Below are 115343 nucleotides of genomic sequence, written 5' to 3' on the forward strand. Positions count from 1 at the left end.
CGGGGTTGTGGTAGATAGCAATACGGTAACAGGCTTTCGTCACTTGAATTCATCAGAAAGTAAGGGCTACGGTATAGTGGTTGAGGGAACCAACCATACAGTAAAGAGAAACACCGTTGGTAACAACGATTTCGGTATTCAGGAGCAGGGAGGTTTGCACCCGAATGCAGGATATGTGGCAGATAATGCAGGAGATGCAGACCAGTCTGATACCAAGTCATTGAATTATTTCGGTCGTGGTAACTCTCCGGTGGCTTGTGGTAATACTTTCACTAATAATACCTTTAATGCCAATCTTGTTACCAATATGAACACCGTAGTAGGTAGCAATTCGTTTGCTTTGGTAGTAAATAAACGTAACCGTGAAACTTTCTGTTCGATCCAGGCGGCTGTTGATGATTCTAATACCATGGACGGCGATACAATTGTAGTAAGTGCCGGAACCTATATAGAAAATATCACAGTATCTAAATCTTTAGCACTGAAAGGGCCAAATGCTGAGATTAACCCAAACACAGGCACGCGTGTCAGTGAGGCTATTATCAGACCAGCCACAAAGCAGACATCTTTGGAAGGTAGTACCTCTGGAACAATTATAAGAGTAGGCGGAATCGGGCATATAGACGTTTCAATCAAAGGGTTTAAATTAGATGGAAATAACCCTGTTTTATCAGGTGGGCGTATGTTGAATGGTGTTAATGTTCATACAGGTGCCGGTATTGTAAACAGTATTGGTTCTTTTGACACAAATCCAGGCGGTGCAAATGCAACTATGGTTATTCAGAATAACATCATTCAGAACGTTGAAAGGTATGGAGTATTGGCAGATGGTACTTCACCAGCCGTAGCTATTGCAGGTACAAATGTTAGTTATAATAAATTTGACAATATTCCTTCGGGCGATAATTTCGGAGGTGGGCGTGGCAGAGCTGCGGCTTTTGAGGAAAACCACTATGGAACTTTTGCTTATAATGTTGTAACCCGAGCAAACGTAGGCTGGCAGGATGATAATTACTATTTATCATCACCAGGAGCAGGGACAATAGTTGAGCATAATGATATCCGTACGTATCGCAGAGGTATTTTTCATAACCTTCAATATCAGAATGCCACAGCAGCAAGAATTGCTCATAATACCATTACCAAAGAAACATCAGGTGATTTTGCTGCGCATACTGACAATTTTGGGGTAGAATTGGCTTCTATTCAAAGTACAGTAAGTGTTGCCGCAGACAGCAACGATGTAAACGGTATGAAATATGGTATTCTACTATGGAACCTGCCGTCCACCGGAACAGTAAAGGTAACAGGCGGTACATTGACAGGTAACCAGTATGGTATTTTTGCCACAAGTAATGATCCGCAATTTGCGGCAGGAAGTGCAAGTAATAGTACAATCAGTAGAGTAAACGTAGTAAACTCAATAACAGCTGGTATAACGATTGATAATGCTTCAAATTTTGCAGCAACCTCTTTAGTTCTAACAGACAGTACTATCATCTCAGGAGGACCAAAGGGTTTGGTCTTAACCGGAGCAAACACAACAATTGCAGGAGGTACATTAAACAATACAACTTTTACTGGTCAAACCGGAAATTATGTTGAATTGATTAACAGTACAGGAGATATGGATGGAGGAAATGCTGTTTTCGGAACGAAAAAAGCCTTAGCCATGACTCAGGTTGAAAGAGTTGCTTTAGAGGCAAAACTCTTGCATAAACCTGATAACTCGTCTTTAGGTAAGATTTGTTTGCCAAGTATGGCAACTTTTGCAATCAAGTCGGGTTCTCCTTCTACGTATTGTAATGGTGGCAGTACTATTCTGGTTGCGACTATCATTAGTGCAACCGGGCCGTCTACTTTGATTTATACAGATGGAACAACCCAGACAACCGTTAATAATTATATAAGTGGTGCTGATATTACTGTAAGCCCGACTACCACTAAAAAATACTCGATTGTGTCAATCAGTGATGCTAATGGTTGTTCTACAACAACAGGATTTACGGATACCTTAACTGTAACTGTAAACCCGATACCGACGAAACCTACAATAACACCAATGGCAATTGCAATTTGTCAGGGAAGCTCGACCACCTTAACTGCCTCTGCATGCCCCGGAGGAACTTTGAGCTGGACTGGTGGATTGACAGGCACGAGTATTATTGTAAGTACTACTTCGAGTTATAAGGTAGCCTGTACTCAACTGGATTGCACAAGCGACTCAAGCGATGTAGCAACAGTTACAGTAAATCCTATTCCGGTAAAACCTACAATTACTCCGGCAAGTGTGTCCATATGTGTGGGTTCATCTACTACTCTGACAGCTTCGGCTTGTGGCGGCGGTACTCTGAATTGGACAGGTGGTTTAACAGGCACAAGCATTACTGTAAATCCTGCGGAAACCAAAGGCTATAAAGTAACCTGTACTCAACTGGACTGTACGAGCGATTCAAGTGATGTAGTAACTATTACAGTAAATCCTATTCCTGTTAAACCAGTTATTACGACAACATTTGCCAATATATGTGCAGGAGGAAGCGTAACTTTGACTGTTTTAAGTTGTGGCGGAGGAACAGTAAAATGGACAGGTGGTCTGTCAGGTACATCTATTACAGTTTCACCTGAAATCACGAAATCTTACAAAGCAGCATGTACGCAATTAAACTGTACAAGTGATTCCAGCGATGTTCAGGTTGTTACGGTAAAACCAACGCCAACGGCACCAGATATTACAGCTGATAATAGTACTATCTGTAACGGGCAGTCGGTAATCCTGACAGGAAGTTGTGCTACCGGTACTTTTGCATGGGTTGTGACAGGGACAGCAGGGGTAATTTCTGATGGGCCTGCCAATAACAGAATAATTACTGCTCCGGGTACTTACACGGCTACTTGTACAGAGAATGGTTGTGTGAGTACAACAGGAAGTATAACTATCACAAGCGGTAGTTGCAGATTCTTAACCATCAGCCCATCTAATCCGGGTGTTTGCCCTGGCAAAAGCATTACTTTAACAACATCGGGTTGTAATGGCGGCAATATTACCTGGGCAGGGGGTGCAACCGGAGCAGGTACAAGTATTACAGTTTCGCCAAATGTAACTACTACTTACCTGGCTATGTGTTCGTCAGGTGGCTCGGCAAATGTAACTGTCAATGTTGCTGAGAATAATGTGGCTGTAAGCAATAATGTATCTACCGGAGTAGCACTTGTAAAAGCTGCTCAGACGATAACCTCAAATAAAAAAGTGGGTAATCCGGCATTCACTCCTATGCCTAACGTAACTTATCAGGCAGGTAAGTCAATTGTTTTAGATCCGGGTTTTGTAGTAGAAACAGGAACAGTGTTTAAAGCAGAGATACAGGGGTGTAATTAATAAACAATGGGTTTTGTAAAAATAGCCGACTCGCAAGGTCGGCTATTTTTTGTATATATCTGAAGTTTTAATTTCTACGTGGTTATAGAATAAGTCAAGATAACATAATAAAGACTTTATCTACTATTTAGATTTCTTATGAAGCAGTTAGTTTATGAGTTTTTATCTAAAGCGATTCTAATAAGCTTGAAGAAATAGGTAAAAATCACAATTACAATTATTGACGATTTAAAAAATCAAGATATATAAAAAATACATTCAAACCATCAACAATCGCCAGATTCCTGAAATCAATAGAAGAATTAAACAGAAAGGCGTAAGAATTTTCCAGGATAGATGCATCAATTGGTCAACACGTAAACGTGGAAGTGTCCAGCGAAGCCACATCTGTATGAAGATAAGGATATAAGATTTTGACAATAACCAGAATGCTCCCCAAAGGTTACCCGACCATTCGCCAACGGATCCACTTGTCCAATCGGCTAATGCCACAGGCCCAATATTCGGGAAAGGAGTATTCCAACCTCCCAGAAATAAAATTACACCCAGGATTGATACCAGAAGCATCATGGCATATTCTGACAGCATCATTACTGCCCATCTAAAACCGGAATATTCGGTATGAAAACCCGCAATCAATTCAGATTCAGCTTCAGGCAAGTCAAAAGGTGCACGGTTACTCTCGGCAAGTGAAGCAATGAAATAAATGACAAAGACAATCAGTAAAAATGGATTTCTAAAAATATTCCATGTCAGAAAACCACCAACCTCACCTACTTCTACACCTAATGCTTTAATGCCAAACAGATAATTTTTATCATCCCAGAAAATGCCTTGCTGAAAACTGATTTCCTGTAAATCTAAGGTTTGGGTAATCAGAATCACACAAAGTACGGATAAGCCCAAAGGCACTTCATAAGAAATAATCTGCGCTACCGAACGCATAGCTCCCAATAAAGAGTATTTATTATTTGATGCCCATCCGGCCATCAGAATGGCTAAAATATCTAAAGAAACAATAGCTAATAAGAGGAAGACGCCCGTTTGCGTAGCCGAACCGGATAAACCTGACGAAAGTGGGAAAACTGCAAAGCCTGCAAAAATTACCATGAATAGCATGATGGGTGCAAACTTGAACAGGTTACGGTCGGCATTGGCAGGGGTGATGTCTTCTTTCTGAATCAGCTTCAACAAATCGGCAATTAACTGCAAAAGTCCCCAATGACCTACTTCCATTGGGCCGAGACGGTCTTGTATAAAAGCAGAAACCTTACGCTCGAGATAAACCCCGACCACCACATTGGCAAAAGCAATAGCAAGAAATATAGCGAGCGTAAGGATCATTTGTTTCGATTAATTAAAATTCAGCACTCTTAGGTGTTCTTGGGAAAGGAATTACATCACGGATGTTCGTCATACCTGTCACAAACAATACCAGACGCTCAAAACCTAAACCAAAACCTGCGTGTGGCGCAGAGCCAAATTTACGGGTTTCAAGATACCACCAGATGTTTTCAGGGTCAATGCCCACTTCTTTCACACGGGTCAATAATTTTTCGTAATCATCTTCACGTTGTGAACCACCGATGATTTCACCAATTCCCGGGAATAACACATCCATTGCTCTTACAGTCTTGCCATCGGCATCCTGTTTCATATAGAACGCCTTTATCTCACGCGGATAATTAGTCAGAATCACAGGTTTTTTGAAGTGTTTTTCTACTAAATAACGCTCATGTTCAGACTGCAAGTCGATACCCCATTCAACAGGATACTGGAATTTCTTTTCCTTATGCGGTTTTGATTTCAACAGAATCTCAATTGCCTCTGTATAAGTCAACCTTTCAAATTGGTTATCTACTACAAAGCGTAGTTTTTCCAGTAAAGCCATTTCACTGCGCTCATTCTGCGGTTTGTTTTTCTCTTCGTCTAACAAACGTTTTTCCAGGAATGCTAAATCATCCGCACAGTTTTCTAAAGCATATTTGATGACATATTGCACGAAATCCTCTGCCAGAGCCATATTATCTTCTAACTCGTAGAAAGCTACTTCCGGCTCTATCATCCAGAACTCAGCTAAGTGCCGGGTCGTATTTGAATTTTCAGCACGGAAAGTTGGGCCGAAAGTATAGATTTTCGATAAGGCTAATGCGCCTAACTCTCCTTCTAACTGTCCTGATACGGTCAAGCTTGTTTCACGGCCAAAGAAATCTTCTTTGTAATCAATATCTCCGGTTTCTGTCTTCGGTGGATTTTTGATGTCAAAAGTTGTCACATGAAACATCTCACCTGCGCCTTCAGCATCAGATGCCGTAATGATAGGTGTGTGCAGATAAAAGAAACCTTTATCGTTGAAATATTTATTAATCGCAAATGCTAAATTATGACGGATACGGAAAATAGCACCGAATGTATTTGTACGGAAACGCAAGTGTGCCTTTTCACGCAAAAACTCCATTGAGTGGCGTTTCGGTTGCATCGGGAAAGTCTCATCAGCTGTACCATAAACCTCAATTTTCTCAGCTTTCACCTCAACTGCTTGTCCCGACCCTTGCGAAGCAATCAATTTACCTGTTACAGCCACACATGCGCCAGTAGTAACCAGTTTTAAAGTCTCTTCATTAATATTATTATTACCTTCTACTACTGCCTGAATATTATGAATAGTTGAGCCGTCGTTAATTGCAATGAATGTTACGGCTGCCTGGCCTCGTTTGGTACGTACCCAGCCTTTTACTGTTACCTCCTGTTCTGCAGGTGTCTGTGTAAGAATTTCCTTGATTTGCATAAAAAATAAAAACTAATAATGAGCCGCAAAAATAGCTAATTTTCGCTATTGATTCGTGCCTTTATCAGAAAAATAGTCAATTTGATTATATCAATATTAATCAAATTGACTATTTTAGTTTTATTAATTGGAAAAAGAGAAGATGACTTATAAGATTTCTTAAAAGATGGTAAGAAATAAAATACCAGAATGTTTTGTTTATGAAATAATAGATGGAAAGCCTATTTATTATAGTGGCTATAAAGATGCTATCAAGTATAACTTGAATGTCGAAGCGATAAAGGGTAGTAGCACACTTCAATCGGGATTGGTTGTTTTTATCCTGGCTACTATTTATCCTTCCTATGACACTAAGAAGTATCGCATTCTTACTAACAAACTAAGTATGCAATTAGATAGTAAAAATATTTTGTCGGGAGATATTGTAATTTTTTATAAACAAGAATTGACGGCAGATAAAATTAATAATCAATATCCTGATGTACCACCTAAATATGTGATTGAAATAGACACCAATGCAGATTTAGGTGAAAGCAGTTTTATAGAGTATCTGACTCGCAAAACCTAAAAGCTTTTTGAATTTGGTGTAGAGAAAGTTTTCTGGGTAATTACCTCAACTCAACAGGTAATAGTCACTTCACCGAAAGAGGATTGGCTGATTAAAAATTGGAATAAGGATATAGAACTCTTCGATGGCATTACAATGAATATTGGCAAATATATAGACGAAGAAGGCATAAAAATATAATCACAGGAGGCGTTTTCCGCGCCTCCTGTTTTTTACTCTTCACTTTTCTTGCTCTTTTTTCTTTTTTTCAGAGCATCAGTTAATATAAACTCAATCTGCCCGTTCAGGCTTCGAAACTCTTCGGCTGACCACTTTTCAAGTTCTTTCAGCACTTCGGGGCTGATTCTTAATACGAATGGTTTTTTTTCACTTGCCATTAGTTATAGAGGGTTCCTGTATTTACCACAGGGCTTACAGATTTTTCACCACACAAAACTACCAATAAATTACTTACCATGGCAGCTTTGCGCTCTTCGTCCAGATCAACAATTTCTTTTTCTGATAAACGTGCTAACGCCATTTCAACCATACCTACCGCACCTTCAACAATCTGTTTACGTGCAGCCACTACTGCGGTAGCCTGTTGGCGTTGTAACATGGCTCCTGCAATTTCGGGTGCATAAGATAAGTGGCTGATACGCGCTTCTATTACTTCTACGCCTGCCTGAGCAATGCGTTCATTCAGTTCTTTTTCCAGCATTTCATTGATTTTACCTGAGCCATCTCTCAAGGTAATACTGGCATGTTCGTCTTCGATAGTATCATAGGCATAAGAGCTTGCTAAGTGACGCACAGCCGCTTCTGACTGAATATCCACAAATTTTTGATAGTCATCTACCTCAAAAATGGCTTTGGCAGTTTCGCTTACTTTCCAGACTACTACGGCCGCAATTTCAATAGGGTTACCTAATTTATCATTTACTTTTAGCTTTTGTCCGTTCAGGTTTCTGGCGCGAAGACTGATTTTTCTACGGCGGTACAGCGGGTTTACCCAACGCAAGCCATTTTGTTTCATAGTGCCTACATAATCACCAAAAAATGTGGTAACTCTCGCTTCATTCGGGTTAATGACTGTCAATCCGATAATGATGAAAAAGCCAGCTAAACTAATAATAACCGACAGTATAGGAATATAAGTGAGGATAGTAAAAAAAGGTACTATCAATAAAATTAACCCGGCTACAAGCATAATATAACCTGAGGGTGATTGTAATTCTTTTTCTTTCATCTGGTTTAGATATTTTGATATTAAAATGATATTACAAAGATATTAATATATATAAAATTGTCAATAGAGAAAATGATGGATGAAACTTTTTGCAGATGAGTGGTAATAATTAATAATCGACATTTTTTTCTACCTTTGCACTTCAGATTTATATTGTAAATTAAAAGATAAAACGATGGTTCTTAGCGAACAAGAAATTTTACGCCGTCAGAAAAGACAAGATTTAATGGCAATGGGAATCGACCCATATCCTGCCGAATTATTTGAGGTGAATGTAACATGCGCCGACATTGAGAAGAATTACGAGAACAATAAGTTAGATTATAAGAATGTATCCATTGCCGGACGCCTGATGAACTTCCGTATTATGGGAAGTGCGTCTTTTGCCGAGCTACAAGATTCAACAGGTAGAATCCAGCTTTATTTCCGTCGTGATGATTTATGTCCGGGCGAAGACAAGACCTTATATAATACGGTTTTCAAGAAACTATTAGATATTGGAGATATTATTGGTGTAAAAGGCTTTGTGTTCACTACCCAAACCAACGAAATATCAATACACGTAACAGAATTTAAAATTCTGAACAAATCTCTACGCCCCCTTCCGGTAGTAAAAGAAGTAGATGGTAAAGTATTTGACGCGTTTTCAGACCCTGAGCAACGTTATCGCCAACGCTATGTGGATTTAATTGTGAATCCGCATGTCAAAGAGATTTTCATTAAAAGGGCCAGAATTATCTCTACCATGCGTCAGATGTTCGACGAAAGAGGTTGGTTAGAGGTGGAGACGCCCATCTTACAGCCTATTCATGGCGGTGCAGCGGCTCGTCCGTTCAAAACACATCATAATACGTTGGATATGCCTTTGTATATGCGTATTGCCAATGAATTATATCTGAAAAGACTGATTGTAGGTGGATTTGATGGGGTATATGAATTTGGTAAAATGTTCCGCAACGAGGGTATGGACAGAACCCATAACCCGGAATTTACCTCTTTAGAATTCTACGTAGCCTACAAAGACTACGAGTGGATGATGAGCATTACCGAAGAGATATTTGAGAAAGTAGCTTTGGCTGTACACGGTACCACGAAATTCAAATCAGGAGAACACGAACTGGATTTTGCAGGGCCGTTTGCACGTTTAAGCATTCTGGAAGCAATCGAAAAATATACAGGCGTAAATGTAGGCGCATTGACTGAAGAAGAAACACGCCAGCATTGCCGCCAGTGGGGCATGGAGGTAGATGATACAATGGGCAAAGCTAAATTGATTGACGAGATTTTTGGTGAAAAAGTGGAGGATAATTTAATCCAACCGACTTTTATTATTGACTATCCGGTTGAGATGTCACCATTAACCAAAAAACACCGCAGCAAAGCAGATTTAGTTGAACGTTTTGAATTGTTTGTGAATGGTAAAGAGGTGGCTAATGCTTACTCAGAACTGAATGACCCAATCGACCAACGCGAGCGTTTTGAAGAACAATTGAAACTATCTGAACGTGGCGATGAAGAAGCAATGGCGATGGACGAAGACTTTATCCGTTCACTTGAATATGGTATGCCCCCAACCGCAGGTATAGGTATTGGTATTGACCGTTTGACGATGATGCTGACCGACAACGCCAGCATTCAGGAAGTATTATTCTTTCCGCAGATGCGCCCTGAGAAAAAACAGGAATTATCGACAGATGCTGATTACGAAGCGATTGGCGTACCAACGGTCTGGATTCCGGCACTGCAAAAAATGGGTTTTGTAATGGTTGAGCAGCTAAAAGGTGCAAACCCTAACAAAATTTTCAATGATTTGGGTGGTGTAAGAAAGAAACTGAAAATTGAAGAGAAGATGCCAACGCTTGATGAGGTGAAGGCATGGGTTGGGTAAATTCTAATATATTATACAATTCAACAGTCAAAAGCAGCATTCCAGCCGATAATGCTGCTTTTTTTATTGGGCGGTTGTAGGTCAAAGCGCCTATATTCTTAAATTTGCCTGAAAACAATATTTATTCCATGAAAAAATATATTATCTATTGTCTGGTCATACTGCCCATTCTCACACAAGCACAAGGTAACCTGAAAGCATCGCTTGATAAAGTAAAAAGCTATGTAAAAGAAATTAAATTAGAAAAGTCTACGGTTAATCAGCAATTCAGCTATGATAATGCCAATCCTTATGATGTAAAAATCGCCATTACTACCTCCGATTCCAAAGGTAAAAGCACAGAAGAAATCTATGAGTTTAATCTGGGATTGATGGGAGAGGTGAAAAGAAGTGCGTCGAGCAAAGAAATGAAGGTAGAATTGAGTTCTCAGAAAAACCTGAAAGTAATTCGCTACACCAAAGGCGGTGAGATGCAGAATTATGAAAATAAGGTAGAGATTTTAGCTGAAAATGTAGATGATGCCCGTGAGTTAGAGAAAAATCTGAAAGACGCCATTGCAGCCGCTAAAACAGCCTGGGAAGCCTCTGTTAAATTACCAAAAGATGATTTAGCACCCTTGCAAACCTGGCTTGAGCAACATATTAAGGAGGTATCATCAGATAAACAAACGGTTAAACAAAGCCTGAAAAAATCAGGTGCTTATAAGGACCGTGCGGTGCTGACAAGTGAAGAAAACGACGGTAAGAAAACTACAGAATTGCAATCTGATTTTAGCTGGGGAGATTTTAATGAAAATGGTGCTGAACTGAAAATCAGTGGTAAAGAAGTGACAGTCAGTGTTAAATCGAAGAATGATTATGTAAGAACACAACAAGGTAGCGTGATGAAAGGCTACGACGATGAGGTAAAATTTGCGGCAGCGAACCCAACCGAAGGAACTATCTTGCAAATGGCTATTCAGAAAATTATACCTTTAGCTAAGAAAGAATTACAGAATAGAGTACCTAAAGTAGCTACCAAAGAAGAGGGTTTTAAGATTCTGAAAGACCGATTGAAAGATGTGAAAGTGAATGAATCGGGCTATAGACAAAAAATTGAACTTGCGTGTATGACAACCTATAACCTGAAATCGGAAGTAAAAGGCAAGACAGTTGAAGAGACTTTTAAGTTTAACTTCGGCGATTTAACTGATTTCAAATTATCAGTTTCAAAAGAAGTAATCAGAATTGCCTCAAAAGTACAGGATAGCAAAAAGTTTATTCAGGTTACCAAAGATGGCGCTTTGCAGAATTATGATAACAGCGTAGAATTTATAGCAGGAGATATTGAAGACGCCCGCTACCAGATGGAGGCTCTACCTGCTATTGCCAAAGGTTGTAAAGGAAATGTTGCGGCAGGGGATTTCACTTGGTTAGCAGGCAAAGTGAAATCGATAGAAAATCCTAAGCAAGAGTTAGTTTTACAAGACGGTGATAAATGCAAATGGAAATTAACCTCTACAGCTTCAGACTCTAAAAAGACGGTTGAGACTGTTCTGGAATTTAATCTCTACGATATTGACCCTAATAAAATAGAAGTAGATGTATCAGGTAAAACAGTGGGTATTATGGGTAACACCATCAATAAAGAGAAGTTTATTAAACAAACTAAAGATGGAAAACCTACCTTTGCCAGCGAAGTCAATCTTGTCGTAAATACCATTGAAGATGCACAAAAAGGAGTAGCTACTTTCAAAGCTCTGGTGGGAGGTTGTAAGAAGTAATTTTGAAACTGGAATGGAAATAAACAAAAATGGTAGTGGTTTTGCCACTACCATTTTTGTTTATTTCATTCTCACAATCGTCACCCCCTGCCCACCTCGGTCGGCATGTTCGTCTGCCATGCCTGCTACCTGTTTGTAGGAGCGCAGATGTTGCCGAATCAGGGTTCTTAAAATGCCATCGCCTTTGCCATGAATGATTCTTAATTCTGGATAGCCTAACATAATGGCATCATTCATCAGGTTATCAACTGCTCCTAAGGCTTCTTCGCCGCGTTTGCCTCTCAAATCAAGATTGAAACTGAAATTCATCATCTTTTCATTGAGGTCAATACCTGTCATTTTAGGTTTGATACTTTCTTTGACAGCCTCTCTGAACTCCTTACGGCTCATCTTCTCCAGACGATTGAGTTTTACATTGGTTTTCAACTCGCCAATGGCAATTTCGGCATCTTTGCCTTTCATCGATAGTACTTCACCAATAGTCGCTTGCCCTTTTATTCTCACAAAACTACCTATAGTAATCACTCCATTTTCCAATTCCCATTCTTCCGACGCAGGCTTTTGCTCTTCTACTTTTTCAAGTTTCAGTTCTTTTGTTTCAAACTCCTGCAATTCCTGGCGAATCAATTTAGTAAGGTCTTTATCAGCTTTGCCCTCTTTTATGTCTTTAATGGTGGTTTCTATTTTACGATTGGTCTCTTTCAGCAATTCTTTTGCCTGCGCCTTGGCATCGTTCAGAATCTTCTTCTTTTCTGCTTCCAGAAAACTTTTTAAGCCAGTATATTGCTCTAAGGTGTTTTTCAGTTGTTGATTCTTCTGTATAAACTCTTTGTTTCTGTCGGCAAAGACTTTTCTTTCAATCTCTAATTCTTTAATCAGTTTCTCGAAATCAATCTGCTGCGTACCCAATTTGCGTTTGGCATTATCTACCACCTGCTTTGGCAAGCCAATTTTCTGGGCTACTTCTAAAGCAAAAGAACTACCCGGTTTGCCAATCTCCAACTCATACATTGGTTCTAAATGCTCGGCATCAAACTTCATAGCCCCATTGATAGTCCCGCTATTTTTATTGGCAAATACTTTCAGGTTGGTGTAGTGGGTATTAATAACACCATAAGCCTTGGCGCGCAATAATTGCTCTAAAATAGACTCGGCAATAGCACCACCTAAACTTGGCTCGGTACCTGTACCAAACTCATCAATCAGAAACAAAGTGAATTTATTAGAGAAATTGACAAAGTGCTTCATGTTCGTCAGGTGCGAACTATAGGTACTCAGGTCATTTTCGATACTCTGTTCATCACCAATATCAATGAAGATATTCTTGAATATACCTACCTTAGAATCAGGCGAGGCAGGGACTAATAGCCCACATTGTGCCATGTATTGGACTAAACCAATAGTTTTAAGCATCACTGATTTACCTCCGGCATTCGGCCCTGAAACCAGTACAATTCTATTTTCTTGGTCAAGCTTAACACTAAGCGGTATAATAGGCTTGTTTTGTTTCTGATGTGCCAGATACAACAAAGGGTGCGTAGCTCTATACCATTCCAGGGCCTGGTTCTCAACCAATAGGGGAGCAGTCGCATTGATAGATAAGGCAAATTTAGCTTTGGCTTTAATGAAATCAACCAAGCCTAAAAACAAATAAGCCTTGCGTAGTGCCGGAACGTGCGGACGTAGAAAGGCTGTCAGTTTCTCTAAAATCTTCACAATTTCCCGACGTTCACGGGCCTCCAGTTCTCTTATTTCGTTGTTGGCTTCCAATACTTCGGCAGGCTCAACAAAGGCCATCTGGCCTGTGGCTGACTCATCATGCACAAAGCCTTTCAGCTTGCGTTTATGTTCTGACAAAATCGGAATCACCATTCTTCCATCACGAATGGTTAATGACATATCGTCTCCAATCCAGCCGCTATTACGGGCAGTTCGGAGAATACGTTCAAGGGTTTTTCTTAAATCGCTCTGTTCGGCTATGAGTCTCCGACGAATGTCGGCTAATTCGGGCGATGCAGAATCTCTTACTTTGCCTCTTTCGTCTATGATTTTATCTATCTGTGAGATAACCCCACTCCAACCATCATTGGCTGAAACAGGCAACGAATTGGCGGTAAGTGTTTTTAACTCAGGGTATATCATTTCTTCTTTCGTTTTAAAGAAATGGATAATCTGCTGAATGGTGCGAAGCGAAAGCTTGATTTCGAAAAACTGTTCTTCGCCTATAAATGCGCCTTCAATTGAAGCACGTGCAAGTGACTCGCTTACATCTATATAATTTTGCTCCGGGAAACCCGACTCAGTTTGCAGAATCAATTTAAACTCCGCTACCTGACGGATTAACCGGTCAATTATTTTATAGTCATCAGAAAAACGTATTTTTTCAACAAAAGCTCTTCCAAGCGAACTCACACATTGCTCGGCAATGAGTTCACGAATTTTATCAAACCCTATTTTTTGTTCTATGTTTTGCGGGTAAAGCATGATTTTTATTTGAAAACGGGTGCAAATTTACTAAAATTTCCTGTCTTTTTCTAAATCAGATAATAGATAGACTGATGGTTTCTGGAATAACAAGTAGTATAAATCCTGAATTTTTTAAAACAATTCTATTAAACAAATTGTAGAGAATAAAAAACATAAAAAACTATGTTAAACATACCTGCTTTTGCTTATCAGGAAGAAAAAGAAAGACCTGTTACAGCTCCGCTACTATGTTGGGATATTGCCAATCCTTTATTAGAGAAACGTATCCATATACAGAATGACATTCAGCAAATAGATAGATTGGCTCATAGGTATGACTGGCAATCTGATATTGACTTTAAGTCATTGTTAATAGAAAGTTATTCTGTTGTTGTCACTAACCTTTCGCAGGAAATTGTATGGGTAAGCCAAAGTTTTCAGTCTATGACAGGTTATGATGCAACCGAAACTACAGGCAAAAGCCCTGCATTTTTACAAGGCGAAAAAACCAATCTTCAGACAAAACAATTTATCAGAGAAAAATTAGTTAAATTAGAGAATATTGAGGCCAGAATTTTAAACTATCGCAAGAACGGAGAATCATACTGGTGTAGTATCAGGATTTTTCCGATTCAGAACAGTCAAAGCAAAGTGACGCATTATATTGCAATAGAAAAAGAGGTAAATTAATATGTCGGAACAAAAATTTCCCTGTTCTTTACAGGCTTGCCCACGTTGCCATGAATTATTTAAATGCGGGGCAGCCAACATTGGTGTTTGCCAATGCAATACTATTTCTCTAAGTAAAGAGCAACTCACTTTTATCAATCAGCAATATGATACCTGCTTGTGTATCAATTGTTTACAGGTCTTGCAATATGACTATGAGCAACAAACTGCTCTTATTATCAAATAATTTATTGTTCTGATTTTCTACTTTTATTAAAAGCAAAACAGCGTTTTAATTTTTACTAAGTATATCTACTTATTTTTCTATTGAGAATTGCTCTTTTTTATAATTTCCCTTTCTTTTCTGCTACAATTTTATCAAATTTGGAAAGATTTCAATTCTTGAAAAGAATAAGTCTTTAAAAAATTAACCTTAACTAACCACGGACGATATTGGGGGATTCCTCTAATGAACCATCTCAATATTTGCTTACTTAATCATCTACCATGATAAAGATTGCCGTAATTATTTTACTGCTGATTATTGAATTAACTGTATTTTATAAAATAGATTCAGCGCTGGCTTACCCGCTAAGAGGTCTCATACATTTGTTTATGGCCTATTGGTATTATTCAGAAAGAAAAGAAGAGCTTAATCTGACAGACAAACTGTTTCTTATATCCTGTGTTATTCCTGCCATTACACCTATTCCTATTTATATTTTCGGCTTTACCTGGGGTACGGTTTTAGAAGCAGTATTGCTTTTGGTAAGCTATCAGTTGCTTATCAGAATTTATAGTTTAGAGGGTGCAAAAATTAATTTCAGAAGTAATCTGAATACTTCACTTAAAGTATTAATTGCATACGTTGTTTTTCCACTTACCTATTTTTTTCTGGTGGTTTCTCCAGTTGCAAAGCCAGATGTATTAGTAATCAGTTTTATTTATCTGGTTCAGATAATGTACATGGCGGTCTTATCAGCTTTTTTACCTTTTCCTGAAAAGAGTAAACTGTATATATCTTTAGGGATGTTTTTTATTCTGTTTGCCAGTGGCGCAAGTGTTCATCGTGTATATGTAGCCTCTTATGAATTCGATTACGGCATCGTAAGGATAGCTGCCAATCTTGGCCGCATTCTGATAATTATTGGCTTATTAAACCGTATAAAGAAAGAAGAATTCCTGCCTAAATTAGTATAACCGCTATTTTTCGTTATCTTTTTTACGATTACGAAGTTTTTTGTCATCCACAGTATTATTTAAAAAACTATTGATTTTATCGATTTCAAAACTCATCTGGATTTCACCGAAAGAGTTTATCTTAATATCAAAGCCATTCAAATCTTTATGAACACGAGGGTTTTCAGCGGAAGATTTATCATCTGATTTCTTTTTTGCCATAGTTTTAGAAATTTAAACAGACTTAAAACTGCTATTTTACTTCTTGTGTAATTAGTTATAAGTTACTACCTATTATGTTGAAAATTTTTATAATTCTGCTATTGAGTATAATTGAGTTAGTACTCTACTATAACTTTAACAAGTTTGTTTCTTACCCTGCCAGGGTATTAATCTATGCTTACCTTGCCAACTGGTATTATCAGGAAAGAAAACATGGCGCTATAATTAATAAGGCAGATAAACTTTTTATCTGGGCCTGTTTTATACTGATAATTTCTCCGCTTCCGGTCTATATCAATAATTCTATCACAGGCAAGGTAATAGAATTTGCATTATTAATGGTTAGTCAACAATTAATTATTACAATATTTTTACAAGAAGGAGCAAAATTTGACTTCTCTAATCAGAAAAAGACATTTCGTAAAATATTAGTTCCCTATATTATTATTCCGATTTTATTTTTCTTTTTTGTTGCACTTCCTACCAGACAATGGATTCCTGTTACTCTTTTTGCATTTTATCTGCTACAAATGATGTACGTAAGCACTTTATCTGCGTATGCGCCTTTTTCTGAAAAAAGCCAATTTTATATTTCGTTGTCTATGGGCTTATTGATACTTTCAAGCGGAGCTAATTTTTTAAGGCATTCGGTATCACCTTATGAATACGATTTTGCCGTTGTTCGTATTACTTCTGTAGCTTATCGTGTGTTTCTGCTTATAGCCCTTCTGCATAGAGAAACACACGAAGAGGAGTCTCCTTACTTAAGATAAAACAACTGTTGCATTTTCGATTCTTTTAATAACTTCTGTTTTGCCTAAAATTTCTAAAGTAAGCATCAGGTCCGGGCCTTTCCCTACTCCTGTAATAGATAAGCGGAATGCCTGCATCACTTTACCAGGTTTTAATCCTGCTGATTCAAGCGCAGGGAAGATAGTATCATGGATATTCTGTGCTACAAATTCCTCATCATTTATACCCTGAATGGCTTCTTTAATAGCACCCATGGCCTTGCGGGCATCGTCGTTCCATTTGCTTTTTACAATTTCTTCGTCATAAGAAGCAGGGGCTTCAAAGATGAACGGTACTTCGGTTACAATCTCTTGCGGGAAAGTAACACGGTCTTTCATCAGACGAACCAGTTTAGGAGCAAAATGAGCAGGTGTACCTGCCGGAAGCTCAATTATTGACGCTAATTCTTCTTCTGTTTTTGCTTTCAGATAGTGTTGGTTGAACCACTTGGCTTTATCAACCATAAAACGAGCACCAGCCTTGTGTATTTTATCTAAACTGAAAGACTCAACCAGTTCGCTCATAGAGAAAATTTCCTGCTCTGTACCGGGATTCCATCCTAAAAAAGCAAGAAAATTTACTAATGCTTCCGGGAAATACCCATCTTCGCGAAACCCTCTTGCTTGTTCACCCGTAAAAGGGTCAGTCCATTTCAGGGGAAACACAGGGAAATTGCCCAGTAAACCATCGCGTTTGCTTAATTTGCCATTACCTTCCGGTTTTAATAATAGGGGTAAATGTGCAAATTCCGGGGCTTTCCAGCCAAATGCTCTGTACAGCAAAATATGTAAAGGTGCTGATGGTAACCATTCTTCGCCACGAATCACGTGTGTAATGCCCATCAGGTGGTCGTCAACAATATTAGCCAGGTGATAGGTAGGCATACCGTCTGACTTCAATAATACTTTATCATCAATCGTTGATGAATGTACTACCACCCAGTCACGGATAATGTCTTTGAAACGGATTTCTTCTTTCAAGGGTACTTTCAGGCGTATTACGTGCGGGTCTCCGTTGGCAATTCTTGCTTCTACTTCTTCTTTTGATAGCGTAAGCGAGTTTTTCATCTGCATTCTCGTAACTGCATTATAAGACGGATTGTCAATTTTTGCATCTTCCAGACGTTTACGCATATCTTCCAGTTCTTCGGCAGTATCAAAAGCAAAATATGCTTTACCATCTTGTATGAGTTGGTCAGCATATCTGCGATAGATTTCTTTTCTTTCTGACTGACGGTAAGAAGATTCAGGGCCTCCTACGCCTTGTCCTTCATCTATTTTGATTCCAATCCAGTTTAAGGCTTCCAAAATATACTCTTCTGCTCCGGGTACAAAGCGATTCTGGTCAGTATCTTCAATGCGAAGTAACATCTTTCCGCCCATTTTCTGAGCAAACAAATAATTATATAAAGCCGTACGAACCCCACCTATATGAAGCGGGCCGGTTGGACTCGGAGCAAATCTTACACGAACAGACATAATTGTTAAGGACGATTTTCTAAATCGTCAAAATCTAAAATACAAGTCTTTAAGACCCTTGGTGAAAACGGGGCGCAATTTAAGAAAAAATAGAAGGTGAATTTGCTAATTTTAAAAGATTAGCAAATCCTTTATGTAATTTTATATCTTTGGCCTCTTATACAAAGGAACTGTACTACAAGGTTCGCCAAACATAATACTTTGGGCATAAGGTTTTAAGCGACGGGTGATTTCGACATAGGCAGAGGTTGGTACTGTTACTTTACTGCAACCCTTTACTACAACTTTCGCCCCTGTGTATTCTTTAAAATCAATCTGGTCAATAGCATCATCATAGAGTTTGGTTTCTAAGTCATCAAGAGTACCAAACACTACCATATTGGCATATGGCTCCAAATGTATGGCTAAAAGCATATAAGCCCATGTCGGAATAATTGTCTCTTCTGTGCAGGTAATGGCAACGTTTTTATCAGTATAATAAGTCCAGTCATTTGCTTTAAGAAACTCGCGAAAATCTTTTTCACGCAGAATCAAGCCCATATAAAGATTATCTTTTATGTCATATAGGAGTCGGTCACCTTTATGATAAAAATCTTCTAAGTCAAGCGTAACCAAGCCACTTTTGCTTACCCGGTTTATGATTAGTTCTTCTTCCATTTATTTTAAATAAAAAAGTACCATTATCAGCCAGATTGCTTCTAATGGCACAAGAGTTTGCTTGATAGCATAACACTTTCTTTACTCAGAAAGTTTGTTTTCTGTATCGCCTGTGGCCTCATTTGGTTCAGATACTGTAATAACAGGTGACTGAGCAATAGGAACGGGTTTTAAAGTAAGGTATTCAAATGTGCCGCTGAACATCCAGATTTTCATAAAGACCCTTCCGAAAACAAAAGCCTGCTGCACAATAAACATAATAAAAATCCTGAATGCTGTATTCATGCCGATTGCTGATTCGAGAAACAGATATACCAGAACTAATATTACAGCTACTACCAGAATAGCCCAATATATACGCATGGTTTTAAAATTATGAAAAATATAGTTGGTGGCTTTCCAGAATCCAAGCCAGACATTCAGAGAGAGGTTTTTAAACAAAATTACCTTGGCATAATTGCCGATATTGAGCACTACTGTGAATAAAAAGCCTGAAAGCAACAAAGATGGTGTAAGCCAGGCCATTTGAACCGGCTCGGTGCTGTTTTCGGAAGCTATCAGTGAAACACCTAAAAAGATAAAAGATACAATACAGACAGCTAAGAGTGCAATAAGTTCAATCAGAAAAACCAATAGGAATTTACCGAAATATCTTGTTGAATTTTTAAGAAACTCATTAATTCTGAATGTGCCTCTTGAAGCAAACTGGGAAAGAATACCACCGGCAAAAAAGATATTAAGCATTAAATAAATAAGAGATAAAACAAAACCTAAAAGCCAGAAACGGGGCAGGGTTTTTCCGTGTTTGCTTAAGAAATCTATGATAACGGTCAGGTCAAAGCCATTAACCAGTTTATTAAATTCTAAAGAACCTTCAGCTTCTGACTGTAATACATTGTAAAGAGGAGCAGCTAAAAGTAAACCAAGAGATATATTAACAATAAAAACTGTCAGAACCATTTTCCAGTTTCGGGCAGTTCGGTTAAAAGCTTGGGAGAGTATCGTAAACATATTACATATTGGTTAGTTTTTCGTTGTTTTGATGACGCAATTTATCTCTTTTAGTTTTCTTTTCAAGGTTTTTGCGAAGTGCCTCTGTCAAATCTATATTAGTCTGATTAGCCAGACATATCAGTACGAATAATACATCAGCCATTTCATCACCTAAATCCTTATCTTTATCTGATTCTTTTTCTGATTGTTCGCCGTATCTGCGAGCCATAATGCGAGCCACTTCACCTACCTCTTCCATCAGCATAGCCATATTGGTAAGTTCATTAAAGTATCTCACGCCAATGGTTTTAATCCAGTTATCTACTTCTGATTGTGCTTCTGCAATAGTCATCTCTGAAATAAATTTGAGGTGCAAAACTAAGCAAAAAAAAAACTTCCCGAAATACATTCTACGCCACAACGTTAATTTATAGGTAAATCAGGTAATAATACCTTGTGTGTAGTCATAAATAACTTATAGTCAGCGCCTTATAAAGGTATTTTTGAGGCCGGTATAAGACAAATTAATTTTCTTTTAATAGCTGAATTTAAATTGAATACATTTGTGGGTAATTGATGTTTGCATCTTTTTTCGATTCATACACAAGATTTTTATTTTAACATTTAATGAATACAATGAACGTGTTTAAAAAACAGACAATTCAAGATAGACAATTCTTTTATAAGAGTATAGTAATTTTATTATTATCGTTTATAACCGTTGTTTCTTGTAAACAGAAACCAAGCTCTACTGAAAACGAAACAGAGCAAATAAAATTAGCAAGTGCACCTGCTTTTAATGCTGATTCGGCTTATACTTTTATTGAGAAACAGGTGAAATTTGGCCCTCGTGTGCCTAATACTTCTGCCCATGTGAAAGGCGGTGACTGGATGGTGCAGAAACTAAAAGAATATGGTTTTGAAGTAACAGAACAGCATTTCAAGCCTACGACTTTTGACGGAAAAGTATTGAATGCGCGTAACATTATAGGAAGTTATAACCCAACAGCAAACAAACGCATTTTATTAGCAGCACATTGGGATTCACGCCCATTTGCTGATAAAGATTCGTTGAAAAAGGAACAGGCAATTGATGCTGCCAACGACGGTGCAAGTGGAGTAGGCATATTGTTAGAGGTAGCCCGTACGATTCGTATTAATCAGCAAAAACTAAATATTGGTGTAGATATTATCTTCTTCGATGCAGAAGACTGGGGAGAAAAAGACGATATGCAGCCATCGCAGGAAAAAGTTTACTGGTGTTTGGGTTCTCAATACTGGGCGAGCAATCTGCATAAACCTAATTATTCAGCCTATTTTGGTATTTTGTTAGATATGGTAGGAGCGCAAGGGGCTACTTTTCCGAAAGAGGCGCAGTCTGTTCAGTTTGCCGGAAATATTACTAATCAGATATGGGATATTGCCGAGCGTTTGGGCTACAGCCAGTATTTTATTAAGCAGGAAGGTGGGGGCATTACCGACGACCATGTATTCGTGAATACGGTAGCCAGAATTCCGATGGTAGATATTCTGCATCAGGAGGTAAATAGCAACCGTACTTTTGGCGCTTACCATCATACTCATGGCGATAATATGAGCATTATTGATAAGAATACTCTCAAAGCCGTTGGGCAGACTGTAGTTCAGGTATTGTATCAGGAAGATAGCGAAGCATTATAAAATAAAACAGGGAGTTTAATGGCTCCCTATTTTGAAAATATATTCTTACAATCTTTTATCTTTCTCCAATTTTTCTGCTTTTACAAAGCTCTTTAGTGCTGTTTCAATCATCGGGTCGTCCTGGTAAACAATCTGATAAAATTCGTTATTCAGACCATTTTTTACACTACGTTGCCAGATATGGCGGGCTATGGCCGCTTTCAGCTGAGATTTGATAAAATCTTTTGAGTCAGCAAATTCTTGTGGTGAATATTTTACACCTGTGTTTGTTAATACTCTGTTCATATCATTGAGCATCGCATCACTCACAGAAAAGCTTTTCAGATAACTATCAAACGATTGTTTCGATAAGGTTTTACGATTATCGTTGGCATAACTCATGGCATATTCACGAATGATGTTACGGCCATACAATTCCATCAGATATTTGGTAATATGGCTTGTATCACGCGGCACGAAAATATCAGGCGTAACACCACCACCACCATAAACCGTTCTGCCACCCACAGTTTTGAAGCGCATTTTAGGGTTATTTTTAATGCTATCAGCTATGAAATACTCACCTGATTTCCCTCTGTCTTCTAATTCATGCTCATAATTATCCAGATGCCCCTTTACATAGGGTTTCTGAATGCTTCTACCACTCGGGATATAATAACGTGAGATAGTCAGGCGTAATTCTGAACCATCAGAAAGCTGAATCGGTTGTTGCACTAAACCTTTGCCAAAAGTTCTGCGACCAACTATCAAGGCTCGGTCATAATCCTGTAATGACCCAGAAACAATCTCTGAGGCTGATGCACTGCCTTCGTCTACCAGAACTACAATAGCTCCTTTTTCAAACATCCCGTCAATATGTGCATTGGTTTTGCGGTTGTTACGAGTATCTTTTCCGTCGGTATATACAATTACACCTTTACCTGCTACCAGTTCGTCTACTATGTCAGTGGCTCTGTCCATATAGCCACCCGGATTACCCCTTAAATCTAATAGCAATTGTTTCATGCCTTGTTTCTGCAAGTCAACCATATGCTCTTTAAATTCATCGTAAGTAGTCTCGGTGAAGCGGTTTATTTTCAGATAGCCGGTCTTTTTATCTTCCATTAGATAAGCCGCATCAATAGAATATTGAGGTATTTTATCACGGGTAACCGAGAATTTCAATAAATCCTTAAAGCCTTTGCGTTTGATTTCCAGTTTTGCTACTGAGCCGCGTTTACCTCTCAGGTTGGCAAAAATATTTGTGCTGCTTGCTTCTTTCCCCGTCAGGCTATTGTCATTAGCTTTGATGATAGCATCACCGCTTTGGATACCTACGGCCTCTGATGGCCCTCCGGCCAATGGCGTTACTACATATACTGTATCGTTGAATACATTAAACTCAATACCAATGCCATCGAAACCACTTTCCAGTTGAGAGCGGGCCAGTTCGGCATCTTGTGGGGGGAAATAATAGGTATGCGGGTCTAATTTTTCAAGCATTTTGGTGATTGAATAATCGACCAGACTATCAGTATTCACGCTATCGACATAACTTCTGTTGATATAAGTCAGAATTTCCCGAAACTTACTTGAACTACGAGACACATCACCCGCCGGACGACGACCTCCAAAAAATGTTGCACCTATCAGAATACCCAGCGCGAGGGTCGTACCCACAATGATAGGTGTTCGTACAGTAGCTTTACTATTCTGTATTTTGTTTTCTTCCACTTTAAAACCCTTTATTTTATAATTAATGCCTGTTTGTAAGATAAATATACTTATTCTGGCAATAAATTGTTTTAAATCTTACATTAAAATGCGAATTTCCGGTTTAAACGGATTCACACTAATAACAGAAAATATGCTGAATAAATTTTATAGTACTGTTTTTTTAACAATTATTTAGATAATTCCTTGGCTCTTCTCTCGGCAGCCAGAATACCATTGATTAATCCCTCCGGCAATTGGCTTTCTTCAAAGGTGCGCAAAGCCGCTTCGGTTGTACCACCTTTCGATGCTACGGCTTTAATCAAATCATCCAGACTTTTTTCAGCATTATTAATCAGGTGATACGAGCCTAACATGGTTTGTTTTACCAACAGACTTGCCATGCCTTCATCAAAGCCCATCTGCTTACCTGCTTCTATCATATGCTTTACCAGATAGTAGAAATAGGCTGGGCCACTACCACTTAATGCCGTAACGGCATCAATCATGCTTTCGTCTTCTAAATATACCGAGCGTCCGGTGGCATTAATCAGGTTTTCTACTTTGCGTAGTTTATGCGCGTCTACTTCAGGGGAAGCCGTAAAACCGGTAATACCCATGCCCAACATAGCAGGTGTATTCGGCATAGCTCTCACGACTAATTTATGATTAAGCATATCCTGAATTTTGCTCATGGGAATACCCGCCATGATAGATAAAATCACCTGTTGCGGTTGGATAACTGCCGTCAGTTCATCTTTCAAAGAAGCAAAGTCCTGCGGTTTTACCGAGAGGATAATCAGTTCGTAGTCGGCTATCTGAGCGTTAATTGTGCTTACCACCACACCTTCTTTGGCACTTTTGAGTGTTTCGCTGCGCTCCTGGCTTTTTTCTATTAATAACAGGTCTTCTTTTCGTACTAAATCATACTGCAAAAATGAACGGGCAAAGGCCATTCCCATGTTTCCGCAGCCTATAATGGCAATTTTCATGAATCAACAATCTCCTTACCCTTTATCGGAGCATTTTTTGGTGAAAGATAGATTACCTCTATAGGGTAGAAAGGTAATTTTACAAAATTAGCGATGTTTATAAATAATCAACTCATCGCCCATTAAGTTTTGTTTTTCTATTATCTCAACATTTTTAGACATGGTTGGTGCTGCAATGCCTTTATAGAGTTGATTCGGACTACGAAAAATCCTGATTTCATCAAACAAATTGGCTTTGATGAAACTCTGTAAAAGTGTTGTACCGCCTTCTACATAGACAGATTGTATTTTTCGCTGGTGTAACTCCTGTAATACATTCTCAATAAATGATTCACCAAATACTGTTTTGATATAAGTGTTTTTCTCGTCTGTTTTATCAGCTAATTCGTTGAGTATCCAGGTATCCTGTGTATTGTCAAACAAATGCAAGGATTGTGAGAGTTGCATTTGTCTGTCAACTACTATGCGTATCGGGTTTTTAGCGCCCTGCCATTCTCTGGCATTCAGTTTAGGGTTATCGTATCTGGCTGTATTTGTGCCTACCATAATGGCATCTTCTTCACTGCGCCATTTGTGCGCCAGTTTATGAGAGAGGGCATTGCTGATTTTCACAGGCTCATAGTTTTCTCCGGCTATAAAGCCATCGGCTGTTTCTGCCCATTTCAGAATGATATAGGGGTGTTTCTTTTCTATATAGGTAAAGAAACGGGTGTTTAAGATTCTGCCTTTTTCTGCTAATAAGCCTTGTTCTACTTCAATGCCTGCCGCACGTAGTTTAGCAATACCCTTTCCAGCTACTAAGGGGTTTGGGTCATTATTACAAATGATTACTTTTTTTACCTCATGTCTCACCAACAGATCGGCACAGGGAGGGGTTTTACCAAAGTGCGAACAGGGCTCAAGAGTCACATAGACAGTTGATTCTGCTAATTTTGATTGATCTTGTACCGAATTTACGGCATTAACTTCCGCATGCCAACTGCCGTATTTCTGATGCCAACCTTCACCAATGATCTGGTCATTATGCACAATCACACAGCCTACCATTGGGTTAGGGCTTACTTGCCCTCTGCCAATTTCGGCTAATTGTAATGCCCTTAGCATATATTTTTCTTCCATTCTTGATTTCTTGCGTTAATTTTGCGACAAATCACAAAGTTTACATTTTGAAAGAGATACTTACCAGTAAACAACTCTTCGACGAATTGCTGCACCAAATTACGGTGTACGAAACACAGGAAGCAAAAGAAATTGTATTCTGGTTGTTAGAACATGAATTAGGTCTGAAAAAAATAGATATTCTAAGCAACCGACCCATCAATTTTTCAAAAAATATTGACTGGGATTTGATTGTGAAACGACTAAATAATCATGAACCCATTCAGTACATTTTAGGAGAAACAACTTTTTACGGCAGAAGATTTCTGGTTGATGATTCTGTACTGATTCCAAGGCCGGAAACCGAAGAACTGGTAGACTCTATTTGCCGATGGGAGAAAGAAACAGAGCGATTCGGATCTAAAAAAAACGTTTTAGATATTGGTACAGGTAGTGGCTGCATTGCTATTTCTTTAGCAAAAGAATTAAGTAACTCGCAGGTTTGGGCATATGATGTTTCTGAAAAGGCTTTAGCCATAGCTCAAAAAAATGCGGCGCTTAATCAGGCTTTTAATGTGGTTTTTGATAAGGTAGATATACTTCACTACTTATCAGGAGAGGCACAAACTGAGCTTCGTTTTGATATAATCGTGAGTAATCCACCCTACGTAACAAAGCAGGAGGCGGCACAAATGCGAAGCAATGTGTTAAATTTTGAGCCTCATTTAGCACTCTTTGTTGAAGATAATGACCCTTTGATTTTTTATCAGGCTATTGCCCGTTTTGCTTTTCAGAACCTAAAGGAAGATGGCCTGATAGTGGTAGAAATCAATGAAAGTTTAGGCAAAGAAACGGCAGAGGTATTCAAAGCATCAGGTTTTTCAGAAGTAGTTATCATAAAGGATATTCATCAGAAAAATAGATTTGTGAAAGCCGCGTTTAGTAAAAAGATGAAAAAGGAGTAAGGGTTTTTAAGGGATTTTCCTATCTTCACATTTTTTACGCCAGAGTGGAACAATTTACTTGGTTTTAGAAAGTAATATTTCTTTAAAATCAAGGTATCTTATTATTTATTAATCCAACGATTTTGCTATAATCTTACTAACAAATGGAAGGTTCGAGAATTTTACATAAAAAAATAAGAGAGGTTTTTTCAGAGACAAGCAAAGTAGTAATAGGGCAGGAACGATTGATTAATCGTTTATTGATAGGGCTTTTTACAGGTGGTCATATTTTGCTTGAAGGTGTTCCCGGTCTTGCTAAAACAAAAACAATCAATACCCTTGCCAAAGTATTGGATTTAGGGTTTAACCGCATACAATTTACACCCGACCTGCTGCCTTCTGATTTGGTCGGAACGATGATATATAACCAGAAATCCGGTGATTTTGAGGTAAAAAAAGGGCCAATTTTTTCTAATCTGATTCTGGCCGATGAGGTAAACCGTGCCCCGGCCAAAGTGCAATCGGCCCTTTTGGAAGCAATGGCAGAGAAACAGGTAACCATAGGAGATGAGACACATCAGCTTGATCGTCCGTTTCTGGTAATGGCTACGCAAAACCCGGTTGAGCAAGAAGGAACCTATCCACTACCGGAAGCACAGGTTGACCGTTTTATGATGAAAGTTTTTGTTGATTATCTCGATAAAAACTCGGAGCTGGAAATGGTTCGAAAGATGGCTAATCTGAATTTTAACTATGTACCCAAACCCATTTTAGATAGAGAAGAGATTTCGGCTGTTAAGCAGGAAATTAACCGGATTACGATTTCTGAAATGCTGGAAAGATATATTATTGAATTGGTGTTCTCTACCCGTCGCCCGGCTGAATATGGTCTGAAAGATGAGGCCAGATACATTCAGTTTGGCGTTTCTCCTCGTGCAGGGCTGTCTTTATACAACGCTGCTAAAGCCTTAGCCTATTTTGACGAAAGAGACTACGTATTACCGGAAGATATTAAGGCATTGGTACATGATGTATTTAACCATAGAATTATCTTAAACTACGAAGCAGAAGCGGATGGTATTACTACCCGACAGGTGATTGATACTTTGTTGAAGAGAGTGGCGATTGGGAGGTAATGTTTTCAGGTAGAGACGTATTGCAATACGTCTCTACCAAGTTCGATTGATTAATAAAATACAATTCCCCTTACTTTTACTCATAAATCACACTCAACAACTCTGCTACACAAGCAGGTTTCTCAGAGCCTTCTAATTCGAATATTGCATCAATAATCAGTTTTACTCCGCTTGGTTGCATATCTTCTACTTCTTTTAAAACGGCCTTCATACGTACCCGACTGCCCGATGGCACAGGAGAAATAAAACGAACTTTATTGGTACCATAGTTTAGTCCCATTTTAGCTGATTCTACCTTAAATATTTCATACATAAACTTGGGTGAGAGCGATAAAGATAAGAAACCATGCGCAATGGTTTTACCGAATGGTGAAAACTGTTTGGCCATTTCTTCATTCACATGAATCCACTGATCGTCGAAAGTGGCTTTAGCAAAATCGTTAATCATTTCTTGTGAAAGTGTCTGCCAGCTGGATATTCCTAACTCTTTGCCTTTGAACGCCTTTAGCTCGGCTATGTTTTTAAAGAGAATCGCATTCCCTTCTTTCCTGATTTCATCAGGTTTTTCTTCTTTGGCAATAATTTCTTCCTTAGGTGCTTCATAGGACGGCATCTTTACATCATCCGACATCACTACTACGGCTTTGCCTACCACTTTTCTATTCATCAAATCAGCAATAGCGTCAGCGGCATTGTCTAATGGGTATAATTTATGAATATGTGGACGGAGTTTTCCTTTCATAAAATAGCCTGCCAACTCCTGTATATTCTGGAAGTTCTTAGCTGATTCTTTCTCAGCAAATTGCCCCCAGAAAACCCCGACAATCGAACAGCCTTTTAATAAAGCCAGATTCAGTGGAATTTTAGGGATTTCTCCTGCGGCAAAACCTACTACCAGATAACGCCCCTTCCATGCGATAGAACGCAGAGTAGGTTCGGCATATTTATCTCCTACGGCATCATAAATCACATCTACTCCTTTGCCGTCTGTAAAGGTTTTGATTTGTTCCCTTAAATCTTCGGTTGTATAATTAATTGTAAAATCTGCTCCTTTTTCTTTGCAAATAGTTAATTTTTCATCGCTTGATGCTGCTGCTATTACTTTAGCCCCCATCATTTTACCTAATTCAACAGCCGCTAATCCAACTCCTCCGGCAGCCCCTAAAATCAGCAGTGTTTCGCCTGCTTTTAGTTCCGCACGGTCTTTTAGGGCATGATAAGATGTACCATAATTATACATCACTGAAGCAGCCGTAACAAAATCCATTGAGGGCAACATCGGGAATACCCTACGGGCATCTACCAATACCTCTTCTGCCATGCCTCCCCAACCTGTCATGGCAAAAACCTTATCACCCACTTTTACGTGTTTTACTCCTTCACCTACTTCTTTCACAATACCTGAAACCTCACCTCCCGGTGAAAAAGGCAAGGCAGGTTTAAACTGGTAGAGATTTTGGATTATCAATGTATCAGGGAAATTGGCACTACAGGCTTTGATGGTAATTACAACTTTGCCTGCCTCTGCTTTTAATGCCTCTAATTCTTCTAAAACTAAGGTATTAGGCTTGCCAAATTCTTTGCACAATAGAGCTTTCATAGATGGGTTTGTTAGGTTACAGATTAATTAGAATTGTTGAATATTTAGCATTATTAGCTTATTAATTAGACAATTGTGTAATAGGTGTAAAATCTACTTTACGAAACTCCACTTCTGAGCCTTCGGCTTGCAAAGCAATTTGTCCTTTACTGACGGTACAATTAAAGCCATGATTGACTAAATCACCATTGACCCATACTTTTATCTGGTCGCCCAGACATTCTACTCGCATTGTATTCCATTCCCCTACGGGTTTTTCAGAATTATCGGTCAGATTCACGATTCTGCGCTCTTTACCATCTACTGAGCCCCAGTTCTTTTTAGGACCTCTTCTTTTTTCCATATCCGGTACGCTGATGTCTTCGCCAATGCACCAGAAATCGCCGGCATTTTTGTGCATCAATTGCGCCTCAATAGACTTCGGAAACATGGCATACAAAACTCTTGGGGTTGAGGCGTGCAAAATTACGCCACAGTTGCCGGGCTTGGCAGCAAAACGATATTCTACCTCCAGACGATAGTTTTCATAAACTGAATCAGTAATAATATGCCCTTGCGGGTCTGCCAGACTTACTAATAGTCCATTACGTATAATAAACGGATTTTTACCATTAGGATTATTATCTAAGGCCGGAACATCTATATGCCAGCCATCAAAGTTTTTGAAGTTGAATAAGCTTCGGGTTTGGGCATTGATTGTAAGTGAGGAGACTATTAAGGCTGCAATAAAAAAGACTTTTTTCATAAATTGATAGGTTTCATATTGGATTGAATTTATTAAGACTTTAAACCACGGAGTGTCACTAAGTTTTGCACGGAGTTGCACAGAGTTTTATATAGTACTTATTGACACTCCGTGGTAAAAGTAAACTATGTTTAATAGCCTTAGGTACATAAAAATAGCCAATAGTGTTTTAAAAGTACTATTGGCCATTAAGATTTTTTATTTTGCCTTATTTTAAAAGACCTTCAGGAACTGGTTTTTCTAACAAATATTTGTAGATGAATTTGGTTTTCAGGTTATCAAAATGCTGTCCTTTATTACCTCCCCAGCCATGTCGTCCACCCGGATAGAGCATAAACTCAAAATCCTTTTTCTGATCTTCCAGTTTACTGATTAGTTGGATACTGTTCTGCATATGCACATTATCATCCATCGTGCCATGCACAATCTGTAACATACCTTTATATTTGTCAACATGGGTCATTACACTGCTGCTTTTATATCCATCCGGGTTTTCGGCAGGTGTATCCATAAAGCGTTCGGTATAGGCACTATCGTATAAGCTCCAGTCGGTTACGCTTCCGCCTGCCATACCATGTGTAAATACATCTGCCCCATAAGTAAGCGCATAACAACTCATATAGCCACCATAACTAAAGCCCGTAATGCAGATTTTAGCCGGGTCGGCAATGCCTTTGGCAATCAATGATTTCACTAAAGTAATATAGTCTTTCATTTCCCAGTAGCCCAGGTTGCGGTGCATATAAGCTACGCCCTCTTTCCCAAAGTGTCCACTGGCACGATGGTCAAGCGATACCTGAATCAATCCCTCTTCTGCATACCATTGGCTGCGGGGTGTCCACGACCATTGGTCATAAACTGTTCCGGCATCCGGGCCACCATAGATACTGATTAATACCGGATATTTTTTGCCTGGCACCATGTTCTGTGGGTAAGTGATGGTCATGGGCAAATCAAATAACCCATCATCGCTCTTTACTCTCAATAGCTCTGATTTGGCCACATTATAAGTATCCATTTCAGCACCTTTGATTGTGCCCAGGTCTTTAATGATTTTTCCGGTATTATCTACTACTGCCATTTGTGTAGGCGTAGTGATATTAGAATAAGTGGTAATGAAATACTTGAAATCTGGCGATAATTGAATCTGACGGTGGTTGAAATTACCAAAAGTCAGACGTTTCATATTTTTTCCATCAAAACCAACGCGATAGAAATCATAACGGGCAGAATTTTCAAGACCTCTGGCATGGAAATAAATTACTCTGTTCTTCTGATCGATACCTTCTACTGACTTAATCGTGAATTTACCATTGGTAATGTTATTGATTAGCTTACCATCTACGCCATATAAATACAATTGTTTCCAGCCACTTTTATCACTCAGAATAATCATTTCCTTATTTCCATCAAGCAAGGTCAACCGATTATCGGCATCATCAATATCAATCCAGGCTTTTTGTGTTTCAGCATATACTTCTTTTTTGCTACCGTTCGATGGCGATACATTATATAATTTCAGGTTATCGTTTCCGCGATTAATCCATTGTACCATCAATCCGCTACCATCTAACAACCACTCAGGCCAGCCAAAGTATTGTTCATCTTTCTCATTGAAATCAGCCCAGGTAACTTTTCCACCCTCTGGCAATACAAAACCTATCTTCGCTTCCGGATTCGGGTCTCCGCTTTTCGGGTAGCGGGTTTCTTCTATAAAACCATGTTGTCCTTCACTATTATAGAGTGGAAACATCTGGATTTTGCTTTCATCAAAACGCATAAAAGCTAATTTCTTACTATCAGGACTCCACCAGAAAGCTCTGAAACGTGTAGGCCGACCAAAGATTTCTTCCCAATATACCCAAGTTGCATAACCGTTGAGGGTAGTTTTAGTACCATCGGTTGTATGCTGTATTTCTTTATTGGTTTTTAGATTGAAAGTATAGAGGTTATTGTCTTTGGTATAGGCAATAAAGTTACTATCAGGCGAGAAAGTCGGATTTTTCTCTTCAGCTTTATCATTAGTCAATTGCTTTTCTCCGCTACTGTCTTTCAGAAAAATATCGCCGTTTCTTACCGAAACTGACATTTTAGGTTGAGGTATTTTTGAGGAAATTTTAGCTGTTCCCTCAGTCAGATTTCCGTTAGAGAGATCTAAAACGAAGTTTTTATTTCCACCATTTCTTTGTACCACCGATAATTTATCACCATCTGCCCACTGCACAAGGGGCAGGGTTTGCGTGAAATTTTGTGGAGGACGCCCTGCCTTTAAATCTTTTACATCAAAATCTTTTTTCTGGGCAAATACACAAGCATTACTGAGTAGTAAAAGTGCTACGACTTTTTTCATGTTTTATGAAGTGTTTAGTTTAGAATGATTACGGTCTAATCTATTATGCGTATAAAATTAACGCCTAAAAATAGAGAATTTTTATATTATCTGCATAAGAATAGGCCAGGAATCGGCTAATCATAGATAAGTAGCGCAAAAAAGTAGATGCTTCTGATTAGTATCAAGTAAATAAAATATCTTTATGCTTTATATCGGATTCGGGGTGTTGGCAGATATATCAATAAAAATCTCCTATATTTTCCTGATAAAATATAGGAGATTTTCAGACTTTATAATTTTAATTACATCTTCCACTTAATCCCACAACCAATGGCTTTTGCCGTAGTAATTTCTACAGGTTTATTGGCCAGAAGCGCATTAACCGCCTGACTTACATAATGTACACTGGCAGATGACGCATCGTTTGAATTATTATCAATAGCACCATGATAAGCCAGAATATAATCATTACCCTCACGTTTTACCACATAAGCCGTTGGGGTGCTTCTTGCGCCATAGGTTTTGGCTACTTCCTGCGTTTCGTCTAATAAATACGGAAACTGATATTTACTGCTTTTGGCTACTTCCTGCATTTCACTAAAGCTATCGCCAGGTGAGCGAGTGCCATCATTAGCATTGATAGCTATTACCGGATAGCCTTTTGGGGCATAAGTCTTGTTTAAATCAATAATACGTTGCTCATAAGCTTGCGCTACCGGACAGGTATTGCAGGTGATAACCACAATATATCCTTTAGCGGTGGCATCATGCCCCAAAGCCACCATTTTGTTGTCAACATTTTTCAGGTTGAAAATCATCACTTTGTCTCCTACCTTATAGCCGTCTACCGGTAAAAGGAAGCTGCTAAGCACAACGAAAAGTGTTGCTGCTAAGCCAAGAATGCTTGTTTTTTTCATAAAATTCAAAATTGTGTTAAACGATAAATAAAGGACGATATTAATTAATAAAAGGCTGTAATTCCTTTTCTAATTGACTTTCCGTCAAAGGTTCTTCAAATATTTTGCGTGCCTTTTTGTCTGAGGGAACGATGAGCGTAAAGGGCAAAGAACCCGACCAATCGGCCGATACCAGATCAATCCATGAATTATAATCAGGCTCATCCAGCAAATAAATCTTTGATGACCTGATATTATTTTTTGCTACAAAAGGTTTTACTTTGGCATTCAAATCCTTCACCACATCCAGATTAATCAGGACTACCTTTACATTTTTGCCCGAATATTTTTTGCTGATTTTCTCAAAATAAGGGAGTTCTTCTACACAGGGCTTACACCAGGTAGCCCAGAAATTGACAATTAATACAGTATCTTTCGACTGTCTGATCATCTTTTCCAGAGTAGGATACTTTATAGCCTGCACATTTTGTGCCATAGCCCCATAGCCTGAAAAAAGAAGGAGACTCAGAAGTAATATGAGTTTTTGCTTAGTCGTGTTCATCATAGAAAAGAATCTTTTCTGCTGAATGTATATAAAAAACGTCTGTAAAACTGAGATATTTTATAAGAGTAGCGCTTTGTCCGAAACACTTGTTATAAACAAATTTAACTCGTAAAAATCAGTTAATCAATCTTTTTTGTCAGAAAATTGGGAATATTTACCATGGAGTTATACAGAGTTTTGCACGGAGTTGCACAGAGTAATAATAGTAACTCCGGGTTCTCTGTGCAAAACTTAGTGAAACTCCGTGGTTAAAAATAAAAAAACTACTTCCCCTTCACCCCAAACAACAACCGAGCAAAGTTGAAAGGACGAATCAGAAAATGATAGATAAACAGACTAAATCCGAATGTACCCAATACCAGAATCAATAGTTTCAACCATAGGTTCAAATCCCAATCAGCAATATGGAAGCCAATGGCAACGGTAATAGTCTGGTGTAATATATAGAATGGATAAACTGCCTCGGTACTATAGGTTAGAAACCTGTTTTTGAAATTAAGGTAATGCTTGGCCAATCCGCAAATACCTAAAATAGTTGTCCAGAGGCTGACCATCGTCAGAACACCATTTACAAAGGGCATAAAAGGAATGTCATCAGGAATGCTTCCAAAAATAGCATCAAAAGAAATCCTGAATACAATGATGAATGTTCCGACACTAATAAATGCAATCCGATATTTCTCCATGATATCCCAGATTTTCTGATTGGTTCCTATCAGATAACCATAGATGAAAATGGTCAATGACAATGTAAAATTATACCAGTCAGCAATCAGATTATTGGTCACAGGCCATTTTTCTCTGAGTGTCCAGTAGAGAATCATAGGTATTACACTTAATAGCCACACACCCCAGATATTGCTGAATAGATTTCTTACAGTTTTTACTACTTTTTGAGCGTTCCCTGATTTTAGCCATACAAATAGAGGTGTGCTCAGCAAAGAGAAGACCCATAGATATGCCACAAACCATAAGTGATGCCACGAGAAATCACCTTTGGGATAGGGGATAAAATTAAAAACATTCGGATAAAAATCCAGATACGAGCCATTGAACTGCCCGCTTTGCAAACGCTCAAAATAAATCTGCGGAGGGACAATGATAAACATACCAAAAACCAGCGGCAAAAATAAACGCTTGGTACGTTCACTCACAAATTGCCACCCCGTGCGTGACTTCATGGCAAAACTCACGCCCACACCAGAAATAAAGAATAGCAAAGGTAAACGCCACAAGTGAAGCCATTCCATCGGGTATTCCATCGTGTGATTAATGACATTGTTTTTTACGTGCCAGCCCCAACTGACAAAGAACATACCGCTATGAAAAAAGATAAGAATACAGAAAGCCAACACCCGAATCCAGTCTATATAATACTGGCGTTTGGTTGTTTTGGTTTCGGGAGCTAATGTTGCAGTAACAGGTTTCATGATTTTGTGCATACTTGTTTAAATGATGACACAAAAGTAGATGGCTGGATAGTCTCAGGAAGCCTCTCCCGATAAGCGAGACGTTCGTGCCGATAAAAACGAACCTATTTCTGTACCCTGAATTGCGAAGGGGTTTGCCCCACAATCTTCTTAAATGAAGTATTAAAGGCTGATTTTGAATTATAACCGACCATTTCGGCTATTTCTTCAATTTTGATATGCGAATGCTCTGGTGATGCCAATAATTGTTGTGCTTCTTTGATGCGATAAGTAGCGGTATAGTCAAAAAAACTCTGCCCCAGTTTTTCGTTGAGAATCTGGGAGAGATGATGCGGCGAAACAGCCAGCATTTTTGCCAGCCCGGGCAATGAAAACGAATCATTCAGAAAAGGTTTTTCATTATTCATAACCTCCGTCAACTTATCTAATACATTATCTTGTATATCGATAGTAAGAGAAGATTTCTCGTATTTCTTTGCTGCCTTAGCCTGCTCATCATGAAAGAATTTTGAACGACTGATAACCGAGAAAGAAATGGCATAAATAATCAGGGTAATATGCCCCGCCAGAATATGATCGCCTAAATCATGAATGAAAGTGCTTTTAATAACCAGAAAAATGATTACAATAGAAGCCAAGGAGATAACCTGATTGCGCGCCCAACTTAATTTTGTACTCTGACTTGAGTTGAATGGTAGCCCCTCTTTTTTAAATGCCTTGATAACCACATAAAAACTCGCTATAGTATATATAACCATGTGTATAAACATCAGGTCATTTACATGATGTTTAAAAAAATAGTACCATTCTCTTTCGGCATAGTCACAAGGCACAGTAGCCATATCAGGGTGAAAAGCGTAGAGATAAGAATTATAATGATGTATGTCAGATAACGGATAAAACAAAACTGACATATAAATGAGATACGCTAAAAAAGGAATAAAGTGTAAGAGTTGTGCTTTGGTAAATCGCTCGGTGATATAGGTCTGTATATACAAAAAAGAGAGTGGTGCCAGCACAAAATTGGTGGGTTCGGCCATATCTACCAGATAAAGCGTCTGGAACGTATAATTGGTATAACCCATTAGTACTTCTGTAATAGCAAAAGCCATCGAAAACAAAAACAAGCCTAAATACAGATGCGCTACTTTATTGCCTTGTTTGGTAGTAAGAAAGAAAAACGCTAAAAAGAAGCCTTGTACTATGCCTAACAGGATAATAATCGCAAATAAATCAATTTTTAGAGGTAGTGAGGGCAGCATTCAGACTAATTTTCAGACCAAATTACGAATAAAAAAATACCTCGGCAAATCTTGTCGATTTCACCGAGGTATTGGTGTATGAAACGGTTTGTAGAGACAGGGCATTGCCCTGTCTCTACGCATGTATATCTTTAGGTTTTTAATGTATCAAATCCAATAATTGAAGGAATTATTGAATAATTAGAGCATTATTTTTCCAATGGATGCTCTGCCAATAGCTTCGAAGCATTATAAATATCCTTCTGATTCTTTACAGCTGCTCTTACTGCTTTCACCTTTTCAGGCTGAATAGCAGGGGCGTTATTACCGAAAGAGTTGCGCACATAGGTTAATACTGCGGCCACCTCTTTATCATTCAATAAACCTTCGAATGGTGTCATAGGTACCTGGCCCGGATATTTTTTGCCATTTACTTCTATCGGCCCTAATAGGCCTTTTAGTACAATCTTGATGGCTCGTTCCTCATTCCCATTTACCCAGGTAGTACCAGCCAAAGGCGGGAAGCCCGAAGCAGTTAAGCCTTTACCGTCTGCCTGATGGCATGTATTGCAATAACCCTCTTTGGCGTAAATCGTTTTACCTATATTAAATAACTCCAGTTCTGCTCCTTTTAAATTAGATTTTTCGGCAACCGCTTTTTCTTTCTTCACTGGCATATCGTTGATATGGGCTACTGCTGTTTCATAGGCATGTATCATCCAGTCATCTAAAGGTTTCTTTTTGGCTTCTGCTAAAATAGGATTGCCTTTTTCTTTACCTATCCATGAAGACGCCACTATCGCATCCAGACGAACCCGGCTGTTTTCATCCTTCACTGCCTGCATCAATAAAGCCGCTTGGTCTGGCACCTGATGGCCTGTAAAACGTAAAACTTCGACCGCCGCAGCTCTTGCATGGTAATCTTTGGCTTTCAGCATTTGTCTCAATAGCTTCTGGTCAACTTTATCTAATCCCCAGGTAACCCACAATGCTTCTAATACATGATGCTCGTAACGTGGGTCGTTTTTGTCTAATGACGCTACCCATTTAGTAACTTTTGGTAATACCTCTGCAGCACTTCTGCCTCTTAATTCGCTGCGCGTGCGGTAACGCGTGCGGTATTCAGGTAATTTCAGATTGTCTAATAGTGTTTCTACACTTGCTCCGGCAATGGTAGCAGGTTTTACTAATGGTCTTGACGGATACGTGATACGATAGATACGCCCATGAGAATGGTCGCGAAGCGGGTCACGGGCATTGTGTTGCATATGGCCTATCAGAATATTGTGCCAGTCAATCAGGTAAAGTGAACCGTCAGGTGCAAACTCCATATCTACCGGACGGAAATTACGGTCTTCACTCACCACTAAATCAGCTACGTGTTTGCTCTTATAACCCGTGCCATCATCTACCATGCTGTGCATTTTCATACCCAGGAAACCAATCGTATTATTGATTAATAAATCGCCTTGCACTTCATCCGGGAAATGACGACTTGAAACAAATTCCAATCCCGAAGTCGGACGAACCATATGGTCTTTTTCTATCAACTGGACCCCTTTATGAGTGGCTTCTCCATAGCGAGGCAATACTGTACCCGGCATCATCCAACGCACATCAGGGCTTGACGTTTCAGCAAAAAATGGTTGTCCCCAATCATCAAAGGCAATTCCCCAGGGGTTCGGTATTGATAATTGTGCCGTACGCTCCAATTTGCGCAATTGTGGGCTGAATCTATAAAACCCTCCATTGGTAGCGCGTACCGTTCCGTAAGAAGTTTCTATATTGGTATGTAAGAATACACCCTCACCCGAATAAATAGCACCAGAGGGGTCAACCGTGTAGGCATGGCTATTATGGTGCGTATCGTGGTCGTCGTACCCACTAAATATAATTTCTACTTTATCGGCTTTATCGTCGCCGTTGGTATCAGTAAATAATTTCAGATTTGTACCCTGAGAAACGAAAACGCCTTCATGCGTGATTTCGAAACCTAAAGGCAAGTGTAAACCATCTGCAAAAACGGTCTCTTTATCTGCTTTGCCATCGTTATTGGTATCTTCAAAGATTAGTATTTTGTCGTTTGGCTTTGTATCTCCAGGCTTATAATGCGGATAGCTTGGCATTGCCGCTACCCATAGCCGGCCTTTATTATCAAACGACATCTGCATCGGTTTTGCCAAATCAGGGAACTCCTGTTCTGAGGCAAAGAGTTCAATCTTATAGCCAGTGGGTACTTTCAATTTACTTAATGCCTCTTCTCCATACAGGTAAGTTAAACTACCATTCTTTTCAGGGTTAAAGTTGGTTTTCACTTCCGGGAGTGTCCTTGTGTTTTTATCTGCTATTGATACATCCATTTTTTCACCTTTAGCTGCTGCCAGCCAAACGGCCTTGTCACGAATATCAGTCATTTCACGGATTTTCTCAATTTCGGCAGGATAATTATCCGGCCCGAACGGATTATAACGACGACCATATACATGAACCCCATTCGGAATTTTATAGTCGTTATGCCACATCCAGTTTTTCTCTTTTACAGCCGCCAGAATCAAATCCTTGTTGGTTTCTGCTTTAGCAGGTGCTTTCCCGAATACTGCATCAGTTAATAAAGCTGAAAACCTTTTATATCCTTCTTCATTTAATTGAGAGCCATCAATGGTGAGAAATTCAGATGTAGTATCATACCATTTTTTAGAAGGAGTAAAAGCATCAACAAAAAGCACATTGTTCTGGTCGGCTACTTCTTTCATGGCCTTGGTATATAGCCAAAGATTTTCGTTTTCTTTTATACCATTCGGTAAATCGTATTTGCCAGACAGGTCTTCAAAAGCAATCGGCGAAACAATAACTAATTGAGGCGCGCTTTTGCCATTGTATTTCTGATTAAGCGTGTATTTGATAAAGGCATCTAACTCAGCTTTGTAGGTATCTAATTTTGCCTTGCCCTGAAATGATTCGCTATAACCAAACATACCAATGATAATATCCGTTTTTAAGCGGGTCAGCCATTGATCGGGTGAATCAAAATGACCTTCACTATGGGAGTTTTTTGCATATTCTGTCTGGAATTGTTCTGCCCCAGGAAATGCCCAAGGCAAATTACGGCTGGCATGAGGTCTGAAACCCGGGGTATCGCCGCCGTCGCACATATTACGGATATATAGGTTATAATCAGGATAACGAACGTACATTTCGGTTTCGAAAAGTCCGTAATTCATCATTCGTGAACCTAAGTTTCCGCCTATTAAGGAAATATGTGAATCTTTCTGAACGGTTAATGTTGGGGGAGGGGTAGCCTGAAATGAACTGATAACAAAGACTGTCAGCACAAATAGGATTATTAATAGTCTGATATTGAGTTTCATGAATAGAATAATTAGGATTGTGTTAAAAAACAACCCCATCCCCGACCCTTCCCCAACAGTGGGGAAGGGGGTTAAAAGTCTCTCTCCCCACTGTTGGGGAGAGAGATTTAGAGAGTGGGGTTTTAAAAATCACTTAGTCATACCTCTATAGGGTACATTAATATCTATTTTGCCTTTCCATTTTTTAGGAACAGGTTTGCCTAATTCCCAGTGAATAGCATTAATTACCAGACGTTGGAACGACTCTACCTGAAAATCTTCCGGATGACCTAAAGTTGTGGTAAACACCTTAGCTCCAAAAGAATTAGTACCCGTCCAGGCAACCGGATTTTCAATAGCGGCTTTATCTGGATGCACCGATTTACCCATTAATAACCACTCTGAACCTTTGGTCGGATAATCTGGTAAAACTCTGTACAACCACGAGCGAACATGGAAGCTCGGTGCCACGCCTGTCAGAATAGGGTGTTTGCCTGCTGCAGGAATAATGCTTACATCTGTACTACTTTCGTGACCATAATGCGTATGCGCCGCTTTGCCACCCCAGCCAGGAGGTGCATTGAGGGCAAATTCGCCGAAAGCATTCCATTTTTCAAACTCACTACCTTTCGGATAATTGAAAGCATGGGTAGTTGTACGGAAACCCATCACAGGTTTGCCAGTTTTCAGGTAGGCTTCAATGTAATCTAATTGCTCTTTGGGCAGTTGTCTCCAACGCAGATAGAATACAGCTAAATCGGCATCTTTTAGGGCTTCCAATCCCGGAATATCCTTTTCTGCATTCTGGTCTGGATATGCCTTGAGTACCTTAGTTCTGAAACCGTAGTTTTTTTCCAGTTCAGCGGCAATCAGCGGAAGCGTATGTTCGCCGCTATACTCGTGGTCGCCTGTGACAAAAACTATCAGGGGGGTGTTTCTGGATTGAGCGAACGATTGAGTTATCGTTGTATGGATAAATACAATCAATAGAAAGGTTGATACTATGGACTTTGCCATAAATAGAAGGTTTATAGGTTTTATAGGAGTATTATTATTAGGATTTTATAATAGACAGTTTTGAAAAATGTCGAATTTGGTAGAGACAAGGCATTGCCTTGTCTCTACATGTACGAATATATATGAAACGTTTATTTCTAAAATCTTAAATAACTATACTCTCAGGTTTGAATATTTAGTACGCAATTTACATAATTTTAAATAATATCATTGATTGCCGGCAGATATTAAAATGATTTGACAAATACCTTTAAAAAGAGCATTTTACTGATAAATAATTGATAATAAGGCTCTATTTGTCCAAAAATATTTGAAAACTGTTTTCTATTCTCAAAAAAAGGTCGTACCTTTGCAGCCCTATTTAGGAATTTAGTAACTAAACGAAAAATAATTTTCAAAACAAAATGCCTACTATACAACAGTTAGTAAGAAACGGTAGAGAGCAAATGACTTGGAAATCGAAGTCTCCAGCGTTGGACTCATGCCCGCAACGTCGTGGCGTGTGTACTCGTGTGTACACTACGACTCCAAAGAAACCAAACTCTGCGCTTCGTAAAGTAGCTCGTGTTCGCTTAAGTAACACAAAAGAGGTGAATGCCTATATTCCGGGTGAAGGCCACAACTTACAAGAGCACTCAATCGTATTGATTCGTGGTGGTCGTGTAAAAGACCTTCCAGGTGTACGTTACCACATTGTTCGCGGTGCCCTTGATACTTCAGGTGTAAGCAACCGTAAACAAAGTCGTTCAAAATATGGTGCGAAACGTCCTAAACCAGGTCAGGTTGCAGCTCCACAAAAAGGCGGCAAGAAAAAATAATCGCGTTCATGTTTAGTACCGTCACTACGGAAATTCGTTTAGTTACGGGGTAGTAATCCTGAGGGTTCAGGGTGAATTAGTTTTCAAAAAACGAAACCTTATTTAAAAAAATGAGAAAGGCAAAACCAAAAAAACGTTACGTATTACCTGATCCTAAATTCAGAGATGTAGTAGTAACAAAATTCGTTAATAACCTGATGTACGATGGCAAGAAAAGTCTTGCTTACAGCATTTTCTACGGTGCATTAGACCTGGTAGAAAAACGTACAAAAGAAAACGGCTTAGAGCTTTGGAAAAAAGCGTTGAGCAATGTATCACCAGCAGTAGAGGTTAAGAGCCGTCGTGTAGGTGGTGCTACTTTTCAGGTACCAACAGAGGTACGTTCGGAGCGTAAACAATCTTTAGGAATGAAATGGTTGATCAGCTATTCACGTAGACGTGGAGAGAAAACCATGACAGAGCGTCTGGCAGGTGAAATCGTTGCGGCTTCAAAAGGTGAAGGTGCAGCAGTGAAGAAAAAAGATGATACGCACCGTATGGCAGAAGCTAACAAAGCATTCTCGCACTTCAGATTCTAATCAATCTGATTGTGTTACATACAAAACCGCAAGTACTGAAAGGTGCTTGCGGTTTTTTGTTTATGCAAATAATGAATTTATAATGCCCTTTCTAATTGGATTAGCGTATTAATAATCTGATTTTCATTTCCCCATCCAATTGTTCATTCTTTACTTTATATCTTATCCAAAGTGCTTTGGAGTAAATCTCACCGATATTATTATATAAATCAGGGTCCAGTGTTTCCTCTTCTAATTCAACAACATCAGAATCATTATTTTTTATAAAATCTCTGATTAGCGTGTACTTTTTCTCTTTTGTTAGATAAGTGTCAAAAGGAAAGTAATAATCCTTCCATAATATTATAGATTTTACACCAGTAGAATCCTCGGTATAAATTGTCTGATTTATTATTCCATCTCTAACATAAGAGGTATAATAAAATTCAGACCCATCTAAAGCAATATTGATTTTCTGGTCTTTATAATAACCCGAGAATGTCATTTGCTTTGTGGCATTTCTAATATCTATAGTTTTTGTTATTTCACTCGTATTACCGCTTATGGCTTGAAGTTTTATCTTATATTTTCCATTCAAATCGAAATTTAGAACGGGTTCTTCTCTGCCTGTGGTATGAATAAAATAATTACCGTTTGAAAGAGCATTTGTCCCAATGAACCATTGATAATAACCATTTTTGTTTTCAGATAAATTCTTCAGTTTTACCTGACCATTTGCTAATACTTCATAACTGAAATCAGCAATTGCTATATTACTGGCTTCAATATTCTTTTGTTCCTCACTAATGTAACTTGCATTTTTTATGGTAAGAATTACTTTAAAATTCCCATTTCGTGAATAGTGATGCCTTACATAATAATTGGTAATTTTTGTATAATCTTCTGGTAATTTGTCTGTATGGGTACTTCCTTCGCCAAAATCTATTGTATAAATCTCATTACTATTCAAATTAAAAGTAAAAGTGGCAGTATTGGAATTATCTATGTTTACCCTAAATGTAGCATCTGGTATGGTAACAGGTATAGGCTGAATTTTATCTTGCTTATTCTGGCACGCCAATAAGACAAAAAATATACTTAGAATAGAAAATGTCGCTTTCATTCGTTTCTTTATATATATGCTTTTGACTTCTCAATCTATAAAAAGGTTGGAATGATAGTATAAAAGAGGAATTCTTTGAAAACTATCAGTTTTTAATTTCTTTCGTTTTCGTATTTTTACCACACAAACCTCAAAACAAACTACTATGAGAATAATTTTGACATTACTCTTCATTTCAAACTTAGTCTTTGCACAAACCAATTCACAGAAAGTCTTAGTAACAGATTTAACTAAAATCAAACAGGTAGTATCCATCGCTACTTCCCCTGATGGAAAAAAAGCTGTTTATGGTTTGAAGACCATTGAAACAAATGCCGATAACGCTTTAGAATACGATTACCGTACGCACCTCTATCTGATAGATTTACAGGCCGGTGGCACACCCAAAGCCTTAACGCGTGGCATGGAGAGTGCCTCTCAGGCAACTTTCTCGCCTGATGGCAAAACGATTGCCTTTGTAAGAGCCACAAAAGGGAAAGCCCAGATTTTTATTATGCCTTTAGATGGCGGCGAAGCCTGGCAGTTAACCAACTCTAAATATGGCGCAGGCAATCCATCATTCTCGCCGGATGGTTCAAAAATTTTGTTTAGTGGCGGAATCTCGTTTAATGAATTATTGAAAGATTCTACCCTGAATCCTTCAAAAGCAGGCCCGATCTGGTCATTAGAAAAACCAGGTTTTCCGAAAAATGAGTTTTTGACGAAAGACAAAAAAATCAAGGCTAATCCTGATGGAAGCATTGAAGAAATAAGAGCTTATCTGGATAAAGATGTAGAAGATAAGAAAGCAAGAGTAGTGAATCGCCTGAATTTTCAGGGCGAAGCTACAGTAGAACCTGAATTGAGTTTCTCGCATATCTTCATTACAGACGTAAAAGAAAATGCCAAAGCTACGCCACTCACAACCGGATTCTGGTCGTATGGACAAGCCACCTGGGCAACTGATGGCAAGAGAGTTTTAGCCGTTTGTGGAAAAGATGCTGACCAACACCCTGATCGTGAGCAGGAAAGCATTGTGATAAGTATGAAGCCGGATGGTTCTGATAGAAAAGTGCTGGTTTCAGAAAATGGAAAAAGCTTTTCAGGCATTGAACCCTCGCCAGATGGAAAATTATTGGCTATGACCATGAACACACCAAACTTACTTTCATTTGGCCAATTAGTAATTGCGAATGCTGATGGTACCAATCGTCAGGTAGTAGATTTTGACCGTGTGCCGGGTAACCTGAAATGGACTTCGGATAATAAATATCTTTATCTATCTGCTTCATCTAATGGTGGTATTCCTGTTTTCAGAATGGATGTGAAAACCCGTAAGATTGAGCGTTTAAGTGATTACGAATCAGGTAGTACTCCATTTGAGTTAACTAACGATAAAGTAGTTTTTGTCAAAACAGAGGTAGCTAATCCGTCAGAATTGTACATGGCTGATTTAACCATGAAAAATGGCGTAAAACTAAGCGCACATAATGATGATTGGCTAAAAGGCAGAAAATTAAGCTATCCAGAAAAACACGTCTATACTAATTCAAAAGGAGAAAAAGTAGATTATTGGATTATGAAACCTACCTTCATGGAAGCAGGTAAAAAGTATCCATTATTGCTGAACCTCCATGGTGGTCCAACGGCTATGTGGGGACCGGGAGAGCTTTCGATGTGGCATGAATTTCAGTATTTCTGCTCACAAGGGTATGGCGTAGTCTATCCAAACCAAAGAGGCTCAGGTGGTTATGGTAAAGACTTTCAATTCTCAAATTACCGCGATTGGGGTAAAGGTCCGCAGGAAGATGCATTGGGTGCTTGTAGTGCCGCAGCCAAAGAAGCATGGGCAGATACCTCTAAACAAGTAATTACAGGAGGTTCATACGCAGGGTATTTAACTGCATGGATTATCACCCAGGACCATCGTTTCAAAGCGGCTTTTGCGCAACGGGGTGTATATGACCTGACAACCTTTATGGGTGAAGCCAACGCCTGGCGATTAGTACCCAACTACTTCGGCTTGCCATGGGAAGATGAAAAAGTAACCAAAATTGATGCAAACTCCCCTTATACTTTCGTCAATCAAATCAAAACTCCATTCCTGATTAAGCATGGCGAAAACGATTTGCGTACGGGTGTAATCCAATCTGAAATGATGTTCAGAAGCTTGAAGTATCTTGGCAAAGACGTGGAATATGTTCGTATGCCGGGTGCAACGCATGAACTATCAAGAACAGGTAATGTTCGCCAGCGAATTGATAGAATTTTGAGAATTTATGAGTTTTTTGAAAGGTTTGTGGGGGTGAAGTGATGAATAAATATTAAAGACCATTTTCATAAAGACACATTGTATGCGTCTTCAAGAGCCTATGAACACAATAAAATATCCATTATTTTCTATCTCAAAATAACATTTTTAGACTGCACAAGCCAATGAAGACGCATGTAAAGCGTCTCTACGAAATAAAACAGGTTACCTAAAAACAAAAGAAGGCTTCCCACCGGGAAGCCTTCTTTTGTTACTCATATTTTATCTTACTCAGATACTGATTCAGATTCTTTCTTTTTATTAGAAAGTTTCTTTTTCTCACCTTCTACCATTTGCTCTTTCAATGCAGCAAGGGCATCAAGGTCTCCAAGTGTTGATTTTTCGTCATTCGAAGAAGCAGCAGTTGCTTCTTTTCCACCTTTCTTCTTAGCTTCTTTTTTCTCGTCCTCCTTAGGAGCTTCCCAGGTTTTAGAGTGAGAAAGCATGATTTTCTTCTCTTCTTTGTGGAACTCAAGCACCTGGAATGGTAATTTCTCACCAGCTTCAGCTACTGTTCCGTCAGCTTTAGCCAAATGTTTCAACAATGCATATCCTTCAATACCATAAGGCAATTCAAGTGTTGCTTGTTTGTCATTTTTAGAGATAATTGTACACTCATGCTCAGAACCTACTGTGAAGATGTGCTCGAAAGTATCCCAAGGATTTTCTTCTAAGTGTTTGTGGCTAAGGGCTAAACGACGGTTTTCAACGTCAAGCTCAAGCACAACTACTTCCAGAGAGTCACCAACTTTCACGAAATCTGATGGATGTTTGATTTTCTTGGTCCAAGATAAATCTGACACGTGTACTAAACCATCAATACCTTCTTCTAATTCAAGGAAGATACCGAAGTTGGTCATATTACGTACAGTACCAGTATGAGTAGTACCTACGCCATATTTGCTCAATAAATCTTGTTTAGTCCAAGGATCTTCAGTCAATTGTTTAATGCCTAAAGACATTTTACGCTCTTCACGATCAAGAGTCAATACAACTGCTTCGATTTCGTCACCGATTTTCAAGAAATCAGATGGGTTACGTAAGTGTTGTGACCATGACATTTCAGAAACGTGGATAAGACCTTCAACACCCGGTTTCAATTCAAGGAATGCACCGTAATCTGCAATGTTTACAATCTTACCTTTTACTTTCGAACCAACTGACAATCCTTCTGCCAATGAATCCCATGGATGAGACTCAAGCTGTTTCATACCCAACGAAATACGTTTTTTGTCTTCGTCGAAGTCCAAAACAACCACTTTGATACGTTGATCAAGTTTAAGCAATTCGTTTGGATGGTTGATACGACCCCACGAAATATCAGTAATGTGAAGTAGACCATCAACACCACCAAGATCGATGAACACACCGAAGTTAGTAATGTTTTTAACCACACCTTCCAATACCTGACCTTTCTCCAAGTTATTAAGAATAACCTGACGTTGAGTTTCAAGGTCTTTTTCGATAAGGATTTTGTGAGATACAACTACGTTATCGTTAGTATGGTTGATTTTCACAACCTTAACTTCCATTTTCTTACCAACGAAGATATCGAAATCACGGATTGGTTTAACGTCAATTTGTGAACCTGGCAAGAATGCCTCGATTCCGTAGATGTCAACAATAAGACCACCTTTCGTACGACGTTTCACGAATGCATCGATGATAGCGTCTTCTGTAAATGATTTTTCGATGTTGTTCCAAGCGGTCAATACTCTTGCTTTTTTGCGAGAGATAACCAATTGACCCATAGCATCTTCTTGTTTTTCGATGAAAACCTCTACCTGATCACCTACTTTAAGGTTAGGTAAATCACGGAACTCAGAAACCGAAACAAGACCATCTGATTTGAAACCGATGTTTAATAATATCTCACGGTCAGTGATACCTACAACCGTAGCCATTACTACATCTTTCTCAGCAACCTCTGTTAGAGTTTCGCTATAAAGTTTTTCAAGATCTGCTTTTTCAGAAGCGGAGTAGCCGCTACCGATACCTCTTTTTGAGACTTTGTCCCAGTCAAATTCTGCAACTTGTGCCATAATTGATTTGTAATGCGCCCGTTTGTACATCAACCTGCCGGGCTTTCAGGTCGAAATTAGTTTGAAATAATCCTTTGAGAAAAGGACTGCAAAGGTACAGTTTTTTGTGAAAAAATCCAATATAAATTATTTATTATTAATTAGTTATCATCTTTTTTTATTGATAGGGCTTTTAGCGGTGATTATTCACCTGTTTATTAGGAAAAAGAGTAATTCTAAAGACGCGAAAACATTATGCAAGCCGAATATTTTTTAATTTTTTCTCTTTTCTTCTCAATAAATCGTCTTATTTTTACATTAAAAAATACAACACCTGTTCACCGTTAATAAATATTAAAATCTGTTATGCCTGTTAAAACACAACCGTATCCCTGGTTAAAATTTTATCCGGAAGGGATACCTTATGAAATCAACCCCGATGCCTATCCATCATTGTTAGAATTGATGGATGAAGGCTTTAAGAAATATGCCGGTAATGCCTCTTACTCTTGCATGGGTAAAGAGATGACCTTTGGAGAATTGGATAAATACTCACGCGATTTTGCTGCTTATCTGCAAAGCACAGGTTTACAAAAGGGCGACCGTCTGGTTATCCAGATGCCAAACTGCCTGCAATATCCGGTAGCTATGTTTGGTGCTTTAAGAGCAGGATTAATCATCGTCAATACCAATCCCCTATATACGCCTCGCGAAATGGAACATCAGTTTAAGGATTCGGGCGCAAAAGCTATTGTGATAGTTGCCAATTTTGCCTCAAACCTGGAGAAAGTGATTGATAAAACTTCTATCAAGCATGTATTTGTAACCCAATTGGGTGATATGCTGGGCTTCCCTAAAAAGCAGATTGTAAACTTTGTGGTGAAGACTGTAAAGAAGATGGTGCCGGAATACAACCTGCCACAAGCCATGCCGTTTATGAGTGCCGTTAGCAAAGGAAGTAGCCTGAACTGGACGCAGCCAAAACTTAAAAATACTGATTTAGCCTTTATTCAATATACCGGAGGTACCACAGGTGTATCAAAAGGCGCTATGCTGACGCACCGTAACATTATTGCTAATTTAGAAGCTAACCATGTATGGCAAAGTGTAATGACAGGCAAGATTAAGGATGATAAAATAGTTGTGGTAGCTGCCCTGCCTCTCTATCATATTTATGCCCTAACAGTTAATGCACTTACTTCTTTGAAAACCGGAACGATGAACCTGCTTATCACGAATCCACGTGATTTAGCAGCATTCATTAAAGATTTGAAGAAGAATCCTCCGCATGTTTTCACAGGTTTGAATACATTATATAATGGCTTGTTGAATCACCCACAAATCGGAGAGGTTGATTTTAGTAAGTTAGTAATTACGTCTGCCGGAGGTATGGCTCTGCAAGGCGTAGTGGCCAACCGTTGGAAAGAAATGACAGGGAATTTGCCAGCCGAAGGCTATGGATTATCAGAAACCTCACCGGTATTAACGTCTAATCCATTGGTAGGTGAAAATAGAATTGGTACAATCGGTGTACCGTGGCCAAGTACAGAGGTTAGAATATTGAAAGATGATGGCACCTGGGGAGAGGTAGGTGAAGTAGGAGAGATTTGCGCCAATGGCCCACAAGTAATGGCAGGTTACTATAACCGCCCTGACGAAACTGCCAAAGTAATGATGAAAGACGATGAGGGAAGAGACTGGTTTAAAACCGGAGATATTGGGGTAATGGATGCAGACGGCTACTTTAAAATTGTTGATAGAAAGAAAGATATGATTCTTGTATCAGGCTTTAATGTCTATCCGAATGAAATTGAAGAGGTAGTAGCTACTTGTCCGGGCGTATTAGAAGTGGCTTGTATCGGTGTACCGGACGAAAAATCGACAGAAGCGGTAAAAGTATTCATAGTAAAGAAAGACTCGAATCTGACAGCTGAACAGGTAAAAGCCTATTGCAAAGAAAACCTGACAGGCTATAAATGTCCGAAACACATAGAGTTCCGTACCGAATTACCTAAAACCAATGTTGGTAAGATATTGCGCAGGGCTTTGAAGGAGGAGACGGCGGCGAAATAGGTAAAATTGATGACTCTAAAATCCCTCTATTTGAAAGGATAGAGGGATTTTTCATTTCCCTCCGTGCTCAAAAATCATTTAAACCTGTAACTTTGCGAACTTATTTTTAAAATGCGTGATTTAGTATAATCAAAACGAGGGCTTTTCTCGTTAATTAATTACTAAAATCACACAATACCATTACCTATGCAAAAATACACTGTTACAGCAGCCTTGATTTATGCCAATGGTCCTATTCATATCGGGCATTTGGCGGGTTGTTATATTCCTGCTGATATTTATGTACGTTATCTTCGTTCAACTGGTGCCGATGTAGCTTTTATCAGCGGTACTGACGAGCACGGCGTACCTATTACCGTTAAAGCCAAGAAAGAAGGCAAAACGCCACAACAGGTAGTAGATTTTTATTATGAGCAAATCAAAAAATCATTTTATGATTTTGGTATCTCGTTCGATATTTACTCACGTACGTCTAATCAGGCACATCATCAGCTTTCGCAAAATATTTTCACAACCTTGTATGATAAAGGGTATTTTGATGAAGAGACAAGCGAACAATATTATGATGAAGTAGCACAACAGTTTCTGGCCGACAGATACATAGCCGGAGAGTGTCCAGTTTGTGGAAATCCAAATGCGTATGGTGACCAGTGTGAGCGTTGTGGTTCAACACTTTCGCCTACTGAATTAAAGAATCCGCACTCTACACTATCAGGCTCTAAACCAGTGATGAAACCGACTAAAAACTGGTATCTGCCACTTGACCGTATGCAGCCTGACATCGAAAAATATGTCAATAGCCATAAAGAGTGGAAAACGAATGTTTTTGGTCAATGCCAATCATGGTTAAAAGAGGGCTTGAAACCTCGTGCCATGACCCGCGACCTTGACTGGGGCATTAAAGTGCCGTTGCCAGATACAGATGGTAAAGTACTCTATGTATGGTTTGATGCCCCTATCGGCTATATTACTTTCACCAAAGAATGGGCAGACCAGAATGGCAAAAACTGGGAAGATTACTGGAAAAATAAAGATACCAAACTGGTTCATTTCATCGGGAAAGACAATATCGTTTTTCACTGTATTATTTTCCCTGCGATGTTAATGGCAGAAGGAAGCTATATTTTAGCTGATAATGTACCTGCCAATGAGTTTATGAATCTGGAGGGGGATAAAATTTCTACTTCAAGAAACTGGGCGGTTTGGTTACACGAATATTTAGAAGAATTCCCTGAAAAGCAGGATGAACTACGCTATGTATTATCAGCCAATGCCCCTGAAACCAAAGATAGCGAATTTACCTGGAAAGATTACCAAACTCGTGTGAATAGTGAATTAGTAGGCGTTTTCGGAAACTTTGTGAATCGTGCTCTGGTGCTAACTCACAAAAACTTCAATGGAGTCGTTCCGGCTAAGGGTGAGTTGAGAGAAGTGGATACGAAGGTTTTAGAAGAACTAATGGCTTTCCCGAAAGCAATAGGTGAAGCTATCAGCAATTATAAATTCCGTGAGGCATTGAATCTGATTATGGATTTAGCGCGCTTAGGAAATAAGTATCTGGCAGAAACCGAACCCTGGAAAGAGAAAGACCCTGAAAGAGTAGGTAGCATTATGAACATTGCCTTGCAGATAAGTGCAAGTTTAGCCATTGTAAGTGAGCCGTTCTTACCTTTTACTGCTGCTAAAATTTTTGAAATGCTGAACCTTGACCCACAACAATGGGATTCAGCAGGTAGAGTAGATTTATTGGCGGCAGGTCATAAATTAAACCCGGCACAATTGCTATTCACCAAAATTGAAGATAGTGTAGTTGAAAAACAAGTGCAGAAATTGTTAGATACCAAGAAGATGAACGAATTGGAGAATAAGAAAAAAGAGGATGAAAATAAATCAGTTCCTGAACTGAAAGCAACCATTCAATACGATGATTTTGCGAAACTGGATATTCGTGTAGGTACTATTTTAGAAGCAGAAAAAGTGGCAAAAAGTGATAAGTTGTTGAAGTTTCTGATTGATGATGGCATCCAAAAGAGAACGATTCTGAGTGGTATCGCCAAATACTTCACACCGGAAGAAATGATAGGTAAACAGGTAACTTTCTTAGCTAACCTTGCTCCAAGGAAAATGATGGGTGTAGAATCAAACGGAATGATTCTCATGGCAGAAGACCGCGACGGAAGTCTGGCGCTTTTACAACCACACAAAGCCGTTTGGAATGGCGGGCCTGTGAGTTGATAAGATTAAAGTATCGAATTTAAAAATGGGATTGCAAGTGATTGCCGTCCCATTTTTATGATTTCTATCCCTAAAAAGTTATATTTGTATAAGGAAACAAACAGAATTATTTTATGAACCTTAATCGTATTACGTTCGACCAAAATATTATGGGAGGTAAACCTTGTATTCGTGGAATGCGGGTTACAGTAGGAACGATTGTAGGCTTAATAGCTTCAGGACATTCTAATGATGAAATCTTAAAGGCTTATCCTTACTTAGAAATGGAAGATTTACGTCAGGCTTTGTCGTATGCAGCATGGCGTGCCGAAGAAATTGATATTCCCGCCGTATTTTCATGAAAATATTAATTGATATGAACTTGTCTCCGAGTTGGAGCCATTTTTTTCAGGAAAACGGTATAGAAGCCATTCATTGGATGAATGTTGGCAGACCAAACGACCCTGACAAAGTTATCTTCGATTATCCTTCGGCAAATGATTATATTTATTTACAAATGATTTAGATTTTGGTGCCATCTTAGCTGCTACGAATGCAAATTCTCCAAGTGTATTCCAACTGAAAAGTCAATATTTACTTCCAGACACTATTGGAGAAACAGTTATTAACTGCCTAAATCAATATGAAAATTATTTGAAAGAGGGAAGCCTGATAACTTTTGATTCCAATAAAATCAGAGTTAGAATCCTCCCTCTAAAATAGTCTCATTACACCCCCGGCTTCACAAAAGGCATCTTCGTAACTACAGCCTTCAACAACTTATCTCTTACTTTAATAAATACCTCAGTTCCGGCTTTTGAAAATTCTGTCGGTACATACCCCATCGCAATCCCTTTCTGCAAGGTTGGCGACATAGTACCGGAAGTAATTTCACCTAATCTATTCCCTTCGGCATCACAGATTTCATAATGTGAGCGGGGAATACCTCTGTCAATCATTTCCAAACCTACTAACTTCCGCTTTAAGCCTGCGGCTTTCTGTGCCTGCAAATTAGCTGAGTTAATAAAGTTTTTATTGAATTTGGTAACCCAACCCAATCCTGCTTCCAATGGTGAAGTAGTATCAGTAATATCGTTACCATATAAGCAATAGCCCATTTCAAGACGTAGGGTGTCTCTTGCTCCTAAACCGATGGGTTTAATATCAAACTCTGCCCCTGCTTCAAATATGGCATTCCACAACTCTTCGGCTCTATCATTGCTTACATATACTTCAAAACCACCTGCGCCGGTATATCCGGTTGCTGATACAATAACAGGCTCAATTCCGGCTACTTTACCTGATTGAAAAGTATAATAATCCATCGAAGCCAAATCCATATCAGTCAGCTTCTGGAGGGTTGGCAAAGCCTTTGGCCCTTGAACGGCAAATAAGCAAGTAGTATCCGATACATTGGTCATTTTCACACCATCAGTATTGTGGCTCTGAATCCAGTCCCAATCCTTTTCTATATTAGAGGCATTTACCACCAGATAATACCAGTTTTCGTTCATGCGATATACTAACAAATCATCTACTGCACCGCCTTGTTTATTAGGTAAGTAACTATATTGTATTTTACCATCAAACAACACAGAAGCATCATTTGCTGATACGCGTTGAATAAGGTCAAGGGCTTTGTCTCCGGTCAACATAAACTCGCCCATGTGAGATACATCAAAAACACCTACGCTATTGCGCACACAATTATGCTCTTCTATATCAGATGAATAACGGACAGGCATCAGAAAGCCTGCAAATGGTACCATTTTTCCACCGATTTTTTCGTGTAAATCACTTAAAGGAATTTTCTTTATTTCTGTTGAGTCCATGTATTTGTAAAAGGATATGTTCTGGCGACAAAAATAAATAAAATATCGGGTTATAATAAAAAAAGTAGAAACACGTCAGCCATGTTTCTACTTTTATATTGATTAAAACCACTACCTTTTAGTTAGGATTCTGGTTATTAAATTGCTCAGTAATCACCTTACGAAGTTGCTGATGCGGACGAAGTCCGTTATTGCGGTACACTTTCGGCGTTTTGTCTGAATTAGAATCCTGTGCATTACGCATCTGGCGGATAGATGCAGTACGGAATTCTTCATACTCTTCATCAGTCATTTCTCCCCGGTTTGTACCACCTTTTGCCACACCATCGTTGAATGAGTTAATACGACGATCCTGGTCAGCTAATCGGGCGTGTTCAAGCATACCTAAAATTTCTGATGAAATGGCTTTCTTTTCTTCTTTTAGTTCAGCTATGTTCGGCAAATTCGCTAAATCATTTTCCAGAATATTCTTTTGAGCTACTTGCTCTGAAAGTGCTTTTTCAGCCACTTTCAATTCATTGGTGAGTTTAATGTTTTTCTTGCGTAAGCGTCTGATAGCAGGGCCTGATTGCAACCATCTGTACCAGTATGACTGCATCACGGGCAATGCAATACCTAAACAGATGGCCCCAGCAATGGCAAATAAAATACCACTCAAAACAAATGACATTAATGCCCAAGGGCTATTCACTAAATCAATATTCAGTTTGTCGTAAGCTTTCAGTTGTTCATCCATTTTCTGAATCAATGCCTGATTATCAGAAGGTTGTGCCGAGGTTGGGTCTAAAGGCGTGCTGTTTACCTGCATAGCCTTTATCTGCTTGTTGATACCCTCTTTCAGTTTATCTGTCTTATAGGCTTCATATCTGAACCAACCCAATACAAGCATAGTGCCGATAGAGAATACCAATAAAAAGCCCTGAAAAATTCCATAGACTTTTTTAGTCTTTTCATTGTAGTTAGTCAGATACGGCTGTTCTACCAAACGTTCGTAAGCTGGTTTCAACAGGATAGACAACATGGCCAGACCGATGGCGAATGCCCATGCTTCAAACGTATTGCGGATATTGAGAGCATAAGCCACAATTTCGTGTGAGATAATTAAATCACCGGCTACGAAAGCAACGCCAGCAAACAAGTAAAGAATACCTGCAAACAGCGAGTAGGGTGATTCTGATTTCTTGCGTTTATCATCAAGAAAATTGATTCTTTCAGTATTGGTATCAATTTCTTTCTGAATGTACCCTATGTGCTGGGTTTGTGTATTAACAGCCAGGGTGTGCTCCTGTAATTTATCGTAAGCCGCTTTTTGATTTTCTTTACCATGTTTGATGGTCTCGTCAATTTCAGCTATTTCATTACGTTTTTCAGCAATGCGGTCTTGTAACCACTCGAAGCTGACATGACTGGAAAGGAAACTTTCATAAGTTGCCTTATCTACATTCTCAACACCGGTAATGTACCCGTGCTGAAAATCTCCGTTATAATAATTTTCGTTTTCTTTTTCCATGCTTAATTATGCTAATTTAGCTATCATGTGTTGAATAACTATTCTAAAATCTTTTTAATTTGTTTGCTGGTCAGTTTTTCACGATAGCTTCTGGCCAGATTAAATTCGCTCTCAAATAGTTTTATCATCATATCGCGTTTTTCATTCAGACGTTTCAATTCGGCCTCTGGTGCTTTTAGCTCATCAACTATTTTCCATTTCTGAATTCTTAAATCGTCAATTTCATTCGTTAGTCTGTTTAATTCTACATCCCATTCTCCGGCCTTGCTTATTTTATCGCTTTTCAACTTTCTGTTACCCAACCATAAACTCATATCATTTTTGGTTACTGTCAGGTTGCTCAACAACAATTTTCCTGCAAATAAGAAAAGGAAGAAACTAAATAACAATAAGGCTAAGGCACGTACAGTTGATTGATGTTCTAATGCTTGCACAAAGACAAAAACAGAGGCCGCTAATGGCATACCTATTTCTTCTAAGGCATTTCTCCATGAAACAGGAGCATCTTTTTCATGAAATAATGATTTCGGATTAAACAGGTTAAACATGCCTGCCAACAAAACACCCAAAGCAATAAAAAAGTGATTCTGCGGGAAATTAGGTTGAATTGACTCATCTATCAAATAATAATTACCGACACACATGGCTAATGACAATAAAAGACCTACGATTGTACGCGGCAAATAATGATTGACCACTTCACGATTTTCAAGTGTTTGAGCTTTATCTTTCAGTTCATTAATACGTGTCTCTTTTTGACCGATGAAAAGATTTAACTCTCCGATTTTCTCAGATAGATATTCAACTGATTTTTCTAAATCGGCTGTTTTATGTGAAAAATAATTTCGTATAGCTCCAGTTTTCTCTTCCGATTTCGAGTCAGATAAACCAAAAATTACTCCCTCGTCTCTCAGGGCATCTTCATTTTCTAACCAGAAAGGAGTTAAAGGAGTCTCTGTAGTTGAGACGGGTACTTCTGCAAGAGAAGTAATCTGATTGCTTACCTCATTCTGAGGTTCGGCGGTTACAGCAGATGCTTCATAGTTAGGTATGTCTGCCGGTATTTCAGAACGAAACCAGTTTTTTAAACGGTCGAGGAAAGACATGGGTATTAATTGGTGTTTTAATCATTTCCTTAATTTTATATCAATAATAGCTTTTATAGGAAATGAAACTTTATTAAATTTTTATAAACACAGTAAACATGGCCGAGGGGTGCTTACAAATATTACCCGACATAATTGCCATTATAACTCAAAATTCAGTAAAATATTTTGATTTTCTTTAAATAATTGTGAAGAGAGGTGTTTATAAGGGCTATATGGTTGCTTTTTCTTCTTTTTGTCCTATTTCTTTATTCTGATTACAAGTATTAAACTATCTGTTGAAAACTATGATGAGCGTTACAAAAAACCTTAAGAAAGTCTCTTTTAAACACGAAATTTGTGTAAAAGAGACTTTCTCAAAGCTTTTTCGTAGGTTTGCTCTCTAAATATTATTATTGGTTTTTAATTAACCATTTATATGTTACTCGACTTTCTTTATAACCTGTCAATTCATTCTTATGTTTTATTGTTAAAACTGATTTCACCTTTCAACAAGAAGGCAAAACTTTGGATAGAGGGTAGAGACAGGCTATTTCATAAGCTAAAATCAGATGCAGAACGCCGGAAATTAAGATCGGCGAGTGCTAAAGTAGCATGGTTTCATTGTGCTTCTTTGGGTGAATTTGAACAGGGTCGTCCGGTGATAGAGGCTTTTCGTAAAAAATATCCGGATTATAAAATTGTGCTGACTTTCTTCTCGCCTTCTGGTTATGAGATACGGAAAAATTACTCAGGGGCAGATTATATTTATTATTTACCGTCTGATACACCTGATAATGCGAAAGAATTTGTAAAAATAGTAAAACCTTCCATTGCTTTCTTTGTAAAATATGAATTCTGGAAAAACTATCTGACTGAACTAAATAAATGCAAAGTTCCTGTTATTTTGTTTTCGGCTATTTTTAGGCCTAATCAGGCGTTTTTTAAATTTTATGGCGGGTTTTACCGAAACCTTTTGCATTTGTTTAATCATATTTTAGTACAGAATGAAAACTCATTAGAATTACTGAAAAGCATAAATATTGAGAAGGCGACTTTGGCAGGAGATACCCGCTTTGACCGTGTGAAACAGATAGTAGATAACCGGAAGACTATTACGGCAGTAGAACAATTTAAAAATGGGCAGCAAATATTTATCATCGGTTCGGCATGGCAGATGGATATGGGTGTGTTAATACCATTAATCAATGAATTAAAAGATGGGACTAAGTTTATAGTAGCCCCACATGAAATTCATGATGCCGAGATTGACATCTGGCGTAAACAATTAACAGCTAAATCGGTACTATTTTCAGATACAGATGAGGTGAAGGATCTGGCCTCTTATGATGTACTTTTTATTGATAATATCGGTATGCTCTCTTCTCTCTATCAATATGCTGAATATGCTTTTATAGGCGGTTCTTTTGGTAAAGGATTACATAATATTTTAGAAGCTGCTACTTTTGGAATGCCTATTTTCTTTGGGAATAAATCATATCAGAAATTTCAGGAAGCCAATGAATTAATTCATTTCGGGGGAGCTTTTCCGGTAGAGAATATGGAAGAGTTAAAAACCTTGTATCAGGCTTTGAAAGCCAATGAAAAGAACAGAGCAAAAACTGCTGAAATATGCCGGAATTATGTGTTAAACAATGTAGGAGCTACGCAAAAAATTATGGAAGTAGTAGAAAGCATAGCAAAAAAATAGTTTTACTATGCTTTTTTATATTTAATTCTTCACAATCATATAAACTCCAACAACGGTTACTATGCCTCCGATAATGCGCATCAAACTTATTGGATGCACTTTGAAGCCTAATAAACCAAAATGGTCGAGCGTCATAGCAGTAATTAACTGACCAGCAACAATCAGGGCAAGCATATTGGCTGAACCGATTTTCTGGATACTTAGAATAACTGTTGTAACGAAAAAAGCACCTAAAAGCCCTCCGGTCCATTTCCACCAGGCTACTGATTTAAGTGAGGCAAGAGAGGGGATAGGCTCTCTGAAAAAAGGAGTTATCAGAATCAGGGTTATCAGGCCAATACAAAAAGAAATAATGGCCGAATAGATAGGATTCTGAATAGATTTACGGAGTTCGGCATTTACACCCGATTGAATGCTATTGGCCACTCCACAAAGTATAGCGAAAAAGTAAAAAATGATATTCATTAATGGTTATTTGAGTCTCTCTTAAAGAATTACCTTTTCTAACATCTTGATATATAACTGAACGCCTTCAACAATTTCATCTATATGCACATATTCATCAGCTGTATGAGAACGTGCTGAATCACCTGGACCCATTTTCAGAGAAGGACAATCCAATAATGCCTGATCAGAAGTGGTAGGCGAACCGTACGTATTACGCCCCATAGAAATACCAGCCTGCACAATCGGGTGTTCCATCGGGATACTTGACGGACGCAAACGAATAGAGCGTGGTACTACCTCACTACTGATATTCTTCTTTACGGTTTCGATAATCTCCTCTAAAGTATATTGCTCTGTTACCCGAATATCCACCGTAAACTTACAGGTATCTGGCACTACATTGTGTTGTGTCCCGGCATTGATAATCGTAACAGTCATTTTGATAGGCCCCAAATTTTCAGATACCTTTGGGAATTGGTATGCCTGGAACCAGTTTATGTCCTGAATAGCCTTATAAATTGCATTTTCGCCCTCATTTCTTGCCGCATGCCCGGATTTACCATGCGCATTACAATCTAATACCAAAAGTCCTTTTTCCGCTACTGCCAGGTGCATTTGTGTAGGTTCGCCCACAATGGCAAAAGAAATCTCCGGCAATTCTGGTGCTACCATTTCAAGTCCTTCACGTCCCGAAATCTCTTCTTCGGCAGTAGCCGCTATAATCACATTATAAGTTAAATCGTCTCTATAGTAAAAAAAGCAGAAAGTGGCAATCAATGAAACCAGACAGCCACCTGCATCATTACTGCCTAATCCGTACAATTTCCCATCTTTTAATAAGGGATTAAATGGATTCAATGTCCATGATGGATTTGGCTTTACCGTATCATGGTGAGAGTTCAATAAAACAGTAGGCTTGTTGGCATCAAAAAACTTATTTCTTGCCCAAATATTATTCTTCTTTCTGCGATATGGAATATTTCTTTCGCGGAAAAACTCTTCTATAATAGCGGCTGTTTCGTCTTCCTGTTTGCTAAAAGATTCGGTCTGAATTAAATCTTTCAGCAATTCAATCGCGTCATTTGTCAGTGTCTCAACCAGATTGGAATTTTGAATCATATATATTCTGTATGTTGTTGATGCAAAGTTAATGAAACTGTTTCATAAAATAATTTGTGTTCCGCTTTGGCCTTGTGCTACTGCTTGCTGTAATTCGTCAGCATGGCAGATAATAACTTTCGAAACACCCTTTTGCAAAGCAGCAAAAGCATTATCCAGTTTTGGAATCATACCCGCATTAATCGTCCCGGTAGCTTTAAATTCTGCATAGTTGGCAGGAGTCAATGTCGGAATCACTGAATTGTTATCTTCCGGGTCTGAAAGTACACCTTTTTTCTCGAAACAATAAATCAGATTTACGGTATAATGATCAGCCATTGCTACTGCTACTGACGATGCCTGTGTATCGGCATTGGTATTCAGAATATTTCCTTCTTTATCAAAAGTCAGAGGGGCAAAAACGGGAGTCAGCTGATTCTCTATAAAATTCCTGATAATGGCATCATTCACTTTTTCAATATCTCCTACATAGCCATAATCAATCTCTCGTACCGGACGCTTTTTTGCCAGTATTACACCTGCATCTGCACCAGTCAACCCAATAGCATTACAATCTAAAGCTTGTAGTTGTGCGACTATCTGCTTGTTTACCAAGCCACCGTAGACCATCGTTACCACTTCTAACATAGGTAGGTCAGTAATACGGCGACCGTCAACCATTTTAGTTTCTACATCTAATTTTACAGCTATTTTTGTTGCAATTTTACCGCCGCCATGAATTAATGCTTTAGCATCAGATAGTGCTGAAAAGTCTTTTAAGAATTGTGCTAAAGCACGTGGATTGTCTATGACATTGCCACCGATTTTTATAATGTTAAGTTTTTGCTTCATTTATTGGTTATATTTGCCTGCAAAGTTTATTAGAAAGTTATCTATATAGATAGTATTGAAAAGACCCCATCCCCAACCCTTCCCCAACAGTAGGGAAGGGGGTTAAAGTCCCTCTCCCCACTGTTGGGGAGAGGGACTTAGGGTGTGTGGTTTAACTAATCCCCAAAATTACACATGAAATTAGAAACTCTTAGCATTCATACCGGAAATCATGGTGAACCCACTACCGGAGCGGTTGTACCACCCATTATTTTGTCTACCACTTTTGAGCGAGCTGAGGACGGAAACTTTGTAGAAGGAAGAGATATTTATGCCCGTGCGTCTAATCCTAACCGACGTATGTTAGAGGAGAAATTAGCAGCTTTAGAGGGGGGAACTGATGCCATAGCATTTTCATCAGGACAGGCAGCTACCATGAGTGTTTTTCATGCTTTGGGGACAAATAGCCATGTGATTCTGCCCGATGATATTTATTATGGTACCCGATACATGATAGAAAGTTTGTATGTGCATTGGGGCATGACCTGCACACCTGTAGATATGACTGATATTACCCAGATAAAAAAGGCAATCAGAAAAAACACTAAACTTATCTGGATTGAAACCCCCTCGAATCCAAGCCTGAAAATAACCGATATACAGGCCGTAGTAAAACTGGCTAAATCAAAGAATATCCTGACGGGTTGTGATAATACCTGGGCAACACCTTTTTTTACGAAACCGTTTGATTTTGGAGTAGATATTATCATGCACTCCACTACCAAATATTTCGGTGGTCATTCAGATATATTAAGTGGTTGCATTATTGTAAATGATAGTTCGCCACAGGATTTAAAGGCCAGAATCAGAAATTTTCAAACCACTGGCGGGGTGATTCCCTCCCCATTCGATTGCTGGTTGCTGTTTCGTAGCCTTGCCACTTTTGCAGTTCGTATGCCAGTGCATGCACAGAATGCTATGAAACTGGCTACTTTCCTCGAAAGCTACCCACAGATAGAAAAGGTGAATTATCCGGGGTTAAAAACTAATGAGTACCATAGAATAGCCAAAAAACAAATGAAGAATGGCTTTGGTGGAATGATGTCAATTCTTGTAAAAGGCGGGCAGGAAGCTGCTTTAAAACTAACCTCGCAATTAAAATTGGTAAAACATGCAACGAGCCTCGGTGGGGTTGAGACTTTAATAGAGCATCGTAAGTCGGCAGAAGGGGCACATTCGGTTAGTCCTGAAAACTTATTGCGGATTTCGGTAGGTATTGAAAACATCGAAGATTTAATTGAGGATTTTAAACAAGCATTAGATAAATTGTAAGCTTTGGCTGCCTCCACTTAATAAAATAACCCATTATGGGTTAAATAAAAGTCGAACCAATTCGTTTATTTCGCAGTTTACATAGTTTATATTATCAGACAATCGGCCACTAAAGCGATTTACTTTAACCAGAACGGATTTCTATTTCTAACATAAAACTAAACAATGAAAAAAATACTTTTTGCTTTTTTCCTATCTCCTTTTCTTCTTCTTCAAACCAATGCACAAGAATTAAAAACTAAATCTAACTGGCAAAATCTTGACTTTGAAAAAGACGGTATTCGTGGCATGAGCGTAGAGCGTGCCTATCAGGAACTGCTAAAGGGCAGAACTTCTAAAACGGTGATAGTAGCCGTAATAGATGGTGGTACGGATGTTAACCACGAAGACCTGAAAGATAAAATATGGGTAAATGCCAAAGAAATTGCAGGTAATGGAAAAGATGACGACAAAAATGGCTTTGTTGATGACATCAATGGATGGGATTTCTTAGGTGGTAAAGACGGACAGGACGTAAACCATGAGCAAGTGGAGCTGACCCGAATGTTGAAACAATTGAAAGATAAATTTGGTACTGAGCCTTCTAAAAAACTGATTCGTAAAAATCAGGCTGAATATGCGTTGATGAGCCAATTGCAGAAAGAATTTGAGGAAAAACGTGCGGAAGCTGAACAATATGCTCCTTTCTATGCTCAACTCTATAAAAACTATACAGAATCAGAAGTTATTTTGAAAAATCATCTGAAAGTAGAAACCCTTACTAAAGAAGCTATTTCTGGTATTGATGAAAACAATGTTGATCGTACAATAAGAGCAGCAAAACGTACTTTAGAGAAATTTATGGAATTAGGCGCTACAGGTAACGATATTAAAGAGGCAGTTGAGCACTACGAAAGCGAATTGAAATATAATTATAATCTTGATTTCAATGCACGATCAGTTGTAGGAGATAATCCTGACAAACTGCAATATGGTGAGTATGGCAACAATGAAGTAACAGGCCCGGATGGTATGCATGGGTCGCACGTAGCAGGTATTATTGGTGCTAACCGTAATAATAATTTAGGGATTCTGGGTGTGTGTGATGATGTAAAATTAATGATTGTCCGTACAGTACCTGATGGCGATGAAAGAGATAAAGACGTAGCAAATGCCATTCGTTATGCGACTGATAACGGAGCCCAAATTATTAATATGAGTTTTGGGAAACCTTATTCTCCTGAGAAAAAATGGGTAGATGATGCAGTGAAATACGCACAATCGAAAGGGGTTTTATTAGTAGCAGCTGCAGGTAACGATAATCTGGATATTGACGTAGATGTGCATTACCCAACCGCTACTTACGAAAACGGCCAAAAAGCAGAAAACTGGATTTCGGTAGGTGCTTTATCATGGAAAAATGCACCTGATGCCGTAGCTGAATTTAGTAATTATGGTAAAAAAGGGGTTGATGTATTTGCACCTGGGGTTGATATTTATTCAACAGTGCCGGGTTCTAAATATGAAGAGAAAAGCGGCACAAGTATGGCAGCTCCGGCTACTACTGGTGTAGCGGCTTTATTGAAATCATATTTCCCTGAGCTGACAGCCGCACAAATCAAAAAGATTATTCTTGAATCTTCGGTAAAAGTGCCTGATTTCAGAGTATATAAACCAGGGTCTAAGGAAATCGTAAAATTTGAAGACTTGTCAGTAACAGGTGGTATCGTAAATGCTTACAATGCCGTGAAAATGGCAAAAGAAATGATGAAAGTAGAATAACAAATGTTTTAATCCATATTCTAATCCGCGGTAGTCTTCTACTGCGGATTTTTTTTATAGATTAAAAAAGCAGGAGAGTAGATGGGGGTAATATATTGTATTTTCTTTTACTTTATAAAATAGGAGAAAGGTTATGCGATAGAGATGGGTAAAATGGACAAGGTAAAATAAGAAAATAGTACGTCGCCTATTATTATATGCCCAAAAAGTGAAAGCCGGAAATTTTTCCGGCTTTCTTTGTTTATAGAAAAAAGAGACAGGGTTAATTCTTACCGCTGGTTTGTACGCCCGAGGGCTGATTTTTTTTCGCCTGCTGCATAGGATTCGGCCCTTGTGCGCCAAAGAAACTTCTTTGTTTGAAAGCCTGGAATCTGGTAGGTTGCTCAGGTTCACGAGGGAACGAATTATTAGCTGTGTCAATATCAGCAGTTTCGTAGAACGGGTCAAGGGTAAACTTCGTTACTTTTTTAGTAGTAGGAAGTGTTTTCTTGATTTCTTTGTCGTTTACACGCCAGATTTCAGCCGGAATCCTTACGATTTCGCTGGTACCGTCTTCAAAATCCAGTTTTACAATAACAGGCATTGGTAAACCACCTTTATTTTTGATTTTCAACACATAAAAGTTTTTACCTTCTTCTAACATCTTACGTTCGTCGTCTGTTAAACTTGCTCTGTATTGCTCTGATTTTTGTTTATCAGCGGCCGTTACAGCAAATTTATCGTATGAATTATAGAAATCTCTCATGGTAGAGTCAGCTTCTACCACAGTTTGTTTAATATCTGTTTTATTACGGATATTGCTCATAGTTTCACGTTTTGCTTCAAAATCTGCTTTATCTGAGGCTTTTTTAGCAACCGGATCCTGTGTATCAATCGAATACCATTCTACTTCTGCTAAATCCTGGTCAACAGGCTCTACACCATAAAACCAACCTTTCCAGAACCAGTCCAGATCAACGCCTGAAGCATCTTCTAAAGTACGGAAGAAATCGGCAGGTTGTGGTGATTTGAAAGCCCAGCGACGTGCATATTCTTTAAAAGCATAATCGAATAACTCACGACCCATAATGGTCTCACGCAACATATTCAAGCCTGTAGCAGGTTTGGCATAAGCATTAGGTCCTAATGAAATTACGTTATCAGAGCTGGTCATGATAGGTGATAGTTGTGACTTGTCAGTTTTCATATAAGGCACAATATATTGTGGCTCACCTCTGCGCGACGGGAAGTTACGATCCCACTCCTGTTCAGCTAAATATTGGCAGAAAGTATTCAGACCTTCATCCATCCATGTCCATTGACGCTCGTCAGTATTCACAATCATCGGGAAGAAATTGTGGCCTACTTCGTGGATAATTACCCCAATCATACCAGCTTTGGTTTGCTCAGAGTAAGTGCCGTCAGCTTCCGGACGACCGCCGTTGAATGAAATCATCGGATACTCCATACCACCACCTGCGGTTGCATGGCAAGAGATGGCTACAGGATAAGGGTATTGGATTGTACGGTTGCCGTAGCTTCTCAAGGTATGCTCAACTACTCTGGTTGAGTACTGCCCCCAAAGTGGGTTGCCTTCTTTTGAGTAAAAAGACATAGACCAGATTTTACGACCATTGTTATAAACATCGGTTTGCATGGCATCCCAGATGAATTTGCGCGACGAAGTAAAGGCAAAGTCACGGACGTTAGCAGCTTTGTAAATCCAGGTTTTTTTGCCCGTTGGCTTTCCTTTTTCGGCTACCTCAGCTTCTGCCTGATTTACTATCAATACAGGTGTTTTTGAGTTCTTTGCTTGTTCCCAACGTTTCAATTGTGTTGATGATAATACTTTATCATAGTTCTGGCACTCACCCGTAGCACCTACTACGTGGTCGTTAGGTACTGTGATTTCTACTTTATAATCTCCGAATGGCAAAGTAAATTCACCCTGTCCGAGGAATTGTTTATGTTGCCAGCCGTTTACATCATCATACACGGCCATACGAGGAAACCAGTGTGCAATAAAATAATTGTAGTTACCATCTTTAGGGAAGTACTCCAAACCTGAACGACCGTAGTAATCGGTAATATTATAATTCCAGTCTATACGGAAAGAGTATGTTTGTCCTGTTTTCAAAGGAGTAGGCACTTCTATCCGCATCATGGTATTATTGATAGTATATGTCAGATCAGTTCCGGTCTTGGCATCTTTTACTACTGTAATTTTATAGCCATATTCTTTATTACCGGTAATAGTAGATCTTACAGAACTTGGCGAATTAATACCCTGAATAGCACCAAAAGACATCTGATTGTTTTCAATGCCACCGGTTTTGGTTAAGGCATTAATAGAGTTCTTTTCAAATAAGTTCTGGTCTAATTGTAGCCAGATATAACGTAATTCGTCTGGTGATTTGTTGGTGTAGGTAACTACTTCAGTACCGATAATACGCTGATTGATGTCATCTAACTCTACTTTTATATCGTAGTCAGCTTTTTGTTGCCAGTAATCTTTACCCGGAGCCCCCGAAGCTGTTCGATAGGTGTTAGGAGTTGGTAGCTCAGTACCCATCTGCTCGAAGCGGGTGTTGGCATTGTATTGCGTAGTAGCAGGTTGTTGAGCAAACACTGCAAAGCTTGTCAGAAGACAGAGCAGAAAAATGGTGTTTTTCATGAATTATGATGAAGGGCTTAATGAGTAACAAAAATAATCAAAAAGGATAAAAATTCACATTAAAAATGTTGCTTTATGAAGTTTTGCGATATTATTTCATTTATTTTCGACGAATCTTCGGTAAAATAGCTATTACAGCAATTTCAATATTTGCCCCTCCTGGCAGGTTGGCTACACCGATGGTGGTGCGCGCAGGGAATTTTCCTGTGAAATACTGGCCATATAGTTCGTTTACTTTGGCAAAATTCGCAATGTCTTTCATGTAAATAGTAGTATTCACAATGTCTTCCATTTTAGCTCCGGCAGCTTCTACTATAGCTTTGATGTTTTCCATGATCTGAGTAGTTTCTGCTTCTACACCTCCCTCAACCAATTTTCTTGTTTCAGGTTTTAGCCCGATTTGTCCGGCAACATAGAGCATACCGTTAGCTTTTACGCCCTGACTGTAAGGAGCAATCGGAATGGGGGCTTTTTTAGTCTCGACAATTTCTTTGTTCTGACCAAATGTCAATAAAGTGGAAAAGGCTAACAAGCCGGTTAATAGAAGTTTATTCATGTATTTTTGATTTTTGCCTGCAATTTTCTAAATTTTGTAATTAAAATCAAAGTATATGAATGCGGAAACTGTTTTTTCTTTGGTGAATACATTGGTAATGCCCCAATGGCTATTGATGATCTTTGCACCCCACTGGAAGTGGACGCAAAAACTGGCAGATTCTTATCTTATTCCGGTATTACTGGCTGTTATTTATGCTTTTTATATTGTGATAAGCCTGAGTAACCTCGATTTTATGTCGTTCAGTACCCTTGCAGGTATTAAGGCTCTGTTTTCAGAAGAACAAAGTGTTTTGGCCGGATGGATTCATTACCTGTGTTTTGATTTAGTAGCAGGTACATGGATTTATAAAGATTCCATAAATAAAAATATCAATCGGATAGCAGTTGGCATTTGTCTGTTTTTTTGCCTGATGTTTGGGCCGATTGGGTTTCTATTGTATTGGATAAGCCGAAAATTTGCCAGGCCCCAAACAAAATAATATTATTACGTGCAAAACCATACAATCTAATCTTTTCAGATATTATTACAGGAAGCCCAATTCTGATAGGCAAGCGGGCTACATAAGTATTTCCTTTAAAGCTTTTTGGTATCTTATTTCGTTTTAATTTTGGATATTTGCACTTATAAAAGCTATTTACTCTTTACTTAGGAGAAAAACTACATTTCAGATGCGGATTTTAATTGCCGATGACCATGAAATTTTTTTAGATAGTCTATCGCTATTAATCGCGACATTTCCTGATGTTGAGTTAGTCGGAAACTGTAAAAGTGGGACAGAGGTTATTAATTTTGTTAAAAATGATGAGATAGATTTATTGATTACTGATTATCGGATGCCCCTGATGTCAGGTATTGAACTGACTATTTTTCTTAGACAACATTACCCTGAAATCAAGGTGCTGATGCTATCAGTTTCAGAAGAAGCCGAAATGATTCGTGAGGCATTTCAGGCAGGTGTCTGGGGTTATATGATGAAACGGGCAGGGAAAACAGAACTCCAGAAAGCAATACAAACCATTAAAAGTGGCCAGAAATACTTTAGTGAGTCAGTTGTTTTTGAATTAATGAGACTGGGTCTGACTGATAATATTCCAAAAGACGACATACCTCATGAATTCAGCCAGCTAACAGAAAGAGAAATTGATATTATCCGTTTACTTGCCAACGAGCTATCTTCCGGCGAGATTGCAGAAAAACTGTTTATTGCTCCTAAAACAGTAGAAACCCATCGGCATAATATTCTGAAAAAACTAAATGTTAAAAATACTGTCGGTATCATTAAGTATGCCATTAAAAACGGGCTGGTAGATTAATGGTGTTTTACATAGGTACTTCCAGCTGAACATCTGTGCCTGTACCGCCATCACTCATTATTTTTACACTTCCTCTCAAAGATTCAATCCGGGAATGAATGTTTTTTAAACCCAAAGTATTCATATTATTCAGGTGATTATTGAATCCTATTCCATTGTCTTTCACTGAAATCTTCAATAGTTTTTCTTCTTTGAGTATCGAGATAATGGCATTCTTAGCCTGCGCATGTTTCAGAATATTATTAACCAGTTCGAGGATAGTGCTGTAAATCTCATATTCACTTCTTGGAGAAAGACTTAATTGCTTTGACTGAATCTTTGTATCAAAACGTGTTCTGTCTATCAGATTCAACATTTTGACCAGATTCTCCACCGCTACAATTAAACCATATTTTTCTAAATCTTCGGGCAGAAGATTGTGCGAAACCAGCCGGACATCAGAGTAAACCTCGTTAATGAATCTCAGAGTTGAATCATAATTTTTGCGTTCTTTCTCTGTAAAATTCTCGTTTTCAAGTAATTCTACACGCATTTTTACACCCAGAATTTTATTTGAAATATTATCGTGTAGTTCAGAAGCCATGCGTTTACGTTCCGTCGTTTGTCCTTTCAGTAAAGCCTCCTGAATCTCCTGATTTTTTTTACGGAGTTGTCTGTTTACAAAAAAAACATAGCCTGCGATACATAAACCTAACACCCCCCCAATCGAGAGAAAATTTCTGGTTTGAGTCAATTGTTGATTTTCGAGTGCTTGTATCTGGTTCTTTTGTTTCTCGTCTTCATATTTCAGTTGCCACTCCAGATATTGCCCTAAAGCTTCTTTATGCTGGCTGTCCTGTTCATAAGCCTGCATTTTTTCAAAATAGCCAAGGGCTTCCTGTGGCTTGCCAAGGTTTTTGTAAGACTCATAAAAAATTTTATTTAAAGCATAATCGAAAGTAGGCAATTTCATGCTTTTCAATGCCTGTTCTCCGATTTTGGCTTCGTTGATGGCATTCTGATATTCCTTTTTTTCGAGATAATAATTACCTAAAGATAAACCATTATTAGTTAAGAAATACTTGTCCATTCCGTCTTTTCGTGGCTTTTGGGCAATGGTTTTTATTTCATTGATTATCCTGAAACCCTCTTGTTTTTTACCCGAATAGACCAGACAAAGCCCCTCATACCATTTACCTACAAAATGTTGATAGAAATTTTTTTCGGGGTCTGCTTTTGTTATCTCCCATGCTTCAATAGCATAATTTTTTGCTCTTCCGTAGTTTTTGTGCCTGAAATAATATTGCATCAGACTCAAATCCAAGTTAGCAACCTGCCCGGGATTCCCCTGTTTTTTCATTAATACCAAGCCATCTGACAGGTAGTTTAAATACTTTTTTTCGGTTTTCTGATCGCTAATAGGTCTATTATAAAAGTAGTTGGTAATAATTACCGCAAGATTAGAAAAGGCAATTATATACATTTTTTCGTTTCCGAGTTGTCTGAACAGTTTAATGGCCGATTCCATGTCTTTGAATGCAAGCGTAGTATAACCATTCAGATGATAATTCCTGCTGTTTGCCAGATAGCTATAGGCAATACTTTGATTCCATTTTGAACTCTTACTGAATCTGTTGAGAGAGTCTGTCCATACTTGTCGAAGTTCCGGTTCGGCTAATGAAATCATACTGCAAATAGTATAAATTGAAACAGTCAATGAAGAGTCTCTCTCCACCGATGAGGCTTTGTCAGTGAATTGTCGAACAACTGTTTTCAGACTGTCAATTTTAAGGGTTTGTCCAAAAGTTTTTACCGGAAGTATCAACAGGAGTATGAGGGTGATTTTTCTCATTTCTATGCATAATATTGATCGAATGTAGCGTCATTTTATTGGTTTTGCCAAATTTATAATGAAAATACAGATTTCCACTTACTGAATTTAAGGGTTTTTACTTAGATAAAATACAGAATTTCACGGATTTACAAGTATTGCTTTTTTTGGGAGTTTTGTAAACGATAAAATGATGCCCATGAAAAAACTGATTACTTCTTTTTTACTTGTATTGATTACGCAGGCTGTTTCGGCGCAGACACTAAGTTGGGTAAGAAAGCTTACTGCAGGAACTAATAAAAATGTATATGATGCAGGAGTTGCTACCGATGGACAGGGGAATACCTATGTGGCAGGAAATTTCAGAGGAGATGTGGATTTTGGCGGTACAACCATATCAAATGCTTTTGGGGCTTCTTTTGTTGCCAAGTACAATGCTTCGGGAGGTTTGCAGTGGGTAAAAACTATGACTATATCTTCTAATTTGAATAGCATTTCTGCCAAGCGCCTATGTCTTGATGTTTCCGGAAATGTCATGGTTGTTGGTACTTTTTCCGGGACAGTCAATTTCTCAGGTACTTCGGTTACGGCAACTTATAACTTATCCATATTTCTAATAAAATTTGATAATCAGGGGATTGTGCAATGGATAAAGCAGGAAGGAGGGTCAACAGGGCAATATCACTTGCCGACTTCGGTAACGACTGATAACGCCGGAAATATCTATATGTGCGGATATTTTAATTCTACTATTACCTTTTCAGGAACTACCCTGAATGCTATCGGTAATCGTGATGGTTTTTTTGCCAAATATAATAGTGCCGGAAATATGCAATGGGCGAAACAATTTGGTGGCAGTGGCACAAACGATGATGCCTATAGCATTACAACAGATGGCTCTACCTATGTTTTTGTAACGGGTGATTTTCAGAAAACTACCAGTTTCGATGCAACAGATCTCACTGCTTCAGGGGGTACGGGACATTGGGATGCTTTTATTGCAAAATATGCTATTACAGATGGAGCTTTACAATGGGTTAAACCCATTACTGCTACCAGCAATACTACCACTTTTAGTATTCCGAATGATATTAAAGCCGACGCCAGTGGTAATACTTATATAACCGGGAGTTTCACTTCTCAGGTTAATTTTGGTGGAACTATCCTGACTGCAGTAGGCCTAAACGCCTTATTTGTAGCTACTTATAATAATGCAGGAACTTTGCAGTGGGTAAAACAAGCCGGAGCACCCGATGGGAATCATTTGGTAAACTCTTATGGGGTAGCTATAGATGCCTCTAAAAATGTTTATATAGCTGTATCAATGTATGGTACAATGAATTTTGATGGCACTACGGTTGTTCCTGTAAATTCTGCAGGAGATATGTTGGTAGCTAAATATAGTAATACAGGAGTATTTCAATGGGAAAAGCATACAGCCTCTACCGTAAGCGGTAATCAAAGCACAAGTAAAGGGATAGATGCAGATGCTTCCGGAAATATATATGTGATTGGCTTGTTTCAGAAAGACGTAGATTTTTTTGGAACCACGCTCACCTCTACCGCTACCAGCCTTGTTTTCGATGAATTTATTCTTGTCCTGAAACAGAATAATTGTCCTTTGTCCCTTTCACCTACAGCCACTGTAAGCAGCAATCAAAAAGCCTCCGTTTCTGTAAGTACTACGGGCACAAATACTATCCCCAATGCGTCAAATGTTATTTATCAGGGTGGAAATTACGTGCAATTAAATGTCGGATTCTCTGCGGAAAATGGAAGTGTATTTACAGCTGTGATAGCAGGGAATTGCCAATGATTGAAAATCTGCAAAGGTCATCGTAACCGTGCTACTACGCACAACACTATATCTCCATCAATCGTTTCAGATTATCCCCATAAGTTGATCCTGTTTCAACTTTAGTAGCCTTGGTATCCCGCATTACCACTAAATACTTACCATTGAAATACTTCTGTAATTCCTTAATCAGATGTGAGTTAACAATTGAGGAACGGCTCACCCGAACGAAATGATCAGGCAGTTTTTCTTCCAGGCTTGTAATGGTATAATTGGTCAGATATTGCTTGCCATCGGTAGTATTCAGAAATACATATTTATCTTCTGCTTCAAAATAACTAATGTCAGTTAACGGAATAAACAATATTCTTTCACCCGACTTTACAGAAATAGAATGGGCAGGTGTCTGTTTTTGCGCTGGCGTGCGTTGGGTATCTTCTTTAGCTTTAAACTGCTCAAGCAATTGAAGTAAATTGGCATTCAGCGAATTATCTTCTTTTTTATCGTCTAATTTTTTTAGTTTTTCTATGGTTTTCTCCAGTCTTTCCGATTCAATTGGTTTCAACAGATAGTCAACAGAGTTTTCTTCAAAGGCTCTGATGGCATATTGGTCGTAGGCAGTAGAGAAAATCACCTTTGGCATATAAGATAGGCTTGATAACATTTCAAAACCTGTCATGAGGGGCATTTCAATATCTAAAAATATCAGGTCGGGCTTTTGCGCTTCAATTTTTTCCAGACCTTCCTGTCCGTTGTGTGCTTCGTCGATGATGGTAATGACAGAACTGTAATGCGACAACAGTCTTTTCAAACGGCTGATAGCAAGAGGTTCATCATCAATTAATATAGTCTTGAACATAACTTTCAATTTTATTGGTTATACACTCATTTTATCCAAGGTTTCAACAGGAACTTTGATAATAATGGATTTGTAATCGTTGTTTTCAATTTGCAGGTGGGCATCATTGCCATAAATCAATTGCAATTTATCACTTATACTCCTGAGCCCATAACCTCCACTCAAATCTTCTTTAAAAGCCGGGCCGTTATCATGTATCTGAAATGCTACCAGGTTGTTCTCTTTCGTAATTCTGACATCAATAATACCATGCTCTGTAATTTTAGAGATGCCATGTTTAATTGCATTTTCAACAATAGGTTGTAAGAGAAATCTTGGTATTTTGATGTTTTCCAGTCCGGACTCTAAATGGATAGAGTATTTAAGCCTGTCACCAAATCGCATTTGCTCAATAGACAAATAAGATTTTACGATATCTAATTCTTCGGCAATGGTATGGTAACTCTTGTCAGAACGACCTGTGGTTGCTCTAAATAATTTAGACAGTTGGATGGTCATATCTTCGGCTTTATCAGGATCCTCATGAATCAAGCCAGTGATACTGTTTAATGAATTGTATAAAAAATGTGGATTAATGCGGGCTTCAAGGGCATTTAGTTGTGCTTTGGTTTTTAGTTTTTCAAGATTCAGTAATTGATACTCCTGTTCTGAAATTTTGCGGTCAAGGTCTTTAGAGCGTTGCCAGTTATAAAAAATAATGCAAACGGCAATCATCGGAATCAATATATAAAGTGTGCTATGATTACTAATGCTTGTTTCGTTGTATTTTACTGACATGATTCTCCAATAGTGTGTCCAGTATTTGCCTCCATCATTTTCTACTAAATACAAAGCTTTCTGGAATAGCCGTACCAATGTTAAAGTACAGTAGGTAAATACTATCAGAATGATGTATTTCGACCAGTTCTTCATCAGAAACCGTTCAATGAACAGAATGAAAATCATCAGACTAATAAAACAGGAGAATCCGGTAGTGAGGTTCGCTAAAAAAACAGCCTTATTCTGTTCTGCTTCTAAAGATGTAGGGTTCAGCAATTCTAAAGAAAAATATAAGATACTGTTCAACCCATAAATAAGAAACAGCGCAAACAGCAAAGTATAAAATACAAATTGTGGGTTGAGCCGGTTGATTGCATTTTTAAAGCTTGTTCTGAAACTATTGTTCCGCTCTCTGTAATGAGGTCTTGGAGTGTCAGCAATGGGTGTAGGTGTTTCATTGACAGAAGCCCTTGAACTGGCATCAGGAGCTTTCTCTACATTCATTCTGTCTACCCAGCTATATTGTTTTTTTTTAAGTTCGTCTTCTACGTTCGGGAAAAGCTCAGCTTTGGGGGCATAGATTCTGACATTACCCCCAAAAGATTTTAGTTTCACACTTGCGCCACCACCATTAACACTCCCAAGGATGAAGCCCGACCGTCTGTTACCCTGGAAATTGGGTAGGTCAGGTGCTCTTACATTTGACCCATCTGCTTCAATTTGTAGACCCTGGCTCAAAGGCAATTGTGCTTTGATATTACCACCACTTGTTTCTAACCATAAGTATTCGTTAATGGCTGTTGCCTGAATATTGATATTACCACCTTTGGTAGAAGCACTGATATTCCCTCGCATGTTTTCCAGACGGATATTACCCCCAAATGTAAAAGTTTTGAACTCACCTGAAATATTAAAGGCTTTAATATTACCCCCGCTGGTTTTGGTATAGAGTTTTCCGCTGAAATTCTCCAGTCTGAAATTTCCACCACTGGTATTGCTGTTAATCTCACCTTTTGAATTCTGGATGAGCACATTACCACCAGAGGTTGAAAGGTCGGCTTTTATATCGCAATTGCCTATTTTTATATTTCCTGCTGATGCCTTTCCTTGTATCTCTCCAATCGAATTGGCAATCTTTACATCTCCTACAGCCGTACGAAGCGTTTGCTTGCCAATAAGATTATTTAAAGCAATATCGCCAACAGTTGTTGTCATGATGGCATTGATATTTTTAGGAAGAAAAATACGGAAAGACACCTGAAAAAAGCTTAACCAATCCCATCTCCAGAAACCATTGTTGTGTGCAGCGATTCTTAAATAATCATTCTGTTGCGAGATATTTACCAATTCATATCCCAGTTCTGCCGAGGTAACACTTTCTTTTCTGAAGAAATTGATAAAGAGTCGTTTGGAGGCATATATCTCAATCCTTATCTGATCTTCATCGCTTCCCATGAGTTCAATACCTCCGGTAATGGTTTCTATCTGCACGTTTCTGATACCTTCGGCAGAGACAGTCTTTATTTCTGACGGTAAATAATTCATGGCTTGATTAATTTATTTCTTTGTACAATCCATATCACAAAGAGTGTCTCAAAAATCAGAGTAAACGGAATAATGGAAATGTTTTTAAAGAATAAAAGTACCGGCCATTTTGATGCCGCAGGGTTAAGTAAATTGACTGATTTTAACCACGTTACGAATGGCGTAAATTCAAATATTGAAAATAATACCACATTAACTACAACCGCAATTACTATATAAATGATAAAATTGACTAAAAGCGATATGAAGTTATTAGATAGATTGTATTTAACATTAGTCCAGACCTCCAGCCATTCAGATTTTGTCAGACGAAATATATTTGTAAAGTTTCGGATACCTGCCTGTACATAGCCTTGCCCAATAATGATTAAAACAATTAATAATCTGGCTCCATTTACAACTACTTCTAAAATTGCTTTTGCAATTGAAGATATTTCACCTTGGCCTCCTTCCTGAATAAACCTGCCTATACCTGCCCCTAATCCTAAAATAAATATGAATAAAAAATTTCTTTTCAAGTAATTGTCAGTTCTCTGAATAAGATCAGAGTATCCTAATAAATCATAAGTCTCTTTCATAAAAAAAGGTTTAATTTAATTCGCTTGAGATAATAACCAGTTGGCTGCTCTTTCTCCCCAGTTTGGCGCAATGCTCGAAGCCGGTTTGAATCTGGCAAATTTTGTAAGTGCTTCTTCAAATAAAGGAACTGATTTCTTTTTTCCACCGCCATAGGCTTCTGGTGTAAAGAAAATTCCTTGAGCTTCCAATAATTTGGCTCTCGGGTTTTCAGGATTCAGCTTATTGGCATTCTGTAACCCTGTACTCACAATACCCCCATATTTTTGCCAACGATCTTGTGGAGCTACCGCCATTCTGGCACCTGCCAGATACGCCTTCATTACTTCAATTTCATCGTTATTCGTTTGTAGCTTTTCGGCAGTAGCCAGAAACTTGTCTGCTTTGTCTAACAACATATCTTTTTTGTCGGCATCAGTTTCAGTAAAGGTCAGATTGGCTAAGCCATAAGCAGCCCAATAATTCGGGAGCCATTCATTAGGTTCGGCAGTTGCAATGCGTTCTAATTGACTCACACCTTGTTTGGTATTTTCGATATTTTCAACCTCGCTCAATAAACCAATAGCATTTTCCATTGCTGCCACATACTCGGCTTTCTGAGCGAAAGTTTTAACGAAAATTAAAGATAAAAAGCTGATAGTTAAAATAATTTGTTTCATTTTTGATGGTGTTTAAATGATTAATGATGTCTTGTGCCTGATTGACGATTCAAAATTATCAGGTACAGGAGGGATAAAACAGGAGTTTCTGACGAAGACCGGATTTGAGGGAGTAAAATGGACTTTTACGGGAGTAAATACTTTACTAATTTTGAAGCAAAACCTTCCTGATTTTTCTCATGAACCGTATTGATCGCCTGATGGCTATTGTAACTACACTACAATCCAGAAAATTTGTGAGTGCTGAAAGTATCTCAGAAAAATTTGAAATCAGTGTCCGTACTGTCTATCGTGATATTAAGGCTTTAGGAGAATTGGGTATTCCGGTGAGTTTTGAGAATCAGAAAGGTTATTTTATTGTTCCGGGATATTTTCTGCCTCCGGTAGCATTCAGTATTGAAGAAGCCAATGCACTTTTACTCATGGAAACTGTAACCGCAGGCTTTGCCGATAAATCTATCAGAAAACATTATTCTTCTGCCCTGAATAAAGTAAAGTCAGTACTAAGAACCAGTCAGAAAGAAAAAATAGAGTTGCTAACCGATAATATCAGACTCCAGGTACCTCAAAGACTAAATAACGATTTTGAATATTTAAGTACTATACAGAATGCAATTATTGCCAGAAATATTTTAGATATAGAGTACATAAATAATAAGGAAGAAGTCAGCAGACGACAGGTAGAAGCCATAGGGCTCGTTTTTTATGCCTTTAGCTGGCACATGATAGCCTGGTGCCATCTGCGTAAAGAATATCGTGACTTTAAGGTTTCACGCATTCGTAGTATAAGTGATATGGGTGTTTCTTTTAGAAAATCTGATCATATCAAACTTAATGATTATGATTTGCCCGTGGCTTATTAATAGTTCATTCTTCAATGTCAGCCAATAGAATTTGCCGGCTAAAACTACAAATAGCTTTTTTGAATACATTGCAGGGCTTGAGTACGGCTTATATAGATAAATTATTTCGTTGTTTTCTTAGAAACCGACCACAACAGCAGGCTGTTTCATTCGGTGAAATTAGTGAATAATATCTGCAAATCTGCAATCAGATCCCCCTCCTAAAAAAAATCTGAAAATTTTAAAAATTTCAAAAACCGACTGACATAGGGTTGTCAGTGGGGCCAATTTACTTTGTAAGGTAAACTAAAACACAGCGAAATATGACCATTATTCAGCAATTCTCAAGACAATTGGAGCAGGAAGCTCAGGCCACACGCAAAATGTTAGCGATTGTTCCAAACGACAAGTATGACTGGAAACCACACGAAAAAAGCATGACAATCAAACGCCTGGCCACACACATTGCCGAGCTGCCATCCTGGATAAAAATGACACTCACAACGGATGAATTAGATTTTGCCCATAACCCATACCAGGTAGAAAATGTCAATAATACCGGAGACCTATTAGATTATTTTGAAAGAAATTTAGAAGAGGGCAGAGCATACCTGAAAGAAGAATATGCCGACAAGCTTGATGAAGACTGGACACTCCGCAGCGGCGACACTATTTATAGTGTTGAGCCTAAGATTGATGTATTGCGGATGTCGTTAAGCCAGATTATTCACCACAGAGCACAATTAGGGGTGTATCTACGCTTATTGGACATTCCGATTCCGGGTAGCTATGGCCCAAGTGCTGATGAGAGTTTCTAAACACTATCTACAAAGGAGGCGAAATGCCTCCTTTGGTAAATTTTATGGAAAAATTAGATTTAAGCAAACAATATAAGGCTTACTATACGGCCACAACAAAACCGGCTTTCGTAGAAATAGAAGCCGCAAAGTATCTGTCAGTTTCAGGTAAAGGAGACCCCTCTCACCCAGACTATGCATCTACATTACAGGCTTTGTATGGGACAGCTTATGGTGTAAAATTCTGGTATAAAGCGCAAAAGCAGGATTTTGTCGTAGCAAAATTAGAGGGACTCTGGTGGTTTGATGAAACACAATACAAAGCTATATCAATGGCTTATGCGCCCACGCAAATACCCAGAAGTGAGTGGTATTACCGGATGTTGATTCGTTTACCTGAATATGTTACCGCAGAAGTTATTCAACGAATAGCTGATGAAGTAACTGAAAAAAAGCAGATTGCTTTAGTGAAACAAGTAGAACTCTATGAAATGCAAGAGGGGAAATGTGTGCAAATGTTACACGTTGGGCCTTTTGACAAAGAACCGGAAAGCTTACAACAGATTCTACAATTTTCAGAAGCCCACCAACTGCAAAAAAATGGGTTGCACCATGAAATCTATCTCTCAGATTTCCGCACAACCGCACCCGAAAAGTTAAGAACTATATTAAGAGAACCTGTTAAGTAAAAAAAATAAATCAGAAAGACCTATGACAAAAGAATTGAAAAAAACGATTGTAATCAAAGCATCAAAGGTGGATGTATGGGATGCATTGGTTAATCCTGAGAAAATTAAAAAATATCTTTTTGGCACAGAAACCAGCACTGACTGGTCAGTCGGTAGTCCGATCGTATTCTCGGGTATGTGGGATGATAAACCCTATGAAGACAAAGGAACAGTATTGGCTTTTGAACCCGAAAAATCATTGACCTATAATTACTGGAGCAACCTGAGCGGCACAGAAGACAAACCGGAAAACTATGCCAATATAAGCTATTCTGTTGAAGAACAAGGCAATGAAACGCTTTTAACTATCACACAGGATGGGTTTAAAGACGAAGCAGCTTTAGAACGTTCTGAAGGTGATTGGGGCTATGTATTGGAAGAATTGAGAAAAGTAGCGGAAGGAGAGTAAATTTAAGAGGGGAACCGCTTCCCCTCTTATGCTGTTTACGCCATTCAAATCAGTCTGCTTTCAAAACAAGCTTTTCTTTCAATCCTTTTATCTGTAAGAAAGCCATCAGGGCTACCCATAAACCTACTGCCGAAGTAATGGCATAGCCAATCAGCGTAAAATCAAATAATTGTCCTGCTACTACAATCAGGCTATCAGCTACCCACATGAGATCTAAAGCAATAATCCACCGAACCAGCGTTTTGTTAGTAGTCTTCTGGCGTGAAGCATAATAGACCAGTAAGGCAAAAGCTACCAGGAAAATACCTGTTGCCCTAAATGGCATGGTTTGAGATACGCCAAAGAATTGGGCTATGAACGATGGAAACTCTATCAATAACAGACCTGTTACACCTGAGCTGAGGGCATTAATGAGCAATACATTTTTTAAAGTTGTCATATTATATCAATGGTTAATGATGAAACAAAGGTAGATTTGCCTTATGACTCAGAATTGATAATTTACGACAAAATGAAAATATTAGCATTGCACCTGCACCATGTGATAGAATATGCCAGCATGAGAGGAATCTCCCGACAGGAACTGATTAGTTTATTGGCAAAACCTCCGGCCAATTTTTTAGATGAAACAGAAACCATAAGCAAAGAAGATTTTTACGCGGTTATTGATACCATTGCCAATCAGTTAAAAGAAGAAGAATTAGGTATTCGTTTGGGCAATTTTCTGAATTTAGGTGCTTTAGGGCTTATTTATCAAATATCATTACAAGCTACTACGACAGAAGAAGCACTCTATTATTTGCAGATGTACCTGAATGCAACTTTACCGTTTGTGAATATCCAAACAAGTATTGATGCTGATTGGGTAAGTATTATCTTAAATATTGACAATAAACAGTTAGAAGCCAATCGGATTATTTTAGAGAATATTCTGACTGTGATTGCCAGAGAAGTTGCGCTGATGACCACCAAAGAAGTAAGCATTATTAAAACTTCTCCGTTTTTTACTAAAAATTATCCTGATGATTGGAAAGCTTCAACTCATTATTCAGTCAATTTTACACCTACCATTTTAAAGGCGACTTTGCAGGATAAAAGCAGATTACATTTAGATGTGCTTATACCGGAATATCTGAAACTGATAGAGGGTTTGAAAACAGAAACAGGTTTTGCGAATAAAGTAAGAATAGCATCGCTACACTTGGCAAAGCCCGAATTACCAGACCTTGCCAGTGTAGCAGATGCATTCCACCTTACATCCCGCACGTTTCAACGTCGATTACTTGCTGAGAACACTACTTTCCGACAAATTACCGATGACTTACGTAAACAAATCTCCAATCTGCTCATTCGGCACAACCGGTTCTCTATTACCGATATATCTTACGTATTGGGCTACTCCGAGCCTGCGGCCTTCATACATTCATTCAAAAAGTGGTTTGGTGAAGCACCCGACCGCATGCGTCAAAAAGCTTTTTCATAAATCTGTATGAGCGGTTATTCAACCGCATAATATTTATGTGCATTGAAGGCAATAGGTAGCCCGATCATCAACATCAGGACTACCATGCCCACAACAGCTTGGGTTATATTAAAAGGTCCTCGGGTAACATTCGACAAAGGCACTACGATACGATTCATGATTACCCATACAAATGCGCCGTATAAGAGGCCAGAGGCTATTCTGTTAACAGACAAAAAACCGATTCTGGGGAAAATCCAGAAATAGAAAAAAGTAAAGGCATAGGCTATTATATAATGAAACAGTAAGCCCCAGAGAATCATGATATTTCCACCGCTAAAGGCTTCTTTGCCAAATATCCCGCTGGCGATGTAATGAAATATCTTGCTGGGAAACTTGCCATTCATGATTGTTGATGAAATAATTGCTCCGGTAAGGTCTAATGAGCCTGCAATAAATCCGGTTAACAGGATAACTTTATAATAGGGTTTCATAACAGAGATTAAATGGGTTGGTTTTTCATAGGTCGACGACAGTACAAAAAACTAAATTTTAAATCGTATTTTTACAATCAAAAGCCGTTCAATCCGTGTCAAAATACGTTCAAAATGAATCCGATAGAAGATAAAGAACTGGTGCAACGCTGTTTGCTTGAGTTAAAAAAACAAATGGGCTATGCCGAACATATCAAGTTGTCGCAGCGTGATATGGAGCATTTGAGTGAGGCTATCGAAGCCAGAACAAAGATTCTTATCAGTCTGTCAACGCTCAAGCGTATCCTGAACGGACAGTTCGACAGACTGCCACAAACTTCTACGCTCAATGCCCTTACCATCTTTATCGGTTATACAGGTTGGCACGATTTCAAGACCCGGAAACTCCTGGAAAATCCAGTATCTGCCCTTACCGATGAAATACAACCCCCATCTAATCAAACAAATAGCCGTTCTAAAGCATGGATAGGTGTAGGTTTAGTTGTATTGATTATTATTATCGCTTTTTTATTGAAAACACCTTTATTGGGTTCACAGAATGCCGCAGATAATATTCAGTTTTCTGCAAAGCAGACAAGCTCACAGAATATCCCGAATAGCGTGGTTTTTAATTATAATATTGACAAAGTAGAAGCAGATAGCTTTCATTTTCAGCAATCGTGGAATGAGCGGACTAAAATTGGTATTTTAAAAAACAGCCATACACTCACAGATATTTATTATGAGCCGGGCTACCATAAAGCTAAACTGATTGCCAATGGCAAGGTACTGAAAGAGATAGGTGTAAATATTACGGCCAAAGACTGGTTTTGCTATAGTAAAGCCAGTTTTACAGAACTTAGACCCCAATATTTTAGTAAAGGCAATGCTATACATGATGGGGTATTAGGGGTAACCGACGAAGCCATTGAAGACAATAATATCGATTTTCAGAAAGACCAGATTTATTTTTATACTTTCTGCCCGAAACTGATGGAGGTAGCAGGAGATAACTTTAGCTATAAAGCACGATTCCGCTTACGCAAAATTAAAAATACGCTTTGCCCCTGGATAATGACAGAGGTCTTTTGCGAGAATTCTTTCATGTATTTCACCAACACAACTCCGGGCTGTATCGGTGAGATAAATGCCAAAATCAGTGAGCATGAGATACGAGGCAAAACCACAGATTTATCCCCCTTCGGTTGTGATTTGATGCAATGGCAGGATTTAGAGATACGGGTTATCAATAAAAATGTAACCATCTATTTAGCCCATAAAAAGATTTTTGAAAAACCTTATGAACAATCCCTCGGCCTGATAGCAGGGATAGGTTTTACTTCTAATGGCATTTGTGAAGTGGATAAAGTAAGTCTGGAGGATTTGAAGGGGAGGGTGGTTTATGGGAGTGGGTTTTGATTTCACAACGTGTCACGCTTAGTTTTGACGCCAAAGGTTATTCTTTTTTATACGTATATAATACAATCCTTAAAATTAGATTCAATGTTCAAGGTAAGCTTGCCACGGCCTTTCTCGGACGAGTATAGCCGTGACAAGCTCACTCATTCTTTACAAATTATCCAAATCCGCTTCCTTTGGCTTGGTCAATTGTTTTGATAAATTGATAGATATTCCCACAAAGAAAGTCCGGTACATCGGCGGAATCACCTCAAAACGTTGCTTGCCATCAGCCGAATAACGATAACCGAATACATTTTTGCGGGCAAATACGTTATCAAGCGTAGCATAGAATACCACAAAATTGCCTTTGATAGTGCGGATATGGCTGGCTGATAAGCTTACATTCTGATACGGTTTGGTGTATTCTGGTGTAAAGGATGTAGTAGCAAAATCATAGTTCGGGCGTCCGCTTGTATGGGTAAAGGTAACACCTACATTCGTGCCGATTTTCTCAAAGAACTGTTTATATACCACACTCACATTGTATTTGGAAGCAAAGGTGGGGGTAGTTTCTTTCAGATAATTTCTGAACAAACGCTCAGTATCCAAAAACGAATAAGTCAGCCAGAATTCACCGTTTTTAATGCTCTTCTTATCTCTGAAAAACACATCGAAACCTTGTGCATAGCCTTTACCGCTATTATCCGTCGGCCCGGTCGGGAAACGATAGGGGTTCGGGTCATAATAAGTCGAATGTTCAACAACTAAGTCTTTATAATCTTTCTTAAACCCTTCTATTCTGAAAGTGCGGTCGTTTTTAATAATCTGATAGTTCAGAATCAGGTGATTGGCCAATTCATACCCTAATTGCTGATTCAGATACAAATAGTTTTTCTCAGGTGTCTGATAAAACTGCCCTGCCGCTAATGATATCTGACTGTATTGTCCGGTTTTATAAGCTAATGAGATACGGGGTGCAATATTGGCTTTGCTGATTACGCTGGTATATTCGGTTCTCATGCCAAATCTTCCGGCTAATTTTGGTGTCAGATATACCTCTGTTTCTACAAAAGCGGCACTATAATTATCATTTAATCTGAAATTATACTGGTTATAGATATTCCCGACTCTGATAGCATGAAACTCTGCCCCGAATAAAACCGAACTGGCGTTGTTCTTACCGAAAAGCCTTGTCATTACGGCACGTACCTGTGTGCGTTGGTCTAATCTGTCTCCGTTATCATCACTTATCTTTATTTGATCCGTATTATGGCTGTACGATAAGCCTGTCAGCAATATCCATCTTCCTTCATCAAAATTCACCTGATATGTGCCATTCGTAAATACATTCTTGTTCTTTAAATCGAAGCGATAATGTGTACCGACTTCCTCATAAGACGGGAATGACATGGCCGACTGGCTATCTGAATATGTACCATAGAGTTTCAGGCTACTGTTTTTGGTAAGATTTTCAGTAATTGTCAATGAAGTGTTCATACCTTGTGGCGCTTTATCAAACAGGAGATTTGATTTCATCAGATTGAAAAAGGGAGTCAGGTTGGTGTAATAGACCGAGCCGGATATACTTCCTTTGTGTGTATAAGTAGCCCCCATTCCTGCCAGATTAGCCCCGATATTCCAGCCACTCGCATCGTCAGTTTTGTCTCTGGTATTCAGTAGTAATACCGATGAAAGTGCCTGACCATATTGTGCCGAGTAACCACCTGTGCTAAAAGCAGTGCCTTTAAACATAAAGGGGGTGAAACGCCCTCGCTGAGGTACATCAGGCGTACTACTGAAAAACGGATTCTGAACAATCATGCCGTCAATCACCGTTTTGGTTTCGTTGGCAGAGCCACCTCTTACAAATAAACCCTCCTGCTCGCCTACACGTTGTGCCCCCGGTAATAGTTGCATTACGGCTGTAATATCAGCCCCACCACCGGCAGTTGTAACAATATCAAGTGGTTTGAGCATCACCATCTTTTTGCTGTCAGATGCCTCAAATGTACCTGCTGTAATAGTTACGGTGTTCAGCACATTCATGGTCTCCTGCATTTTAATGGTGAGTTCAAGCGTAGCATTATTTAAGGTAATTTTCTGCATATAATTTTCATACCCTACAAAACTGGCAGCAATGGTAGCCGTATCTTTTCTGCTGGTTCTGAAACTGAAATTGCCCTCAGCATCGCTTGAGGCACCATCATAGCTTCCTTTGATGAATACATTGGCACCGGGTAGGGCTTCACCTTTTTTATCTGTTACCCGTCCTTTTATAATGGTTTGGGCGAATAATTGAGGTATCAGAAAAAAAAGGAATAGGATATAAGGTAATAGCTTGTTCATGTGCTGATTCGTTTAAATGATGCCACAAACCTATCCAAATACCGTACTGAGCAGTAACAATTTCCGACGAATACAGATTTTTGCGGAGTAAATCTATGTTACAGAAAGATGGACAAGCCGGATAATTTGATGAAACTTATATGAGAATGCCGTAAATTTGTCTATCGTATTTAATGCTTACACTCATGAAAAGGATTGTTATTGTAGGTTGTGGAGGTGCAGGTAAATCTACTTTAGCACGTCAGCTATCAGAAATCCTGCACTTACCTGTGATTCATTTAGATAAGGAATTCTGGCAACCAGGCTGGGAAATGCGACCTAAAGAAGAAGAGCGGAAGATACTGGAAGAGGTAGCCAGACAAAAAGAATGGATTATTGACGGCAATTATCAAAGTACAATGCAGAGACGTTTTGAAGCGGCTGATACGATTATTTTCTTAGACTTCTCTACCTTAATTTGTTTACGACGCGTAATAAAAAGGTATTTTGAATATCGTGGTACTACCCGCCCTGATATGACAGAGGGGTGCCCTGAAAAATTAGACTGGGAGTTTCTCAGCTGGATTATCGGTTTCAGGCATTCTTACCGTTCGATAATTTTAAAGAAAATAGCACAATATGGCTCTCATAGCAAAGTACTGGTGTTTCAAAGGCCTCAGCAGGTAGGGCAATTTCTGAATGATTTAGAAAAAAACAGTACTATTTAGCAACTTTTTTTGCTTGTAAATATCTAATGTCAGAAAATACGGTTCGCACTTTATTCACTGATACTTTTATCATTCCAACGCCGGATAAAGCTCGACCTTAAAAATCACCATTCATCCAATCTTATTACCATTTGTATAAATTTTGGTAATAACAAGGTACTATGTATAACAATGTATCTTTTATCGCCCTATATTTGTATTGTTGAAACGAATTTAAAACCGTTAAAGCCTTAATAATTATGAAAAAGCTATTTAATTTAGTCCTTATTACTGTAATATCTGTAGGCATTTTCTCTTCATGCGGCCATAGAGGCGATATTTCTATCAAACATAGTGAGACCAATGATTTTTATAAATTCTCGGCTCATTTTCCTAAAGACAGAACTAAAGAGGTACAGCGATATCTGGACAGTAAATTAGAAAACGGCGGAGATTTTTCCTTTGAAAATTCAAGAATAGATGGTACTATTGCCTTGGACAATAAAATGAATTTTTACATAAAGATGTATCCGGGCAATTTGAAAATAGAATTGGATAAATCGAAGAATTCATACGAGAACTATGCCCGTATGAAAAAAATGGGCGAGGAAATGGGAAAAATGCTTGGTAGTAACTAATAGATAAATGGTTGAGATTTTTGATAATATACATAAGATATACCAATATCAGCCTCCGTGTGGAGAGTTGGCAGCGTATATCGAATTTTTTTCAGAATCTTCTCCGCAAGCTACGCGTGAATACATTATTGACCAGCATTTCAATGTCAAACTTTTTCCGAGCTGGACACCCACTTTCTGGTTTAACTTAGGCTCACCGTATCAATTATTGATTGGGAATAAACACTACTCAATTAAGGCCGACGATGATGTCCTGCTTTTAAGAAACTCTATTGTTGAAAGATATAACCTGCCAACCGATCATATTTTTACGGTTAAGTTTTCTCCCGGAGGCTTCGAGGCTGTTTTCGGAATTAAACAAAGCGTTCTTGGAGATAACCTCATTAATCTGGCTACGATTCTACCTCCCCTGTTGATACAACAAATCAAAAGGGTAGATAATTTTGAAGAGCGGGTAAACCTCTTACAGCATTTCTTGCTCGTGCAATGGCAACAACAGATTGCGCAGGCACATCAGTTCAGAACGGTACAAAAAGCTATTGAAGCCTACCATAGGAGCAATATGGAGTATAATACTAACGAAATAGCCAGAGAGGTATTTGCCACTAATAAAACCATCTATCGTTATTTTAATCAGGTAGTAGGTACCACGCCTAAAAACTACTTTTCTACGTTAAGAGTACGCAATGCTTTACTAAATTATGTGACTCAATCAGATTTTAGCCCTTATGATTTTGGCTATTATGACATGAGTCATTTTCATAAAGATGTAGTGAAGTTTACAGGACGAAAATTAATTGATAATCTCGCCTGAATTGTCCATTTTTTACTAAGTTTTGCCTATAAAAGCCCATAGCTTTGCTGAAAAATAAGACTAATATTCATGAAAAAGTTTTCAATCCTCACTTTAGTACTCTTTTCGCTTAATGGAGCATTTGCCCAAAAGAGACCTGCTTATACCCCAAAAATAGAGTCTTGCCCTTGTACCTTTAAGGCTGATAGCAGCCTGAAAACGGTGTGCGGTTATCTGATTGTTCCTGAAAACAGAAATAAGCCAACCGGAAAGACAATCAAACTACCTTTTGCCATTGCCGAAAGTAATAATCCAAACAAAAAGAAAGACCCGGTGCTTTTTACGGGCGGTGGCCCGGGTAGTAGTTCATTGGGGTTTGTTCAGTCTGCTCATCACCGTTCTTTGATTAAAGACCGTGATTTGATTGCCTTTGAACAAAGAGGAACCCACTTTGCTGTACCAAATCTGGATTGTAATGAAATAGGTGAGGCACTAAAAAAAGCCTTTCGGTATAATCTTCCTAAAGACAGTATGATATTGGTAGGAGTTAAGCAATGCAGAGCCAAATTAGTGGCACAAGGTATAGACCTATCGGGCTATAATACTGTTGAAAGTGCAGCAGATATTGAAGATTTACGCAAAGCTTTGAAAATTGATTCCTTAAACCTGTTTGGGATTTCCTATAGCGGTGGGCTTATGCCAACGGTTCTGAAAAATTATCCATCGGGCATCAGGTCCTTAATCTTAGATTCTCCATTACCTGAATTTGTTAATATTGATGAAGAAGAATTAGCTAACTTTAATGAGGCACTGATTACGGTCTTGACTAAATATGAGGCCGATACAATAGCAAAATTGCCGTATGGAAAGTTAAAGGATAATTTCAAGCAATATTTTACGGCTATCACAGGTAAAGACTTTACTATTAAATATCTGCCTAAAGATACAAAAGATAGCCTGACCATCCACTATTCTCAAAGCGAGTTGATTGGGTATCTGGAAGGCACGCTTTTTGATTTCGGACGTTTAAAAGAGATACCCTTTATGGTTTCTGAGATGATACAAGGGCATCATCAGGTATATATGAAAGAGTTTCTGGATGGTATTTTTGGGGGTGGTGGGCCATCGGGGATGCGTTTATCAGTATATTGTTCAGATAAAATGGCTTTTGCACGTGATATTATTATTAAACAGCAATATCAGTTATACCCTTATATGAAAGGTGCTAACTATTATGTAAATGATGTGTATCGGAGTATGTGTGATTGCTGGAAAGTACCGCCTATTGCTGCCGAAACAAAAATGCCGTTTTACTCTAAAGTGCCTGTACTGTTAGGGGCAGGAGATACAGACCCGGCAACGCGACCGATTTATAATGATATGTTCTATCATTTTATGCCTAATAGTCAGCGGGTGCTGTTTAAAGGGCGTTCACATGGACCATTAATCAGACGAGAAGGAGATAGCTTTATTAATCAGTTTCTTAATAATCCGTATAAGAAAGTAGTTTCTACGGATAAAGATATAATTGTTTATTAAGGTTTTTTGAAATGAATGTATAACTTGATTGTCTATTAAAAGACTATGTAATTGTTTGATTTAATAAATTTTAACCAAATAAATGAAAAGTAAAGAAAAAATCCTCATAGCTATTGCTTTTACCTTGTTCACCATCACTCATCTATCAGCTCAAAGTAAACAAGCGAAAGAAATTGATGGGGTGATGCAGACAGCATTTCAATTGGGTATTTTTAATGGAAATGTATTAGTGATTGAAAAAGGTAAAACTGTTTATGAAGCCTCTTTGGGATATACTGATGCCAGTAAAAAGACAAAACTCAATTCATCTTATTTGTTCAACATCGGTTCTATCAGCAAAGAGTTCAATGCAGTAGGTATTATGATGCTGAAAGAGCAAGGGAAATTGAGTTTAGACGATAAAGTATCAAAGTATTTAAGCGATTTACCTGCGTGGTCAGATAAAATAAGTATCAAAAACCTGTTGCAATACAATAGTGGTTTGCCAGACATTAAATGGGCTGTGGTGAAGAATGATACTGATATTTATAATGGTATGAAAAAGATTGATACCCTGCTATTTAAACCCGGTACTAACTATGCGTATAACAATAGCAATGTATTCCTGCAAAGACGTATCATTGAGAAAGTTAGCGGAATGCCCTTTCATACTTTTGTTGAAAAGTATATGCTTCAACCTTGTGGCATGAAATCATCTGTTGTTGACCCTGATATGAGAGGCTCAAACGTAGCTGTTTCATTTAATAATGAGCTGGTGCAATCGCCAAGGCAATATATTTATAATATGACAGGATGGACATCGGTAACCGCACAGGATTTATATACCTGGACACAATGTTTGCATGCTTTCAAATTAATTAATAAAGAGTCTTTCAGAGAAATACTAATGCCTTTTGCCCCAAATAGACAATCAGGTCTGGGTGGTGGAAGTATGGACGGTGATGTTATCAGAGAACATATGCATCATGGCTCAAGTGCTGATTTTGAAGCATATATGTATATCGCCCCGGCAGAAGAGATTAGTGTCATATTGCTGACCAACAATATGAATAATAAAGTGTTTGATATAAAAGACGCCATTTATAATATTCTGAAAGGTAAGCCTTACCGGATGCCAAAAAAATCTTTGTTAGCGGTATTGCGAAAAACGCTGGATACTGATACGATAGATGATATATTGGCGAAATACAATCATTTAAAAGCTACTCAAGCAAAGGATTTCAATTTTGAAAGTGAAGATGATTTGAATATGTTGGGTTATACACTCATGAACAAAAAACGCCTGGATGATGCCATTAAAATATTCGAACTAAACGTAAAACTTTTCCCTCAATCGGGCAATGTTTATGACAGTTTAGGCGAAGCATATCTGAATAAAGGAAATAATGAACTCGCACTATTGAATTATAAAAAGGCCTTGGCATTAGATCCTGCCAATAAGGGTGCGAAGGATATTATTGAGAAATTGGAGAAGTAGTAGTGTTAAATTACTGGGATTTGTAGAGACGTATTGCAATACGTCTCTATAGAAATGGTATGTAATGTTATTTAAAATGCATCTTTCCAAAATGTTCCGGCCGATGAAAGGCAGGCATTTTACCACTCATGGTTGGGCTCCAGCACAGGAAATTACATTCCTTTGGATTACATTTCCAATCTTTGTTTTTGTGTGATTGTAGTGAAACAATGCGGTAGAAATTAACACGGTAATCTTTGGTTTGCTCAGGGCCGATTAATGTCAAGGGTATTTGCAGGGTGCCACTCCAGGTCTGGCCTTCTGTGTGTACCATATGTTTGATGCCAGCATTTTCGTAGCTGATCATATCAGCCGAATTGCCACCCCCATGTCCTTTGGTTGGGTTATGTATTTTGCCTATCCATAGTACATTGTTTGGGTTGATTTCTAACTCTAAATAACGATCAGGTACTTCGGTGCCTTCGGCTATAAACACCTCAAACACTTCCTGATTGTACATTTCTGTATTATGTACTGTGTAGGTATTCTCGTTCCAGTAGGGATTTTGTCTGCATTCAAAATCTACATATAAATATTCCTCATCATATTTCAACTTTACCAGAGTTTCCTGTGGTGCTTGCAAACCATCAGTAGAATGTCTGAAATACTTCTGATCGAGTGATTTCCATTCGTTTTTTGATAGCGAGATTGTATAATCGGATAATGGCATAAGAAAGAACAGGATATAAGGGTACAGGAAATGAAGCATAGTATAGAAGCGAGGTAGATAAAAAAACGTCAGAATCTTTACAGGATTCTGACGAATATAAATGAAAGTGAAATCAGGCGATTATCATATTATGATAGACGTTCTGTACGTCGTCGTCCTCTTCTAATTTTTCTATCAGTTTTTCTACGTCTGCCGCTTCCGCTTCTGAGATAGTCTTCATATCAGTCGGTATTCTCTCGAAATCGGCTTGTAATAGCTCAAAGCCTTTTTCTTCCAGGAATTTCTGAATTGCGCCAAAAGCTGTAAACTCACCGTAGATATTAATCTGATTGGTTTCTTCATCTAAGAACACTTCTTCCGCACCAAAGTCAATCAGTTCAAATTCTAATTCTTCTACATCAATTTTGTCGCTGTTAGCAATTTTAAAAACAGATTTTCTGTCGAATATAAAATCTAACATACCCGATGTCCCCAGGCTACCGCCGCATTTTGAAAAATAACTGCGGATATTGGCTACCGAGCGATTGGTGTTGTCAGTAGTACACTCAACTAAAATCGCAATGCCATGTTGTGCATAGCCCTCATATACCATCTCTTTATAGTCTTCCTGATCTTTAGAGGATGCTTTTTTAATGGCATTTTCAACGTTTGCCTTAGGCATATTGGCTGCCTTGGCATTCTGGATAATCGCTCTAAGACGAGAGTTACTGTGAGGGTCTGGCCCCGCTGCTTTTACAGCAATAACTATATCTTTACCAATACGGGTAAATGTTTTGGCCATTTGCCCCCAACGCTTCATTTTGCGAGCTTTTCTAAATTCAAACGCTCTTCCCATATATATTATAATTTCTATTATTAATAATTATCCGCCTTGTCTTAATCAAGGCAAGGCGGAATTTGAGAGTGCGAAATTAGAAAATTTTACATTAAAAATCCACTTATTTATCTTTATATGGCAAATGTTTAGCCACTTGCGCAATCAACTGGCTCGACATATGGTGTGGTGTATCCATGCGGCTGTTTGGGCGTTGTGATAAATTGGTTTTCCATAATAGTTCGCCGTTAGCCGCATCAAATAAACTGACATTGGTCGATACGCCATCATTGCCCATATAAGAAGGCATCATTGAATAACGGTTCTGGCGAGTGATAGTAATACCCAATTGGCCCCATATAACTGCATCAACTCCTAATAGCCGGGCTAAATGTCCTTTATCCTGTTGACTGATGTCTTCTAATCTGATACCGCTTTCGGCTAATATCTTATTGGTCTGCGTAAAATTCTGAAAGGCTAATTCATATCTGCCTTTTTCTATCTGTTTAGCCGCATAGACAAATAATTCTTTCTGGGTATCCAGACTTGCTTCACGTTCTTGCTGACTGAAAAACTTCTGGGCACGGACATCTGGTTTACGGTTGGCAGGATTCTCAAACTGCACATCAAAAGGCAAAATAGCCACTCGCTGATGGGTACTTTTTACCTTAGCAAAATTGTCTGACAAGAAATCTCTTGAAGCAGAACAGGCCGATAGCACTGCAGCTAAAAGGATTATAGCGATGAAATTTTTATTTGGTTGTTTGGTTATCATTTTATTATTGTTTTAGCTAATATTTAACGAAATTTGAGAAAATTTCTTTTGTATTGTATCACGATTTTTCAAATTGTGGCTTTATTTTAGATAGTTTTATTTTCAAAAAGATTAAAACCCTGGCTTTCTTTTAATTTCAGTTAAACAAGCAATTAAAATTCATGAGGCATTTTGCAATTGGTATTCTCTGGCGTGTGGGTATTATGAGTATAATCCTGATGGGGCTGATTTATTTTTTCTTACAAGGTCAATGGTCGGCTGTGGGCTTGTTTAGCATTTTAGTAGCCCTTATTTTCTTCTGGATTTTCACCTATACAACTTCTATCAATCGTAAATTAGCCCGCTTTTTTGAATCAGTACGATATTCAGATTTCACTGTAAAGTTTCGCTCAGATAATAAATTAGGCAAAAGTTTTGAAGAAGTAAATCAACAGTTTAATGGAGTATTAGAAGCCTTTCGTCAGGCTCGTGCCGAAAAGGAGGCAAATCTACATTACATCAATACTATTGTTCAGCATGTAAACGTAGGGCTTCTCTCTTACGATTCATCGGGTAATATAGAATTAATCAATAATGCTGCTTTTCGCATTCTTAATATTTATCGCCTGCGGAATATCAATGAGCTGTCTAAAACCAGCCATTCGGGTTTATTTGATATTCTGAAAAGTATTTCATCAGGCAGCAAAGCCTTGTATCAGACCTCTAACGAAAAACAGATTTCAATCAATGCGGCTACTGTAAGCCTTCGTGGACGTGTTATTAAGCTTATCTCTTTACAGAATATTCAATCTGAATTACAACAGAAAGAATTGGAAGCCTGGCAAAATCTGACTAAAGTACTACGCCACGAAATTATGAATTCGGTAACACCTATTGTGTCATTAGCAAGTACCATGCGTGAAATTATAGAACTTGACCTTGCTGCAAAAGAAGAGATTCATGAAACCGTAAGCGATTTGAAAGAAGCGCTCTATACCATTGAAAACAGAAGTAAGGGTATCATGAACTTTGTGAATGCTTACCGAGAGTTTACGAGTATTCCGAAACCTAAATTTGAGGAGACGAACTCAAAAGACCTGATAGCACAGGTATTGAATCTGGTTCAACCACAACTGAAAGAAAAGAATGTAGTGCTAAAAACTGATTTCAAAGAAGATTTTGAATTACTGGCTGATACCGAGCAGATAGAAATGGTACTGATTAATATTATCAAAAATGGGGTAGAGGCTGTTGAAAACCGATTAAACCCGCAGATAAGAATCAGAACTTATGAGATAGACGAGCAGCGAATCATTGAGATTGCCGATAATGGAAGTGGTATTGAACCAGAAGCTTTGGAGAAAATCTTTATTCCATTTTACACCACCAAAAAGAAGGGCTCCGGTATCGGCTTAAGTTTATCAAGACAAATAATGCAAATGCATGGCGGGAATCTGAAGGTATCGTCGAAGGTGGGAGAGGGGAGTAAGTTTTTGATTATATTCTGATGATTTGAAATCAGAAAACAAAAAAACACCCCGAAATCAAGTGATTTCGGGGTGTTTTTAGTATCATTAAAAGCAAATTATGCTTCTGTTTCTTTGTCTGCACTTGCTTCAACTGCTGGTGCTTCTTCAGCAACTGGTACTGTTGTAGCTGCTGCCGGAGTTTCGTCTACTGCACGTTTAGCATCTTCTTCTTCCTGAAGTGCAGCGTTATCTTTATCCATTTTACGCTCCATGATACCTTCTTCAATTGCTTTTCCTAATGCAAGGGTTACTAAAGCAACTGATTTGTAAGCATCATCATTAGCCGGGATAGGATACTCAACTGATTCAGGATTTGAGTTAGTATCACACATAGCGATTACCGGGATACCTAATCTGTGAGCTTCAGCTACTGCTAAGTGTTCACGTTTTACGTCAACAACAAATAAAGCAGCCGGAAGTCTTGATAAATCAGCAACACCACCCAATAATCTTTCCAATTTGATACGGTCACGATCAAGCATTAATCGCTCGCGTTTTGCCATATTGCCCGCTGTTGCTTCGTCTTTCAACATACGCTCAATATTCTGCAATTTTTTCAAAGATTTCTTGATAGTAGCAAAGTTTGTCAGCATACCACCTAACCAACGCTCAGTTACGAAAGGCATTTTTAAGCGTTTTGCTTCTTCTGCCACGATTTCCTGTGCTTGTTTTTTGGTAGCAACAAACATGATTTTACGACCAGAGCGAACAATTCCTTTTACTACTTGCTGAGCTTCGTCTAAACAAGCCAAAGTTTTGTTAAGGTCAATGATGTGGATACCGTTTTTCTCCATAAAGATATATGGAGCCATTTTCGGATCCCATTTGCGGGTAAGGTGACCAAAGTGTACACCTGCATCTAAAAGGTCTTTGTACTGTAATTGTGCCATTTTTGATAAAATGAAAAAAGTGTTTGAAAAAAATAAAATACGCAGCACAGCACGTCGGCATCACTGTAAGTGCTGTCTGGACAAAACAATTTACGAATTACACGCAGTTGGCTACAGAATGAGGCAACAACCGAATGTAATTCGTAAAAAATATTAACGTTTCGAGAATTGGAATCTCTTACGAGCTTTACGGCGACCGTATTTTTTACGCTCAACCATACGAGAGTCACGAGTTAAGAAACCTTCTTTTTTCAATGCAGGACGGTTCTCGCCATTTGCTTCAACCAATGCGCGGGCAATTGCCATACGCACGGCTTCGGCTTGTCCGGCAATACCACCACCTTGTACATTTACTTTAAGATCGTACTGACCAGTGGCATTTACCGCAGTAAATGGTTGATTTAATACGATTTGAAGAATTTCAGAAGGAAAATACTCCTTTAATTCACGACCATTCACAGTAACTGCTCCATTTCCCTGTTTCATATAGATACGGGCAACGGCTGTTTTTCTTCTACCTACTGCGTTGATAACTTGCATTATTATATAGGATTTTTGAAAATTTTCTTAAAAAAATAAATTATACCCGTTGATGATTACAGTTCAATTGTTTTTGGCGATTGCGCTGCATGTGGGTGGTTTGGTCCTTCATACACATATAGATTAGTGTACAGACGACGACCTAAACGGCCTTTTGGTAACATACCTTTTACAGCATATTCTACTACACGACGACCATCTTTTGCCATTAACTCACGCGGAGTGGCAAAACGTTGTCCACCAGGGTGGCCAGTATGGCGTGTATAAACTTTGTCGGTCATTTTCTTTCCGGTCAGGCGGATTTTCTCAGCGTTGATAACAATTACGTTATCACCACAGTCCACATGAGGCGTATAGTTTGTTTTGTTTTTACCACGAATGATATTCGCGATCTGGCTGCACAAACGACCCAAAATTTTATCGGTAGCATCTACAACCACCCATTCTTTATTTACGGTTCCGCTATTGGCAGAAATCGTTTTGTAACTTAAATGTTTCACAATTTTAAATTATTAAATGTGTTTGAAAAAAGCTTGTGTCATGGTTGATTTAATCATTGCCCCCAAAAACTACGACCAAATACTATGACTCTTTTTCGTTAATTTTCGAGGTGTTGAAACAACACATAGCAACTCCGGAAACAGTTACTTCTCAAAATTATCAAACCCCCCGAACTAACGGGCTACGCTACGAGGGTGGTATTTTGGGGCTGCAAAATTAGACAATTCCTGATAAAAAAGCAATTGTTTCTATTTTTTTTCTGCTAACTCATTGAAAATTAGTTCTTCTGACAAGAAGAAGCTAATTTTGTAAGATTTTCAGAGTCATGTTATAACCTCCCATAAACAACAATGAGATTAAAACAAATCTTTAGCCTTGCTATTTTTCTGGTGCTTCTCAAACCAGCAATGGCACAATGGAAACTGAATGATACAAATCCTGTGGTACTATGCGATGCCATCAATTTTCAGGATGCCATGTTATATGCCACAGATGAAGAGGCCAATAGCTATTATATATGGACTGACTACCGAACGGATATGCTTGAGATTTATGTGCAGAAGTTTAATAGCAGAGGAGTGGCTCAGTGGCAAAAAAATGGCGTAAGGATCGGAAGAGTATTAGATAAATATGCTGTTATTTACTCACAAAGAGTTATCAGACCCGACGGAGAGGGAGGAGCTTTTATTGGCTGGCATTTATTGCCGGATGTCAATAACCAAAGCAGACGACTGTTTTATGCCCAGCATATCTCAAGAGATGGTAACCTTTTGTGGGGAGATGAGGGTCTGAAAGTAACAGACCGGGAATTGGTGACCTTGCAACCTTATGATGATATTTTTGATATAGTTGACCTGAAAAACAATCAGCTATTGGTGTTTTTTAATCAGTATGATAATAATGTAGGAGTTAATACGGTGTTTACTAAAAAATTAGACTATACAGGTAAGACTATAGAAGAAGAAAAAATATTATATGTTAATAACCGTATTGAAGACAAGGTTATCTACGATACTAAAAACAGTAGATTCCTGACTTTGCAAAAACATAATCAGTTCGATTATGTGTTCCAGACTTTCAATGCAGATAATACTCCTATTATTGCCACTCCGAAAGTAATTTATCAGAATCCTTTTCTGGGTAATTCACGAATAGATTTATTTAAGGTAGATAATGAGGGTAATGCCGTAATTGGTCGTACCTTATCAATTGATGATGGCAGAAAATTTGTAATTGCCAATAAAGTAGATACAGAGGGGAATCCGTTATGGGGGGCAAATGGTGTGAATATGGGCTCTGACCATACTTTTGATATACAGATTGTACCGACAACTGATGGTGGAGGTATTGCTACCTGGCTTGAAACGGCAAACCCCCAGCAACCTTTTCTGATAGCAAAACTGACTGCCAGTGGTAACATTCTCTGGAAAAATGAAGTGTTTGCGCCACGTTCAAATAAACCATATCTATTACCTAATAAATTAGAGTCTGATGGTAAAGACGGGGTCTATACCCTGTGGCTTCAACCTAAAGAAGTAGGGTACGACCTCACTGTTCAACATTTTGATAATAATGGGTCTAAAAGATTCGGAAATGATGGCATCGCTTTTAAAGATTATACTTTCTATGGTGGGGCTCGTCTGATCCCTTATCCAAAAGGCGGGGTGATTGTATTGTGGGGTGCAAATAAGGAGCAGGGAGATGGCATTGGCTATACAGTTGATTTATATACCAATTATATTGGGGAAACCGGCCGGTTTGGTTTAGAAGATTTACCTACGATCGAGATACCACCTGTTCAACCTGATAAATTCTGTGCCGGACAAACTTTCACAGTTAGGTTTCTCAGAGGTGGCCCGGCTTTCAATTTAGACAATACCTTCAAGGTGCTATTGTCAGACAAAGACGGAAATTTCACAAATGCTACCCAGATTGGACAGGATAGCCGAACGACAATTAATGTAGTAACTCCACAGAATTTAGAAAATGGAACTTATCGGATAAAAGTAGTTTCCACCTCCCCTGCTACAGAGAGTGTTAATTATATAGTTGTGCAAATAGATGAAGCAGGAGCACCGATTATTACAGCCGATAAAATGTCAGCCTGTTTGGGTGAAACCTTTAAACTGACAGGTTCAGGCTGTGAGGCCGGAATCATCAAATGGTCTAATAATCAGGAGGGGACAGCTATCTCTGTTACTTTAGATAATTCAACTACATTTACCGCTGCTTGTAATATACAAGGGTGTAAAAACAGTGTAGCTTCCAATGAGGTTTCATTACAGGTAAATAAAGCAACCGCCACTGCTAATAATTCAGGCCCTTATTATACCAATGAATCTATTAAGCTAAGTAGTTCGGGTGGGGTGAAATATGCCTGGACAGGCCCTGCCTCTTTTGTATCTACCGAACAGAATCCTACTATCTCAAATGCTACCTTATCTATGGGGGGTATTTATCGTGTGGTGGTTACAGATATTAATAATTGTACAGCTTCGGCAGAAACGACAGTGCTCATCAATAATCTATTGGGAGTAGAAAGAGAAATAAACATCCGCACTTTCCCTAATCCGACAAGCCATGAAGTGATTGTAGAGTTTTTTGCGCAGGCTAATAACCCGGTAAGTATCTCATTGATTGATATGAAAGGCTCAGTGGCAGGCGAGCGAAAACTCAAAGCAACCGGTGGTTATCAGCAAGAGGTAGTAGATATCCGTTATTTCGCCAGGGGCCAGTATCTGATAAAAGTGAACACTTCACAAAGAGAAGTAGTTAAAAAAATAATTATAGAAAAATAGAGGATTTAATGTCTTGAACTGTGATTTAGCTGATTGAATGATTTCTTTGATTTAATTAAAGCTATAATCTGATAAGTAAAAACCAACATCAGTGCAATCATAAAATCAGGTCAATCAAAGTTCAGAACAAAATCACTCAATAAATTGAGATGGCATTAAGAACGTATTTTCTTCAGGTAAAGGAAGTTGTCACAGAAACACCAGATTGTGTAACGATTTATTTCTGGCACCCTTTGAGTGAGCAGATAAAATATAAAGCAGGTCAATTTATTACGGTAATAGTACCGATTGATGGGAAAAAAGTACGCAGAAGCTATTCTATGTCAACCTCGCCTCACACTGATACGGCTATCGGCATTACTGTAAAACGTGTATCAGGCGGAATGGTTTCAAACTACCTGAACGATAGAGTAAAGATAGGTGATTTTTTAGAAGTGATAGAGCCATTGGGTAATTTCTATGTGGAGCCTGAGGCTGAAAACTCACGTCATTTAGTGCTTTTTGCTGCCGGAAGCGGGATTACTCCCATGATGTCAATCATGAAATCTATCCTGAAAATGGAACCGGAGTCAAGAGTTACCTTAATTTATGGAAACCGGATAGAGGGGGGGATCATTTTTAAAGATAAGATTGAAGAATTAGAGTACAAATACCGTGAGCGGCTAAAAGTACATCATATTCTTTCACGCCCGTCTGATTATTGGGTAGGGCAGGTTGGTCGTATCAGCCAGGGTATCAGTATTCGTTTCATGAAAGACTCCTATACTGATTTTACAAGAGATGAATTTTTTCTCTGCGGCCCTGAGGCAATGATGGAAGATGTGATTAAAGGATTGAATATCTATGATGTATCGAAAAGTCAGATTCATCGGGAGAATTTCCATGCCCCGATGCTTGATGAGATTCATGTAGAAGAAACGGATAATTCGCTCAAAACTCAGATGGTGAAAGTTATTTATGATGGTGATGAATACGAGTTTGAAGTGAAACCCCACCAGAGTATCCTTGAAGCAGCCTTAGATTTAGATATAGACTTGCCTTATTCGTGTCAGGCAGGTATGTGTACGGCCTGTATGGGAAAATGTATTGAGGGCAAGGTAAAAATGGACGAAGAAGAGGGCCTCACAGATAAGGAAATTGCCCAAGGCTATATTCTTACCTGTGTTTCGCATCCACTCACTGCCGGAGTTGTGGTAGAAATGGATTAAAAAAAAATTAAAATACCCCTATACGGTTATAAGGATTTCAATTCTGATGATAACTTTACTTAAGAGCCTGTTCAAACAGGCTCTTTGTCAAAAATAAAAGCCTCTATTTGGCGTTAATGTTTAAAATTTCAGGAATCGTGCTTGTGAGGAAGATTATTTTTACGGGGGCTTTTGCTTTAAGCTTAGTTACAGTTTTCAGTTCATTTATTTTATCCCCTACACCTTCAGACTACCAGACTCAACAGGAAAAGTGGGCCGACAGCCTGCTTGCTACTATGTCTCTGGACGAAAAAGTGGGTCAGTTGTTCATGGTAGCAACTTATTCTAACCGTACAGAAAAATACTATCAGCAGGTTGAGAACAATATTGCTACCTACCACATAGGGGGTATCATTTTCTTTCAGGGAGGGCCTTATCGGCAGGCAAAACTCACCAACCGTTATCAGCAGATTTCCCGAATCCCGCTTATGATAGGCATCGATGCCGAATGGGGCCTGGGTATGCGGCTCGATAGTGCCATTGATTTCCCGAAGCAGATTACTTTGGGGGCTATTCAGGATAATAGTTATGTCGAAAAATTCGGTCAGGAGATAGGCCGCCAATGCAAGCGGTTAGGTATCCACATCAACTTTGCACCCTCTATAGATGTCAATACCAATCCCGACAATCCGATTATTAATTATCGTTCATTCGGAGAGTCACAGATAAATGTGGCGGAAAAGGGGTTGGCCTATGTGCGGGGCATGAAAAAATACAATATTTTAGGTAGTGCCAAGCATTTTCCGGGTCATGGCGATACCGACCAGGACTCTCACCGTACCCTACCTGTGGTAAATCACACTCTGCAAAGATTAAATGAAGTGGAGTTATACCCTTTCCGTCGCCTCATTGCCGATAGTGTGGCTACTGTTATGACAGGTCATTTATATGTGCCTGCTTTAGAACCACGCGGAAATACACCTACCTCGATTTCTGAAAGGATTGTTACAGAAATGATTAAAAACCAAATGGGCTTTAAGGGATTGACTGTAACTGATGCGCTGAATATGAGAGGTATTACACAGGGATTACAACCGGGAGAACCTGAGTTTTTAGCATTTATGGCCGGAAACGATGTGCTTTTGCAAACAGGTAATTTGCCTGCGGCATTTAAAAAAATAAAACAGGCGGTAGAAACAGGACAGATTTCGGAACAGATACTAAATGCTCGTGTAAAGAAAATACTTAAAGCCAAATACTGGGCAGGTTTAAGTAATTATAAACCAATTGAACTCCCTGGCTTAGGTCGTGATTTAAATAGTAAAAAATCCATTGATCTCAAAGCTGAACTGTTTGAACAAGCTGTTACCATCGTTCGGAATCAGGATAATCTTCTGCCCTTTATCCATTTAGATACTACCACTTTTGCCTCAGTAGCTATCAGTAGTGAGTACGAAAATGAATTTCAGAAGTCTCTGAGCCAGTATGCCAGTTTTAAACACTTTACAGTACCATTCAAGCCAAGTTCGGATAAAGACGTAGCCTGGGTATTAGACGAAGCCGCTAAATATAAGGTAGTGGTAGTGAGTGTGCATGGCATGAATAGCAAAGGCGAAAGAAATTATGGAGTATCACCCGCCACTGTCGATTTTATCAATCAGTTAAGCCAGAGAACGAATGTGGTAGTATGTGCCTTTGGTAACCCATATGGCTTAAAATTATATGGCGCATCACGCAATTTAGTATGTGGTTATGAAGATGATCCTATCTCGCATAAAGTAGTGCCCCAGGTGCTATTCGGGGCTTTGCCAGCCAAAGGCCGTTTGCCTGTTTCGGTAGATAATGATTTAAAAGTTGGCAATGGGATTCTGACGCCTAAGTTGGGCAGAGTATCGTTTGGCAATGCAGAAAGTGTGGGTATGAATAGCCAGAAGTTAGATGAAATTGAGCAGGTAGTACAACAAGGTATTGACAACAGGGCTTTTCCGGGTTGCCAGGTTTTAGTGGCACGTCAGGGTAAAGTAGTATATAATCGTAGTTTTGGTACGCTTCGCTATGGGGTGTATGAGCCTGTAAACGATCAGACCTTGTACGACATCGCTTCCATGACCAAAGTTACAGCAACCTTGCAGGGGGTAATGATGCTGAATGAGCGGGGAGAAATAGATATGAATGAAAAAATTTCAAACTATTTACCCGAAATGAAAGGCTCCAATAAAGAAAATATGCTGATTTCTGATATCCTGATGCATCAGGCTGGTCTGGTAGCTTTTGTGCCATTCTGGGAGAAAACTAAAATCGGTAATACCTTAAGAAATGATTATTATAGTTTTGCTTACGATAGCCTGTCTCCCAACTTACAAGTGGCAACTAACTTATATATCAGGCCAGGCATCAGAGATTCTGTCTGGCATTGGGTGATTCAGTCTAAGTTATTAAATATTTACGACAGGTTGGGCGGTTATCGCTTCACTTATAGCGACTTAGGACTGATGATTCTGCAAAAACTGGTAGAGCGAGTCACGAATCAACCCATAGATGAGTTTTTAGAGCAAAATCTCTACGAACCTCTGGGTATGTCAGCTACTTTATTTAACCCTTTACAAAGATTTCCTAAAAACAGTATTGCCCCTACCGAAAATGAGGCTGTTTTCAGGGCCTCACAGATACAAGGAACAGTACATGACCCTAACGCAGCATTGATTGGGGGAGTCTCCGGCCACGCCGGATTATTCAGCAATGCCACCGATTTAGTGAAGTTATTTCAGATGAATCTGCAGAATGGTTTTTATGGCGGACGGAATTTCTTATTTCCTGAAACTGTCAGGCATTTTGCCAGGAATTATACCCAGAAAAGCCACCGGGGTTTAGGTTGGGATAAGCCAGGTTCGAAAGATAGCCCCATTGTTGGTTCAACAGCTTCTGACAATACTTTTGGGCATTCGGGCTTTACCGGAACAGTCGTATGGGTAGACCCAGACCGTGAACTGATTTTTATTTTTCTTTCCAATAGAGTATATCCGATTTCTACCAATAATAAAATTAATACGCTGAAAATCCGTAAAAGGATTCATGAGATTGTTAATGAGGCTATTATTACGCAGTAATCGTTTTTGTCTTCTCTAAATCTTCTTTGTTCGCTTCTCTTAAGTAAGTTTTTTGAATTCAATTCCACTCACTTTAGCTTGTTGAAGTTTTTTCTTAATGTCCTTATCCACAACTAAAACAATGGAGTAATCTTTAATTCTGAAAATGCGAATTCCGTTAGTTTTTTTAGGGTCAAGCACCATTTTATAGAATGATTTGTATTTGCCTGCTAAATCTGGTCTGATTTTATTATTGGGCTCCCAAAGATTAAAGCCAGATTTTTCCTCATCTACGCAATCTACTTCCTGTCTGATTAATAAAACAAAATAATTTTCATTACTATCATTCACCTTTACTGGTATCAACTCTACCTCATCCAAAGAGAACAATTGTGCGGTGCGTTCATTAATAATCGGAACATCAAAAAATGACATAGTAAAATCTAAAGCATCGCCCTTATGAGAAATATCAACTATGATCTTTTCCTTTAAAATCTTATTATGAACAGTACAGTAATCATAGACATTTGCCTTTTTATTTTTTGAGTAAATTTTACCTAAAAACCATCTGTTCTTTATTGATAATTTATCAAGCACCCTATAGTAATCCATTGGATATATTTTTAATTAAGTGATACATGAAACAAAATTATCTATTTCAATAAGGAGATAATCTTAAACGAATTCAATATATAAAAAATCACTAAGAGAGGTATTAAATTGCTTTGAAACAGTATTAATAAAGATATATATTGTTTTTTCGATGGGTGCAAAGAGCAAATAATATCTTGCTAAAACCAAAGAAAATAAACAATTACTGTTATTTTTGCCATAGAGCATTTTACCCTAATGTTCGCGCATTTATTCAACACTTATAACCTTTAGAATGGAAATTTCGATTCACAACTGGATGCGGGCAGAGTCCGTAGAGACTACTATTAAACGAATCGCCGGATTGGGCTACGACAAACTGGAAATTCAGGGAAGCCCTGAGGCGTATGATACAAAAAAAGTAAGTAAACTACTAAAAGACCACGGACTGACCTGTTGGGGCTCGGTAACCCTGATGCTGGAAGACAGAAATCTACTCGCCAAAGACAAAGCCCAAAGAGCAAAATCAGTACAATACATAAAAGATGTGGTGACAATGGTTAAGGAACTCGACGGACAAATGGTGTCAGTAGTACCGGGAACTGTAGGAAAAATTATACCTGATGGCAGACCGGATGAAGAATGGGATTGGGCAGTTGAGGGCATGAAACAAGTATATGAATATGCCGAAAGCGTGGGTATCTTAATAGGTATTGAACCAATTAACCGTTTTGAAACCTACTTTATCAATAGAGGCGACCAAGCCTTGGCACTAGCCGAAGCCGTTGGCCCTAAATGTGGGGTGTGTCTTGATACTTTCCACATGAATATTGAAGAAGATAATACTTATGATGCTATCCGGCGTGCAAAAGATCGTCTGGTAGGTTTTCACGTAGCTGATAGTAATCGTATGGCTCCGGGCATGGGTACTATCAATTGGCCTAAAATTATTGAAACCCTTCGTGAAATTGAGTACGACCAAGTACTATCAGTAGAATTTTGCTCTCCTTTAGACAGAACCCCTGCAAATCCATATCCTAATTCAATAGATTTAGAGCCTGAAGGTTTAAGTCCTGAACAAAAGAAATTCCTGGAAGACCATGGCAGTTCTTCGGTTACAGAGGAGTTCTACTCGATGCTTACCAGAAAGTCTATCGAAACACTAAGACCGCTTTTATAATCTGTAGAGCGAGCTTCCAGCTCACCTTTTGCCTATGTATTTATATCCTAAAACGGCTAATCATTAACAGCCACCAACCTATTTAATATTTTATAAATGAAAATTACCAACGTAGAAGCCTTCTGGCTTCGATGCCCTATTCCTAAAGAAAAACAACACTTTTCAGATTATGGTCTTTTGACTGACTTTGATATGACGCTGGTTGTCATAACCACCGACACAGGTTTACAGGGATTTGGCGAAGCAAAAGCAGCCGTAGGGTCTTCGGGCGTTTGTGCCTCTATTGTTACTTGTGTAGAAAAAGAAATAAAGCCTTTGCTGGTAGGCAAAGATGCTCGCCATATTACCCGTATATGGGAACATATCTATAACGGAACCCGCGACCACTATGCCTTGAAAAGAGGCCGCAAGTTCCCGATATTAGGCAGAAGAGGTCTAACTATCTCGGCCATGAGTGGCGTTGATACAGCCCTTTGGGACTTAAAAGGGAAAGCCTTAGGCGTACCTGTGGTAGAATTGTTAGGGGGCGCATGCAGAGAAAAAATGCCAGCTTATGCGAGTGGTGGCTGGGCAGGAACTGATAAAATAGGTGAGCAATTGTTGGGATATGTTTCAAAAGGTTTTCAGGGAGTAAAGATGCGTGTGGGGGTAATGGACGAAACCGTGCAGGAGAGTATCAGACGTGTAAGAGCTGCCAGAGAAGCATTAGGTGAAAATATTAAATTAATGACCGACGCACATGGTACTTTCAGTGTTCCAGAAGCAAAACAGTTTTGCAGAGGAGTAGAAGATTGTAATCTGTATTGGTTTGAAGAGCCCATCAGTCCGGATAACCGTCATGGTACTGCCGAAGTACGAGCATCAACGGCTATTCCGATTGCGGCAGGTGAAAGTGAATATACCGCCTTTGATGTACGTGATTTGATTGAAGTACGTGCCTTAGACGTAGTTCAACCTGATTCGGCTATTATCGGTGGTATCACAGAAGCTATGCGTGTAGCACATTTAGCCCATACCCACCAGTTGGAGTTGGCTCCGCATTGCTGGGGCTCGGCATTCTCTTTCATGGCAGGTGTGAATGTGGCCTTTGCAGCCCCTGCAGCTACTATTATTGAGTTTTCATTAGGCGGTAACCCAATGATGTATGACCTTGTACAGGAAAAAATACAAGCCATTGATGGGATGATCGATGCCCCGACTGCTCCGGGCTTAGGCTTGACTCCCAACTGGGATTTTGTAAAGGAATTTAAACAGACAGTTTAATTTGATACCCTGACAATTCATTAGTGCAAATCTTGTACATTGTGTACATCGTGGCAAAATGAATAAACTATATAAAACAATGGCAAAAGCAGTAAAAATAAACCACGTAGCACTGGTAGTAAGCAACCTTGAAAAAGCTTGCGAATTTTACGAAAAAGAAATGGGCTTAGAGCCTTTACCAGCTTTTTTGTTCGATTACCCGACGGCCTTTTTTAAATTCAATGAAGAGCAACAACTGCACCTGACTGAGTGGGACGATACCTATTCGTTCAGAGGGCACGTATGTGTGCAGGTAGATGATTTCAATACTATTTTCTACCGCATGAAAGAGTTAGGAGTAATTGATATTCTGCCTTGGGGTAAAGTACGTCAATTACCTGATGGTGCGATGCAGATGTTTGTGCGCGATCCATCTGGCAATCTGGTTGAAATATCCTCAGCACCGGGTAGTGATATTGACCCGAAGATTTTTGAAGACGAAGAGCTATTCAAAGCAGGTATTTATGTGTCAGGACGTAATGATTTCAGAGGATATAAATCAGCTGATGCGACTTTATATCACGACAGAACATGAAAAAAAACGTATTGCTTTTAGAAACCGTTGCTGATGAAGCAATGGATTTACTCAATAATGCTGCTTTGGCAGGAGAAATAGAAATCTTTACCGCTTACGGAGATACATCTTTAGTTACTATTCTACAAGAAAACTCTATTGATGGAGTAATTACCAGAGGAAAAGGGCAGGGGAACAAGCATTTGATGGAGGCTTGTCCTGATTTACAAGTAATTGCCCGCTGTGGTGTAGGGCTCGATAATGTAGACGTGAAAGAAGCAACAGCCCGCAGAATCAAAGTAGTAAATGCGCCCGGTTCAAATTCAAGTACCATAGCAGAACACGCGATTACGCTCATGCTGATGTTGCAACGCAATTTGTATGAATCAGCAAGACAGGTAAAAGCCGGTAACTGGGAATGGAGAAACCAGTTTGTGGGCGACGAGTTGCATGGGAAAACTCTGGGAGTTTTAGGCATGGGTAATATCGGTAAACGGGTAGCTAAATTAGGTGATGCTTTTAGTATGAATGTGGTGTATTGGGATAAATTCCCGGTACAATCAGAATATCAGGGTTTGTCTTTGGAAGAGGTTTTGAAAGTATCGGATATTATTACTTTGCATTTGCCGTTATTTGAAGATACTAAAAACCTGATAGGCGAAAAAGAACTGGCCATGATGAAACGGCATGCGATTCTGATTAACACTGCCAGAGGGGCCTTAGTAGACCAGAAAGCTTTAGTAGAGGCACTGAATAATGGAGTAATCGGCGGATTTGGGGCTGATGTATTAGTAGTAGAGCCACCAGCACGGGATGAGCCATTATTAAGCCATCCGAAGACCATTATTACTGCGCATGTAGGAAGCCTTACCGCCACTACTTACAAAAATATGTGTGTGTCGACGGTAAAAAATCTATTGGCCATCTTATCAGGAAAATCACCTCAACCTGAAAGTGTTTTTAATAGAAAAGAGTTAGATTTATAAAACCCCTCCCTAGCCCTCCCCAACAGTGGGGAGGGGATTAAAAGTCTCTTCCCCATTGTTGGGGAAGAGATTTGAGATGGGGTTGATTTTTAACCTGAAATTCAATCCTAAAAAATAAACTATGAACACTCAACCCAACACAGTGAAACTCCTTGTGATTGTTACCGGGATATTTCTGTTTGTGGCTTCTTACACAAGTCTGGAAAAGAATCAGGCTACTGCGGAGGAGAACCCTAAAATTGCCAAGCTGAAACTACAACCCGGTTTTAAGGCAGAACATCTCTACAGCCCATCAGAAAACGAACAGGGTTCATGGGTATCAATGGCTTTTGACGACAAAGGACGTATGATTGCTTCAGACCAGTACGGTGGTCTGTATCGCCTCACTATTCCAGCCATCGGCCAGGGCACTACTCCGAAAGTAGAGAAATTAACAGTAGAGGGCGATACTACTGTGCTTGGCACTGCCCATGGCTTACTTTATGCTTTTAATAGTTTGTATGTCATGGTGAACAATTTTGGAAGCAAAAAACTTCCAAGAAAAAGCGGATTATATCGATTGCAGGATACTAACGGTGACGACCAATATGATAAACTAACTTTAATGAAAGAGTTGAAAGGTGATGGAGAACATGGCCCTCACAGCATCATTCTTTCTTTTGATAAAAAATCTTTGATGGTAATATCGGGTAATCATACAGATGCCCCTGAAATGGATGATTACAGACTTCCTTCAAATTGGCAATATGACCAGTTATTTCCTCTGATAAAAGACCCGAGAGGCCATGCCAATGACCGTAAAGAACCAGGCGGATGGATTGCCAATGTTGACCCTGACGGTAAACACTGGGAATTAATAAGTGCCGGATACAGAAACGCGTTCGATATGGCTTATAATGATGTAGGTGATTTATTTGTATATGATGCCGATATGGAATGGGACTTCGGTATGCCTTGGTATCGCCCGACACGTATCTGTCATGCTACCAGTGGTAGTGAATTCGGTTGGAGAACAGGCTCAGGAAAATGGTCGCCTACTTTGCCTGATAACCTTCCACCGATTATTAATATCGGACAAGGCTCACCTACCAATTTGCTTTATACAAATGATGCGAAATTTCCTGCAAAATATAAGAATACCCTTCTGGCATTTGACTGGAGCTTCGGAATTGTTCACGCACTTCATCTGAAACCGAGTGGCTCGACGTATTCTGCTGACAGAGAGGAGTTTTTATCAGGTATGCCTTTGCCTTTGACCGATGGAGCCATTGGCCCTGATGGAGCTTTATACTTCCTGACAGGTGGGCGAAGGTTAGATTCAGACCTTTACAGAGTATATTATAATGGTTCAGAAAGCACTGATGTATCAGTAGCGACAGCGCCAACTAAAGAAAATACTTTAAGACGAGAGTTGGAGGCATTCCATGGCGAACCGAATGCAATGGCAATTGATAAAGCATGGCCGAATTTAAAACATCCCGACAGACTCGTTCGCTATGCGGCAAGAATAGCTGTAGAGCATCAACCAGTGGCAGAATGGCAGGCCAAAGCCCTGGCAGAAAAAGAGCCGATTACTATCATCAATGCGATGATTGCTCTGGCTCGTCAAGGAAAACCTGAACAGAGTGAAAGCATATTGAAATCTTTGTTGAGTGTTAACTATGCTACTTTATCGGTTTCACAGAAAATAGATTTGTTACGTGCTTTTGAGTTGACATTTTCAAGAATGGGGCAACCAACGGCTGCAATAAAACCTAAACTTGTAGCTTATCTAAATCCGCTTTTCCCTTCATCTGATGATGAGATAAATAAATTATTAAGCAGAATTCTGGTATATCTGGAAGCACCGGGGATTGTATCAAAAACAGTAGCCTTATTAGATAAAAAAGAAGCACCAGGTGTAATAGCAGGTGGACAAACAGCTACTTCTTCTGCCGACCTGATTATGCGCAATCCGCAATATGGATTAGATATTGCCAAAATGTTAGAAAAAATGCCTCCTGCGCAGCAGATTTATTTTGCAACTGTGCTAAGCTCTGCCAAAACTGGTTGGACCCCTCAATTGCAGGATAAATACTTCAAATGGTTCCGTAATGCACTGAACTTCCGTGGAGGTAATAGTTATATTGGTTTTATTGACAGAGCCAGAAAATTAGCCTTAGCTAATGTGCCTAAAGACAAAGTAACTTATTACGAAAAATTATCAGGTGCAGACTTGATGTCTAAATCAGGTAATGATCTGGTGGTGCAGAATTACCCGAAAGGCCCAGGCAAAAACTGGAAATTAGATGTGGCAGTAGAAACAGTAGAAAAAGGTCTGACCAATCGTAATTTCCAACAGGGTAAAGATATGTACAATGCCATTACTTGTAGCCGTTGCCATAGTATGCGTGGTGAGGGCGGTAATGTTGGCCCTGATTTAACCCAGTTAGGTACTCGTTTCTCTACAAAAGATATTTTAGATGCTATTATTGACCCAAGCAAGGCGGTATCAGACCAATATGCGGCAACCCAGTTTATTCTGAAAAACGGAGATTCAGTAGTAGGTCGTCTGGCTAATGAGGATAATAATTTCTACTACGTCTCACAGAACCCTTACGCGCCTGATATATTGATGAAATTAGCGAAAAAAGATGTAGCTTCAAGTAAGTATTCATCAGTATCTGTGATGCTTCCGGGTCTTATCAATGGTTTGAATGAGGAAGAATTAAGAGATTTGATAGCTTATTTGAAATCTGGAGGGAATGAAAACAATGCGATGTTTGCCCGTAAGGATGGGAAATGATAAATAATAAATAATTAGGGTTCTGTAAATATGCAAATAACTTTGAATGTACAGACTGTAGAGACAGGGCATTGCCCTGTCTCTACAAAACCTGGCCTTCCATAAGAACGTTTATTTCGTGAAACCTAATCATTCACCGTCAATATATGAATTTCAGACAATCTCTAACCTCTAAACCAACGGCTATGGCAAATAAAAAACTAAATTTTAATGGGAAATTCGCCTTATTTTTAGCCGGATTTTCGTTTCTGTTTTTAAGTCAGATTATCGCACAAAAAGGAGCAAAACAACCTATCAATGTTTTGATAATTGACGGGCAGAATAACCATAAAAATTGGCCTCAGACTACCCAATTGATGAAGGGCTATCTGGAAGAAACAGGGCTTTTCAAAGTAAGTGTAGCCACTACACCGCCGGAGGGTGGAGACATGGAAACATTTAAGCCGGATTTCTCACAATATCAGGTAGTCCTGTCCAACTATAACGGAGATTCATGGTCGAAAGCTACCAAAGATGCCTTCGAGAAGTTTGTCAGCAATGGCGGTGGGTTTGTAAGTGTTCATGCCGCAGATAATGCTTTTCCGGAATGGGAGGCATACAATAAAATGATTGGTGTAGGTGGTTGGGGTAATCGCAATGAAAAATCAGGCCCGTATGTATATTATGACGAAGAAAAAGATACATTCGTACATGATAATAGCGCAGGTCGTGGCGGTAGTCATGGGATAGAACATCAGTTTTTAGTAAAACTAACTAATATTAAACACCCGATTACTAAAGGCTTACCGGATGCATGGCTACATGAGAAAGACGAGCTTTACGACCGGATGAGAGGCCCAGCCGAGAACATGGAGATATTGGCTACGGCTTATAGTGACAAAGAAAAGAGAGGTTCGGGTCGGATAGAACCCATGTTAATGACCGTCAGCTATGGCAAGGGGAAGATATTTCATACTGTGCTTGGGCATGGTAATTACTCACAAAAATGCAAGGGCTTTATTACTACCTTGCAAAGAGGAACTGAGTGGGTTGCTACTGGAAAAGTAACTCAGGCAGTTCCGAAGGATTTCCCGACGGCAGAAGCTGTGAGTATCAGAGAAAATTAATTGTAAAGAAACTACTATTCAAATTTAACAAAATAAACAATGGAATCGAACTCATCACGTCGTTCAGCCCTGAAAAACATCATCGGTGGAGCGGCCATATTATCAGCACCTATGTCGCTTACCGAAGCTTTCGCGGCTAACGAAAAGATATTAGGCAGCGAATTGAATGGTAAAATCAATCACTCGGTTTGCCGTTGGTGTTATAGTAAAATACCTTTAGAAGACCTTTGCAAAGAGGTAGTAGCTATGGGCATGAAATCTATAGAACTACAAGGCCCTGAAGATTGGCCAACACTTAAGAAATATGGTCTTCATTGTGCCATGCCTTGGGGAGCGGGTATGGGTATCGAAAAAGGATTTAACAATCCTGCTTTACATGATGAACTGGTTGCCAGTTATGAGGCTATTTTCCCGAAACTGAAAGCAGCAGGTTATGACAAAGTCATTTGTTTTTCTGGCAATAGAAAAGGAATGTCAAACGAAGAGGGTATGGAAAACTGTGCCAAAGGTCTGAAAAGACTGATGTCATCGGCTGAGAAACATGGTGTTACAATGGTAATGGAGCTATTGAACAGCAAAGTGAACCATAAAGATTACATGTGCGACTACAGCAAGTGGGGCGTTGATTTATGTGACAAAGTAGGTTCAGAAAGATTCAAATTGTTATACGATATCTACCATATGCAAATCATGGAAGGCGACGTAATTGCCACTATCAAAAAATATCATCCTTACTTTGCTCATTATCATACAGGTGGTGTTCCGGGTCGTGCAGAAATTGATGATACACAGGAACTGAATTATCCGGCTATTATGCGCGCTATTGTAGAAACGGGTTATAAAGGCTATGTGGCACAAGAATTTGTTCCAAAACGCCCTGACGCCATAGCTTCCTTGAAACAAGGGATGACGATTTGTGATATTGCTTAAAACCTATCCTAACCCTCTCCAACAATGGGGAGGGAACAAAAAGAAGCTCCTTTCCCTATTGTTGGGGAGAGGGGTTGGGGTGTGGGGTACATTTTGGCAAAATTACTTCTTAAACAGAGAATCCACAAATTCCATTTTATTGAATACCTGTAAATCATCCATTTGCTCACCTACACCGATATATTTTACCGGAATCTTGAATTCGTCTGAAATACCAATGACTACCCCACCTTTGGCGGTGCCATCCAGTTTAGTAATAGCTAATGAGTTAATCTCCGTTACTTTCGTAAACTCACGGGCTTGTATAACAGCATTTTGTCCCGTACTCCCATCTAAAACTAACATTACTTCATGTGGTGCTTCCGGTAAGAATTTCTGAACAACGCGTTTAATTTTTCCTAATTCGTTCATCAGGTTTACTTTGGTGTGCAAACGTCCTGCGGTATCAATAATGATAATGTCGGCATTCATTTCCATGCCTTTTTTCACGGCATCAAAAGCTACCGATGATGGGTCTGTATTCATGCCGTGGTCAATCACCTCAACGCCTACACGTTTTCCCCAGAGTTTCAATTGGTCAACGGCTGCTGCTCTGAAGGTATCGGCTGCTCCTAAAACCACTTTTTTGCCTCTTTTCTGAAACTGATGCGCCAGTTTGCCGATGGTTGTGGTTTTACCCACGCCATTCACCCCCACAACCATCAACACATAAGGTTTTGGCAGATTGTCAGTCTCAAAACTATCTGTTACATCCTGAGAGTTATTTTCAGCCAGCAAAGCCGCTGTTTCCTCACGCAGAATTCTGTCTAATTCTTCAACAGTTGTATATTTATCGCGCTCTACTCTTGCTTCAATACGTCTGATAATCTTTACGGTTGTTTCCACGCCCACATCAGAACTGATCAGAATCTCTTCCAATTCATCTAATACCTCATCATCCACTTTCGATTTCCCAATGATCGCACGAGAGAGTTTATCAAAAATACTCGTTTTTGATTTTTCAAGTCCTTTATCAAGCGTTTCTTTTTTCTCTTTCGAGAAGAAGTCAAATAAGCCCATTTATAGTAATAGTGTAAATATGAATAATTGCCGGGCCTGCGGGATTTAAACAGGCTTTAAGACAAAACTATAACAATTTTATGAGAGTTTCAGTTTAATTCTTACGAAAAGCTGAAAAACAAATCAGCTATTTCTTCGCTGACACGCTTCGGGCGAAAGCTTTTCGCATCCAGACAAACCCATATGGTTCGTGAGCGGGCCAGCACTTCCTCATCTCTCAAAATCTCGCAATGCCGGTCACTGGTTACGCCTGTAAAATTATCCACCCAGGTTTTTACCATCAGATTTTCTCCCAAAAAAGCAGGTTTCAGATAATCAATCTCATGTCGGCGTACCACCCATGCAATCTGTGAACTTAGTTCTGTCGGTACAGCTGAATGCCAGTGACTACCTGCGGCTTCCTGCACATAGCGCAGGTACACAATATTATTGACGTGATTCAAATCGTCGATATCTGTGGCAACGACTTTGATTGGGAAGAAATGATAATTGCTTCTACGGGTTTCCATGGCTTTGAGTGGGTTAAATGAGTCCAAAACAAAAAAGCCCTCTTGAGCAACAAGAAGGCTTCTACCAATATTATCTATTGGAATTATGCTTTAAGCGCGTTTTGCAATTCTTCCATAGGAACCATTTCTTCCTTGAAAGTATATGCACCGGTTTTAGGAGACTTCACAGCTTTGATAACTTTTGCGAAGTTTTTTCCTGCGGTTTTATCACGAAGCGTAGCGACTACTTTCTTTGCCATTTTAGTATCGTTTTATGAGGTTTTGATTCAAATGATTTTTCAGGATTCTGATAAATCTATGAACCCCTGCCATCAAAAATTATTTAATTTCTTTATGAGTAGTATGTTTTTTCAGGAATGGGTTATATTTTTTTAACTCCATACGACCTGTAGTATTTTTACGGTTTTTAGTCGTAACGTAGCGAGACATACCTGCTACACCGCTTGTTTTTTGCTCAGTGCACTCTAAGATAACCTGTACACGATTGCCTTTCTTCGCCATTGTTTTATGTATTTAATAACTTTAAAATCTATTTTTCGGGCTGCAAAGATACTAAACTCCTGATTATTAACCAAATCTCTACCAAAAGTTTTTTATGAATTTATTAGATTTTATGCGGCTAAGTACAATTTTACAGACACCTGCCTTGACAATTTCAAAAGAAATGCAATAAATTCGTTTTAATATTATAGTTTTGAACTGTACAGATAAAACAGACCTGAAATCTCATGAACAACACACGCATTAACTTATTAGCTCGCCCGATTGGAAACCCCACACCCGAATGCTGGGAAATAGAAGAAGTAGATACGCCCGATTTACAAGAGAATCAAGTACTGGTGCAAGTACAATATTTATCTATTGACCCTGCCATGCGTGGGTGGATGAATGAGGGGAAATCTTATGTAAGACCTGTGCGGATAGGAGAGGTTATGCGTGCCTTAGGGGCTGGTGTAGTGGTAGATTCAACACATGCTGATTTTGCAGCAGGCGATTATGTAACAGGCATTACAGGCGTGCAGGAATATGCAGTGCTGGATGGAAAAGATTTAGTGAAAGTTGACCCGAATTTTGTACCACTACCTGCGTATTTAGGAACATTAGGGATGTCTGGACTAACGGCTTATTTCGGATTATTAGATACAGGTCAGCCTAAACCCGGTGAAACCGTCTTGGTGTCAGGTGCGGCCGGTGCCGTAGGAAGTGTGGTAGGGCAGATTGCCAAAATAAAAGGTTGTAGAGCAGTTGGAATAGCCGGGGGTGAAGAGAAATGTAAATATGTGGTTGAAGAACTGGGTTTTGATGCGTGTGTAGATTATAAGACAGGCAATTTAAGAGGCCAATTGAAAGATACCTGTCCTAACGGAGTTGATGTGTATTTTGACAATGTGGGTGGGGAGATACTGGATACAGCCCTAACACTGATTAATATGAAGGCAAGAATCGTGATTTGTGGAGCTATCTCGCAATACAATGCTATTCAGAAGCCGGCAGGGCCAAGCAATTATATGTCGTTATTAGTAAATCGTGCGCGGATGGAAGGGATTGTAGTTTTTGATAATGCGGCTAACTATGGCAAGGCTATTAAAGAGATGGCGGGCTGGGTGGCGCAGGGCAAACTCAATGCCAATGTAGATATTGCCGAAGGAGGTATCAGGGCGTTTCAGGATACATTAATGAAGCTTTTCAAAGGAGAAAATACAGGCAAACTGGTCTTGAAAGTAGCATGATGCCAACCCATCCGGAAACAGATACCATCCATTCAATCATTCAGAAAATCGCCTCGTTACAATCGCGGGGCGATAAATATTTCCCCAAAGGCATTTTTCCTTCTTATCGTCAGAATAAATACCTGCTTTATAAGCGCCCTGATACCAATATCTTTTATACGGCTTCTATTGTCTTTGTACTCAATCAACTCAAATCTTATCTACCTGTTGAATCTCAATTGATTATTGGTGATATA

Annotated in this window: 99 protein-coding genes (1 of these 99 running past the window's edge); 48 read left to right on the forward strand and 51 right to left on the reverse strand. The window is 38.9% G+C overall.

The window, feature by feature from the left end; genetic code table 11:
* A partial coding sequence (locus H1R81_RS20420) for a 3-coathanger stack domain-containing protein (RefSeq protein ID WP_409013566.1) occupies window positions 1-3379 on the forward strand: 3379 nt, incomplete at its 5' end.
* Window positions 3380-3637: 258 nt separating this feature from the next.
* Here the strand turns inward: H1R81_RS20420 and nuoH are convergent.
* Together nuoH and asnS are read right to left on the reverse strand one after the other, a co-directional pair.
* Window positions 3638-4723, reverse strand: coding sequence for an NADH-quinone oxidoreductase subunit NuoH (nuoH, locus tag H1R81_RS20425; RefSeq protein ID WP_181842604.1), 1086 nt, complete (start codon window positions 4721-4723; stop codon window positions 3638-3640).
* A gap of 13 nt (window positions 4724-4736) precedes the next feature.
* On the reverse strand, window positions 4737-6167 hold the full coding sequence (asnS, locus tag H1R81_RS20430; RefSeq protein ID WP_181842605.1) for an asparagine--tRNA ligase: 1431 nt from the start codon (window positions 6165-6167) through the stop codon (window positions 4737-4739).
* A gap of 166 nt (window positions 6168-6333) precedes the next feature.
* Here asnS and H1R81_RS20435 point away from each other — a divergent pair, with 166 nt between their 5' ends.
* Window positions 6334-6735 carry a hypothetical protein gene (locus tag H1R81_RS20435; RefSeq protein WP_181842606.1) on the forward strand — a complete coding sequence of 134 codons (402 nt, stop codon included), beginning with the start codon at window positions 6334-6336 and terminating at the stop codon, window positions 6733-6735.
* Window positions 6736-6947: 212 nt separating this feature from the next.
* Here H1R81_RS20435 and H1R81_RS20440 read toward each other — a convergent pair whose 3' ends face one another.
* Both H1R81_RS20440 and H1R81_RS20445 read right to left on the reverse strand, forming a co-directional pair.
* Entirely contained in the window at window positions 6948-7112 is a 165-nt protein-coding gene (locus tag H1R81_RS20440) for an Arc family DNA-binding protein (protein WP_181842607.1), read from the reverse strand.
* A complete protein-coding gene (locus H1R81_RS20445) occupies window positions 7112-7963 on the reverse strand; it encodes an SPFH domain-containing protein (protein ID WP_181842608.1) in 852 nt (283 codons plus the stop codon). Before H1R81_RS20445 ends, H1R81_RS20440 begins: the two co-directional genes overlap by 1 nt.
* Window positions 7964-8138: 175 nt before the next feature.
* Here H1R81_RS20445 and lysS point away from each other — a divergent pair, with 175 nt between their 5' ends.
* Window positions 8139-9851: a lysine--tRNA ligase gene (gene lysS, locus H1R81_RS20450; protein ID WP_181842609.1), complete on the forward strand. Its 1713-nt coding sequence runs from the start codon at window positions 8139-8141 to the stop codon at window positions 9849-9851.
* A gap of 128 nt (window positions 9852-9979) precedes the next feature.
* Window positions 9980-11614: a hypothetical protein gene (locus H1R81_RS20455; RefSeq protein ID WP_181842610.1), complete on the forward strand. Its 1635-nt coding sequence runs from the start codon at window positions 9980-9982 to the stop codon at window positions 11612-11614.
* A gap of 60 nt (window positions 11615-11674) precedes the next feature.
* On the opposite strand, the gene H1R81_RS20460 is transcribed toward H1R81_RS20455, so the two are convergent.
* Window positions 11675-14098 carry an endonuclease MutS2 gene (locus H1R81_RS20460; protein ID WP_181842611.1) on the reverse strand — a complete coding sequence of 808 codons (2424 nt, stop codon included), beginning with the start codon at window positions 14096-14098 and terminating at the stop codon, window positions 11675-11677.
* A 165-nt stretch (window positions 14099-14263) separates the two neighbouring features.
* Between H1R81_RS20460 and H1R81_RS20465 the strand changes: the two genes are divergently transcribed.
* The 3 genes from H1R81_RS20465 to H1R81_RS20475 all read left to right on the forward strand — a co-directional run bounded on the left by H1R81_RS20465 (window position 14264) and on the right by H1R81_RS20475 (window position 15949).
* Window positions 14264-14770, forward strand: a complete 507-nt coding sequence (locus H1R81_RS20465; protein ID WP_181842612.1) for a PAS domain-containing protein — start codon at window positions 14264-14266, stop codon at window positions 14768-14770.
* A gap of 1 nt (window position 14771) precedes the next feature.
* On the forward strand, window positions 14772-14996 hold the full coding sequence (locus H1R81_RS20470) for a cysteine-rich CWC family protein (protein ID WP_181842613.1): 225 nt from the start codon (window positions 14772-14774) through the stop codon (window positions 14994-14996).
* A 260-nt stretch (window positions 14997-15256) separates the two neighbouring features.
* Window positions 15257-15949 carry a hypothetical protein gene (locus H1R81_RS20475; protein ID WP_181842614.1) on the forward strand — a complete coding sequence of 231 codons (693 nt, stop codon included), beginning with the start codon at window positions 15257-15259 and terminating at the stop codon, window positions 15947-15949.
* A 3-nt stretch (window positions 15950-15952) separates the two neighbouring features.
* On the opposite strand, the gene H1R81_RS20480 is transcribed toward H1R81_RS20475, so the two are convergent.
* Window positions 15953-16150 carry a hypothetical protein gene (locus tag H1R81_RS20480; protein WP_181842615.1) on the reverse strand — a complete coding sequence of 66 codons (198 nt, stop codon included), beginning with the start codon at window positions 16148-16150 and terminating at the stop codon, window positions 15953-15955.
* Between the two features lie 74 nt (window positions 16151-16224).
* Here H1R81_RS20480 and H1R81_RS20485 point away from each other — a divergent pair, with 74 nt between their 5' ends.
* Entirely contained in the window at window positions 16225-16923 is a 699-nt protein-coding gene (locus tag H1R81_RS20485) for a hypothetical protein (RefSeq protein ID WP_181842616.1), read from the forward strand.
* Here H1R81_RS20485 and gltX read toward each other — a convergent pair.
* From gltX to H1R81_RS20505, 4 genes are all read right to left on the reverse strand, one after another.
* Window positions 16915-18420 (reverse strand): glutamate--tRNA ligase, encoded by a 1506-nt coding sequence (gene gltX / locus H1R81_RS20490; protein ID WP_181842617.1) that lies wholly within the window; start codon window positions 18418-18420, stop codon window positions 16915-16917. The two genes, H1R81_RS20485 and gltX, sit on opposite strands and share 9 nt — an antisense overlap.
* A gap of 141 nt (window positions 18421-18561) precedes the next feature.
* Window positions 18562-19077 (reverse strand): DUF2480 family protein, encoded by a 516-nt coding sequence (locus H1R81_RS20495; RefSeq protein WP_181842618.1) that lies wholly within the window; start codon window positions 19075-19077, stop codon window positions 18562-18564.
* Between the two features lie 81 nt (window positions 19078-19158).
* Entirely contained in the window at window positions 19159-20088 is a 930-nt protein-coding gene (locus tag H1R81_RS20500) for a hypothetical protein (RefSeq protein ID WP_181842619.1), read from the reverse strand.
* A gap of 1 nt (window position 20089) precedes the next feature.
* Window positions 20090-20422 (reverse strand): nucleotide pyrophosphohydrolase, encoded by a 333-nt coding sequence (locus H1R81_RS20505; protein WP_181842620.1) that lies wholly within the window; start codon window positions 20420-20422, stop codon window positions 20090-20092.
* Window positions 20423-20706: 284 nt separating this feature from the next.
* On the opposite strand from H1R81_RS20505, the gene H1R81_RS20510 reads away from it, so the two are divergent.
* The gene (locus tag H1R81_RS20510) at window positions 20707-21750 is read left to right on the forward strand and encodes a M28 family peptidase (RefSeq protein WP_181842621.1); all 1044 of its coding nucleotides are present in this window, start codon (window positions 20707-20709) and stop codon (window positions 21748-21750) included.
* Between the two features lie 45 nt (window positions 21751-21795).
* Here the strand turns inward: H1R81_RS20510 and H1R81_RS20515 are convergent, their stop codons facing one another.
* From H1R81_RS20515 to ribD, 3 genes are all read right to left on the reverse strand, one after another.
* Complete coding sequence (locus tag H1R81_RS20515; protein ID WP_181842622.1) at window positions 21796-23463, reverse strand: S41 family peptidase; 1668 nt, start codon at window positions 23461-23463, stop codon at window positions 21796-21798.
* A 170-nt stretch (window positions 23464-23633) separates the two neighbouring features.
* The gene (gene proC / locus H1R81_RS20520) at window positions 23634-24434 is read right to left on the reverse strand and encodes a pyrroline-5-carboxylate reductase (protein ID WP_181842623.1); all 801 of its coding nucleotides are present in this window, start codon (window positions 24432-24434) and stop codon (window positions 23634-23636) included.
* Window positions 24435-24521: 87 nt separating this feature from the next.
* Window positions 24522-25553 (reverse strand): bifunctional diaminohydroxyphosphoribosylaminopyrimidine deaminase/5-amino-6-(5-phosphoribosylamino)uracil reductase RibD, encoded by a 1032-nt coding sequence (gene ribD / locus H1R81_RS20525; RefSeq protein ID WP_181842624.1) that lies wholly within the window; start codon window positions 25551-25553, stop codon window positions 24522-24524.
* A 47-nt stretch (window positions 25554-25600) separates the two neighbouring features.
* Here ribD and prmC point away from each other — a divergent pair, with 47 nt between their 5' ends.
* Window positions 25601-26497, forward strand: a complete 897-nt coding sequence (prmC, locus tag H1R81_RS20530) for a peptide chain release factor N(5)-glutamine methyltransferase (protein WP_229251186.1) — start codon at window positions 25601-25603, stop codon at window positions 26495-26497.
* Window positions 26498-26640: 143 nt separating this feature from the next.
* Entirely contained in the window at window positions 26641-27612 is a 972-nt protein-coding gene (locus H1R81_RS20535) for a MoxR family ATPase (protein WP_181842625.1), read from the forward strand.
* 76 nt (window positions 27613-27688) lie between these two features.
* Here the strand turns inward: H1R81_RS20535 and H1R81_RS20540 are convergent, their stop codons facing one another.
* The 9 genes from H1R81_RS20540 to H1R81_RS20580 all read right to left on the reverse strand — a co-directional run bounded on the left by H1R81_RS20540 (window position 27689) and on the right by H1R81_RS20580 (window position 40785).
* The gene (locus H1R81_RS20540; protein WP_181842626.1) at window positions 27689-29212 is read right to left on the reverse strand and encodes a zinc-binding dehydrogenase; all 1524 of its coding nucleotides are present in this window, start codon (window positions 29210-29212) and stop codon (window positions 27689-27691) included.
* A gap of 61 nt (window positions 29213-29273) precedes the next feature.
* Window positions 29274-29957: a DUF1080 domain-containing protein gene (locus H1R81_RS20545; protein WP_181842627.1), complete on the reverse strand. Its 684-nt coding sequence runs from the start codon at window positions 29955-29957 to the stop codon at window positions 29274-29276.
* 208 nt (window positions 29958-30165) lie between these two features.
* Entirely contained in the window at window positions 30166-32307 is a 2142-nt protein-coding gene (locus tag H1R81_RS20550) for a DPP IV N-terminal domain-containing protein (protein ID WP_181842628.1), read from the reverse strand.
* 284 nt (window positions 32308-32591) lie between these two features.
* Window positions 32592-33206: a thioredoxin family protein gene (locus tag H1R81_RS20555; RefSeq protein WP_181842629.1), complete on the reverse strand. Its 615-nt coding sequence runs from the start codon at window positions 33204-33206 to the stop codon at window positions 32592-32594.
* A gap of 40 nt (window positions 33207-33246) precedes the next feature.
* Window positions 33247-33750, reverse strand: coding sequence for a TlpA disulfide reductase family protein (locus H1R81_RS20560; RefSeq protein ID WP_181842630.1), 504 nt, complete (start codon window positions 33748-33750; stop codon window positions 33247-33249).
* Between the two features lie 263 nt (window positions 33751-34013).
* Window positions 34014-35180: an acyltransferase family protein gene (locus H1R81_RS20565; RefSeq protein ID WP_181842631.1), complete on the reverse strand. Its 1167-nt coding sequence runs from the start codon at window positions 35178-35180 to the stop codon at window positions 34014-34016.
* A gap of 104 nt (window positions 35181-35284) precedes the next feature.
* Window positions 35285-36442 carry a helix-turn-helix transcriptional regulator gene (locus tag H1R81_RS20570; protein ID WP_181842632.1) on the reverse strand — a complete coding sequence of 386 codons (1158 nt, stop codon included), beginning with the start codon at window positions 36440-36442 and terminating at the stop codon, window positions 35285-35287.
* Window positions 36443-36630: 188 nt separating this feature from the next.
* Window positions 36631-39789: a PVC-type heme-binding CxxCH protein gene (locus H1R81_RS20575; protein WP_181842633.1), complete on the reverse strand. Its 3159-nt coding sequence runs from the start codon at window positions 39787-39789 to the stop codon at window positions 36631-36633.
* A gap of 129 nt (window positions 39790-39918) precedes the next feature.
* Window positions 39919-40785 carry a ThuA domain-containing protein gene (locus tag H1R81_RS20580; RefSeq protein WP_181842634.1) on the reverse strand — a complete coding sequence of 289 codons (867 nt, stop codon included), beginning with the start codon at window positions 40783-40785 and terminating at the stop codon, window positions 39919-39921.
* Window positions 40786-41189: 404 nt separating this feature from the next.
* Here H1R81_RS20580 and rpsL point away from each other — a divergent pair, with 404 nt between their 5' ends.
* Together rpsL and rpsG are read left to right on the forward strand one after the other, a co-directional pair.
* Window positions 41190-41603 (forward strand): 30S ribosomal protein S12, encoded by a 414-nt coding sequence (gene rpsL / locus H1R81_RS20585; protein ID WP_181842635.1) that lies wholly within the window; start codon window positions 41190-41192, stop codon window positions 41601-41603.
* A gap of 110 nt (window positions 41604-41713) precedes the next feature.
* Window positions 41714-42181 (forward strand): 30S ribosomal protein S7, encoded by a 468-nt coding sequence (gene rpsG, locus H1R81_RS20590; protein WP_181842636.1) that lies wholly within the window; start codon window positions 41714-41716, stop codon window positions 42179-42181.
* Window positions 42182-42281: 100 nt separating this feature from the next.
* Here rpsG and H1R81_RS20595 read toward each other — a convergent pair whose 3' ends face one another.
* A complete protein-coding gene (locus tag H1R81_RS20595) occupies window positions 42282-43283 on the reverse strand; it encodes a hypothetical protein (RefSeq protein WP_181842637.1) in 1002 nt (333 codons plus the stop codon).
* A 145-nt stretch (window positions 43284-43428) separates the two neighbouring features.
* Here H1R81_RS20595 and H1R81_RS20600 point away from each other — a divergent pair, with 145 nt between their 5' ends.
* Entirely contained in the window at window positions 43429-45576 is a 2148-nt protein-coding gene (locus H1R81_RS20600; RefSeq protein WP_181842638.1) for a S9 family peptidase, read from the forward strand.
* Between the two features lie 224 nt (window positions 45577-45800).
* On the opposite strand, the gene rpsA is transcribed toward H1R81_RS20600, so the two are convergent.
* Window positions 45801-47615, reverse strand: coding sequence for a 30S ribosomal protein S1 (gene rpsA, locus H1R81_RS20605; RefSeq protein WP_181842639.1), 1815 nt, complete (start codon window positions 47613-47615; stop codon window positions 45801-45803).
* 345 nt (window positions 47616-47960) lie between these two features.
* Here rpsA and H1R81_RS20610 point away from each other — a divergent pair, with 345 nt between their 5' ends.
* From H1R81_RS20610 to H1R81_RS27325, 4 genes are all read left to right on the forward strand, one after another.
* Complete coding sequence (locus H1R81_RS20610; RefSeq protein ID WP_181842640.1) at window positions 47961-49667, forward strand: AMP-binding protein; 1707 nt, start codon at window positions 47961-47963, stop codon at window positions 49665-49667.
* A 186-nt stretch (window positions 49668-49853) separates the two neighbouring features.
* The gene (metG, locus tag H1R81_RS20615; protein ID WP_181842641.1) at window positions 49854-51902 is read left to right on the forward strand and encodes a methionine--tRNA ligase; all 2049 of its coding nucleotides are present in this window, start codon (window positions 49854-49856) and stop codon (window positions 51900-51902) included.
* Between the two features lie 113 nt (window positions 51903-52015).
* Entirely contained in the window at window positions 52016-52243 is a 228-nt protein-coding gene (locus tag H1R81_RS20620; protein ID WP_181842642.1) for a DUF433 domain-containing protein, read from the forward strand.
* Window positions 52240-52407, forward strand: coding sequence for a DUF5615 family PIN-like protein (locus tag H1R81_RS27325; protein WP_220275276.1), 168 nt, complete (start codon window positions 52240-52242; stop codon window positions 52405-52407). The genes H1R81_RS20620 and H1R81_RS27325 overlap by 4 nt, the downstream gene beginning before the upstream one ends.
* A gap of 202 nt (window positions 52408-52609) precedes the next feature.
* On the opposite strand, the gene gcvT is transcribed toward H1R81_RS27325, so the two are convergent.
* From gcvT to H1R81_RS20640, 3 genes are all read right to left on the reverse strand, one after another.
* Window positions 52610-53713, reverse strand: coding sequence for a glycine cleavage system aminomethyltransferase GcvT (gene gcvT / locus H1R81_RS20630; RefSeq protein ID WP_181842643.1), 1104 nt, complete (start codon window positions 53711-53713; stop codon window positions 52610-52612).
* Between the two features lie 118 nt (window positions 53714-53831).
* Complete coding sequence (locus H1R81_RS20635; RefSeq protein ID WP_181842644.1) at window positions 53832-55223, reverse strand: hypothetical protein; 1392 nt, start codon at window positions 55221-55223, stop codon at window positions 53832-53834.
* A gap of 38 nt (window positions 55224-55261) precedes the next feature.
* The gene (locus H1R81_RS20640) at window positions 55262-56329 is read right to left on the reverse strand and encodes a hypothetical protein (protein WP_181842645.1); all 1068 of its coding nucleotides are present in this window, start codon (window positions 56327-56329) and stop codon (window positions 55262-55264) included.
* A 418-nt stretch (window positions 56330-56747) separates the two neighbouring features.
* Here H1R81_RS20640 and H1R81_RS20645 point away from each other — a divergent pair, with 418 nt between their 5' ends.
* The gene (locus H1R81_RS20645) at window positions 56748-58019 is read left to right on the forward strand and encodes a 3-deoxy-D-manno-octulosonic acid transferase (RefSeq protein WP_181842646.1); all 1272 of its coding nucleotides are present in this window, start codon (window positions 56748-56750) and stop codon (window positions 58017-58019) included.
* 21 nt (window positions 58020-58040) lie between these two features.
* On the opposite strand, the gene H1R81_RS20650 is transcribed toward H1R81_RS20645, so the two are convergent.
* The 3 genes from H1R81_RS20650 to argB are packed head-to-tail and all read right to left on the reverse strand — an operon-like array spanning window position 58041 to window position 60416.
* Complete coding sequence (locus tag H1R81_RS20650) at window positions 58041-58484, reverse strand: DMT family transporter (RefSeq protein WP_181842647.1); 444 nt, start codon at window positions 58482-58484, stop codon at window positions 58041-58043.
* 21 nt (window positions 58485-58505) lie between these two features.
* Window positions 58506-59585 carry a M20 family metallo-hydrolase gene (locus tag H1R81_RS20655; RefSeq protein ID WP_181842648.1) on the reverse strand — a complete coding sequence of 360 codons (1080 nt, stop codon included), beginning with the start codon at window positions 59583-59585 and terminating at the stop codon, window positions 58506-58508.
* A 42-nt stretch (window positions 59586-59627) separates the two neighbouring features.
* Window positions 59628-60416, reverse strand: a complete 789-nt coding sequence (argB, locus tag H1R81_RS20660; RefSeq protein WP_181842649.1) for an acetylglutamate kinase — start codon at window positions 60414-60416, stop codon at window positions 59628-59630.
* A gap of 174 nt (window positions 60417-60590) precedes the next feature.
* Between argB and H1R81_RS20665 the strand changes: the two genes are divergently transcribed.
* On the forward strand, window positions 60591-61727 hold the full coding sequence (locus H1R81_RS20665) for a PLP-dependent aspartate aminotransferase family protein (RefSeq protein WP_181842650.1): 1137 nt from the start codon (window positions 60591-60593) through the stop codon (window positions 61725-61727).
* Between the two features lie 165 nt (window positions 61728-61892).
* Complete coding sequence (locus H1R81_RS20670) at window positions 61893-63488, forward strand: S8 family peptidase (RefSeq protein WP_181842651.1); 1596 nt, start codon at window positions 61893-61895, stop codon at window positions 63486-63488.
* A 262-nt stretch (window positions 63489-63750) separates the two neighbouring features.
* Here H1R81_RS20670 and H1R81_RS20675 read toward each other — a convergent pair whose 3' ends face one another.
* A complete protein-coding gene (locus H1R81_RS20675; protein ID WP_181842652.1) occupies window positions 63751-66141 on the reverse strand; it encodes a M1 family metallopeptidase in 2391 nt (796 codons plus the stop codon).
* 100 nt (window positions 66142-66241) lie between these two features.
* A complete protein-coding gene (locus H1R81_RS20680) occupies window positions 66242-66697 on the reverse strand; it encodes a RidA family protein (protein WP_181842653.1) in 456 nt (151 codons plus the stop codon).
* Window positions 66698-66752: 55 nt separating this feature from the next.
* Here H1R81_RS20680 and H1R81_RS20685 point away from each other — a divergent pair, with 55 nt between their 5' ends.
* Together H1R81_RS20685 and H1R81_RS20690 are read left to right on the forward strand one after the other, a co-directional pair.
* Window positions 66753-67178, forward strand: coding sequence for an ABA4-like family protein (locus tag H1R81_RS20685; protein WP_181842654.1), 426 nt, complete (start codon window positions 66753-66755; stop codon window positions 67176-67178).
* Between the two features lie 190 nt (window positions 67179-67368).
* Window positions 67369-68013 (forward strand): response regulator transcription factor, encoded by a 645-nt coding sequence (locus H1R81_RS20690; protein ID WP_181842655.1) that lies wholly within the window; start codon window positions 67369-67371, stop codon window positions 68011-68013.
* Window positions 68014-68020: 7 nt separating this feature from the next.
* On the opposite strand, the gene H1R81_RS20695 is transcribed toward H1R81_RS20690, so the two are convergent.
* Window positions 68021-69844 (reverse strand): sensor histidine kinase, encoded by a 1824-nt coding sequence (locus H1R81_RS20695; RefSeq protein WP_181842656.1) that lies wholly within the window; start codon window positions 69842-69844, stop codon window positions 68021-68023.
* 178 nt (window positions 69845-70022) lie between these two features.
* On the opposite strand from H1R81_RS20695, the gene H1R81_RS20700 reads away from it, so the two are divergent.
* Entirely contained in the window at window positions 70023-71639 is a 1617-nt protein-coding gene (locus tag H1R81_RS20700) for an SBBP repeat-containing protein (protein WP_181842657.1), read from the forward strand.
* A 46-nt stretch (window positions 71640-71685) separates the two neighbouring features.
* Here H1R81_RS20700 and H1R81_RS20705 read toward each other — a convergent pair whose 3' ends face one another.
* The 4 genes from H1R81_RS20705 to H1R81_RS20720 are packed head-to-tail and all read right to left on the reverse strand — an operon-like array spanning window position 71686 to window position 76016.
* Complete coding sequence (locus tag H1R81_RS20705) at window positions 71686-72477, reverse strand: LytTR family DNA-binding domain-containing protein (protein ID WP_181842658.1); 792 nt, start codon at window positions 72475-72477, stop codon at window positions 71686-71688.
* Between the two features lie 18 nt (window positions 72478-72495).
* Window positions 72496-74781, reverse strand: coding sequence for a histidine kinase (locus H1R81_RS20710; RefSeq protein ID WP_181842659.1), 2286 nt, complete (start codon window positions 74779-74781; stop codon window positions 72496-72498).
* A complete protein-coding gene (locus H1R81_RS20715) occupies window positions 74778-75359 on the reverse strand; it encodes a hypothetical protein (RefSeq protein ID WP_181842660.1) in 582 nt (193 codons plus the stop codon). The genes H1R81_RS20710 and H1R81_RS20715 overlap by 4 nt, the downstream gene beginning before the upstream one ends.
* Window positions 75360-75374: 15 nt before the next feature.
* Entirely contained in the window at window positions 75375-76016 is a 642-nt protein-coding gene (locus H1R81_RS20720; RefSeq protein WP_181842661.1) for a hypothetical protein, read from the reverse strand.
* A 179-nt stretch (window positions 76017-76195) separates the two neighbouring features.
* Here H1R81_RS20720 and H1R81_RS20730 point away from each other — a divergent pair, with 179 nt between their 5' ends.
* From H1R81_RS20730 to H1R81_RS20745, 4 genes are all read left to right on the forward strand, one after another.
* Entirely contained in the window at window positions 76196-76879 is a 684-nt protein-coding gene (locus H1R81_RS20730) for a YafY family protein (protein ID WP_181842663.1), read from the forward strand.
* A gap of 302 nt (window positions 76880-77181) precedes the next feature.
* Complete coding sequence (locus H1R81_RS20735; RefSeq protein ID WP_181842664.1) at window positions 77182-77676, forward strand: DinB family protein; 495 nt, start codon at window positions 77182-77184, stop codon at window positions 77674-77676.
* A gap of 44 nt (window positions 77677-77720) precedes the next feature.
* Window positions 77721-78344 carry a GyrI-like domain-containing protein gene (locus H1R81_RS20740; RefSeq protein ID WP_181842665.1) on the forward strand — a complete coding sequence of 208 codons (624 nt, stop codon included), beginning with the start codon at window positions 77721-77723 and terminating at the stop codon, window positions 78342-78344.
* Between the two features lie 22 nt (window positions 78345-78366).
* A complete protein-coding gene (locus H1R81_RS20745; protein ID WP_181842666.1) occupies window positions 78367-78792 on the forward strand; it encodes an SRPBCC domain-containing protein in 426 nt (141 codons plus the stop codon).
* A gap of 49 nt (window positions 78793-78841) precedes the next feature.
* Here H1R81_RS20745 and H1R81_RS20750 read toward each other — a convergent pair whose 3' ends face one another.
* The gene (locus tag H1R81_RS20750; protein ID WP_181842667.1) at window positions 78842-79231 is read right to left on the reverse strand and encodes a hypothetical protein; all 390 of its coding nucleotides are present in this window, start codon (window positions 79229-79231) and stop codon (window positions 78842-78844) included.
* Between the two features lie 72 nt (window positions 79232-79303).
* Here H1R81_RS20750 and H1R81_RS20755 point away from each other — a divergent pair, with 72 nt between their 5' ends.
* A complete protein-coding gene (locus H1R81_RS20755; RefSeq protein WP_181842668.1) occupies window positions 79304-80275 on the forward strand; it encodes an AraC family transcriptional regulator in 972 nt (323 codons plus the stop codon).
* 14 nt (window positions 80276-80289) lie between these two features.
* Here the strand turns inward: H1R81_RS20755 and H1R81_RS20760 are convergent, their stop codons facing one another.
* Window positions 80290-80748 (reverse strand): hypothetical protein, encoded by a 459-nt coding sequence (locus tag H1R81_RS20760; protein WP_181842669.1) that lies wholly within the window; start codon window positions 80746-80748, stop codon window positions 80290-80292.
* A 114-nt stretch (window positions 80749-80862) separates the two neighbouring features.
* On the opposite strand from H1R81_RS20760, the gene H1R81_RS20765 reads away from it, so the two are divergent.
* Complete coding sequence (locus tag H1R81_RS20765; protein WP_181842670.1) at window positions 80863-82146, forward strand: hypothetical protein; 1284 nt, start codon at window positions 80863-80865, stop codon at window positions 82144-82146.
* Window positions 82147-82296: 150 nt separating this feature from the next.
* Here the strand turns inward: H1R81_RS20765 and H1R81_RS20770 are convergent, their stop codons facing one another.
* On the reverse strand, window positions 82297-84474 hold the full coding sequence (locus tag H1R81_RS20770; protein ID WP_181842671.1) for a TonB-dependent receptor: 2178 nt from the start codon (window positions 84472-84474) through the stop codon (window positions 82297-82299).
* 185 nt (window positions 84475-84659) lie between these two features.
* Between H1R81_RS20770 and H1R81_RS20775 the strand changes: the two genes are divergently transcribed.
* The 5 genes from H1R81_RS20775 (at window position 84660) to H1R81_RS20795 (ending at window position 89607) form a co-directional block, all read left to right on the forward strand.
* A complete protein-coding gene (locus H1R81_RS20775; RefSeq protein WP_181842672.1) occupies window positions 84660-85181 on the forward strand; it encodes a DNA topology modulation protein in 522 nt (173 codons plus the stop codon).
* Window positions 85182-85420: 239 nt separating this feature from the next.
* A complete protein-coding gene (locus tag H1R81_RS20780) occupies window positions 85421-85798 on the forward strand; it encodes a hypothetical protein (protein WP_181842673.1) in 378 nt (125 codons plus the stop codon).
* A gap of 7 nt (window positions 85799-85805) precedes the next feature.
* Window positions 85806-86612, forward strand: coding sequence for an AraC family transcriptional regulator (locus H1R81_RS20785; protein WP_181842674.1), 807 nt, complete (start codon window positions 85806-85808; stop codon window positions 86610-86612).
* Between the two features lie 69 nt (window positions 86613-86681).
* Complete coding sequence (locus tag H1R81_RS20790; protein WP_181842675.1) at window positions 86682-88130, forward strand: alpha/beta fold hydrolase; 1449 nt, start codon at window positions 86682-86684, stop codon at window positions 88128-88130.
* An 82-nt stretch (window positions 88131-88212) separates the two neighbouring features.
* Entirely contained in the window at window positions 88213-89607 is a 1395-nt protein-coding gene (locus H1R81_RS20795; protein WP_181842676.1) for a serine hydrolase domain-containing protein, read from the forward strand.
* Between the two features lie 67 nt (window positions 89608-89674).
* Here the strand turns inward: H1R81_RS20795 and H1R81_RS20800 are convergent, their stop codons facing one another.
* The 3 genes from H1R81_RS20800 to H1R81_RS20810 form a co-directional block, all read right to left on the reverse strand.
* A complete protein-coding gene (locus H1R81_RS20800; protein WP_181842677.1) occupies window positions 89675-90355 on the reverse strand; it encodes a carbohydrate-binding family 9-like protein in 681 nt (226 codons plus the stop codon).
* 73 nt (window positions 90356-90428) lie between these two features.
* A complete protein-coding gene (locus H1R81_RS20805) occupies window positions 90429-91151 on the reverse strand; it encodes a YebC/PmpR family DNA-binding transcriptional regulator (protein ID WP_181842678.1) in 723 nt (240 codons plus the stop codon).
* Window positions 91152-91254: 103 nt separating this feature from the next.
* Complete coding sequence (locus H1R81_RS20810) at window positions 91255-91905, reverse strand: hypothetical protein (RefSeq protein WP_181842679.1); 651 nt, start codon at window positions 91903-91905, stop codon at window positions 91255-91257.
* Between the two features lie 161 nt (window positions 91906-92066).
* Here H1R81_RS20810 and H1R81_RS20815 point away from each other — a divergent pair, with 161 nt between their 5' ends.
* Window positions 92067-93392, forward strand: a complete 1326-nt coding sequence (locus H1R81_RS20815; RefSeq protein ID WP_181842680.1) for a PAS domain-containing sensor histidine kinase — start codon at window positions 92067-92069, stop codon at window positions 93390-93392.
* A 77-nt stretch (window positions 93393-93469) separates the two neighbouring features.
* On the opposite strand, the gene rpsB is transcribed toward H1R81_RS20815, so the two are convergent.
* The 3 genes from rpsB to rplM all read right to left on the reverse strand — a co-directional run bounded on the left by rpsB (window position 93470) and on the right by rplM (window position 95343).
* Window positions 93470-94303, reverse strand: a complete 834-nt coding sequence (rpsB, locus tag H1R81_RS20820; protein ID WP_181842681.1) for a 30S ribosomal protein S2 — start codon at window positions 94301-94303, stop codon at window positions 93470-93472.
* A 153-nt stretch (window positions 94304-94456) separates the two neighbouring features.
* Window positions 94457-94843 (reverse strand): 30S ribosomal protein S9, encoded by a 387-nt coding sequence (gene rpsI, locus H1R81_RS20825; RefSeq protein WP_181842682.1) that lies wholly within the window; start codon window positions 94841-94843, stop codon window positions 94457-94459.
* 56 nt (window positions 94844-94899) lie between these two features.
* Window positions 94900-95343, reverse strand: a complete 444-nt coding sequence (rplM, locus tag H1R81_RS20830; RefSeq protein WP_181842683.1) for a 50S ribosomal protein L13 — start codon at window positions 95341-95343, stop codon at window positions 94900-94902.
* A 351-nt stretch (window positions 95344-95694) separates the two neighbouring features.
* On the opposite strand from rplM, the gene H1R81_RS20835 reads away from it, so the two are divergent.
* The 3 genes from H1R81_RS20835 to H1R81_RS20845 all read left to right on the forward strand — a co-directional run bounded on the left by H1R81_RS20835 (window position 95695) and on the right by H1R81_RS20845 (window position 102436).
* Window positions 95695-98142, forward strand: coding sequence for a T9SS type A sorting domain-containing protein (locus H1R81_RS20835; protein ID WP_181842684.1), 2448 nt, complete (start codon window positions 95695-95697; stop codon window positions 98140-98142).
* 149 nt (window positions 98143-98291) lie between these two features.
* Window positions 98292-99350 (forward strand): ferredoxin--NADP reductase, encoded by a 1059-nt coding sequence (locus H1R81_RS20840; protein WP_181842685.1) that lies wholly within the window; start codon window positions 98292-98294, stop codon window positions 99348-99350.
* Window positions 99351-99466: 116 nt separating this feature from the next.
* Entirely contained in the window at window positions 99467-102436 is a 2970-nt protein-coding gene (locus H1R81_RS20845) for a glycoside hydrolase family 3 N-terminal domain-containing protein (protein WP_181842686.1), read from the forward strand.
* 39 nt (window positions 102437-102475) lie between these two features.
* Here the strand turns inward: H1R81_RS20845 and H1R81_RS20850 are convergent, their stop codons facing one another.
* Window positions 102476-103027, reverse strand: a complete 552-nt coding sequence (locus H1R81_RS20850) for an imm11 family protein (protein WP_181842687.1) — start codon at window positions 103025-103027, stop codon at window positions 102476-102478.
* 274 nt (window positions 103028-103301) lie between these two features.
* On the opposite strand from H1R81_RS20850, the gene H1R81_RS20855 reads away from it, so the two are divergent.
* The 7 genes from H1R81_RS20855 to H1R81_RS20885 all read left to right on the forward strand — a co-directional run bounded on the left by H1R81_RS20855 (window position 103302) and on the right by H1R81_RS20885 (window position 111809).
* The gene (locus H1R81_RS20855; protein ID WP_181842688.1) at window positions 103302-104186 is read left to right on the forward strand and encodes a sugar phosphate isomerase/epimerase; all 885 of its coding nucleotides are present in this window, start codon (window positions 103302-103304) and stop codon (window positions 104184-104186) included.
* Window positions 104187-104282: 96 nt separating this feature from the next.
* Entirely contained in the window at window positions 104283-105449 is a 1167-nt protein-coding gene (locus H1R81_RS20860) for a mandelate racemase/muconate lactonizing enzyme family protein (RefSeq protein ID WP_181842689.1), read from the forward strand.
* A gap of 79 nt (window positions 105450-105528) precedes the next feature.
* Window positions 105529-106023 carry a VOC family protein gene (locus tag H1R81_RS20865; protein WP_181842690.1) on the forward strand — a complete coding sequence of 165 codons (495 nt, stop codon included), beginning with the start codon at window positions 105529-105531 and terminating at the stop codon, window positions 106021-106023.
* Window positions 106020-106988 (forward strand): 2-hydroxyacid dehydrogenase, encoded by a 969-nt coding sequence (locus tag H1R81_RS20870; RefSeq protein ID WP_181842691.1) that lies wholly within the window; start codon window positions 106020-106022, stop codon window positions 106986-106988. The genes H1R81_RS20865 and H1R81_RS20870 overlap by 4 nt, the downstream gene beginning before the upstream one ends.
* Window positions 106989-107109: 121 nt before the next feature.
* A complete protein-coding gene (locus H1R81_RS20875; RefSeq protein WP_181842692.1) occupies window positions 107110-109773 on the forward strand; it encodes a c-type cytochrome in 2664 nt (887 codons plus the stop codon).
* A gap of 146 nt (window positions 109774-109919) precedes the next feature.
* Window positions 109920-110879 carry a ThuA domain-containing protein gene (locus tag H1R81_RS20880; protein WP_229251187.1) on the forward strand — a complete coding sequence of 320 codons (960 nt, stop codon included), beginning with the start codon at window positions 109920-109922 and terminating at the stop codon, window positions 110877-110879.
* Between the two features lie 39 nt (window positions 110880-110918).
* A complete protein-coding gene (locus H1R81_RS20885) occupies window positions 110919-111809 on the forward strand; it encodes a hydroxypyruvate isomerase family protein (protein WP_181842693.1) in 891 nt (296 codons plus the stop codon).
* Between the two features lie 102 nt (window positions 111810-111911).
* On the opposite strand, the gene ftsY is transcribed toward H1R81_RS20885, so the two are convergent.
* From ftsY to rpmG, 4 genes are all read right to left on the reverse strand, one after another.
* A complete protein-coding gene (ftsY, locus tag H1R81_RS20890; RefSeq protein WP_181842694.1) occupies window positions 111912-112868 on the reverse strand; it encodes a signal recognition particle-docking protein FtsY in 957 nt (318 codons plus the stop codon).
* Between the two features lie 101 nt (window positions 112869-112969).
* Window positions 112970-113377, reverse strand: coding sequence for a thioesterase family protein (locus tag H1R81_RS20895; RefSeq protein WP_181842695.1), 408 nt, complete (start codon window positions 113375-113377; stop codon window positions 112970-112972).
* Between the two features lie 83 nt (window positions 113378-113460).
* Entirely contained in the window at window positions 113461-113616 is a 156-nt protein-coding gene (locus H1R81_RS20900) for a DUF4295 domain-containing protein (RefSeq protein WP_015029008.1), read from the reverse strand.
* 79 nt (window positions 113617-113695) lie between these two features.
* Window positions 113696-113878, reverse strand: a complete 183-nt coding sequence (rpmG, locus tag H1R81_RS20905) for a 50S ribosomal protein L33 (protein WP_116983688.1) — start codon at window positions 113876-113878, stop codon at window positions 113696-113698.
* A gap of 227 nt (window positions 113879-114105) precedes the next feature.
* On the opposite strand from rpmG, the gene H1R81_RS20910 reads away from it, so the two are divergent.
* Both H1R81_RS20910 and H1R81_RS20915 read left to right on the forward strand, forming a co-directional pair.
* The gene (locus H1R81_RS20910) at window positions 114106-115107 is read left to right on the forward strand and encodes an NADP-dependent oxidoreductase (RefSeq protein ID WP_181842696.1); all 1002 of its coding nucleotides are present in this window, start codon (window positions 114106-114108) and stop codon (window positions 115105-115107) included.
* Window positions 115104-115343, forward strand: the beginning of a protein-coding gene (locus H1R81_RS20915; RefSeq protein ID WP_181842697.1) for a hypothetical protein. 915 nt of this gene lie beyond the right edge of the window; only the first 240 of its 1155 coding nucleotides appear in the window; it begins with the start codon at window positions 115104-115106; the stop codon falls past the right edge of the window. Before H1R81_RS20910 ends, H1R81_RS20915 begins: the two co-directional genes overlap by 4 nt.

Origin of the sequence: Emticicia sp. BO119 (assembly GCF_013912375.1) — a bacterium.
In the GTDB taxonomy this organism is placed as follows: Bacteria; Bacteroidota; Bacteroidia; order Cytophagales; family Spirosomataceae; genus Emticicia.

What these genes read in the sequence shown, in the direction of transcription:
- H1R81_RS20465 (WP_181842612.1), top strand. Translation starts at nt 14,264, where the DNA reads ATGTTAAACATACCTGCTTTTGCTTATCAGGAAGAAAAAGAAAGACCT.
- H1R81_RS20855 (WP_181842688.1), top strand. Translation starts at nt 103,302, where the DNA reads ATGGAAATTTCGATTCACAACTGGATGCGGGCAGAGTCCGTAGAGACT.
- H1R81_RS20460 (WP_181842611.1), bottom strand. Translation starts at nt 14,098, where the DNA reads ATGCTTTACCCGCAAAACATAGAACAAAAAATAGGGTTTGATAAAATT.
- H1R81_RS20860 (WP_181842689.1), top strand. Translation starts at nt 104,283, where the DNA reads ATGAAAATTACCAACGTAGAAGCCTTCTGGCTTCGATGCCCTATTCCT.
- H1R81_RS20655 (WP_181842648.1), bottom strand. Translation starts at nt 59,585, where the DNA reads ATGATTCAAAATTCCAATCTGGTTGAGACACTGACAAATGACGCGATT.
- H1R81_RS20555 (WP_181842629.1), bottom strand. Translation starts at nt 33,206, where the DNA reads ATGAAAAAAACAAGCATTCTTGGCTTAGCAGCAACACTTTTCGTTGTG.
- H1R81_RS20755 (WP_181842668.1), top strand. Translation starts at nt 79,304, where the DNA reads ATGAAAATATTAGCATTGCACCTGCACCATGTGATAGAATATGCCAGC.
- H1R81_RS20580 (WP_181842634.1), bottom strand. Translation starts at nt 40,785, where the DNA reads ATGGCAAAGTCCATAGTATCAACCTTTCTATTGATTGTATTTATCCAT.
- H1R81_RS20870 (WP_181842691.1), top strand. Translation starts at nt 106,020, where the DNA reads ATGAAAAAAAACGTATTGCTTTTAGAAACCGTTGCTGATGAAGCAATG.
- H1R81_RS20675 (WP_181842652.1), bottom strand. Translation starts at nt 66,141, where the DNA reads ATGAAAAACACCATTTTTCTGCTCTGTCTTCTGACAAGCTTTGCAGTG.
- asnS (WP_181842605.1), bottom strand. Translation starts at nt 6,167, where the DNA reads ATGCAAATCAAGGAAATTCTTACACAGACACCTGCAGAACAGGAGGTA.
- H1R81_RS20840 (WP_181842685.1), top strand. Translation starts at nt 98,292, where the DNA reads ATGGCATTAAGAACGTATTTTCTTCAGGTAAAGGAAGTTGTCACAGAA.
- H1R81_RS20705 (WP_181842658.1), bottom strand. Translation starts at nt 72,477, where the DNA reads ATGTTCAAGACTATATTAATTGATGATGAACCTCTTGCTATCAGCCGT.
- H1R81_RS20620 (WP_181842642.1), top strand. Translation starts at nt 52,016, where the DNA reads ATGAACCTTAATCGTATTACGTTCGACCAAAATATTATGGGAGGTAAA.
- rpsA (WP_181842639.1), bottom strand. Translation starts at nt 47,615, where the DNA reads ATGGCACAAGTTGCAGAATTTGACTGGGACAAAGTCTCAAAAAGAGGT.
- rpsI (WP_181842682.1), bottom strand. Translation starts at nt 94,843, where the DNA reads ATGCAAGTTATCAACGCAGTAGGTAGAAGAAAAACAGCCGTTGCCCGT.
- lysS (WP_181842609.1), top strand. Translation starts at nt 8,139, where the DNA reads ATGGTTCTTAGCGAACAAGAAATTTTACGCCGTCAGAAAAGACAAGAT.
- H1R81_RS20565 (WP_181842631.1), bottom strand. Translation starts at nt 35,180, where the DNA reads ATGAAACCTGTTACTGCAACATTAGCTCCCGAAACCAAAACAACCAAA.
- H1R81_RS20885 (WP_181842693.1), top strand. Translation starts at nt 110,919, where the DNA reads ATGGAATCGAACTCATCACGTCGTTCAGCCCTGAAAAACATCATCGGT.
- H1R81_RS20715 (WP_181842660.1), bottom strand. Translation starts at nt 75,359, where the DNA reads ATGAAAGAGACTTATGATTTATTAGGATACTCTGATCTTATTCAGAGA.
- H1R81_RS20455 (WP_181842610.1), top strand. Translation starts at nt 9,980, where the DNA reads ATGAAAAAATATATTATCTATTGTCTGGTCATACTGCCCATTCTCACA.
- H1R81_RS20900 (WP_015029008.1), bottom strand. Translation starts at nt 113,616, where the DNA reads ATGGCAAAGAAAGTAGTCGCTACGCTTCGTGATAAAACCGCAGGAAAA.
- H1R81_RS20710 (WP_181842659.1), bottom strand. Translation starts at nt 74,781, where the DNA reads ATGAATTATTTACCGTCAGAAATAAAGACTGTCTCTGCCGAAGGTATC.
- rpsB (WP_181842681.1), bottom strand. Translation starts at nt 94,303, where the DNA reads ATGGCACAATTACAGTACAAAGACCTTTTAGATGCAGGTGTACACTTT.
- H1R81_RS20445 (WP_181842608.1), bottom strand. Translation starts at nt 7,963, where the DNA reads ATGAAAGAAAAAGAATTACAATCACCCTCAGGTTATATTATGCTTGTA.
- H1R81_RS20600 (WP_181842638.1), top strand. Translation starts at nt 43,429, where the DNA reads ATGAGAATAATTTTGACATTACTCTTCATTTCAAACTTAGTCTTTGCA.
- rpsL (WP_181842635.1), top strand. Translation starts at nt 41,190, where the DNA reads ATGCCTACTATACAACAGTTAGTAAGAAACGGTAGAGAGCAAATGACT.
- H1R81_RS20595 (WP_181842637.1), bottom strand. Translation starts at nt 43,283, where the DNA reads ATGAAAGCGACATTTTCTATTCTAAGTATATTTTTTGTCTTATTGGCG.
- H1R81_RS20760 (WP_181842669.1), bottom strand. Translation starts at nt 80,748, where the DNA reads ATGAAACCCTATTATAAAGTTATCCTGTTAACCGGATTTATTGCAGGC.
- H1R81_RS20680 (WP_181842653.1), bottom strand. Translation starts at nt 66,697, where the DNA reads ATGAATAAACTTCTATTAACCGGCTTGTTAGCCTTTTCCACTTTATTG.
- H1R81_RS20775 (WP_181842672.1), top strand. Translation starts at nt 84,660, where the DNA reads ATGAAAAGGATTGTTATTGTAGGTTGTGGAGGTGCAGGTAAATCTACT.
- argB (WP_181842649.1), bottom strand. Translation starts at nt 60,416, where the DNA reads ATGAAGCAAAAACTTAACATTATAAAAATCGGTGGCAATGTCATAGAC.
- H1R81_RS20570 (WP_181842632.1), bottom strand. Translation starts at nt 36,442, where the DNA reads ATGCTGCCCTCACTACCTCTAAAAATTGATTTATTTGCGATTATTATC.
- H1R81_RS20815 (WP_181842680.1), top strand. Translation starts at nt 92,067, where the DNA reads ATGAGGCATTTTGCAATTGGTATTCTCTGGCGTGTGGGTATTATGAGT.
- H1R81_RS20610 (WP_181842640.1), top strand. Translation starts at nt 47,961, where the DNA reads ATGCCTGTTAAAACACAACCGTATCCCTGGTTAAAATTTTATCCGGAA.
- H1R81_RS20495 (WP_181842618.1), bottom strand. Translation starts at nt 19,077, where the DNA reads ATGGAAGAAGAACTAATCATAAACCGGGTAAGCAAAAGTGGCTTGGTT.
- H1R81_RS20500 (WP_181842619.1), bottom strand. Translation starts at nt 20,088, where the DNA reads ATGTTTACGATACTCTCCCAAGCTTTTAACCGAACTGCCCGAAACTGG.
- metG (WP_181842641.1), top strand. Translation starts at nt 49,854, where the DNA reads ATGCAAAAATACACTGTTACAGCAGCCTTGATTTATGCCAATGGTCCT.
- proC (WP_181842623.1), bottom strand. Translation starts at nt 24,434, where the DNA reads ATGAAAATTGCCATTATAGGCTGCGGAAACATGGGAATGGCCTTTGCC.
- H1R81_RS20780 (WP_181842673.1), top strand. Translation starts at nt 85,421, where the DNA reads ATGAAAAAGCTATTTAATTTAGTCCTTATTACTGTAATATCTGTAGGC.
- H1R81_RS20700 (WP_181842657.1), top strand. Translation starts at nt 70,023, where the DNA reads ATGAAAAAACTGATTACTTCTTTTTTACTTGTATTGATTACGCAGGCT.
- H1R81_RS20740 (WP_181842665.1), top strand. Translation starts at nt 77,721, where the DNA reads ATGGAAAAATTAGATTTAAGCAAACAATATAAGGCTTACTATACGGCC.
- H1R81_RS20720 (WP_181842661.1), bottom strand. Translation starts at nt 76,016, where the DNA reads ATGAAACAAATTATTTTAACTATCAGCTTTTTATCTTTAATTTTCGTT.
- H1R81_RS20835 (WP_181842684.1), top strand. Translation starts at nt 95,695, where the DNA reads ATGAGATTAAAACAAATCTTTAGCCTTGCTATTTTTCTGGTGCTTCTC.
- H1R81_RS20685 (WP_181842654.1), top strand. Translation starts at nt 66,753, where the DNA reads ATGAATGCGGAAACTGTTTTTTCTTTGGTGAATACATTGGTAATGCCC.
- H1R81_RS20505 (WP_181842620.1), bottom strand. Translation starts at nt 20,422, where the DNA reads ATGACTATTGCAGAAGCACAATCAGAAGTAGATAACTGGATTAAAACC.
- H1R81_RS20645 (WP_181842646.1), top strand. Translation starts at nt 56,748, where the DNA reads ATGTTACTCGACTTTCTTTATAACCTGTCAATTCATTCTTATGTTTTA.
- H1R81_RS20540 (WP_181842626.1), bottom strand. Translation starts at nt 29,212, where the DNA reads ATGAAAGCTCTATTGTGCAAAGAATTTGGCAAGCCTAATACCTTAGTT.
- H1R81_RS20785 (WP_181842674.1), top strand. Translation starts at nt 85,806, where the DNA reads ATGGTTGAGATTTTTGATAATATACATAAGATATACCAATATCAGCCT.
- rpsG (WP_181842636.1), top strand. Translation starts at nt 41,714, where the DNA reads ATGAGAAAGGCAAAACCAAAAAAACGTTACGTATTACCTGATCCTAAA.
- H1R81_RS20850 (WP_181842687.1), bottom strand. Translation starts at nt 103,027, where the DNA reads ATGGATTACTATAGGGTGCTTGATAAATTATCAATAAAGAACAGATGG.
- H1R81_RS20575 (WP_181842633.1), bottom strand. Translation starts at nt 39,789, where the DNA reads ATGAAACTCAATATCAGACTATTAATAATCCTATTTGTGCTGACAGTC.
- H1R81_RS27325 (WP_220275276.1), top strand. Translation starts at nt 52,240, where the DNA reads ATGAAAATATTAATTGATATGAACTTGTCTCCGAGTTGGAGCCATTTT.
- H1R81_RS20770 (WP_181842671.1), bottom strand. Translation starts at nt 84,474, where the DNA reads ATGAACAAGCTATTACCTTATATCCTATTCCTTTTTTTTCTGATACCT.
- H1R81_RS20510 (WP_181842621.1), top strand. Translation starts at nt 20,707, where the DNA reads ATGAACGTGTTTAAAAAACAGACAATTCAAGATAGACAATTCTTTTAT.
- H1R81_RS20745 (WP_181842666.1), top strand. Translation starts at nt 78,367, where the DNA reads ATGACAAAAGAATTGAAAAAAACGATTGTAATCAAAGCATCAAAGGTG.
- H1R81_RS20880 (WP_229251187.1), top strand. Translation starts at nt 109,920, where the DNA reads ATGAATTTCAGACAATCTCTAACCTCTAAACCAACGGCTATGGCAAAT.
- H1R81_RS20440 (WP_181842607.1), bottom strand. Translation starts at nt 7,112, where the DNA reads ATGGCAAGTGAAAAAAAACCATTCGTATTAAGAATCAGCCCCGAAGTG.
- H1R81_RS20435 (WP_181842606.1), top strand. Translation starts at nt 6,334, where the DNA reads ATGGTAAGAAATAAAATACCAGAATGTTTTGTTTATGAAATAATAGAT.
- H1R81_RS20730 (WP_181842663.1), top strand. Translation starts at nt 76,196, where the DNA reads ATGAACCGTATTGATCGCCTGATGGCTATTGTAACTACACTACAATCC.
- H1R81_RS20650 (WP_181842647.1), bottom strand. Translation starts at nt 58,484, where the DNA reads ATGAATATCATTTTTTACTTTTTCGCTATACTTTGTGGAGTGGCCAAT.
- H1R81_RS20790 (WP_181842675.1), top strand. Translation starts at nt 86,682, where the DNA reads ATGAAAAAGTTTTCAATCCTCACTTTAGTACTCTTTTCGCTTAATGGA.
- H1R81_RS20765 (WP_181842670.1), top strand. Translation starts at nt 80,863, where the DNA reads ATGAATCCGATAGAAGATAAAGAACTGGTGCAACGCTGTTTGCTTGAG.
- ftsY (WP_181842694.1), bottom strand. Translation starts at nt 112,868, where the DNA reads ATGGGCTTATTTGACTTCTTCTCGAAAGAGAAAAAAGAAACGCTTGAT.
- H1R81_RS20735 (WP_181842664.1), top strand. Translation starts at nt 77,182, where the DNA reads ATGACCATTATTCAGCAATTCTCAAGACAATTGGAGCAGGAAGCTCAG.
- gltX (WP_181842617.1), bottom strand. Translation starts at nt 18,420, where the DNA reads ATGTCTGTTCGTGTAAGATTTGCTCCGAGTCCAACCGGCCCGCTTCAT.
- H1R81_RS20910 (WP_181842696.1), top strand. Translation starts at nt 114,106, where the DNA reads ATGAACAACACACGCATTAACTTATTAGCTCGCCCGATTGGAAACCCC.
- H1R81_RS20865 (WP_181842690.1), top strand. Translation starts at nt 105,529, where the DNA reads ATGGCAAAAGCAGTAAAAATAAACCACGTAGCACTGGTAGTAAGCAAC.
- H1R81_RS20635 (WP_181842644.1), bottom strand. Translation starts at nt 55,223, where the DNA reads ATGGAAAAAGAAAACGAAAATTATTATAACGGAGATTTTCAGCACGGG.
- H1R81_RS20535 (WP_181842625.1), top strand. Translation starts at nt 26,641, where the DNA reads ATGGAAGGTTCGAGAATTTTACATAAAAAAATAAGAGAGGTTTTTTCA.
- H1R81_RS20545 (WP_181842627.1), bottom strand. Translation starts at nt 29,957, where the DNA reads ATGAAAAAAGTCTTTTTTATTGCAGCCTTAATAGTCTCCTCACTTACA.
- H1R81_RS20640 (WP_181842645.1), bottom strand. Translation starts at nt 56,329, where the DNA reads ATGTCTTTCCTCGACCGTTTAAAAAACTGGTTTCGTTCTGAAATACCG.
- H1R81_RS20750 (WP_181842667.1), bottom strand. Translation starts at nt 79,231, where the DNA reads ATGACAACTTTAAAAAATGTATTGCTCATTAATGCCCTCAGCTCAGGT.
- H1R81_RS20795 (WP_181842676.1), top strand. Translation starts at nt 88,213, where the DNA reads ATGAAAAGTAAAGAAAAAATCCTCATAGCTATTGCTTTTACCTTGTTC.
- rpmG (WP_116983688.1), bottom strand. Translation starts at nt 113,878, where the DNA reads ATGGCGAAGAAAGGCAATCGTGTACAGGTTATCTTAGAGTGCACTGAG.
- H1R81_RS20475 (WP_181842614.1), top strand. Translation starts at nt 15,257, where the DNA reads ATGATAAAGATTGCCGTAATTATTTTACTGCTGATTATTGAATTAACT.
- H1R81_RS20805 (WP_181842678.1), bottom strand. Translation starts at nt 91,151, where the DNA reads ATGGGAAGAGCGTTTGAATTTAGAAAAGCTCGCAAAATGAAGCGTTGG.
- H1R81_RS20485 (WP_181842616.1), top strand. Translation starts at nt 16,225, where the DNA reads ATGTTGAAAATTTTTATAATTCTGCTATTGAGTATAATTGAGTTAGTA.
- H1R81_RS20670 (WP_181842651.1), top strand. Translation starts at nt 61,893, where the DNA reads ATGAAAAAAATACTTTTTGCTTTTTTCCTATCTCCTTTTCTTCTTCTT.
- H1R81_RS20550 (WP_181842628.1), bottom strand. Translation starts at nt 32,307, where the DNA reads ATGAAAAAAGTCGTAGCACTTTTACTACTCAGTAATGCTTGTGTATTT.
- H1R81_RS20690 (WP_181842655.1), top strand. Translation starts at nt 67,369, where the DNA reads ATGCGGATTTTAATTGCCGATGACCATGAAATTTTTTTAGATAGTCTA.
- H1R81_RS20895 (WP_181842695.1), bottom strand. Translation starts at nt 113,377, where the DNA reads ATGGAAACCCGTAGAAGCAATTATCATTTCTTCCCAATCAAAGTCGTT.
- nuoH (WP_181842604.1), bottom strand. Translation starts at nt 4,723, where the DNA reads ATGATCCTTACGCTCGCTATATTTCTTGCTATTGCTTTTGCCAATGTG.
- H1R81_RS20695 (WP_181842656.1), bottom strand. Translation starts at nt 69,844, where the DNA reads ATGAGAAAAATCACCCTCATACTCCTGTTGATACTTCCGGTAAAAACT.
- H1R81_RS20480 (WP_181842615.1), bottom strand. Translation starts at nt 16,150, where the DNA reads ATGGCAAAAAAGAAATCAGATGATAAATCTTCCGCTGAAAACCCTCGT.
- H1R81_RS20875 (WP_181842692.1), top strand. Translation starts at nt 107,110, where the DNA reads ATGAACACTCAACCCAACACAGTGAAACTCCTTGTGATTGTTACCGGG.
- H1R81_RS20560 (WP_181842630.1), bottom strand. Translation starts at nt 33,750, where the DNA reads ATGATGAACACGACTAAGCAAAAACTCATATTACTTCTGAGTCTCCTT.
- H1R81_RS20810 (WP_181842679.1), bottom strand. Translation starts at nt 91,905, where the DNA reads ATGATAACCAAACAACCAAATAAAAATTTCATCGCTATAATCCTTTTA.
- H1R81_RS20800 (WP_181842677.1), bottom strand. Translation starts at nt 90,355, where the DNA reads ATGCTTCATTTCCTGTACCCTTATATCCTGTTCTTTCTTATGCCATTA.
- gcvT (WP_181842643.1), bottom strand. Translation starts at nt 53,713, where the DNA reads ATGGACTCAACAGAAATAAAGAAAATTCCTTTAAGTGATTTACACGAA.
- ribD (WP_181842624.1), bottom strand. Translation starts at nt 25,553, where the DNA reads ATGGAAGAAAAATATATGCTAAGGGCATTACAATTAGCCGAAATTGGC.
- H1R81_RS20470 (WP_181842613.1), top strand. Translation starts at nt 14,772, where the DNA reads ATGTCGGAACAAAAATTTCCCTGTTCTTTACAGGCTTGCCCACGTTGC.
- H1R81_RS20845 (WP_181842686.1), top strand. Translation starts at nt 99,467, where the DNA reads ATGTTTAAAATTTCAGGAATCGTGCTTGTGAGGAAGATTATTTTTACG.
- H1R81_RS20665 (WP_181842650.1), top strand. Translation starts at nt 60,591, where the DNA reads ATGAAATTAGAAACTCTTAGCATTCATACCGGAAATCATGGTGAACCC.